Here is a 104,748-nt window from a genome sequence, read left to right on the forward strand (position 1 = left end):
TCCAAATATACGAAATCTTTCCCCATTTCGCGATTGATTCGTCATCTTTTAAATAACGCATACCTCCGTTAACGTCCGCGATAGTAAGTCGATTAACGCCTTCTCCACTACCTTTCGGAATAATATAGTTAACAATCGACGATGGGTCGGATACTTCCTCGAACGAAATCATATCCTTTCCCCAACGGATTTCCGCCTTTACATCATCAGGTGCGCGCTTTAAGTTAAGCGTCCACGGATACGAGGTAGTATCAAAGGTAAACTCAAAAGGTTCGTTAAACGGTTCTGGTATCGATAGTATTGGCGCTAGTAATCCGTTCTCATTCTCGAAGGCGTAGTGGAAGTATCTTGTAAAATCAACGTCACCTAATCGCCAATGTTTCGTTTCTTGGCGGTCAAGTAGCGCCTGCAATACATACCGCGTAGTCTGATTCGTAAATTGATGATAACCGTCTAGTACATCGTCCATAAGCGTTGACAATACGTGATGACAGGTGTACGTTATTTTATCGTCCGATTCCGACTTCGATGTCATCGTCGGCATTATGCGGTAAAGTCCATAGTATCGTCCGGTAGGTGACGTGATGTCTACGTAATATAGGTGCGAACATAAATCATTCTTTTTGTCGTTTTTAGGCAAAGAAAAAGACGCGGTCCACAATTCATTGACGCGTCTAGTAACGGATATATCGAAGGCGTTTTCGAGTACGCCTATCTTGGTCATGTTTTTGTCTTTTATAATTAATATAGGACATACCTCCTAATAATAGACACCTCGGAAATGGTATCTATGAAAATTTCGCTATTTAATTCGGTTAATTAACCACTAAAGTGCCGCTAGTATTTACGGTTACGATTCGTCTAACACCTACACTATCAGTAATATAAAATCCATCGAATACATTCGCCCCCCGTAAGTTTTGCTTTCCTGTTTTTCCTTCTAAATCATTATTAAACAACTGAATATTTGATGTAGTAGCAGTAGATTGTACGCCATACTGGTTTTGATTACCACTCACGTTCATTCTGACTTTATTATGCGCAATAAAACCATCAGAAGAGGATGATGTTAATAAAACACCACTTCTAGTATTATCAGTTTCTATAGCTGGAGAATTTATTACATTATTATTTATAGAAAATCCTTTAACATAAGCTACATATAAACCGTGCCGTCCTGTGCCATTAATAATATTACCTTCAATAATAAAATTTGATGTTAACCCCATATTACGAAAGCCAACGTCAGGTTCATCTGTAAACACTGTTTCCCTAACAACATCTGTAATTTTATTTTTAACAAAATTCATATTTGAGACATAGAGAAGGTAAGCAGCACGATAAACATTTTTAAAAATATTGGATTCAATTGAAACATTATCTGCTAACCGGATAAAAATGGAATCCGTTAAAGAAGGTATGTCATTATCAAAGATATTTCCTCTAATTACAATGGATTCCATTTTTGAGACTACCCCACCAACAAACCAGGCTCCCGCTTCAATATCTCTCCCAATAGTATTTCTGAAAATGTTATTGTCAATAATGATATTTTTACTAGTTTCGACAATAGTAGATGGATTAGAAATTATTACACCTCTTTGGCAATTTAAGAAAGAGTTATTTTGTATTATTGTGTCTCTGTATTTAAAAATACGAACACCTGCATAAGTCAAGTTTTCAAACGTATTCCCAATAATTTTTATATTTGAATTATAAACTCCGTCCACTTGCCCGTGATCCCCTACACCAACCGCCCAAGCAGTTGTTCCTTCTGTACCGCTAGAGCCAAAATAACAGTCTTTTATAGTTACGTTTCTACTTGGAGTACTATCATAACTCCCAAAAGCGGGAAATCCCCCTTCTGAATGTGAAGAAATTTGAATAGCTTCCGAATATTCCCTCCCACCAGAATCTTTGTATCCCAGAAATTGACAATTTTCAATCAGTACATCAGAACAACCGGAAACATCAAACCAATGTCCGAATATCATATCTTTGAATACCATATTTCTAGCTGTAATATTCTTCCCATGTCCTAAACTGATTCCACTAAAATTTGAAGGGAAATTTATAATGTTTCCATCCAAAGTTCCGCCTTCAAAGGTAATATTCCCATTTCCCTCATAGCCGGTATAGTTGCCACCATATTCACCATTTAGAAAAAAAGAGCCATCATGCGCTCGGAGTATTGTTGCATCACTATCCAATGTGATATGCGTATTACTATAAACATTCAATACTGATGTTATTTTGTAAGTACCACTTGGGATGAAAATATGAACATTACTACTTTTAGCTAAGTTTAATGCATACTGAATAATTTGCGTATCATCTGCCACACCATCCCCAATAGCACCAAGTGTTTTTATATTAATCCCTCGTTCTTTCAAATCTATATTTGTGTTTTCTATAGATGATGTAACTTGACTGTGTTCTGTATCTAACCTTGCTTTCAATTTAAGATATGCGTATCCATTTTCATCTACCCTAGCCTGTGCTGCCTCAACGCTAGAGTCACCATTAATAACAATAGTATCAAGTTGTGTCTGAGTATCTTCCGAAAGTTCCTTTGCCTCATTTGCAGTATTCAGCGCCTCGGTCGAATTTTGCTCCGCACGCTCACTCGCCAAGATGCTCTCGTTTATTTTCACCCGCCCTTTGTTGAGCGAGTCTTGTTTGTTAATTAATTCCGCCATATTTAACCTTCCCTCCTACGCCCAATAAGGCTTACATATATTTGTCTCGGAATTTAACTCGCATTTTAATGTTTATACCGTTACCACCAATACTTACTTGATTCTCTCCTGAATAAAGAACAAATTCGCCAAAACTTAGGTCACCAAATACATTAACTCCGTTTCTTACCGCCGTGTAATTCTCGCAATCTATCTTCCAAGTTTCGTTATTAAATGGCGGTAAAGCGATTGTATTTCCATTTGCACTTATATTAAGACTAGTCGCTGACCCTTCGATTTCGAATTTCGGTTTAACGTTATAACCATCCACGGTAATAATAAATGCCTTAGGCGAAGTAATATCAATCGCTCCACCAAGTCCATGGTGTCCAAGAAGGTAATTATATTCAAACGTCACCACATCGCTACCCCATACGATTTCATCCGCATATATTCGTGAGTAAGCGAACGGGTCACTTGCTTTCAGCGGCAATACAAACGTACCAGCACGCGATATTCGGTTAACCGGTACCACACCGCTAAGAGTCGCCTTATACAATTTATCTGGTTCATAATCGTAAACTAATTCGACTTCTTTCGGTCGCCCATACTCGTCGAGCAACATCGTATTCAATTCGCGTATTAATTGTTGCGCGTCTGCTAATGTCGCTTGGTTGTTAAAACCACATGATAAATTTAACTGACGCGCATCGAAATAACTTCCAAAATTATATTCGCCATGCCTACCCGGAATAACAAGCGTCTTATCCCGTGTTTGTGGTAGCGCAGGTTCTTCGGAATCGGCGAGTAAGTGAACGCCGAAGTCCGCTAACCTTATACCGTTAATACTTACGCTAGATTCCGACAGTGGATCTCCTATAAACGTATAATTGGACATGCGAATCACCTCCGCCCTTTCCTAACTTTAGCTTCTTTTGTTTTTTGCGCCAATTTCTCAGCTATCCGATTGATGTCCGCTTCCTCACGAACAATAAATGTGGCACCTTCAAGCATACCTCTATAATTATACGTGTCTCCTCTATTGACTCCTTGATCTTCCCCTACTAAATTCGCCTGCATTTGGGCCGTTATTTGATTGGCGTGACCGAGAAAATCACCTACATCAATTCCTGCTAGTTTTGGTTGCTCCGGTGTTGCAGCTTCGGAAATTTTTTGCGCCATTTTTGCAATAGCAGATAATTCGTCTTGCATACCAAGGATTAATCCCTCACCGAGCATCTGTCCTATTTGATAACGGAACACACGCGACGGAGATTTGATTCCGAAGAAGTTGGTAATCGCATTTTTGATATTACTTCCGATTTCCTTTACTTTAGCGATCGCCTCTTCCTTCTTTTCTAAAAGGCCTGTGATAAGACCACTAATTAAGTCTTTTCCGGCTTTGAGCATATCTCCGACAAATCCACCAATTCTACTTAAAAATTCTTTTCCAAGTTCTAATGCAGCCTCCCCTAACTTTTCGATTGATCCAAGTAATCCAGTTACTAATTCTACGACTAATTTTCCGCCCATAATGATTATTTGTGGAATCATTTTACCGATTCCTTTTAGGAGCTCCCATACGAGTATAATTGCGGCTGCGAGTAGTTGTGGTAGCGAAGTAATTAACCCCTCAACTAACGCAACTAAAATCTTGATCCCAGCCTCGATTATCACAGGTAGATTTGTAATTAACGCGTCCAATAACGAGGTAATTAAGAGAAGTGTCGCGTCAATTAAAGCAGGTAATGTTTCGATGATACCGTCAATTAGGCTAGTTAATAATAATATACCGGCGTCTATAATCATCGGTAAATTTTCAATCAAGGTGTCTAGTAACGATGTTATCAGCAATATTGCAGCTTCAATTAACATAGGCAGTGCGCCTACAATCGCTTCAATTATGGTGGTTAAAACCTCAATACCTACTTCAATCAAGGTTGGTAGTACTTCGACAATCCCCGAAACTAACGTAGTGATAATCAAAATTGCACTTTCTAGTAAACCAGGTAAAGCTAAGGTAATACCTTCTACTAGTGCGTTTATCAATGTTATTGCCGTTTCTGATAACATCGGAATTGCCTCGACCCACGCATCGAGTAATGTAGAAATAATTTCTGTAGCAGTCTCAATTATTTGTGGAAGGGAATCCGTTAACCCCTTTATTAGGTTAACCATGATTTCACTACCCTTCACAATAGCTCCGGTTGCCATCTCCGCTAAATTTATAATAAACTCCGACGCCATTGTAGCCATGTTATTGATGGCTTCCGAAAATTCCATTTCACCTTTAAACACCTTAAACATGTCGCTTACAATGTTCGTTTTAGTCGCTAAGAACATTAGTCCCCCAATTAACCATCCAATAGGACCAGTTAGACCTAAAAAGGTGGTTAATAATGATGGAAGAAAACTAGCTACCTTCTTCACTATGTCAAAAAAGGACAATCCTGCGTCCTGCATCTTCTCGAATCCTGCCCCAACCAAATCCGCAACAAATCCAAATCCTTCCATTACCCCATTTAATGCACCAGACCCGAACTTTTTAAATGTTTCACTTACTGCACTAGTAAATCCGGATAATGATTTAGAGACAGCTCCTACCATTTCGAAAGTTTTTTCACGAATACTGTCCCAGTTTTTTACGATAACTACTGCAAGCCCTGCTATGATCGGTATTAAAATTCCAATACCCAAAAATATTGCTATAAATTTTAATACCATTGATCCAGCCAGTCCCATAGGAGCTACTATGGCTCCAATTGAAGTTATTACCGAACCTACGAACATCAGTAATGTTCCAAATCCTGTTGCAAGTGCTGCTAATGCCGCTCCAACTATCACCATTGTCGTTATAAACGTCTTTGTGTTATCGCTAGAGTTTGCGAACCATTCTGCGAATCTAGCGAAGGCGGAAATGACTGGGTCAAATACGTCAATCATTCCGCTTAAAGTTTCCATAAATGGACCTCCGATGGCAGTAACTATATCTTTAAAACGGTTTCGTAAGACTTTCACCTTGGACGCGAAGGTTCCGTATTGTTCCCCAGCCTCCCTCGTTAGTGCACTATTTTCGTCCCAAGCTACATTACCTAGTTGAAGTGCATCAGTAAATACGTTAGAAGCTCCAGCAGCGCGTAACAAAGTGTCTTTAACATGAGTTTCTCCAAGTCCTAAATCCGATAAGACTTCGGCTGTATTGGCGCCACCTTTTGATAATTTATCAAGTCCACCAATGAATGCGATAAGAGCGTTTGCCGCATCTTGTTCAAAAGCTTTCTTAAAGTCGCTAGACGACATTCCGGCTACTTTCGCAAATTTTTCGAGTTCTTTTCCTCCGTCCAATACTGCATTGTTCATATTTAGAAATACGCGCGAGAACGCTGTACCTCCAGTCTCGGCATTTATACCAACTGATGATAACGCACCTGCGAACGATAGAATCTGTGCTTCGGATAGTCCGATTTGATTACCGGTATCAGCAAGTCTAAGTCCCATTTCCACAATTTCCGCCTCAGTGGTCGCCAAATTGTTACCTAGATGGACAACCGTACTCCCGAGCCTGTCAATATCTTCCATTGACATCCCCGTAATATTCGCAAATCTCGTAAGTGCAGTAGCTGCATCATCCGCACTTATATTTGTAGCTACTCCCATATCAATCATAACTCGCGTAAAGTCTAACAGGTGGTCCTTACTAATCCCTAACTGCCCAGCTATTTCTGCTACAGAAGCGATTTCTTCTGAACTTGCCGGAATTTCATTCGCCATATCGCGGATACCTTTTGATAGCTTGGCATATTCTGCTTCAGTTGCTTTTGTAGTCTTACGAACACCAGCGAAAGCTAATTCATAATCACTCGCAGCCTTAACTGCTATGCCGATTCCAGCTAAGGAAGCAACCTTTATGTCGCCAAATATTTTGGTAATTGAGGCTCCTGTCGACTCAAACTTACCACCTAAATCTTGTAAATCCTTACCTACGATCTTAAGATTACGCTGGAAGTTGGATACATCTGCACCTACCCGAACTAACACGTTTCCTATCATTTAGCATCAACCTCCTTTCCAGTTAATTTCGTTAAATCAAATTGCCCTAGCCATTCTTGTGCACGTACTTGTTTTTCAAGGACACTCTTGACCTTTGTTTTTGTCATATCTTCTTCTGTAGGGCGTCTGTATAACTCATCCGGCTTCGGCAATTTACCGTGCTTTCCTTTTCCTCGAGATGCCGCTGCATACATAATTGCGTACATAGCTTGGCGTTCATTTTCATCGTGTGTACGCTCGACGTTTTCTTCGCATATCATCGCAAATTCTCGGTGTGTCATGCGGAGTATTTTGTAGGGCTCTAATCCTAGATACCGCCAACCGTGACGGATACACTCTTCAACCTCGATATATCCAGCATCTTGATCGACGGTTACTTCATTAGTGCTTCGATTTGTTTCTTCGCCTTCGGATCTTTTTGGAACATCTTGTCTACCGTCTTCTTGTAGAAAAAACTCTCAGCCACAACTCCATAGGACACTTGATTAATGAAGTCTAAATCGATTTTTTCTTGACTAATTCCTTGCTCAATCGCCTTTTCAACGTCCGATTTTTTAAACCCTTTTTTCGTGTGGAATAATCCCGCATGTACAATTGATACAAACGTATCTATGTCCCCAGACAGTGCTTTTTGAATGAGCATAAAGGCACCACCTTCGTATAGACCATTTAAGTATTTTACGCTTTCTAGTGTTATCTTTAATTCATGCTCTTCGCCATTTATTTCAAAAAGTTTCATATTGATAAGCCTCCGATTATTTTTCGATTTTTATATAAAAGGCGGGATAATCCCGCCATTAATTACTTTTTTTCCTTGTCTACATCTCGTCCATAGATTCTTTCACTACGGTATAGAGGGTCACTCTAGACGATTCTGTAACCTCCCCAAGTACACTAGGGTTACTAGTTATTATCAGATGCGCCTTCCGGAAGTTCTGCTAGTGTACCCTCTTGAATTGAACCGTTTAGTGAACCCTCTAACGTATAAGTTGCATGTTCACCGTTTGAGAAGGATCTTTCGAAAGATGATATCATATAGTTTCCAGCTTCCGTAGTCATAGTTCTCGTATTAACTTCAATAATCTTTACGAATTTCCTTTGTCGTTGTGCTGTTTTAACATAGGCGATAGCGGTGTCTCCCTCAGTTAATACGCCTTCTACCGAGATGGATTGCGTTACATTACCATAATCAGACCCACTCTTATCCTTTGTACTTAAATCAATAGCGTCCGCTTCAGAAGTTGTAGATCCACTTGTTTGGTTAAATAGGCGATAAGTTCTAGTTGTTTCTCCTTCTGTGTCGCTTGGAACCTCAACTAAATAAAGAAATTCTTCTCCTCTAAATTCAACTGCCATAATTAATTTTCCTCCTTATTTTTATGTGAAATGATTGACCTCATATCGAAATAAAGTCAGTGCATTTTCATTTTATTCGAAGTTCAGCCGCACTTAGCGGTACTTCTTTCGTTACTTCCACATGAAAAAGCCCGGACGTTGATTCGCCCGAGGTTATATATAGTGAGTCCACGGATAAAAGCATTTCGTGTATTTCACCTTGTTTCTAGTTTTTTTGAAAGCTATAAGCAAAACCAAAGCCGAAAGGAATTTTGTCTCTGCAAGCTTATATTGTCTTGATTTGTATTCAAGGTTATTCTTAATTTCTTCAACGGTGATACCGTCTAATATTATTTCGTCTTACATAATATAAGTGCTGATCTTAATATTCACCGCCTATCTTCACTGGTTTTTCAACTCCTTGTTTGTCCGTATTCCGGTCCGATTTCTTCCACAGAAAATCAAACCCCGTATATTTCTTACAAATTTTTGTACGCCATGATACATCATCTCCCCTTTTAGGTTATATTTTTGGACAGAACAAAGTACCACTTTTTGTTTAGCAAGCGGTGGTAAAAACTGCCTCTATAATGTATAGCCGTGAGAAGTCATAAAATACAATACTTTTTCGCTAAATTACTCGTGAATTATAAGTAATTACCGGTTGAACCTTCGTAAATTCCATATATCTCCTCAATTTTTCCATATTTTGTGCATGTATGTCAGTATCACGTAAATGTTCATTTATTATGTTTATTTTTCTCCGATTCATTTCCCGAGACTTTTGGCGGTAGTCCTTTCCATCTGTACCAACCTCATCCGCCCATTTTATCGATACTTGCGTTTTATTTCGCCTAGCCTCTTGTCTCTGGCTCATAATCGGATATTCGATATGTGTCATCTTATATACATCAGGATTCGTTATCTCATCGTCTAATATTAACGTCGCCAATCGGTTTAATGCACTTACATCTGGACGTTCTCCTACTTGTCTAAAGTACTCATCCGTATAATACTGAACCAGCCACATTCGCTGATTACGATCCATTTTCGATTTGTTTTCATAAAGGTTGTCGATAACCTCATTAAGTTTCGATTTATAATCACTTGTGAAGTCAATCATTTCCCAGATTCCCCTTTCCATAACTTAATCGATATCCCTCGTCATGCTTCGCCCAATATTCGAACACAGCTGCAATTTTAGAAAGGGTTGTTGCGATATAATTTCCTACAGCTTGCTGCGAAATCCCTAACTCCCTACCTGTCTGTCCCTGTGTCCAATCTTTGATAAATACACAGTTTATGGCACTTTTTTGGCGATACGTTAAGTGTGCTAACTCAATCGCAGTACTAAGGTCCGCTAATATCACAATCGCATCTGTATCTCCATCATATTGCCTTTTAACTAGCGCGTGATAGTCGGATAATAGTAAACGAACACCTTCCGGATTATCAAGTGCATAGGCTTCGTCTATCCTTCGTTCCTTTTCAGTTAAATCGATCGTAGTTGAAACTATAATAATCAACTCCCCTTTCTTCATTCCTTTTATATTGTTTATAAGGTTGAATTCGATGTTTTTTTATTTGTTGGAAATGTACCATCAACCTTGTTCATAAGATTGGGACAAAGTTTTATTTTCTAAAATCAATCTGTTAGTAAAGTTTGCTTATTAACTTTTTTCTTCGCTATCTAACTCATACTCTTCAAGAGATTTCTTTGTTTTGATTATTAGTCGCAAAACCATTTCTTCAAGTTCCCCTTATTCTAGCTTCACTTCTTTATTTGGTTGTTCAATGGAACTATTCATTTTTTCACTTCCCCAACGGTAGGTTACAATTAAACCAAAAACAAATAACCATGCAGTAATATGAGGAATTGCTTCAGTAGTTATCGGCAAAACACCGGTAAGGATTCCGCCAGCAAAGACTGATACGATTAGTCCGAAGAAATATCCGACGTAAGCTGCGATCGTAATGATTACTGGAACTAGGAATACAACCAACATTGCGTAGCCGGTCAGCTTTAGTGCGTCAATAAACACGTTCATTTATTCATCCTCCTTCTTGAACACGTAGATACTGCGTTTAGATGTATTGCTAAAAAACGCTTTCTCGACAAACTGTGTTACCCATTAACAGTAGAATTAATAACTTAGTTATTTTGATGATCAAGTTTACAGCCTCACCTACTTTACAAAGAATAAAAGACATCTCACAAAGAGATGTCCTTTGACAAACTGGTATGCTATTACTATAAAACGTTTTATCAATAGAAAACATTCCTACTATTTACTGCTAGAAAAGGTCAAGTTTAGGTCATGAGCAAACTTCAACACTCTCATTATTTCAGCATGTTTTTTATAAATGTACCCAGCACTATAGTTTAATTGTTCGGCAATGCTTTCTAAGGTCCTATCTTCTACGTATTTTTGATAAAGGATCTGATGATCTATTCCTTTAAAAGAACTAATTAATTTCTTAGCATCATATAAATCATTCATTTTATGAGCTAATTCATATTCTAGTTCAAATATAGTATTTTCAAGATTAGCAGCTACTGACTTATCATTTAACTTTACATTTTGCAGATCTCCGGAAGTCCACCTTTTTAATTCCTTCTTGTTTCTTGCTATTTGATATTCAAGATAATCCATATCCTGTTGTAATTGTTGATAGTCCTTTATCCATTGATACATCATTCTCTACCACCTTTTCCTTCCATAAGAAATCGTTTTTAATCCTTGTAATTCAAGCTATACCTATTTCTAGATTACTTGGTTAATATTCTCCACCTATTGTTCGTAAATTTAATATAGAAAGTTTTAATGCCCTGTATTTATAACTAAATCTGATACACTTGTTGCATCCAGTCAAGAAGATATGTTCTATTAGGTTTGGAAATAAATTAATGATTATCACCAACCTATATGCTACAATATGTTTGATAATGTTTTATTTAGGCTCACTGATTCCCGTCAGTGGGTTTTTCTTTCGCCTAATTTGAATATCTTTGATAACTAGTACTGCTCGTCCACTCTTTTAAATTTCAGCGAATAATCAAATGTATTTGTTAGCTACACTTCTACTAACTCTCTTTGCTCACTCTCTTCTATCATTTCACTTCTTCAATTGAACTAGCTACACCTGAAATAGCTAAACCTTTTAACCTCAACTTCTAAACACCTAAAATTTTTTTAATGTGTTTAATATGTTCTTGCACCTTTGGTCCATTTTTTCTACCATTGATAATGTCAGATAAATAGGCATTTGAAATACCAACTATATAAGCTAACTCCTTCTGACTCATCCTCCGTTTAAATAATATCGATCTGACCATTACTCCCGAATCTTCTGACATGACTCTACCTCCTTCTTTATAGAGAATAGCTAATTTATTAGCTAACTTGCTAAAAATAATTGACCTACATTAGCTTATATGCTATTATATAGGCATAGATAAATAAGACTTGAAAAAGCCTTGAAATAATACATTTATCCCATTCTTCTAGGAAAGAATAGTATACAAAATGGTCGGGAATTTCTTTACTCTCTTTGGCTAATAAATTAGCTTATAAACATACTATATTAGCTTTTGCGCTATTTGTCAACAATAGATAGCGTGAAAGCCAATATATTTCGTTTTAAGTTATAGAAAGGTTGATATATATGAGTTTAGTACAACGAATTAAAACTCTATGTGACGAAAAAAAAGTAACTTTTGCAGAAGTAGAGAGAAAAGTAGGTATCTCTAACGGACAAATTCGTCGTTGGGATACTTCATCACCAAAGATTGAAAATGTTAAAAAGGTTGCAGACTTCTTTAATGTTTCTGTCGACTATCTCCTTGGCCGTACTGATAAACAAGTTATTAATGTAGAAAATGAACCATCTACCATTGCTGCCCATCACGATGGAGAAGATTGGACAGAAGAAGAATTAGAAGAGATAGAACGATTTAAGGAATTCATTAAAACAAAAAGACAACAATAGGGGGTGCTTAATGATGCAGTATGAAAAGCTTTTAGATGAAGCTTCATCTTTAGGGTTGTCTGTTTACGAAAGATATCTGAAAGGACAAATTAAAGGTCTATATAGTGATAATGTTATATGGATGAACAAGTCCCTTCCAACTTACGCTGAGAAATATTGCATTCTTGCGGAGGAGATGGGCCATTATAAAACCTCAGTAGGTAATATACTCGATCAATCAAAGATTAACAATCGCAAACAAGAACAACGGGCTCGATCCTGGGCTTATGAAAAAATAGTTCCTTTATCCAAGATTATACAAGCACATAAAGAACGAATTATAAATAAATATGAGTTTGCGGAATTTTTAGGAGTTACAGAATCATTTTTAGAAAGAGCTCTTGAAAGATATCAAGAGAAATATGGCGATGCAATTAATTACGAGGGCTATACCATATGCTTCAATCCATTAGGAGTAATCGAATGGTTTGAAGACATATAATTTTTTACACAAAAACAGAACATACGTTTTGTTTTTAGTGATAATAATGCTAGTTCTGACTAACACATCAAGATATGAAAAGGAATTCGTAGAAATGAAACATAGAAAATAGTATCCAAATAGAATAAGAATACCTAAAAATAAAAACCCTTGTAAACTCATAGTTTACAAGGGTTTTGTTAACGTCCCAGGAGAGATTCGAACTCCCGACCCACAGCTTAGAAGGCTGTTGCTCTATCCTGCTGAGCTACTGGGACATATGTAGAAGAGCGGGTGAAGGGAATCGAACCCTCGACATCAGCTTGGAAGGCTGGAGTTTTACCATTAAACTACACCCGCATATGAGTAAGTGAAAAATATTAAAATTGGATTTACGAAAAACATGCCCCTGCATCTACAAGCATATTCAAAGATGTTTATTCTTCGGGGCAACTCGTAGCATATTCGGTAGAAGCAAAGCTCGTGGCTGGAGTTTTACCATTAAACTACACCCGCATATAAAAAATGAAAAGCTATTTTGTTAATTTAAATTAACTAACTTGTTTTTAGTCACAAGACTTATTATATGTACTTTATATATTATTGTCAACAGTAAAATTTAAAGTTACAATTTACGGAAAACTTAGTGAAAGGATGATTCTATATATTAGAAACATCCTTCACTCACTAAATAGAAGTTGTAAATGATAAATCCTCAAGTTGTGTACCATCTATCGTTAAAAAGTTAACCTTGATTGAATCTTTTGTTTCCCATTGTAAAACTGCATAAGTTTTTTCAGGTCTTATGCGTGGTTGTCTAATACTACCTGGATTAAGAAAAAGCTTGTCTCCAACCTTTTCTGCCCCAGCTATATGAGAATGACCGAAACATACAACATCAGCACTTTCCTCTTCAGCACGGTAAGAAAGACTCATAAGGCTACTTTTTACTTGATGTAAGTGACCGTGAACTACAAAAAATAATAGTCCACCAATTTCTATCTTTTGTTCATTAGGAAATCTTCCATAAAAATCACAATTTCCGGCTACCGTGATGACATTTTCTAGCTCCAATGCTTCCTCACTAAGTTCGGAGTCACCACAATGAATCATATAATCTGCTTTTTCTCGTTCTTTAATTGTCACTATTTCATTTGTTAACCCATGACTATCACTCATGATTACAACCTTTGTCATGCTCTTCACTCCACTAGCTTAAATTTTGAATCCATTCTTCTAATTGAACCATGGCGTGATATCGATGACTAATTTTATTCTTTATATTAGGCTCTAGCTCAGCCATTGTTTGCTCATAGCCTTCAGGGATAAAAATCGGATCATAACCAAAGCCATGACTACCGCTCTCGGCAAGCGCTATTTTCCCTTCACAGCTTCCTTTTTTAAACAGTGTTGGTTGCCCAGGTATAGAAACTGATAGGACACAAACAAATCGTGCAGTGCGATTAGGGTCCTGTACATTTTCCAATTCCTTTAATACTTTTACTATATTCGCCTGGTCATCCTTTGGCTCCCCGGCATACCGTGCAGAAAATATTCCTGGCCTACCATCTAGTGCATCAATCATTAGGCCAGAATCATCAGCCATTACCGGTATATTTAATAGCTTCATAATCCCCTCTGACTTTAATGCAGCATTTTCTTCAAAGGTTGAACCGGTCTCCTCGATATCAGGTATATCTTCCTCTAGCTCTAGCAAAGAAATAGCATTAATCCCATACTTGGCGAACATTATCTTGAATTCTTCAGCTTTCCCTTTATTTTTAGTGGCGATAATTAATTGCTTCATTTATTTTCCATCCTGTCCCTTTAAGGTTTCACCGATACGACCAGCTAAATCTCCTAACACTTCTTCTTGTATGCTAAAAATAGTTGCTAATCCGTCATTTGCAAGTCCCAATAGGGTATGTAATTGATTCATGGAAAATGTAGCTTCCTCGCCAGTTCCTTGAATCTCTACAAATTCTCCTGCCCCTGTCATCACCACATTCATATCGACATTGGCATGAGAATCTTCCTCATAATTTAAATCCAAGATCTCCGTTCCATCTGGTAATATTCCTACAGAGGTAGCAGCAAGAAAATCAGTAACGGGCATTTTTTTCAATGTGTTATTGTCTAGTAACTTGCCAAATGCAAGAACCATTGCTACAAATGCACCCGTAATAGAAGCTGTTCTCGTTCCCCCATCAGCCTGAATTACATCACAGTCAATCCAAACAGTTCTTTCTCCAATTTGCTCTAAATCAACAACTGAGCGTAGTGCTCTACCAATCAGTCGTTGTATTTCCATTGTTCTACCTGATACTTTGCCCTTAGAAGATTCCCTAATATTTCGATCCTGAGTTGCGCGAGGTAGCATGGCATATTCAGCTGTTACCCACCCTTTTCCTTGTCCGCGCATAAAAGGAGGGACTCTGTCTTCAATGGTTGCATTGCAAATCACTTTTGTTTCGCCTACTTGAATTAATACAGAGCCTTCGGGATGTTTGATAAAATTTGTTGTAATTGTAATAGGTCTTAAACTATTTTCACTTCGTTGATCGTTTCTCATGTAAAATCCTCCTTATCTCAAATTAGCTTATCATATTTTCTGTTCTTGATTCATCCTTTTTCCATTGAAATGTAAAAAAACAAGAGGAGCATTCCCGCTCCTCTTCGATTAAAACTTTTGTGATGGTGTGAAAACGTCTCTTGTTACAGGCTTTGTATAAACTTCTCCACTTTCATTTGCAATTTGCTCGACATTTTCTACTCTCACATTAACTGCTTCAACAGACTCTTGCTCTGTTAATGTACGCACTAGGGTCTCCATTACTTCATCCGCAATTACACCGCTCTCCATGTCTTTTAAGACATTTTGGTTAAATACAATTTCTAGTACACCGCTATCCAATTTCGGGTTATCCACTAGCATTGTTGTATTATTAAAGACATGCATAAGATTCGTATCGTAGGCAGGTCCATCAATCAGTGCCTCTACAATTGCTTGATGAATATTTCCATCCTTTGCCTCTATATACTGTGTTACAGGAACAAAATATTGTTTATCATCATGTTCTGTTGGAAAGTACATCGTAACCGCTTTTCCATTTATTAAATCCACTGTATCTGATGGAACGATATTAATACCATTTGCTCTTGTATAGCCATTTGCAATAGATGTACCACTAACAGGCATTTCCTTAAGCTCTTCGCCATTAATACGAAGCTTTACCCGCTCCACACTATCAAACTGTGTTAGTGTAAATGTCATTGCTTCTAGTATTTTCACTTCATCCTCAGCAGCATATTCCTTAAATTCCTCAGATAAATCAACTGTAATTGTACCATCCTCAATACTTAAGCCTAGCACTTCAGTTCCTGCTGGCAGTACTGCTTGGAATCCATTAGGTAGTAGTGAAGTGACTGGACCATCTTTCACAAGATACTCCAAAATTTGTTGAGCAACCTCATTTGACTCAGGAACTGGTAATTCAAAATTCTGTGGTGCTACTAATCCGTTTGAATCTAGTAAAAATAATTGACGTTCAACCGTTTCTTCCGCTTCCTCGGTTTCTTTATTTGTTTCACTTCCGTCCGACTCTGTCTTGGTCTTGGTATCCTTCTGACCATCAACTTCTTCAGCATTTGGAGGCGGGTCCATATCAGGCAAGGATTGTTCTCCTTGGAAACATCCACTTAGAAGTAATAGCGTACAAAAGAGCGCAAGCAGCATCAGAATAAATCGTTTTCTCATGTCATTCCCTCCTACGATGGTTTGTACTACTATATATACGAGCCTATTTTAAATTTAGACCTGATGAATAAAAATAATAAAAAAATAATTTGTTTATAAAATTAGTGTAATAGCTTAATTGACTATAGATTTTTAGAGACAAATTTGCGGTTGTCTGTAACCCTCCTTTGGGATATTTAAAGGAGAAATGAAACTATGTTATAAGATGGTAATATTATTTACGATGTATTCCATTGTTCTGTTTATCTATACAGTCTCAGAATTACAAAATGATTTCCTAAAAACTACATAACAAAAGCCAAATCATCCGGTGTAAACCTAACTAGGTTACATCCAATGATTTGGCTTTTGCTGGTAGCTTATATAATAGCTTTTTCAATTGATACCGTTTTTAAGTTATCTACTGAACTATCGAAAATCCGTTTAGTTAACGATGTAAACGCCTCTACATCACCAGTTGTATAGAATTGATGTGAAAATTGTTCCTCAACATCATTTAACAACTGGTTCATCTCTAAGATGGCACTTGTTTCTCTAGCCGTTTCTTCACTAGAAGAAATTAGTGTAACATGTGATCCAATAGACTCTTGGATCACATCCTTAAGTAACGGATAGTGGGTACATCCGAGAATCAATGTATCCATCTCATTGTTTATTTTTAAAGGCAATAATGCTTCTTCAACGGTTCTCTCTGCTAATTGACCAGAAAGGATTCCCTTTTCCACCATCGGAACAAATGTTGGGCACGCTAAGGGATAGGTAACGATATCCGATTTTATTGTTTGAAGTGCCTGAGTATAGGCATTACTTCGGATAGTACCTTCAGTCCCAATTATTCCAACATGGTTATTTTTAGTTGATTTTATTGCAGCACGTGCACCTGGTAGTATAACACCTACTACTGGGATTGATAATTTCTCCTGTAATTCTCCTAAGGTATATGCAGTAGCTGTATTACAAGCTATTACTAGCATTTTAATATTTTTCGTTAATAGAAAATCTACCATTTCCCATGTGAAAGTTCTTATTTCGTCTGCTGATCTTGGTCCATAAGGACAACGCAGTGTATCTCCCAAATAGATAAGCTGTTCTTTAGGTAATTGTCTCATAAGTTCATGAACAACTGTTAACCCTCCGACACCAGAATCGATTACTCCAATAGGTTTATTCAAAAAGACCGCCTCTTCTAAGATGTTATTTTTTATTTACGAATTTTCATTTATAGTTTTCATTTGATCATGAAGTAAGTCAAGTAATTCAATTAATGAATTGGTTTGTTCTTCTGTAAAATTCTCTAATACTTCACCTAAGTATTGTTGACGTTTGATTATAACTTCTTTAATAATTCTTTTTCCTTTTTCAAGTACATGAATTCGTACAACACGTCGATCATTCGTATCCCGTACTCTTTCCACTAGTTCGTTTTTTTCCATACGGTCTACGAGATCAGTTGTTGTACTAAATGCTAAGCCATTTTTAGCGGAGAGTTCACCTATTGTCAAATCCCCTTCCTCATGTAACCATTGAAGCGCAATAAATTGAGGATTGGTTATCGGATAATTATTTAGTATCTTTCGACCATTTTGCTTGATTGCACCAGCAATGTGTCGAAGTTTTTTTTCTAATTTTGCTAAGGCTTCTTCTGAGATTTGATTTTCCAAGTCTTTACCTCCCGAACTTCTATCGATATAGTCATATTTTATCATAAAAGCTCGAATAACCTATATTATATTTATAAAATCATGAAATTCAATTAAAAAATTGAGGTATATTAATATATTTTATACTTATTTGAAATGTGCGCACCGTTTAGTGTTACTCACATAAGCTATTAGTGACTAAATAATTTCCCTTCGTACTGCAGCTCTATGACAGCAAGGAGGGGTTAACATTTGAAGGACAACGAGTACAAACCGAAGCAACTACTGACTAAACGGGAAAAAGAGGTATTCGAGCTCTTAGTTCAAGATAAAACAACAAAAGAAATTGCCCAGGAATTGTTTATATCCGAAAAAACTGTCCGTAACCACATTTCAAATGCTATGCAAAAATTAGGAGTCAAGGGGCGTTCTCAGGCAGTTGTAGAGCTTATCCGTATGGGTGAATTAAAGCTCTAGAAAAAACCGACTTTCCTTAAAGGAAGTCGGTTTTTATTGAATAGATAATATCGACCAATACTTCTATAACTTATTCTTCTTGAATTTGCATACAATTATCAAACAAGTAATAATTTAATAACTCAGTCTTCACAGAATAAAGATGTAGTTTAAATTAGACACAGTATAAGTAAATAACCAATGAATTATGATACTTAGCTAATTATCCTTTTTAGTTACTTCGAAACGCTGACGATAAACGCTCTTTTACCTGTTCTCCTAAAGCGAGTGGTTTACCTGTTGACGCATTAATATAAACAATCCGTCCTCTTCCAGTTAAGCACACTTCATCATTTTGATTAACACCCATGTAATGGATGTCAAATGATGTTTTTCCAACCTCAGCTGCCTTAACATATATTTTTAAACTATCCTGGAAAAATAATTGCTTTAAATAATCGCATTGTAGATCTGCTACGATAGGTATACCTTCCATATCAGATTCATTTTCAAATAAACCGACTGATTTTAAGTATTCGATACGTGCCTCTTCAAAATAGATAAATGGGCTTACATTATTGACATGCCCAAACATATCGGTTTCAGAAAAACGAATGCGGATAGGAATAGAAAATGTAAATTCATCCTTCCACTTTACAAAGTCTTCTATATAATTTATTTTCCGCATAAGATCTCTCCCTTTGTTCTATGATGAAAAAAGACCCTTACCTTGGTATGAGGTAAGGGTCTGGTTGTTTATATTCTACTTAGTGTGCGTTATCGCTACCAAAGAAGTTTTTAAATGATTGAATAGCAGCTGCACGGTTCATAGCTGCAAGTGAGGTTGTTAATGGAATACCTTTTGGACAAACTTGAACACAGTTTTGTGCGTTACCACAACCTACAAGTCCGCCTTCCTCCATTAATCCTTCTAATCTTTCACTTGCATTCATTTCACCTGTTGGATGCGCATTGAATAAACGAGCTTGTGAAATTGCAGCAGGTCCAATAAAGTTTGATTTATCATTCACATTCGGACAAGCTTCTAAACAAACTCCACAGGTCATACATTTTGATAATTCATATGCCCATTGACGTTTTTTCTCAGGCATACGTGGTCCAGGTCCAAGATCATAAGTACCATCAATTGGAATCCATGCTTTTACCTGTTTAAGTGCATCAAACATACGCTCACGGTCAATTAGTAAATCACGAACTACCGGGAATGTAGACATTGGTTCAAGACGAATTGGTTGTTCTAATTCATCTACTAGTGCCGCACAAGATTGTCTTGGCACACCATTGATTACCATAGAACAAGCACCACATACCTCTTCTAAGCAGTTCATGTCCCATACAACTGGTGTAGTCTTTTCCCCTTTTGCATTAACGGGATTTTTACGAATTTCCATTAAGCCAGAAATAACATTCATATTTTTACGATATGGAACATTAAATGTTTCTTGATATGGAGCAGAATCTGGACTATCTTGACGCGTAATAATAAATGTAACCGTATTTTGTTCAGCCATTTCTGATTACCCCCTTCGCTTTTTGTTTTCCCGTCTTAGTGTTTTTTCGTGTAGTCACGTTCACGTGGCGGAATTAACGATACATCAATTTCTTCATAGGAGAATACTGGAGCGTTTTGTTCAGCATCATATTGTGCAATCGTAGTTTTTAACCACTCTGCATCATTCCGTTTAGGGAATTCTGGTTTATAATGTGCTCCACGACTCTCGTTACGATTATAAGCACCAATAGTAATAACACGTGCTAGTTGAAGCATATTTTTCAGCTGACGAGTGAACATTACACCTTGGTTATTCCAGCGAGAGGTGTCGTTAATATTAATATTGTCCCAACGTTGCAGTAACTCTTGAATTTTCTCGTCGGTTTTTAGTAGTTTAGCATTTTCACGAACTACTGTAACATTAGCGGTCATCCATTCGCCAAGCTCATGATGAATTTGATAAGCATTTTCGCTTCCTTCCATCTTTAATAGAGCTTCGAATTTCTCTTCTTCTTCTTTTACACGATTTTCAAATAAACTAGAATCCAAATCTTGAACATGCTTGGATAAGCCCTCCACATATTCAATCGCCTTAGGACCAGCAACCATTCCACCATAAATAGCAGAAAGTAAAGAGTTTGCTCCTAAACGGTTAGCACCATGCTGTGAATAATCACATTCTCCAGCGGCAAAAATACCCGGAATACTAGTCATTTGATTATAATCAACCCATAATCCACCCATTGAATAGTGAACTGCTGGGAAAATTTTCATTGGAACCTTACGTGGATCTTCTCCGACGAATTTTTCATAGATTTCAATAATACCACCAAGCTTAACATCAAGCTCATGTGGATCCTTATGTGATAAGTCTAGGTAAACCATGTTCTCGCCATTGATTCCGAGCTTTTGATTTACACAGACATCAAAAATTTCACGTGTTGCAATGTCCCTAGGAACAAGGTTTCCATATGCAGGATATTTTTCCTCTAAGAAATACCATGGTTCTCCATCTTTATATGTCCAAATACGACCACCTTCACCACGAGCTGATTCACTCATTAAACGAAGCTTATCATCACCTGGAATTGCTGTAGGATGGATCTGAATAAATTCTCCATTTGCATATTTAGCACCCTGTTGGTATAAAATACTTGCAGCAGAACCCGTATTAATCATGGAGTTCGTTGATTTACCAAAGATAATACCAGGGCCACCTGTTGCCATTATCGTAGCATCTGAAGGGAATGATTTGATTTCATGAGATTTCATGTTTTGAGCTATAATCCCACGACCAACACCTTCATCATCGATTACGGCTCCTAAGAATTCCCAGCCTTCATATTTTGTAACCAATCCCTCTACCTCATACCGACGAACCTGTTCATCTAAAGCATAGAGTAATTGTTGACCTGTTGTAGCCCCAGCAAATGCTGTGCGGTGATGTTGTGTACCACCAAAACGACGGAAATCAAGTAAGCCTTCTGGAGTACGGTTAAACATTACTCCCATACGATCTAGCATATTGATAATTCCTGGTGCAGCTTCACACATTGCTTTTACTGGTGGTTGATTTGCTAAAAAGTCTCCACCGTACACTGTATCATCAAAGTGAATCCAAGGAGAATCCCCTTCTCCTTTTGTATTTACAGCACCATTAATACCACCTTGGGCACAAACAGAGTGAGAACGTTTTACTGGTACAACTGAAAATAAGTCTACACTTACCCCAGCTTCAGCAGCTTTAATGGTTGCCATCAAACCAGCTAAGCCTCCGCCTACTACAGCGATTTTACGATTATTCATAATGAAAACTCACTCCCTCTCTTAAAACTTACACTCCATATGCGAATGCAATTAACGATCTAATACCAATATAGCTAACTAGTAAAAAGACAATTAATGTAAAATATGTAACAATTTTTTGTGATCTTGGAGATTGTGCAATGCCCCAAGAAACCAAGAAGCCCCATAAACCATTTGAAAAATGGAATACGGCAGACACTACACCGATTACATAGAACCAAAACATTGCTGGATTATCAAGAATTCCTTGCATTAAACTGTAGTTTAAATCTACATTACCAAGAGCAATTTGCACACGGGTTTCAAATACATGCCATGCAAGAAATACTAAGGTAATTATTCCAGTAATACGCTGTAAATAAAACATCCAGTTACGGAAAAATCCGAATCTTCTTACATTGTTTTTTGCGATAAACACAATGTAAACCCCTAATATTGCATGGAAAAGGATTGGTAAATAAATTACAAAAATTTCAAGTAGCAGTAAAAATGGAAGGCTTTCCATAAAATCGATCGCCTGATTAAAGCTTTCTTCACCATATACCGCAAAATGGTTAACTACCAAGTGCAAAATTAAGAAAAGTCCAATAGGTACTACCCCTAGTAATGAGTGCAGCCTTCTGTAAAAATACTCCCTATGTTCCGCCATGTGATACCCCCCTTAATTCTTCTGATGATTAGTCCTTCGTTCCTCACAAAAAAAGACATGTTTTTTGGAAGAAACATGGAATTATAACATGTTTATTGTACTTCTATCTTCTCTAAGCGTCAAGGAAAGGTATTTAATAAACCCGTATAATTTAAATCGCTTTCATTCTGTAAATGTTCCTTGCGTTTATAGTAAATTGCATGGATAATAGCAATATACTTATCATGTTACTAGGTGACTTTTCATACAGGAAGGGAACGGGCTATGCAGAAAAAACAAGAAAAAATTCCTATCTCATTAGTGGATGAGATCCAATCAACAGGGGCTGGATATGATTTATTGCGTTATGTATGTCTTCCAGATGTATTCGGTTCAGAAGCTGAGGCACTACTATATTTTATGGGTAGGAATTTAGCGAGAAAATTTGATATACAATCCTTAAGTGACATATATTACTTTTTTGAAAAGGTAGGATGGGGACGACTAGAATTATTTAAAGAGAAGCGAAAAGAACTTGAATTTCATTTAATGGCAGATGCGGTCGTACAACGGCTTTCTATGCCAGTTTCAACAGAATTTCGTTTAGAGGCTGGTTTTTTAGCAGAAGCTATTTCCACTATTAAAGGAATCGAATGTGAATGTGTTGAAGATGTTCGAACTAAGATTCATCAAATAGAATTCAGGGTTGTATTTACAGAATAAGGGCCTGTTATGGTAGTGACCCCCAAAAGTTAGGTTTTTTACTCTTACTTTTGGGGTGCAGTACCTATCCAGCTCCTTATTTTTCATTTTCCTTATTTAATTCAGTTAAAATTTGTTCGGCAATATTATGGGGTATTCCTAATCTCGTTATCTCTTCAATTGGGGCCTGACGTATTTCATTAACCGATTTAAAATGCTTCAATAATAGCTTTTTTCGCTTTTCCCCAACACCAGGAATAGTGTCTAATGCCGATTGAATTAAATTTTTCCCTCGAAGCTGCCTATGAAAAGTAATAGCAAAGCGATGAACTTCATCTTGAATACGCTGAATCAAATAAAACTCCTGTGACTGCCTTGATAGCTCGACAACACTTGGTGGTGTTCCATATAGTAATTCGCTCGTTCGATGCTTGTCATCTTTAGCTAATCCACAGAGTGGGATATCTAAACCAAGTTCATTTTCCAACACATCAAGTGCAGCATTCATTTGTCCCTTCCCACCATCTACAATAATTAAATCTGGTAAGGGTAGAGCTTCCTTCAAGACCCGTGTATACCTTCTTCTGATTACCTCACGCATTGTTTCATAATCATCTGGGCCTTTAACATCTTTAATTTTATATTTACGATAGTCCTTTTTACTAGGCTTCCCATCAACGAATACTACCATAGCTGAGACTGGATCAGTTCCTTGAATATTAGAGTTATCAAACGCTTCGATGCGATGTGGAATTTCTATATTCAAAATTTCTCCTAATTTCTCCACCGCAAGGACGGTTCGTTCCTCATCCCGTTCGATAATTGAAAACTTTTCCGTTAACGAGGCTTTAGCATTTTCCATCGCTAATTCTACTAATTCCTTTTTCTTACCGCGATAAGGCGTATGGACTTCAATTTCCAATAGTTTTTCTAGAAGAGTCGTTTCAGTACCTATTGGGACTAATATTTGTTTAGGCTTTGGATGAGCCTGATGAAGATAAAATCGACCTATATAACTCAAAAAGGTATCTTCTGCTTCATCAAAAAAAGGAAATACAGAAACATCGCGCTCAATTAATTTGCCTTGACGAATAAAGAATACTTGGATACACATCCAGCCTTTGTCATAACTAAAACCAAAGACATCCCGGTCCATCGTATCATTTAAGGTCATCTTTTGTTGTTCCATAACTACTTCAATATGCTGAATCTGGTCTCTAAGCTCTTTCGCTCGTTCAAAATTCAATTGTTCACTTGCTTCAAGCATTTTTTCGGTGAGTTGCTTTTTAATTTCTTTATACCCACCTTGTAAGAACGAGGTTACATTTTGAACAATTTCTTTATATTCCGCCTCTGAAGGAGGTTTGTCACCACAAGCTAAGCATTGATTCATATGGTAGTATAAACATGGCCTACCCGGCGGATTATTGCATTTTCGAAGTGGATATAGTCGATCTAGCAGTTTTTTTGTTTCACGTGCTGCTATTACATTGGGATAGGGTCCAAAATATTTTCCCTTGTCTTTCTTTATCTTTCTCGTAATTAATAACCGGGGATGTCTTTCTGAAGTAATCTTCAAATATGGGTAGGATTTATCATCCTTCAACATGACATTATATTTTGGGTCATACTTCTTTATAAGATTCATTTCTAAAATGAGTGCTTCAATTTCTGAAGAGGTAATAATATACTCAAAATCTTCTATTTCTTGAACAAGTCGTTGTGTTTTTTGATCATGAGCACCAGTGAAGTAAGAGCGGACTCTATTTTTTAAAAGCTTTGATTTACCAACATAAATTATAGTGCCATGTCGATCTTTCATTAAGTAGCACCCTGGCTTGGCAGGCAAGACGGCTAATTTCTCTTGAATATTCTGGTTCATAGAATTTCATTCCTCACTAAAAGCGTGCAATTAGAAATAATCCCCTGTCACTGTGTAACAAGGGATTTTATCTTTTCCATTTATCATTAAGCGTGCTTATTGATTAGTTCAACAAGAGCTTCTTTTGGTTGGAAACCAATTACTTGATCAACAACATTACCATCTTTAAATAATAATAATGTTGGAATACTCATTACGCCAAATTTGCTTGCTGTTTCTTGATTATCGTCAACATCAAGCTTAACGATTTGAACTTTATCAGACATTTCGCCATCAATTTCTTCAAGAACTGGAGCAATCATTTTACAAGGACCACACCAAGGTGCCCAAAAATCTACTAGGACCAAACCTTCAGCAGTTTCACTTGCAAAGTTTTGATCAGTAACGTTTTTAATTGCCATCGATTTTCCTCCTCTACTTACTTCATTTCAACATGAGTATACCATTATTAGAAAAACCTTACTAACAGTTTGCTTATCTTAAGCATAATTATCCGTAAGAAGCTATGGCACTTCTATAGGTAAAAAAAGGTTATCAGGAGAGTGATAACCCTCTTGATAACCATTTCTTACTATTAATTGCCCTTTAACTTCTTAATTTCTTCTGTTAGCATTGGAACTACTTCAAATAAGTCACCAACGATTCCGTAATCAGCAACATTAAAAATATTTGCTTCTGGGTCTTTATTAATTGCTACAATTACCTTTGAATTAGACATCCCGGCTAAATGTTGAATAGCACCAGAGATTCCAACAGCTATATAAAGATCTGGCGTTACAACTTTACCAGTCTGACCTATTTGTAGCGAGTAATCACAGTAATCTGCATCACATGCTCCACGAGATGCCCCCACTGCTCCTCCTAATACTTCTGCTAATTCATATAATGGCTTGAACCCATCTGCACTTTTAACTCCTCGTCCCCCAGCTACTACTACTTTTGCTTCTGATAAATCTACACCCTCAGATGCTTTTCGTAATACCGCTTTAATAACTGTACGCAAATCAGAGATTTCAACAGACTTCTCTTCCACATTTCCCGAACGGGATTCATCACGATCCAATGCCGGTATGTTGTTTGGGCGAATTGTTGCAAACAATAACCCATCTGTAATTACCTTCTTTTCAAAGGCTTTTCCAGAATAGATAGGTCTTGTAAATACAGTTTGACCACCATCAACATGAATATCAACAGCATCTGAAATCAAACCAACCTCTAATTTACTTGCAATTTTTGGAGTTAAATCTTTTCCTACTGCAGTATGCCCCATTATAATACCGTAAGGGTTTTCATCTTCGATCACAGCAAGTACAGCTTGACCATAACCTTCCGAAGTATAAGAAGTTAATTTTTCGTTTTTTACAGTAACGATGCGATCCGCTCCATAGTAAATCATTTCTTGGGCTAGGTCGTTTAAGTTTTCACTTCCACAAATTACGCCGACAACTTCTGCATCAGCATTAATTTTTTTCGCTGCAGCAATCGCTTCAAAAGTAACATTACGAAGGACGCCATCTCTAGATTCACCAATAACTAGTATTTTTTCGCTCATGAGTATTTCTCCCTTCTGTCATCCAAATTAAAGTACTTTCGCTTCATTTCTAAGCAGCGAAACAAGTTCCTTCACTTGATCCTCTAACTCTCCATTAAGCACTCTTCCAGCCTCTTTTTGTGGAGGTAAGAAAATATCAATTGTTTTTGTTTTTGGCTCTAACTCGTCTTCATCTAAATCAAGATCATCGATTTCTAATTCATCCAATGGCTTTTTCTTCGCCTTCATAATTCCAGGTAAAGATGGATATCTTGGCTCATTTAGTCCTTGCTGACAAGTGACAAGTAATGGTAATGTTGTTTCTACTTTCTCGACATCACCTTCTACGTCTTTATCAATTTTTGCTGTATTACCATCAATTGCTAGGCTTGTAATCGTTGTTACATAAGAAAAACCTAAGCGTTCTGCTAAACGTGGACCTACTTGCCCACTTGCTTCGTCAATGGCAACATTTCCAGCAAGAATTAAATCTACATCTTTATCTTCAAAAAACGCTTCCAATATTTTAACTGTTGTATATTGATCTCCGTCTTCAAGATCATCTTCTGTATTTATTAATACAGCCTTATCAGCACCCATTGCTAAAGCTGTGCGTAATTGCTTTTCTGAATCTTCATCCCCTACTGTTACGACAGTTACTTCTCCACCGTGCTCATCACGCTGTTTAATCGCTTCCTCTACCGCATATTCGTCATAAGGATTGATGATAAACTCAGCACCATCATCCTCTATACGACCGTTTGAAACAGAAATTTTTTCTTCTGTATCAAATGTTTTCTTTAATAATACGTAAATGTTCATTTGACTTCCTCCTCTAGTAAACTATTAAGCTGATTATCTATCGATAAAATTAGGCTTTCTCTTTTCAATGAAAGCTTGGACCCCTTCTTTAGCATCCTCAGAACCAAAGATTTCACCAAATGCCTTGGCTTCTGCTTTTACCCCAATTGCAAAATTATCATTTTTCGCATACGAAACTAATTGCATAATACGATTAATGGTTGGCTTGCTTTTAGCTGCAATTTTACTTGCGACTGAAAAAGCAACATCAAAAACCTCTTCCTCACTCGTAATTTGATTAACCAGTCCTAATTGATATGCTTCTTTCGCAGAAATCGGCTCACCAGTTAATATCATCTCATAAGCTTTCGGTGTTCCAACTAGTTGTGGCAATCTTTGTGTTCCAGCAAAACCTGGGATTATACCAAGAGTAAGCTCTGGTAGCCCTAATTTTGCGTTTTCGGTAGCTATACGAATATGACAAGCCATTGCAAGTTCCAATCCACCACCAAGTGCAGCACCATGAATGGCCGCAATAACAGGAATGGAGAGATTCTCTATTCGATCAAATATTTGCTGACCAAATTCTGAAAGGGATTGGTAATCAGAAGCTTCCTGAAGGGATGTAAATTCTTTTATATCTGCTCCTGCAGAAAAAAATCTTCCCTCTCCCTTTAAGACAATTGCTTTTACTTTTTCCTCGCGTTGAATCTCATCCAGCCTTTCTGAAAGCGCTTTTAATAGATTGCTAGATAATGCATTAGCAGGTGGGCTCTGGATAGTTAGAGTCGCCACATGCTGATGCAATTCATACAAAATTGTTCCCAAGTTTACACCTCTTCTCGAAAATCAATTCTTTTTATAAAACTATGTAATTCTATCTAACCATAATACCTTTTGTAAGTAAATCATGAACAGCAGGAGCAAGACCAACTAGATCATATTTTTCCTCATTCATTACCCAGTTTGTCACAGTCTCATCAAGCGTACCGAATATCATTTGTCTCATTAATTGTTTATTCATATCATTCCGGAAAATTTTTTGCTCAATTCCTTCTTTGATAATGCCATCAATAACATCTAGGTACGGCTTTAAAATACTATTGATTTGATGTCTTAATGTTAGATTCGATTGTCTAAGCTCCAACTGTGTCACGATTGCTAAGTGATGATTAGCTGCAAGCTGTCTAAAATGCATTTGGATAAGCGTTAACAGCTTATCACTTGCAGTTTCTCTTTGACTTGTTGCAGAAGCAATTTGTTCAATAAATTGGCCCATCTTTTCTTCAAATACGGAAACAAGAATGTCTTCTTTATTTTTAAAGTACAAATAGATGGTCCCATCTGCTACACCAGCTTTCTTAGCTATCTTTGACACCTGTGATCCATGGTAGCCATTTTCTGCTATAACATCTACTGCTGCATCTATAATTAAATTATATTTAGGTTTATTTTTCTTCATTTTCTTTCTCCTTCACACTTAACCATGCTGACAAATGAATGAATCATCATTCATTTTATATTGTAAAATGATATACCTAATCTGTCAATAACTAGGCATGTACTTTTGGGAAGGAAAAGAGATTTTTGTTTAAGAAGTAGGTGACTCTGTCTTATATTTACTTTTCTCTTCATCAATTAATTGCCTTCTCAGGATTTTTCCTACGGCTGTTTTTGGTAACTCATCACGAAAATCATAAATTCTTGGTACCTTATATGCAGCAAGGTTTTCACGACAATATGCATTTAATTCCTCTTCCGTTACGGCATACCCTTCTTTTATCACGACATACGCCTTCACCGTTTCACCTCTGTATGGATCGGGAACACCGGCCACTACTGCTTCTAAAACGGCTTCATGTTCATATAAAACCTCTTCTACCTCACGCGGATAAATATTGTAACCACCCGCAATAATCATATCCTTTTTACGGTCTACAATATAGAAATAACCATTCTCATCCATGTATCCTAAATCACCTGTTAATAACCAACCGTCCTTCAACGTATTTTCTGTATCCTCTGGCTTGTTCCAATAACCCTTCATCACCTGTGGACCTTTTACTGCTAATTCTCCAACTTCACCAGCTTTGACCTCATCTTCATAGGTCTCCATGTTTAAGATTTTAGCATCTGTATCTGGCCATGGTATTCCAATACTACCACTTATTCGATTTCCGTAGACTAGATTAGCATGTGTTACTGGAGATGATTCGGTTAACCCATATCCTTCAACGAGTCGACCACTTGTCACTTTTTCAAATTTCTCTTGAACCTCTACTGGGAGTGGAGCCGATCCACTAATACAAGCTTGAACAGAGGAGAGATCATATTTTTGTAAATCTGGATGGTTTAACAATCCGATGTATATTGTCGGCGCTCCAGGAAACAAGGTTGGCTTCAACTTATGAATGGTTTTTAGGACTTCTCCCGCATTAAACTTTGGTAGGAGGATCATTTTTGCCCCGTTAAAGATAGAAATGTTCATGACTGCGGTCATACCATAGACATGGAAGAAAGGTAATACACCGAGTACTACTTCTTCACCCTTTTTCATTTTGTAAATCCATGCTTCACACATCTTTGCATTGGCTACTAAATTACGGTGAGTTAGAATAACGCCTTTAGGAAAGCCTGTCGTTCCACCTGTGTATTGTAATAAGGCAATATCCTCTACTGGATCAACCGCTACCTTTTGATAAGCTGCTTCCGCTTTCGCCATAATGGATGTCCATAAATGTGTATTGCTAGACTCTTCTACTTTCACAACCATATTGTATTGCTTTTTTTGAATAAATGGGTAAATAAGGTTTTTCGGAAACGGTAAATAATCCTTTATCCCTGTAACAATCATGTGTTCTAGAGACGTGTTACCTTTCACACTAGTTACCCTTGGAACAAGAATGTCCAGGCAAACAATTACCCTCGAACCAGAATCCTTCATTTGATATTCTAGTTCTCTTTCGGTGTAAAGTGGATTAGTTTGCACAACAACCGCTCCAGCCATCAATGCACCATAATAGCCTATGACAGCCTGTGGACTATTTGGTAACATGATAGCAACTCGGTCTCCCTTTACTACACCCAAGCCTTGTAAATAATTTGCAAACTTCTTCGCAGACTGACACAGCTCCTCATAAGTTAATTCTTTTCCCATAAAATAAAGCGCTTTCTTTTCTTTGTACCTTAATGCAGTATCTTCTAAAAAATGATGTAATGGCTTCTCATCATAATGTAGAGAAGTCGGTATTTCCTTAGGATAATGCTGATGCCATCTTCTTTCTTCAACCATTAGAATACCTCCTTTTTAGTATACTTATATCCTATTATACCGACTTATTAATATTTTTTGAATTCTTATTTTCCTTTATTGTTAAAATTATTTGATTTCTCGCATTAAAATATACTGAAATCAATATCAAATGTAAGGTAGATAACACCTACTATTACGAAAACTACTGCTACACCAATACATATCTTTGCTAAAGTTTCCATCTGACTCTCCCTCACATAAATTAGATGATACTTGCCCCAATTATAAACGATAAACCAATTGAAATTATCATAGAAATTAGTCCAACAGCTTTATTTCCTTTGCCAATCTCTTCATCAATTTTCATTGTTGGTGTCAAAAACTCAAAGATAAAATACCCTAATAAAAGTAGTACAAACCCTACCGTTCCCCATGCAATACTAATTAATAACGTATCATTATGTTCAATAGAGTAACGGAATATGGTAGCAATCCCGAATATTTTCCCACCAGTGGCCATTGCTACCGCAAGATTTCCTTTTCTAATCTCTTCCCAGTTTTTATACGAAGTAACTAATTCAAAAATAGCTAAAAAAACTATTGTGCATAGAATAACAACACTGTATCGTGCCGCAGTATCTACTAGTACATTCTCCCAAAATCCGTTCATCTACGTACCCTCCCCCTCTAATTCCAACTTATCGAAATTCAATAACAGTCACACCACTACCACCTTCTCCTGCATCACCAGGACGAGAAGAGGAAATACTTGGGTGCTTTTTCACATACTCCTGTACACCCTTCCGAAGTGCACCAGTACCTTTACCATGTATGATAAAAGCTTTCGGATATCCTGCCAATACAGCATCATCAATATATTTCTCCAATTTGAGTAAAGCATCTTCAAAACGTTCGCCACGCAGATCCAACTCTAATGGTACATGATAGTTAGATCCTTTTACAGTTGTTAAAGGTTTTTCATAGGTCTTTTTAGGCTTGCCGACCAAATGTATGTCATTTCGTTTTACCTTTACCTTCATAATACCTACTTGAACTAAATATTCATTGTCATTAACCTTTTCTAGAACTGTACCATTTTGATTTACTGTTAATAGTTTAATTTCATCACCAGGTTGTAATTCTGCTTTTGTTACATCCTGTTTAACTTCTTTTACTTGCTTAGTAGAAAGCTTAGGTTGTGCCTCTTCTAACATTTTTCTCGCTTCTATCCATTCATGCTCCTTCAGCTGGGCATCAGTCTTCATCTTACGAATTTCTCCGACAATAATTTCAGCTTCCTCACGTGCCTTATTTAAAGCTTTTTCTGCTTTTTCCTCTGCCTTCTTATATAATAATTCACGCTTACGCTCGAACTCCTGCCATTCCTCTTGAATTTGATTTCGGAGTTTTTCACTTTCTAATAAGACCCTATGCGCCTCTTCATATTCTCTTTCAGCCTGAAGCTTTGACGTTTCAAGGGAAGCAATCATGTTTTCTACACTCTTAGAATCAACTCCAATAAGGCTTTTTGCTCTTTCAATAATTGTATCTTCTAGTCCAAGCCGTTTGGAAATTTCAAATGCATTACTTCTTCCAGGTACACCAATTAATAATCTGTAGGTTGGTTGAAGTGTTTCAACATCGAATTCCATCGATGCATTGATCACGTTTTCCCGGTTATAGCCATATGCCTTTAATTCAGGATAGTGAGTTGTAGCGATGACACGAGCATTTCTAGAAATTACTTCATCTAATATTGACATTGCAAGCGCTGCACCCTCCTGTGGATCCGTTCCAGCACCTAATTCATCAAACAACACAAGCGTATGATCATCCACCTGCTTTAAAATATCAACAATATTCGTCATATGAGAGGAAAATGTACTCAAGTTTTGTTCAATGGACTGCTCATCACCAATATCAGCAAAGACATGCGTAAATACTGCTAACTCACAACCATCTAGTGCAGGCACTTGTAGACCAGATTGTGCCATAAGTATACACAGACCAACCATTTTTAAGGTTACTGTCTTTCCACCAGTATTAGGTCCCGTTATCACAATAGAGGTGAAATCTTTACCAATTTCAATATCATTTGCTACTACTTCATCTATTGCAATTAATGGATGACGAGCTTGCTGCATCTTAATATATCCTTGATCATTCATTTTTGGTCTTGATGCCTTCATCTCGCGACCTAGATTTGCTCTGGCAAACATATAATCAATTTTGGCTAATCGAATAACATTCTCCATTAAAAAAACCTCTTCAGCCGCAATACTTTGGCTAAGTTCCTTTAATATCCGATCAATTTCTTGTTTCTCCTTTGCATGCAATTCTTGTAATTGGTTATTTAAATCGACTACTACTTTTGGTTCCATAAACAAGGTTTGACCGGAGGCAGATTGATCATGTACAATTCCACCTACTGCTCCGCGATACTCATGTTTAACTGGTAATACATAACGATCATTTCGAATCGTTATAATCGCATCAGACAGCATATTACTTTTCATTCTTGTATAGCTTTCTAGCTTTTCTCGGACTCTGCTTTCATTTGTTCGAATCGACGAACGAATACCTCTTAGTTTTTCAGAAGCACTATCCATTACATTTCCGTGATCATCTATACAGCTTTTGATTTTCATTTCTAAATTGCGTAGGGCTGTAATTCCTTCAACCGTCTCTTTTAGAATAGGGACTTCCTCTTCAAGTCCCTCGATAAACTCTTTTGCCTGACGTCCGCCGTATATTGTGTTCGCTATATCGAGGCATTCTGAAGTACTTAATACCCCACCGATAACACTCCGTTTAATACTTGCACGGATATCAGAAATTCCCCCTAATGGAACTTGTGCATTTAATCGCAATACATTTGCCGCTTCATCGGTTTCAGCTTGGAGCTGATTTACCTCTTCTATATTTGTGGATGGCTTCAATCGGGCAGCAAGGTCTTTTCCCAAGCTAGTTGCTGCATGATTACTTAATCGCTCGATTATTTTTTTAAATTCTAACACTCGTAATATTCGCTCGTTCATGTACTTGCTCCTTTAACCATGTTGTTTATTTCTTCTAAATTACTTACTACGATTAAAATACGCTATAAGTTTCTCCTTTGTCCATGTATTTAGAATCGTTTCTTTTCGGAGCCATCCTTTTCTAGCTACTCCAATGCCATATTTCATATGCTCGAGCATTTGATAGCTATGTGCATCTGTATTAATCGCTATATTCACCCCTGCTTCTTGAGCTAGCTTAGCCCATTCAGCGGAAATATCAAATCGGTTCGGATTGGCATTAATTTCTAATGCGGTATTAGTCTCTTTTGCTCGTTCAAGTAGTTTTTCCATATTTACCTTGTAACCAGGTCTTCTGCCGATTAATCGCCCGATTGGATGGGCAATTAATGAAACATATGGATTTTCTAATGCTGTATACAATCGTTTCATTATCTGCTCTTCTGTCTGACTAAAGCTAGAATGAATCGCCCCAATGACATAGTCCATTTCCTTAAGAAAATCATTTGAAAAATCAAGTGTACCATCTGGAAGAATATCCATTTCTACACCAGCAAAAATATGGATATCCGAATATTTTTCATTTAATTTCATAATTTCTTCTCGCTGGCTACGAAGGCGATCCTCATCTAATCCATTGGCTACTCGTAAATGTTTAGAGTGATCAGTGATTGCGATATAGTCATAACCAATACTTCTTGCTTGATTAACCATTTCCTCCAGTGTCTGAGCACCGTCACTCCAGGTCGTATGCATATGCAAATCCCCACGGATATCATCTAATTCAACAAGTTTAATCTGTTCCCTAAAAGCACTTATTTCACCATTATCTTCTCTAATTTCAGGCGGAATATAGTTTAGTCCAAAGTGCTGAAAAAAGTCCTTCTCCGATTGGAAAGTTAAGATCTCATTTGTTTCTTCCACTTCAATTCCGTATTCATTAATTTTTTCACCGAGAGATTTAGCCAATTGTCTCATTGCAACATTATGGTCTTTAGAACCAGTAAAATGATGTAGAGTTGTTACAAATTCATTGTCAGAGACAAGTCTAAAATCAACATTAATATCATAGACATCATCAATTGTAATAGATACCTTTGTATCACCATGAGCAATAATATCCTTAAGTCCAGGAATTTGGACGATGGCTGCTTTAACTTTTTCAACATGATCAGTGGAAATAATAAAATCCAAATCCTTAATAGTCTCCCTCATTCTTCTGAGAGAACCGGCTCTTGAAAAGCGAATGATTTCAGGTATTGTATGCAGGTATTCTTCTATGCGCTCAGCAAGCGGTAACATATCCGCAATAGGAATACGTTCTGGTCGCTTACCAACTTCTTGCAAAGCTACTAATATCTTTTCAGCAGATTTTTTTCCAAACCCTGCTAAGCTCTCCACTTGCCCTGATTCAATTGCCCTCCTTAAGCTATCTGCATCAACTACGTTCAGTTCTTGATATAGCTTCGCGAGCTTTTTACCACCTAGTCCAGGTACATTGAGTAATGGCACTAGTCCCTGTGGTACTTCTTTTTGAAGGTCTTTTAACGTTGCAGATTCTCCGTTCTGTACATACTCTAGTATTACCGTACTTGTTCCTTTCCCAATGCCTTTTATCGTTGTAAAATCCGCTATATCGGTTAAAGACCGTTCATCTCTTTCTAGTGCTTGAGCGGCTCTTCTGAACGCAGAAATTTTAAATGGATTCTCGCCTTTTAGTTCTAAATATATTGCTATTTTCTCTAATAATTTGATAACATCTTTTTTATTAACAGACATAACTTCATCACCTACTTAAAAATAATGGCTAATTCATATAGGATATAGTCTAATTGTACAGAGCATACAATATTAATCCTAGTATTATGAATTAGCCATCTAATTATAATTTTAACATTGTCACAATATGCGTAAACCATAAATCCTTTATTTTTTCCGAGAAATAAGGGGTGTTCTCGACAATAAATAATGCTACATTCGATTTATTAATCCATTCTTGTATAATTTCAATAGGTGTCAATACGACAATATAGAGCAAGACAAAAAGAATAAGATAAATCTCTATAAATCCTAGAATAGCTCCCGCAATCTTATTTATAGAATGCAAGATAGGTAAAGACGCAATTACATCAATCATTGATGCAATAATCTGTAAGACTATTTTTACAGCAAAGAAAATTATAGCAAAAGCTATTGCATTATAGAAGGCATCTTTAATTGGAAGTGCTTGGAGGAAATTAGCCCAGAGGCTTTCATCCCCTAAATCTGGATACGGTATCCAAATTGCTAATTTCGTAGCAAGCTTATCATAATTAATTGCTGCTACTATAAACGCAACAATAAAGCCAACAAGATGAACCGCTTGTAAAATTAGCCCCCTTTTTAGTCCCATTAAGGTCCCAAATAGTAGTAAAAGTATAAGTATAAAATCAACCATATGTCTTTTATCCTCTTTCTCTCTTTATTGAACCTAGCATCGTTGCATAATCTTCCTTCAGTTTTAAATAATCATTCATCGCGTTTATAGCGGTTAATACAGCGAGACTAGTAGTATCCAGCTGCGGATTCATCTCTTGAATCTCACGCATTTTTTGATCAACAAGACTAGCTACTAAACGAACATGGCTTGCATCTTCTTCTCCAACAATTTTATAGGATCTATTACGGATTTCAACGGTTACCCGTGTTTTATCGTGATTTTGGGTCACTATGTGTCCCTCCCATTAATACTAGCATAACTACTTTTCTATTGACCTGTCATATTTTTTCTATATTTTATCTTAACATGAAGCCTAACAATTAGGAAACTGTTCCTTCACATTTTTTTACTTTTCTTTCTTACAAATACTTTGTTATAGTCTATATAACAAGAAAGGATGTCGGTTTTGATGTCGCAAAACGTCTATACATTTACAATAGATAAAATCGAAACGATGCAACATTATTATCATAAATATTTACAAGAAGCTCCTCAAGGGTCCATTTTCCGTGCAAAGACTGAGAATGCAGTTATTACTGCATATCGCTCTGGCAAGGTATTATTTCAAGGAAGTAACCCTGAGGTAGAGATTACGAAATGGGTAGGGGGATTAAATGAAGCGGAGCCTGTGAAAAAAAAGGAACCCGTGTTATCTAGCTTCTCACCACCCAATTCCTTATTTTCAGCTTCCCATATTGGTTCCGATGAAGCTGGTACCGGAGACTATTTTGGTCCTATTACGGTGGCATGCACCTATGTAAAGAAGGAACAAATCCCATTTTTAAAAGAATTAGGAGTTAGAGATTCTAAAAATTTAACAGATAGTACGATAGTAAAAATCGCCTCTGAGTTGGCACAAATGCGTTTACCTTACTCCTTATTAATTTTACATAATCCGAAATACAATGCACTACAGCGAAAGGGCTGGTCACAAGGAAAGATGAAGGCAATGCTCCATCATCATGCCATTCAAAAATTATTAAAAAAGTTAGGAACTAGTGAGTATGAAGGAATTTTGATTGATCAATTTTGTGAACCGGGAATTTATCGGAAACATATTGCTTCAGAAAATGAAAGACTCCCAGAGAGTACCTATTTCATGACTAAAGCAGAGAGTTATTCCATAGCCGTTGCAGCAGGATCTATTATTGCACGAGCAAGCTTTGTGAAGGAAATGGATAAATTATCAGAGCAAATTGGTTTTGAACTGAATAAAGGGGCATCGAAAAAGGTTGATCAAACAATTGCACGAATTATCCGCGAAAAAGGTGAAGCTGTATTAGACAGCTGTGCTAAGGTACATTTTGCTAACACAGCTAAGGCAAGACAATATTTGTAATTCATAAAAGCATATGACTTAATCTATTAAAGAATTGTCAATTGGATTCTGGCTAATTGACAATTCTTTATGACATTAAAATCAATAATTTTATTCTACTTAAAGTACCTATTTTTCCCATTCTATCATTCTATAGAATCCTCTTTTTAAAAAAACACAACTCATCCTGAAGATTAAATCCTACCTTTTGATACAATCGAATAGCATTATCATTATTCACATTCACGCAAAGGGTTATAGAGTCAATTGCTTCAAAGGTAAACAGCCATCTTATGGCACCTTTTAATAACTGTCCTCCAATTCCCAGGCCTCTCTTATCCTCAAGCACACCAAAAAATTCAATACTTGCATCACCGAATTCTGGCTCCGCTTCGACATAAATATAACCTATTAGTTCTTCATTTTCTTTTCGTATGAACACCTTTTTATACTCATCTAATCGTTCAATAATTTGTCTTCCTGAGTAATACGTTCCTGGAAATGTCTTATCATGTAATTGTTCCATAGCATCATAAAATTTAGGTGTTAATTCTTCTAATGACGCCTCCTGAAGCAGATGACTATTTGAACGATCAAAAACTAAAATTGCCTCTTCACTTTCTTTGTTAAATTGATATTTCTGTGCAAATTCTAGTACATGCTTATTCATTTTATTAGGGAATAAAGAAACTGAGCTTATATTTTTAGGTAGTATTTCAATCATTTTCTCCCACATTTCATCTACTGTATTCCAATGATTCGCCAAAGCAAAAGGTCCCCAAATTTCTGCATTCCCACTATCAATATCTGGATCAAATCCTAGTACTCCTACTAGCTTTCCTCCATCATAAGCAGTAATAAAGCTCGTATTATAAGGAATTTCTTCCTTTATGTATTGCTTTATCTCAGTACTATCCCTTCCACAATAACCGATATGAAATGATTCCTTATTGTTCATTTCCGCTATAAAATTCGCTACAGCTTCCAGTTTATTTTCTTGCATGAATGATATTGTGGCCATATTATTTCTCCTCTGTTTATTATTTAATCCATAGCTTTTCTAACCTTCTCAGGTATCATAACAACCTCTGTATTTAAATCCACCGGTCTAAAGGTAGGATCAATGCATTCATCCCAGAACTGTAAATGTTTTTTATCAATCCAGCTTTCCGACTCTTCTACAGCTTGTCCACCTTCTCCTTGAACAGAATACCAGTACAAATACACTTCTCCATTCAGGGTTTCTCGGAATATCGTTTCTACATACATTTTTTCATCTTCTAGTGTGAGTAGTACATCCTTCATATTATCATTTAGAAACTTCAACCACTCATCGACTTTTTCAGTTTTACCTTCTTTCACTTTAAACCGAGTTAATTCAACGTTCATTCTCCTGCCACCTTTTATCTAGTTTCTTGTTGTAAATAATTACTTAGCTTCTAATTTATACTATTCTATCATATTGTCTTAGAATATTTACTAATATTTTCAAACATATGATACTAGTCAATAAATATAAAATGGTCACAAAAAAATACTCCCCTCCTAGCAACCAGATTTATACCTTTAATCTGCCTCTCTAAAAGGGGAGCATATACGTTGAATATTAAATTATCATCAACTTACGATCTTAGATATGATTTAAACTTCTCATTAACTGCTGCAATTACTTTTTGATAAGACTCTTCTACTTCTTCATCAACAAGTGTCCGTTCTGGATCTTGGTATAGTAGACTGTACGCTACTGACTTCTTACCTTTTGGAAGGTTCTCTCCTTTATACAGGTCAAAGATATGGACTTGCTTAACAAGTGGCGCTCCTACTTCTTCAATAGTTGCCTGAACATCGCCTGCATTTATTTGGTCATCCAATATAAAAGCAATATCCCTTGTAATCGAAGGGTATCTTGGAATTGCTGTATATGTTGGTTCATAACGATGAACTTCCAAGACTTTTTCTAGATTAATATCAAACACATAGGTTTCTTTTAAATCCAATTCTTTTTCTAAAGCTGGATGTAATTGACCTATAAATCCAATACTTTCACCATCTACTAATAAGCCTGCGGTACGGCCTGGATGCATATCTGGTAATTGAGCTTGTTGGATGGATAATTCAAGCTCCAAATGGTCAAATAAACCTTCTACTATACCTTTTACAACATAAAAATCCACTTTTTTATTTTCTTGTTGCCAAAGATGCTCTAACCATTTACCAGAAAGAACACCCGATAGACGTAATTGTTCATTTGGTTGTTTTGTAAGTTCTTTTTCCTCTGTAATAAAGATTGAACCTAATTCGTAGTATGCTATATTGGATTGGTTTCTCGCTAGGTTATAGCTAACGGTTTTTAATAGCTCTGGCAAGATACTTAAGCGCAAGAATTTATGATCTTCACTCATTGGCATAGCAAGGCTTATAGGCTCTGGATTTAATGATTCAATCTCAGGACTAATTAACTTGTTAATTAATGATTCACTAGTCAGCGAGTAGGTTCTTGTCTCAGATAAACCTACACCCTCTAGATAGTTTTTCACTGCTCTTCGTAAGTGCTGTCTTTTTGTTAAGCCACCAGCTTGTGCAGTTCCGGTTGGTAATGTATATGGGAGATTATCATAGCCAAAGATTCGAGCTACTTCTTCTAGCATATCTTCAAAGATTGTTATATCACCACGACGTGTTGGTGCAAACACTTTAAAATGCTCTCCTTGTTGCTCAAAGTTAAATTGAAGTCTTTCAAGGATTTTAGCTATCTCATCAGATGCAATATCGGTTCCAAGTCGGTTATTAATGGTAGCTGTATCCATTTCAACAACCTTTTCAGAACGATCCAACACATCAGCCTCTACGACACCTTCTAGTACTTTTCCTCCGGCATATGCTTCCAGAAGATGACATGCTCGTAGGCCAGCATGTTTCACGCGATTTGGGTCAATCCCTTTTTCATAACGAGTGCTCGCTTCACTACGTAAACCTGTTGCTTTAACGGTTTTACGGATGGAGATGGAATCAAAATAGGCAGCTTCTAATAAAATAGTTTTCGTCTCACTAGAAACTTCTGTATTTGCTCCACCCATTACTCCTGCTAAGGCAATTGGCTCTTTACCATTTGTTATTACAAGATTTTCCGAAGTTAATGTTCGCTCTACATCATCTAAGGTAACAATTTTTTCAGCCTGTTTTGCAGGGCGGACTACAATTTCCTTGGAGTTCAATTTATCATAATCAAAGGCATGTAGTGGCTGTCCATATTCCATTAATACATAGTTTGTAATGTCCACAACATTATTGATTGGACGTACTCCTGCAGCTAGAAGATAATTTTGCATCCACAATGGAGAAGGCTTAATTTCTACATCCTTAATGATAAAAGCTCCATAGTAAGGATTTAGCTTCTCATCCTCCACCTTAATGGAGATATAATCGGATGCCTTTTCTGAGATCGTTTTTACCTTCTCACTTGGAAGACTAACAGGTTTATCTAAAAGTGCACCAACCTCATAAGCAACACCAAGCATATTTAAACAATCTGCACGGTTAGGTGTAAGGTCAAATTCTAAAATAGCATCATTGGAATTTAAATAAGAAGCTACACTTTCTCCAACTGGAGTGTCTTCTGGAAAAACATAAATTCCCTCTGCATACTCTTTAGGGATGTGCTTCTCATCAAAGCCAAGTTCCTGTAACGAACAAATCATACCGTTAGACTCTACACCGCGAAGCTTTGCCTTTTTGATTTTGAAGTTTCCTGGTAATACAGCTCCTGGTTTGGCAACAGCAACTTTCTGACCTTGGCGAACATTCGGTGCTCCGCAAATAATTTGCAGCTTCTCTTCTCCAACATCAACCTGACAAAGGTTTAACTTATCTGCATTCGGATGCTTTTCACATGATTCCACATAACCGATAACCACATTTGTACTCTTCTCGGCTACATACTCAACACTATCTACTTCAATCCCAGATTTCGTAACCTTTTCCGCTAATTCCTCTGGGGTAATACCATCTATATCTACATAATCCTTCAACCAATTTAATGAAACTAACATTTAATTACCCTCCTTTTACGCTTGATGGAATTGCTTTAAGAAACGATTATCATTCAAATAGAACTGACGAATATCACTTACACCATATTTCAGCATTGCAATACGCTCAGGTCCCATTCCAAAAGCAAACCCAGAATAAACTTTAGGATCATAGCCACCCATTTCTAGTACATTTGGATGTACCATTCCAGCACCTAAAATTTCAATCCAACCTGTTCCCTTACAAACAGAACACCCTTCACCATGACATACCTTACATGAGATATCCATTTCAACAGAAGGCTCTGTAAATGGGAAGAAGCTTGGGCGAAGGCGAATATTACGGTCTTCTCCAAACATTTTCTTAGCAAAAATATTAAGTACTCCTTTTAAATCACTCATCTTCACGTCTTTATCGACATATAAGCCTTCGATTTGTGTAAATTGGTGCGAGTGTGTGGCATCATCGGTATCTCGGCGATATACTTTCCCTGGACAAATCATTTTAAATCCTTTTTCACCTTTATATTCACGCATTGTACGAGCTTGTACTGGAGAAGTATGTGTTCTCAGTAAAAGTTCATTCGTGATATAAAATGAATCCTGCATATCCCTTGCTGGGTGGTTTTTAGGTAAATTTAGTGCTTCAAAGTTGAAATAATCCGTTTCTACCTCCGGACCTTCTCGTACTTCATAGCCCATTCCGATAAATAAATCCTCAATCTCTTCAATTACCTTTGTTAATAAATGAGGACCGCCTACCTTTACCGGACGACCTGGTAAGGTCACATCAATCGATTCTTCCTTTAATTTTTCTTCCAGGGCAGCTTTTTCAAGTAGGTCACTTTTTTCATCGATAGCCTTTGTAATTGCTTCACGTACTTGATTAACAATTTCCCCAACTACTGGTCTTTCCTCAGGTGAAAGTTTCCCCATACCACGTAATACTTGTGTTAAGGAACCTTTTTTACCTAAATACGCTACTTTAAGTGCTTGCAATTCTTTCATATCATTAATTTGTTCTAATGTAGCAAGTGCCTCTTCCTGAATGGCTTTTAATTCTTCTTGCATGGTTTTACCTCCCATATAAAAAATAATAATTAAAATGACTCGCGTCTTAAACAAACAAAAAAGCCCCTATCCCAAAATAAGGGACGAGGCTTTGGTCGCGGTACCACCCTTGTTGACACAGATTGTGTCCAACTTACGTTTCGATAACGGATTTTTATCCGGAACACCTTTACTGTTAATCAGGTCCAAGTGTCAGCTCCAGAGTGAATGATTAATCAGTTCATGGTAGAATTGCTTCCAGTCTGTGGCAATTCCTCCCTGTCAAACCATGTTTATAACTGGTAATCGCTCTTTCATTGCTTTTTACTATTTACATATAACATAGATTATAGCGATAATACTGCATAATTTCAATACCTATCCTTTTAGATGATACATTAATATCCCAGCAGCAATGCTTACATTTAGAGATTCAGCTTTTCCGTATATTGGAATCTTCACAATTTCATCTGCAAGCTCTAAAATTGTTCCCTCTATTCCTGCACCTTCATTTCCTAATATAAGTGCTACCTTCGAAGTTGGCTTTAGTGTATGAAAATCCTTTGAATTGGTCAATGCACTTGCCCATATACGAAAGCCTTCTTGTTTAAGCTTATTAATTTCAGTAGGTAGGCTTTCTTGAATGATAGGAATATGAAATAAGGACCCTTGTGTGGCTCTTATCACTTTATCATTATATAAATCGACAGTTCCTTCCCCTAGCATTACTGCATCAAATCCAGCTGCATCTGCAGTACGAATTATCGTACCAAGATTACCAGGATCTTGAATACGATCTAGTAAAAGATAAAGATTTCCATTTATTTCATGACTATTTTTCATTCTTACGACAGCCGCAATTCCTTGTGGTGTCTTCGTTTGTGAAATGTGCTGGAAAACATTTTCCGCAACCTCTACAGTAGGTGCATCACACTTCCACGCTGGTAATGAAACATCTTCTTGAAGGATTATCTCCAATACATCCCAATTACTTTTAATAGCTTCCTCTATTAAATGAAATCCCTCAATCAAAAATGTTCCCGCTTTTGTTCGCTCTTTTCTATTATGTAGCTTTCGCCAATTTTTTACTTTTTCATTTTTCACTGATGTTATCAATTTCTTCATTCCTATCCTATTATCTTCCATCATCATACATATTTACACCTAATCTGGTCAAACTATCCATAGTTTAATCTTAATAAGGGGTGATTTTTTTTGGATTTAAATTTACGAAAGGCCATCTTATCAAATATTGCCACCAATGACCAAAGCCAATTAGAAGCAACGATAGTCGATGCTATTCAGTCAGGTGAAGAAAAAATGCTACCAGGTCTTGGAGTACTTTTTGAATTAATTTGGAACCAATCCGATACCGCTGAAAAACAAGAAATGATCGAAGCTCTTGAGCAAGGTGTCAAGAATGCAGTATCTGAATAATTAGAATTTGGAGGTACCTAATAGGTACCTCATCTTTTTTAAAAAATGAGTCTAAAGACTCAGCAAACTTTTTGGAAGCCACATTTCCTATTTTTTAGTTAAATTATGTCGATTAAGTTTAAAACATCAAGACTAAATACCTATTCAATAAAAAGATAGATAGGTATTTTACATCATTTTATAATTTTCTTCCTTTTAAAAATTCGTTGACTGTTTCACATCTTGATGATATACAATTGTTGTATTATATTTATTTTTATGTGATATAACCTTACTGAATTAATAAACTAGTACAAAGGTTATTATCGAAAGGGGATTACGATGGAAGTAAACAATCAAGATGTTCAAGTCAAAAAGAAGGGGTTCAACAAATTACTAGCGATAATTATTGCAGCTGCAATTTTACTAGTTGGTGGAAGTGTTGCTGCATTTGTACTGTTAGATAATTCGTTAAAAACAAAGTACTTTCTTTCAGAAAAAGAAACCATGAATATGTATGCAGAACAAATGAAAGAACGCTATGCACCTGAGCTAGAATGGGCAGAAAAATCACTTGAAAAGCCAGTAGAAAACACTTATAAAGTGTCCGCAGAGATGAATATGCAACTACCTAGCTCTGGCCCGATTACCCCAGACCAAATACTTAATAATTCTACGTTATCCATTAAAAGTGGTGTAGATCGTAAAGAAAAGATTGCTACAGCAGAAATTGCTGGAAGCTTCGGTAATTTTGAAATTGATGGTGTGAATTTCTTTCTTACTTCTGACAGCATGATGTTAGGTCTACCGTTTTTAAAAGAGGTACTTCAGCTTAAAGGTGAAGATTTTGGTAAAGTGATGCAGCAGGTTGATCCTACTACCTTTACAGGTGAAGAAAAAATCGACTTTAGCATGCTATTTGAAGGAAACGTTCTTCCTGAAAAGGATTTAAAATATATAGAGGAAGAGTACGGAAAATTTATTTATAATGCAATTCCAGAAGAAGCGTTTAAATCTACTAAAGAAACTGTAAAAATTGGTAGTGATAATGTAGATACAGAGAAGATTACATTTCATTTAACTGAAAAAGAAGTAAAATCATTATTATCCGATACATTAGAAAAAATGGCTAAGGATAAGCGTTTAAAAGAAATTATCCATGAATATGCTGTACAACAAGGTTCTGGTCCATTTGTTTTTGCAGAAAATTCTGATCTAACCATCTCGAAAGAAGACTTTGAGGAGGCTTACAATACGGCTATAGAAGAAGCAATAAATGGCTTAGATGATTTTGTAATACCAGACGGATTCACTTCCACTATTTGGGTGAAAAAGGATATTATTGTGAAACGCGATCTCTCTATAGAATTTGGACCATCTGAGGATGATCTTCTCACATTATATATTAAGGGTCATTTAAACCAAGATAGCAAAGAATTAGCATTTGAATATGACTTTGGTTTTGTTTATGATGACGTTGATCAAGCATTAACACTTGAAGGAACACTTGCAAATAATGATGGAAAGATTAAGGATTCTATCAAAGTATCTGTTGCAGATATGGAACTTAGCTATAAAACGGATGAAAGCCTGAAGAAAAACAAACGAGACTTTGATCGAACATTCTCCTTTGTTGAACCTACTGGGTATACACTTGAACTATTCTGGACTGGGAACTCAGAATACGATGGTGACAAGATGAACTCTAAGCATGAAATTACTGTTGCAGGTGATGACTTTGAAAAGGATTTAGTTACCCTATTTATTGATAATGAATCAACCGTTAAAGATTCTATCAAACTACCAAAAGAAGAAGATGTAAAAGATGTCGGTAGTATGAGCTATGAAGAAATGATGACATACTTTGAAAATGAAGTTTACCCTCAATTTGAGGAGTGGCTAATGAGTGTTTTCGGTTTTGGATTTTAATCAAATGTTTTTATAAAGCAGGTGAACTTAATGCAATTCCTGAAGTTTGTCCCATTATTCACCAAATATAATTTCTTGCAACTCAGGAGGAAGTGGCTTTCACTTCCTCTTCTTTTACTTTTTCCATTCCTTTTAATCGGACTGGTTACTGTTATTATCGTCTCCTATTTTTCCAATTTAGAAGAAAATCCATTGCAAATTGGATTGGTAGACCTAGATCAAACAGCAGAAACTGAGATGGTGGTCAGCCTACTTGAACAATCATCACAGCTCGGTGATTTCATACATATGAAGCAAACTTCTGAACAGAAAGCACAAACAGCTATAGAGAAGGATGAATTCGTGTCTTACATACTTTTTCCAGAGTCATTTACAAAAAAACTCTATTACGGAGAATCGGTAGTTGTTACAGTTGTAGGGAATCCGAATCGTCAGCTTGAAAGTTTTCTTATTAAAGGTTTAGTTGATAGTGCTGCTCGACATATTAGTGCGTCACAGGCGAATATTTTAACGATTAACCATTTTGCTAAACAATTAGATCTTGATACGAAAACTAGAAATGAAATTGTGTTAGCACAGTTTAATGAATTTTTGCTTTATGCAATCGGGAAGGACCAATTACTGGATCAAAACAAATTAACCAATAATTCCACCACTTCACCAATAAAATATTTTGGCATTGCAGGAGCGTTCTTTGTTATCACGATGTGGACAGTAATGGTCTATCTATTCCTTTATAAAGAGGCATCAAATGAACTACAAACACGAATGTCACTTTATGGTGTTACAGATTTTCAGCAAATAGTCGCAAGAATTATAGTTACTGTCTTAATAACTAGTTTACTAGGTGTACTGTTATTTATCGGATTAAATTATTCACTATCTATTTCCATGAACACAGCTAGTTATGGAAAACTAATTCTGTTCATCGTGTTATATAATCTTACTTTATTATCCTTCTTGGCGTTAATAGAAGCTATCGTGCCCTCACAGATGCTACGGCTAACCGTACAAATTCTTGTGACCAGCCTCCTACTTCTTGCCAGCGGATCATTAATACCAGCTATATATTTACCATTGTATATTCAAGACATCCTTCCGTTTATTTTTTCCAATCAAGTTTTTTACTGGTTAGAAGAAATCATGCTTAATGGACGGAATTATGTAGAATTCATTCCCATAATTTTAACGTTGGTAGTCGGCTTTTTACTACTAATAGGGGCATCGTTTGTAAAGGAGCGTGTGAGAAATGAATGATATGTTATATGCACGTTTTCTATTGTGGAAAAAAAGACCCTTTTCCATGCTACTTTGGTTAATACTGCCTATCATAGGAACGATTCTTATCATAACGATGACTAATTCGATTCAAGAAGATTCCCGTATACCGATTGGATTAGTAGTAGAGGATGATTCTGCCTTAGCTCATGCGCTTATGGAAAAAGTTAAAGCTTCTAATCTTGTACAGGTATATACTCTTACGGAAGAAGAAGCAATCTATCAATTAGAGAAACATGATTTAGACAGTGTTTTTGTCATCCATGATGGGTATGAAAGCTCTATTTTGAAAGGAAAACGAAATAATATTATATCCAGCTATCAAACAGACTTGTCCCTTGCTTATGCACCAGTAAAGGAAATGATTGTATCCCTTGTTCAAGAAGAAACAGGTCGTGCTAAAGCAGCACATTTTATCTTGGACATGAATGAACAATATAATGGACAAGCGTCCTGGACATGGGATGAAATTTCCGAAAAAAGCAAGGAGATTCAACAAGATGAAAATTTATTAAATACAGCTTTTCGTTATTATCATTCAGAACAACAAGTGGAAAATACGCCATTAATAGCATGGAATACTTGGGGTCTATGGGCAATTATAAGTTTTATCACTACATTATTTTTATCGGATTGGGTGATACAAGAAAAATCGATGACTGTTACGACACGATTTTCATTTTTGAGAATATCGAGAGCTTCCTACTATTTTCAAAATATATGCCTATATCTCCTACTGTTTTTGCTGTTTGATTTACTTGCTATAACCTTATTCACGGTACTTTTACATGAATTTGTGTCCGTTCCGTTAGTAATACATATATTGAGTTTTCGAATTATGATGACAGGACTTGCCTTCAGCATTGCCAATTGTTTTCGCTCCAAAGGCACATTCTATACTGTTACTATATTACTAGCATTAATCATTGCAATTATAAGTGGCACTATCCTCCCTATTGAAGGATTTATACCAAAAACACGATTATTAACACAAATTAATCCATTACACGAATTTCTTGCCGGTAAAATCACTATAATTTGGGGAGTTATTAGTATCTTTTTAGTACTGATTACCCTGTTCAGAAAGGAGAGATTCAATGCTTAAGGTAGATTCTTTGTCAAAGCGCTATGCAAAAAATCAGGTTCTCCATCAACTCTCTTTTCAGATTCATCCTGGAGAGATTATTGGATTGGTCGGTGAAAATGGCGCTGGCAAATCAACTCTATTAAGACTGCTAGCTACTATTGATAGTCCAGATAAGGGCACTATTTCATTAGATTCATTAACATACGGAAAAGACAAAAAAGAAATTCGAAAACATATTGGATTCGTTCCTCAGGATATCGCTATTTGGGATGAGCTAAGTGTAAGGGAAAACATGCATTTCTTTGAAAAGCTATCCTATCAATCGAAGTCGGAAGTACAATTGAAGCAATTATGTCTTGACATGAATCTCAACAAATGGGATGAGCCAGTAAAAACATTATCGGGCGGAATGAAACGTAAGTTAAACCTAGCGATTACGTTAATTCATGATCCCAAAGTATTATTATTAGACGAGCCTACTGTAGGAATTGATTTAAAATCGAAAAAAGAAATTGGGACTTATCTATGGAAACAAGCAAAAGAATTTAACCGAATCATTGTTTATACCTCTCATGATATGGACGAAATACGTGAGCTATGTGATCGAATCCTTTGTATTGGAAATGATCGATTCTACGAAGAACTCTTACGCAAATCTGGAAAAGAAATAATTTCGGTCTAGCATTTTATCAATGATATATAGTAGAATAGTAGTAGAGAAATTAAGGGGCGACTTTTCACGATGGATATTAGACAAATACAATCACTAATGCAATTACAAGCTATGTCAATTCTGAACTCTGGAAATAGTTCTTTATCTAGCTTTTCTCCTATTGTAGATATGGCATTTAAGCAAATATTGGAGAATGAATTGCTTGAGAATGGCCAACAGAATACACAGACTTATACACCAACAAACACGATTAATTATCCATATATCAACATGATGGGTTCGTTAGATACATATAATACTGCTATTCCCAACACATCTACAAAGGATTTTGATGCATATATTAAAAATGCCTCACAGAAATATGGTATTAATGAGAAATTAATCCATTCGGTTATTGAAACTGAATCTAATTATAATCCCTTTGCAAAGAGTAGTGCAGGAGCTCAAGGTTTGATGCAGCTAATGCCCGGTACTGCCAGAGGCCTTGGAGTATTAAATCCATATGATCCGCAACAGAATATAAATGGTGGTACGAAATACTTACGTGACATGCTTAATCGGTATAATGGGAATATTGAACTAGCGTTAGCCGCATATAATGCGGGCCCAGGTAATGTAGATAAATATCAAGGTATACCACCATTTAAAGAAACGCAGAACTATGTTCAAAAAGTAATGCAACGATATCTCGCCTAACAATGAAAAAGCCTGAACTTTTTTATCAGTTCAGGCTTTTTCATTTGTTATGCTAAAAAAATTTCATCTACCGTTTTACGGTCAAGCTTTTTAATCACTTCTACAATAAGCTTTACTGCATTTTCAAAATCATCACGATGGAGTATTCCGGCATGTGAATGGATATAACGAGTTGCTATAGTAATGGATAATGAAGGCACACCATTCGCTGTTAAGTGAATAGAACCCGAATCTGTACCACCAGCAGCAATAGAAGTGTACTGGAATGGAATATGATGCTCCTCTGCAGTTTGAATGACTAGGTCACGAACTCCTTTGTGAGAAATCATCGAAGCATCATAAAGGACTATCTGTGGTCCTTTACCAATTTTATTATCTGCATCCTGTTCTTTAATTCCTGGCGTGTCCCCTGCAATACCAACATCCACTCCAAAGCCTATATCGGGCTTTATCGCATAAGCACTTGTTTTAGCTCCCCGTAGTCCTACTTCCTCCTGTACAGTTCCAACACCATAAACAATATTAGGATGTTTTTCATCCTTCAATTTTTTCAATACTTCAATAGCAATGGCACAGCCGATACGGTTATCCCATGCCTTTGCAAGTAGTAATTTTTCATTTTTAAGTGGCGTAAACTCAAAGTAAGGAACAATGGAATCTCCTGGTCTTACCCCAAATTCTCCTGCCTCTTCCTTACTTGATGCTCCAATATCAATAAACATATCTTTTATGTCAACAGGCTTTTTCCGATCTGCAGCAGAAAGAATATGTGGTGGTTTTGAACCAATAACCCCGGTGACATCTCCTTTTGACGTCATAATTGTTACACGTTGGGAAAGCATGACCTGGCTCCACCAACCACCAATCGTCTGAAAATAGACAAATCCTTTATCATCGATTCTTGTTACCATAAAACCAATTTCATCAAGATGCCCTGCAACCATAATTTTAGGACCATTTTCGTCGCCTACTTTTTTGGCGATTAAGCTACCGATATTATCTGTAAATACTTCATCCGCATAAGGTTGTATGTATTTTTCCATAACATCTCGAGATTCCTTTTCATGACCTGAGATTCCTTTAGCTTCTGTTAATTCCTTTAACATCGACAATGTTTCATCTAATTGAGCCATAGTGATACCTCCTTTGATTATTTCCCCTTTAGTATACAGTTTTTTTAATAATTAGGGTATTAATAGCCATTGTTTTGGCGTTTATAATTTACTTCATTTTTTTTCATATATGCCTTATAGATGTCTTCTTCTTCAAAACCAAGCTTCAAACCTAATAGTAAATATCCTTGGAATAAACGTTCATAGTTTGTCTGAGATGGATTATTTTTAAACGATACACAATCTTCAAAGACATTGTTAAATAATTCCGTTTCCGTGAGATCTACTAACACCAGTGGGGTTGTAGATGTATAGACTAGTCCCTTTTCAAGTCCTAATGATAACATAAAATGAATTCCGTCTACATATTCTTCTAAAATAACTTCCTTACTACTTCTCGCTTTATTACTCCAAAACTTAAAACATCTCGTTTCATTTGCTAATTCACCAAGCTCAACCAATAAAGCTAAATACTTTTCTTGAAATAAATCCTTATCGGACAAATTGTGATTAGATTCGATGTATGAATCTAGTTGCCTCTGCATGGAAAATAATGATTGCCAGTCCATTGTAAAACTCCTTTTTAAGCTATTTTCCCTGATATTTACTATGTAACAAATATTTAATAAAAATAATGAAACCTTCTATGCTACTATTTCGTATTGCAGAATAATAACGATTACCAGGGAGACGATGGTACATGATAGTCATTTTGTTTCGCATCTTAATAATAGCGGCCATTATTTTACTTTTGTATTCTATTATACAATACTTTCGTAATCCAGAAAGACTCTTGCAGCATGCAAAAATCTCAAATGGATTTTATTTTATTGATGAACAATGGAATAGTAAGAAAAATATTCGTCTTGTATATAAGGGATGTCAGTTCGAAGGAGAAAAATATGTGGGAACAACAGAGAATTCATTTGAGATAGTCGATATTCATGTTACTGTGACAGACCCCATTGAGCTGCAGGGATTAACAAGGGATGATATTTATTTTTTAGAAAAAGAACTTCTTATCCGTTACCCGTACGCTAAAGTAACCTGGAAGCATCCTATTGATAAACTAATCGTGACAAAATAAAGGGCGCAGCTATAAAACTAGATGCGCCTTTATGTAGTGGTTTGAAAGAATTCTTCCCATTTAATCACGATCTCTTTTCTGCGCAATGCATAGATTAGTAGTAATAAAGCAGTTAAAGATAAGAGAATATGCATTGGCGATAAACTGGATAGCCACTGTCCTATTGATGTATATATAACCGCAAGTGGTATATTCGTCAAAATGGATGATTTAGTATAATCCTTAAAGCTAGTTGTGATTTCAATTAAACATAGTGATAACAAGTGAAAATGGATAAATGGTATAAGTCTCAATAAAGAGATTTGAGTTGTCGTCAATTCCACATGCTTTCCTAATAACTTCTTCTTCATTCGTAATAATCGTTCAGACATTTTAGGCATGAAGCGAATAAGAAAATAAAAGATAATACTAGATAAGGTAATTCCTATAATGGAATATACAGTTCCTGCCAGTACACCAAATAGGATTCCCCCGGATACACAAATAAACACGACAGGTAAAAAAAACATCGGACGAAGCAAATGAACAGCAATGAATATAAGTGGGGCAAATAGTCCACCTGTTTGTACGATGGCCATTATATAGTTACCAAATAGCTCCATAACCTTCCTCCTTCTTGATCGAGTAAGAAAGAATACATATATAACCTAGCCTAACGGTACATGTATATGACATAAGACGAGCTATTATGACATGAAAAAATAACCAAATAATGCAACATCTATTACTACTAGTAAAGGCATTCCAATCCGAAATGAGTTATGTTTCGTTTTATGATGAAAAACTTTCATTCCTATATAGGATCCAAGTGCACCACCTAGGACCGCAATTCCCCAAAGAGTCCGTTCTGGTATCCTCCATTCATCATTTCTTGCCTTTTTCTTATCTACTCCCATAAAAATAAAACCGATGATATTTGCAAATCCTAAATAATATACTAGTTCTTGTATTCCCATGAATGCAGCCCCCTCATTAAATCGTAATAAATAATCACAGTTAATTCCAATTCTTTATAACAAGAACAGCAGCTGTTCTCTCAGGCAATATTGCAAATTATTTTAACTGGGCTTTCTACTGTAACATGTTTTTTCTTACTGATATTCCTTCATTTTCACTTCACTCTTTACCGGTAAAGAATCTCTCAACTTTTTTTATTAATCATAACCTGAGCCAATTTATAAAAAAAAATGAGGCAGGGGCATAGCCCCATTGCCTCATCGTCTTAGTTATTTAATGCAGCTTTAGCCTTTTCAGCTAGTTGAGCAAATGCTTGCTCATCATGGATAGCAAGATCTGACAACATTTTACGGTTGATTTCAATACCTGCTAATTTTAATCCGTGCATTAGTTTGTTATAAGAAAGGTCATTCATACGTGCTGCAGCGTTAATACGAGCAATCCAAAGCTTACGGAATTCACGTTTTTTCGCTTTACGGTCACGATATGCATATTGACCTGATTTCATAACTTGTTGTTTTGCAGTTTTAAATAAAGTTCTCTTTGAACCGTAATAACCTTTAGCTAATTTAAGTACGCGTTTACGACGAGCACGCGTAACTGTTCCACCTTTAACACGTGGCATAGTAATTCCCTCCTAATACAATACGTTACGTTGTATGTCCATTTAGTTTATTTAGTAGTTGTTATTTCACAAATACAATACTTCTTATTTAGGAAGCATTGCTTTGATACGCTTGTAGTCACCAGAAGATACTAAAGTACCTTTACGTAATTTACGTTTTTGCTTTTGAGACTTATGAGCAAACATATGGCTTGTATAAGCATGTGATCTTTTTACTTTTCCAGATCCGGTTTTTTTGAAACGTTTTGCAGAACCCTTATGGGTTTTCATTTTTGGCATGTAGATTTCCTCCTCGAATGCTTAAATGCTTATCATTTATTTTCATTATTTGGAGCAAGCATCATAAACATATTACGACCTTCCATCTTAGGCTTAGATTCCACTGTTGCGATATCCTTAACCTCTTCTGCAAAGCGGTCTAATACTTCTTGACCAAGCTCCTTATGCGTAATTGCACGTCCGCGGAAACGAACTGCAGCTTTTACTTTATCACCTTTTTCAAGGAACTTACGTGCATTCTTTAATTTTGTATTAAAGTCATGATCGCCAATTCCAGGTGTAAAGCGCACTTCTTTAACGTTAATAACTTTTTGATTTTTGCGAGCTTCTTTATCCTTCTTTTGTTGCTCGTAACGGAATTTACCGTAGTTCATGATTCTACAAACTGGTGGTTTTGCATTAGGTGCTACCATGACAAGGTCAAGATTTGCTTTTTGAGCAAGTTCTAGAGCCTCTTGACGTGTTTTAACACCTAGTTGATCACCGTTAGAATCAATTAATCGTACTTCTTTCGCACGAATCTTTTCATTAACGTTCATATCTTTGTTAATAGCCAGCCACCTCCAAGTGATTTTTGGGTTTCTGATCATTACGGACAAGTTCTTCAATAAAAAAATGTGGGCACACAAATGCACCCACACGTCTTTTAGTCATTCATAAAGCTGTGAACCAGTCAACTGCTTGTAGGCGTTGAACAGGTGAGAAGCGGGTGCCTCTACTTGTCTTTTGATCATTCAATTTTATTCAACTGTTATAGATTAACATATGCTTGAATAAAGTGTCAACCCTTCATACTCTATTTAGTATACACTACTTATTCGTTTTTTGGAAGTTTAGTGTAATTCTACTGGTATTTCTCTTTAATTTGTTTAAACATTGCGGCAAAAAGAAAACTATCAATAACCAATAAAACCCATGAACTTACCTATCCTAGATGAACAATACACCATCCATTCATTTGGTTTGAATAGGTAACATCGACTTCAAAATTATCATTGAAAGAAGGTAAAACAAAATAATTAGATAAAAATAAAACCACATGAAATCCGTATCGTGACGATTTCATGTGGTTAAGCACCATTTTATCATAGGCTTTATTCTTTCTTTTATAGGATCATCTATGCTTAAATAGAATCTATTTCTTTACACGTAATACTTTCTTGTCAATCTCATCTTTGATTAACTTTTCAAAATCAGCATAGGAAAGTGTTTCTGATTTTTGCTCTCCGTATCTTCTTACATTTACAGCATCATCTTCCATTTCTTTATCCCCAACTACAAGGGCAAATGGAATTTTTTCAGTTTGAGCTTCACGTATCTTATATCCAATCTTCTCGTCACGCTCATCTACTTCAACACGAATTCCTTGGTATTGTAATTTCTCAGCTACCTTCTTCGCGTAATCTAAATGCGCTTGAGGAGAAACTGGAATTACTTTCACTTGAACTGGTGCTAACCATGTAGGGAATGCCCCTTTATATTCCTCAAGAAGGAATGCAACAAATCGCTCCATCGTTGAAACTACTCCACGGTGAATGACAACTGGGCGATGTTCTTTACCATCTTCTCCGATATAAGAAAGCTCAAATCGCTCTGGTAATAACACATCAATTTGAACAGTGGACAATGTCTCATCTTTACCTAAAGCGGTTTTTACTTGGACATCTAGCTTAGGACCATAGAATGCTGCTTCCCCTTCTGCTTCCACATAGTCTAGGTTCATATCTTCCATTGTTTCCTTTAGGATACTTTGTGTTTTTTCCCACATTTCATCATCATCAATATATTTTTCCTTATCTTCAGGATCACGATAAGAAAGACGGAAGTAGTAATCGTCTATACCGAAATCTTTGTACACATGCTGAATTAATTCAACAACGCGAATGAATTCTTCCTTTAATTGATCTGGTCGAGCAAAAATATGGGCATCATTGAGTGTCATTGCACGTACACGCTGTAATCCAGCAAGTGCCCCAGACATCTCATAGCGATGCATAGTTCCAAGCTCCGCAATACGGACTGGTAGGTTACGATAGCTCCACAATTGGTTTTTAAATACCATCATATGATGTGGGCAGTTCATCGGACGTAGAACCAATTCTTCATTATCCATTTGCATAGTAGGGAACATATCCTCTTGGTAGTGATCCCAGTGTCCACTAGTTTTATATAGGTCTACATTTGCAAGAACTGGAGTATATACATGGTTATAGCCTAGTCTTTCTTCTAAATCAACAATATAGCGCTCAATCTGACGACGAATTGTTGCTCCCTTAGGTAACCAAAGTGGTAATCCCTGACCAACCTTTTGATTGATTGTAAATATTTCAAGATCTTTTCCAAGCTTACGGTGGTCACGCTCTTTCCGCTCTTCTAAGATATGAAGGTATTCTTCTACCTGAGATTGTTTTTCAAATGCCGTACCGTAAATACGTTGTAGCTGTTTGTTGTTACTATCCCCACGCCAGTATGCTCCAGAGATACTTAAAAGCTTAAACGCCTTTAATTTACTAGTTGAAGGTACATGCACACCACGACATAGGTCAAAAAATTCGCCTTGTTTATAGATTGTAACTTGTTCATCATCTGGAATAGCGTCGATTAATTCTAATTTTAGGTTATCACCAATTTCAGTAAACATTCTCTTTGCTTCGTCTCGAGTAACCTCAATACGTTCAATTGGTAAATTTTCATCGACAATTCGCTGCATTTCTTTTTCGATTTTGGATAAATCATCAGGAGTTACCTTCTCCTCCATATCGAAATCATAATAGAATCCCTCTTCAATAACTGGCCCAACACCAAATTTTACGTTTTTATATAAACGTTTAATCGCTTGTGCCATTAAATGGGCAGTTGAGTGGCGTGCAATTTCAACACCCTCTTTATTTTTATATGTGATAATTTCAATAGCTCCACCTTGGTTTAGCTCACGCTTTAGGTCGTATAGCTTACCATCTAGTTTAATAGCTAAGGCTTGTTTTTTTAAGCCAGGTGAAATGGAAGCGGCAATTTCTTCACCAGTTGTACCTTGTGGGAAATCCTTACTAGCTCCATCAGGAAAAATGATTTTGATTTCTGCCATTTTTTACACTCCTTATAAAATATTCTTTCTCTTTCGTTGGAGAAGTTACTATTACTCCTGAAATTAAAAAACGCCCATCCCTCTGCATTATTGCAAAGGGACGAGCGTTGGTCACGTGGTTCCACCCTATTTCCCGTATATAAATACGGCTTTAATCTTTAACGCAGATTTACGCTACTTTTTACTAATCCTTCAAAAGTAGAGCTCGAAGGTGGTAATCATTCGGCTGTATGAGGAAGCTTTCAGCAAGCTACTTCCCTCTCTGGGCATAACAGGTAACAAATGATCATGTCCTTGTCGTTACTGATAAACCTATTAAATATAATCCACATTATAGCGCTACTTTTAACAATAATCAAGTCCTGTTATTGATTTTTAAAATAATAGGGAAAAGGAAACTTATTAAACGGCTCAAAATCAACTCTTTCCTGAAAAACATTGATGACCGTTAATGTTTTTGGCTCTGATGGATGATCACCATAAATTTTGATTTTACGAGGTGCCATTGCAACTAATGGTGCCAAATTTAACTCATCCTCATCTAAACCAACGATATAAAGCGGTTCCTTTTGCATTAGCACACGTAGCTCCATTCTAGTAAACGGTTTACCACTCGATTTAAAAAATGAAAAATCGTTTCCTTGTAGAATATGTACTACATTGTAAGATGGTTCTTTCTTCGCAATATATTCTCTTAACATATTTACAAATTCTTGGTGGTCCTCTTCTCGTTTATATTCCTCTATTGCCAAACCAACCAAATTTGCTAAATTATCCTTGAAAAGTTTTAACCTAAAATTAACAATGGAATCAAAATGTATCGTTGTCGTATTTTTTACATCTGCCACCATCAAGGAATACAATAATTGTATAGGGTCGTCCTTTTGGTTTCTTACCTTGACACTTTCATCATCTTCACCGGCAAACAACCAATGTGTTAGATCAACTATCTTTTCAATCTCATCCTGATTAGAGTAATAATAATATTCCTCTACTATTCCCTTTATCATTGTAGTTAATCGATGGGTAACAAAGACATCGACCATTGCTTTAACAATAGCATCTATTAACACTGAATCAGTTGGATTATACTCTATTTGTAAATGATTCCCCCATTCTTCACTTGTTTTCCAATGCAATTCAATTTTCTTGTTATAATGGAATAATTGCTCACAAAAACTGATTACTTCTTTGTTAGACGTAAAATAAATATCCAGCAAATCCTCTCACCCTCATCCAAAACCAAACTGTTACATTATATGGACATAGCTTTTAAAAAATGAATAATCCAGTAAAACTAGTAACTTTAGTAATTGAAAAAGAGTGATATACCTTAATTTACAATAAAAAAAGTCAATAAAAGATAGACTTTTATTGACTTCAATTTAATTCCTACGATTGTCTGCAAAAATTGGTACTTCTTGGCTTACTTGTTTAATTCTTTCCATAATTCTGCCCGCTTTGACGGTTTCTATATCACCACGAGTAGACTTGGCTAATTGTTCCTCTAATTGTTCCATACTGTAATTGGATGTAAAAAACACTGGTAATCTTTCCATCATCCGATACTGTAAAATTGTACCAAGAACCTCATCCCGGAACCATGCTGATTGTGTTTCTGCACCAATGTCATCAAGCATTAAAACATCAGCCTTTTTAAAATAATCGATTTTTTCATTAATAGAATCATCTTTGATGGATGACTTAATTTCACGGACAAATTCCGGCATATAAATTAGCATAGAAGAAATATTATATTTTTTTAATTCGTTTGCGATTGCCCCTAGAAAATATGTTTTTCCTACTCCGAAGGGACCGTAAAAATAAATTCCTTTTGATGGTATACCATTTTTTAATTCGCTTAAGAAATGTCCCATTTCTATAATAGCCTTGCCTCTATTTGGATCACGATCAATACCATCCATCGTAGCCTCTAATATCTCCCTAGGCATATACAAACTTTCTATAAGCTTATGTTGCTGCTGCTCTTTCTCAAACATAATTCGACTATGACACTTTTCATAAGAAAGATGAATTTCATTATTCTCCACACGAAGTATTGGAGAATATCCTTGCAACATATTCTTACAAGCACCAAAAGACGCACAATGATTACATTGTTTGGATTGTGTTTTGTATTCATAGAATTTAATCAAGCTTTTTTCTATTTCTTGCTTTGGTAGGTCAGGATGCAGAGACAAAAATTCCTTAATTTCCGGGTCTTGTAAGACCTCATTTCGTATTTTTACATAATTTTCCTGGAAATTCTCATTTTTTTCCATCCATTTTTTTAATGTAGATTGTACTGGTTTCATTTCAATCATCCTTGCAAATGACTATTTTTTCCGCCACTAGAATATTTGTTCAAGATACTTTCCATTTCTTGTAGTTCTACTTCACTGATCGTATCGGTTTGTATAGTGGTAGTCTTTTGTTTTCTTTCCTTAAACCAATCTGGAACAACTTCTTTAGAAGACTGTTTTCGGTATGTTCGTTGATTTTGTTTTTTCTCTATTGATTGGCGGTATCGCTCTTTTTCTCTTTTGGCAAATTCCATCGCTTCTTTAGCTGTTTTTAAATTTGCTCGTGACCAGTGACTTGCAATCGTCTCTAGATATGCCTTCGAAAGCTTCATATTAGTTTGTAATAATACGTAATGTATTAATACATTCATTACTGGAGAAGGTAGACCTTGGGTTGTCATAATTTCTCGAATTACCTTTAAATCTTGTTCAGAAGCATGGTTACCACTAGATAGATCCTCTAGCAATTGCTTCGGAGAAATCCTCTCTAATTCAAGAATGAACTGCTCTTCTTTAGTGATTGGCTGCTGCCTATTCGTTGGAGCTGGTTCTGCCTCTCGTGTAACCAATTGTACACTCGCCTCTTTACGTGCATTCTTAAAGGTGTCATGACAGGCTTCTTTAAATTCATCAATATCAAGATAATTTTCATCTGTTAATGCCCAAAGAACACATTTTTCGACTTCATATTCAGCTAATCCATATAAGTGCATCATTTGAGTAATAATTCGCTTGTTTTCAGTAGTTAACACCCGTCTATAAGGTATCATTCGAGACTTCAGCATATGCTCCATCCAGGAAAAATCAATGGAATCTATATGTGGACCTTGATTCTCGGGAATTCTCTCAACTTTATGGTAGGCATTTGCATCTGGAATTATCGTATCAAAAACTTCATGGAATGATGCTGTTACATTTTGACCACTTGGCTGTTCGAAATGACCAACATAATGCGACTTAAGCATTGAATATTTATCTTGTCCCACATGATGGAATAATAATTGTGATAGCATAGCATCTTTAAAGAAGTCATTTGGAGAAAAAGGACTTTGTAAAACATAATAATAGACTGTTTGCTCTGGTGTTTTATTTTCAAAGGTCTTTAGTAGTCCTATTCCTTCCAACCTTAGTCTTGCCTCATATATATCAACTAATGATATGTTTAAGTAATTCATGATTGTATGGTGTGTCTGAATAGGTGCTATTTCTTTAAACTCCATTTCATGAAGTAAGGTTTGATAAAGCATCACTGCTTTTATACCAATTAAAGGTAAATATAGATGGGTTAACGATTTTGAATAATCTACTGGTAGATTACCATGTAAGTCGACCATATAGCCATCTACTGGCAAGATTTTTCCAATATAGTTCATCTTAACCCTTCCTTTTTAAAGTATCTGCTTAATTCTTCTTATCTGTGATTAAATCTTTTAGTTCATCTAAGAACACATTGATGTCCTTGAATTGGCGATATACGGAAGCAAAACGAACATAAGCCACATCATCGACCTTGGAAAGTCGTTCCATTACCATTTCTCCTACATCTTTACTATCAATTTCAGAAGCACCAATATTCCGTAGCTCTTTCTCGACATCAAATGCAATTTCTTCCATTTGGTCAATAGAAACAGGTCTTTTCTCACAGGCTTTTATTAAACCGCGGACAAGCTTTTCCCTGCTAAACTCTTGTCTTGTCCCATCTTTTTTTACAACGATTAATGGAACTTCCTCAATCCGTTCAAACGTAGTAAATCGGTAGCCACATTTCTCACATTCTCTTCTTCTACGAATGGAACGGCCATCTTCAATTGGTCTAGAATCTAACACTTTCGTATTTTTATAATGACAATTAGAGCATCTCATCACATAAACCTCATTTTTTCATGCTTAGTTTTGTTTATCCAATAAAGGAAGGTCTTTATTTATTCTCTCGTATAACTTTTTTATTAGCTTCGAACTATAACCAAAATCAAAAGGTAATGCTGACTCCGTTGTAACAGTGAAATCAATTGCGGTTTGGTATGGGCGAACCATAATAACCGTTCCGATAACAAACGCCTTTTTTCCTTTTACAACATGGAAGCTAATTTCTCCGTGATCAGTAGAAACAGAGTTGATTTTGTATTCACTAGAGCCACTTATTATTTCTTCTAATTTTGCTAGGCCCTTATCTTTAGTAGTTTTATAATAATGTGTTTGGAGATCCTTATCCCAATGTTTTTCAGACGTCTCCGCACGATTATTAAAATACTTCGATAATGTATTTCCTAAAGACATTCAATTCAACTCCCATATCTTTACGTCCGCTTTACAGTTACTCTTTTTATTTTAACATGTTTTTAAGGATTACCCTAGTATAATTTTTGCTAGAGGGGAACACGGAAGCTTCAATCGAAGCTTACTGGATGGATATGTCTAGTGAAAGCATAGGGTTGATTAATGAAAATATGGTTATAGGCTAAGAGCATGCTCTCAATAATGATAAACAAGTACTCAGGGACTGTTAGCATGTACTAATTTGTGAGACCTTCGTACCTTAGGTCAAGCGTATATGTCCGATTTTAAAAATTATTTACCATTTCTTCCCTTAACAAAGTACAATAAAAAAAGAGTTAGGCACAAAGTAGCCACCTAACTCTTTTTTCCAGCAGTAATCTATAATCATGAAACAGAAACTTTCTTATTCACTAAAAAACTACCAACATATTTCACAAGGTCTACAACTCTAGCAGAATAACCCCACTCATTATCATACCATGCTAGCACTTTAATTTTATTATCCCCCATTACCATTGTGGACAATCCGTCAATAATAGCTGAATATGGTGAGGTTGTAAAATCTATCGAAACCAAAGGTTCATCACTAAACTCCATGATCCCCTTTAATTCACTTTTAGCAGCTGTCCGGAACACTTGATTGACTATTTCAGCTGTAACTGGTTCTTCTACATCAACTACCAGATCGACCAAAGAGACGTTTGGAGTTGGTACACGTAAAGCCATACCATGCATTTTACCATTTAAATGTGGGAGCACTTCCCCTAATGCTTTGGCTGCACCTGTAGAGGTTGGAATAATGGATTGCGTACATCCCCTTGCCCTTCGTAAATCTTTATGTGGATTATCTAGATTCTTTTGGTCATTCGTAAAAGCGTGAACTGTAGTCATTAAACCATTCACAATGTTAAAATTGTCATCTAAAACTTTTACAACTGGTGCTAAACAATTTGTAGTACATGATGCATTCGATATGACATCGTCTTGATCCTCATCATACGAATGATGATTTACTCCCATTACAATAGTTTTATCTACTTGTTTACCAGGTGCTGTAATGACAACTTTTTTAGCTCCTGCAACTAGATGTAATCCTGCATCAGTTTTTGATTTAAATTTACCTGTAGCATCAATCACCACATCAATATCTAAGTTACTCCAGGGTAGTTTATCCGGCTCTCTAGAATTAACAAGTTCAATTTGTTTACCATTAATTTCAAGTCCATTTTTAAGCGCTTTCACTTTTCCATTAAAAATGCCGTGTACACTATCATACTTAATAAGATGTGCTAAAGTTTCTGGAGGATAGCTCGCATTAACAGCTACAACGTCTAACGTTGGATCTGTCACCGCTTGCCTAAAAACCATTCTTCCTATTCTCCCAAAGCCACTGATGGCAATACGTGTTTTATTCATCGATACTCCTCCCAATATGTTATACTAATTATCAATATTTTAGATAAAGTATAACATAATTAACTTTAAAAGTAATCATTAAATAGTTAAAATCAGATGAAATATTTCGAATGAAAGCAAGAAATCCTTGCTAGATTTTTCCTGTATATCTTGAGAAAATTTATTTAAGGAGTGGATGATCATGTATATTGGCGAAAAGTTAAAACTAAGAAGAAAAAAAGCTGGATTTACACAGGAACAAGTTGCCGAGAAAATGAATATTACCCGGCAAACATTATCCAATTGGGAGGTCGGAAAAAATTATCCTGATATTGACTCCATCATTTCACTTAGCCAAATCTATAATCTCTCCTTAGACGAATTGTTGTTAGGAAAAATCCATTTTAAAGGAGAGTTTGTCATGAATAAGAGATTAACATTAGATGAAATTACTGCTTTATTAAAAAAGCATTACCCGACCGCTATAAATATGAAAGAACTAAATGGTGGCCTAGTTTCGCAAACTTATTTGTTTGAAGACGGAAAACAACACTTTATTTTTCAAGTAGGAAATCAACATGAAAGTTATAAGAAAGAACAATTTATTGGGAAGGAACTTATGAAGTGGTTACCTGTTCGGAATGTATTAGAAATTAATCAGGACGATAATGGAATTGCTTATTCTATCTCAACATTTATAGAAGGCGAAAAATTATATGACCTCAATAGCCAAGAGCTTCTCGACATCGTTCCTGCTGTTTTAGAAACATTAGAAACTTTGGAATCCATTGAGGTGCCTGTGGATAAACAGGGATATGGCTATTTTGATAGTAATGGCAACGCTTCTTACCCGACCTGGTTAAATTTTATTGGTGCTGTATACAACAACGACATTTATAACTGGTCATCCTTAGAACAAAAAGGATTGGATTCTGAAGTAGTTCATCAGGCAATGAAAGAGTTAAAATCTCATATAAAAAACATTCCTATCAGCTCAAGAAATATTGTTCACGGTGATTTAGGCTCATTTAACTTATTGGCTAAGAATAATAAGGTCACAGGTATTATTGATTGGAGTTTATCCTTATATGGGGACCATTTATACGATAAAGCAAATATTCTATTTTGGAATGAGAAGAAGCTTCAACCACTTATCAAAGAAATAACAAATAAATATATTACAACGTTCGAAACAAGAGAAATTGTATATTGCTATATGCTTCGGATAGGATTAGAAGAGTTATATAACACAGTAATTCGCGAATTTGTGGGCTACGATATTGAATGGGTAGCCAATCGGTTAAATGAGATTATGCGTAACTTTTTATATCAAAAATAACTACGGTTTGGTTGGTTTAAAGCAAGTAAAGCTAAAAGCAACAATATAAAAATTAGAAAGAACTACAAAGGTAGTGTCCCCCAAAATATATCGTTACTTTTTTGGGGGACGGTATATGTAATTAAATAATCTCTTTCTTATTAATCTTACTTTTGAAATTCGTGTTGCTATTAAGGTGGCATATAACTGATATCAAATTCCTTGATTATAATTTTCAATTCTGATTCTATACACCTACATGAAAGATAATGATAAGATAGTTATTGTCAAGCAATGAAGTAATGGAAAAAGTTTGTAGAGATAATGTTTAGGAGGCATCGTTCAATATATGGATAGAATTTCCTTTAGAGATATTGATAGCTCTAATGAACGGATTGTTAGAAGTATAAAATTAAAACCCGGACAAGAAAAATTTATTGAAACTGTCGATGAATGTTTGAAAGAAGCTCAAACATACCAAGAATGGCATCCAGTCGCAATATATTACGATAAGGAAATTGTTGGCTTTGCGATGTACGGTTCCTTTGGTCCTAATAAAGATACTTGGATTGATCGAATAATGATCGATGAAAAATACCAGGGTAAAGGCTTAGGTAGAATTGCAATGATCAAGCTCATTGATATTGTGTCAATGGAGTATGGGGTAAACGTTATCTATTTGAGTATCATCGAGGAAAATAGAGCAGCTCAACATTTATACGAAAGCTTAGGATTTGAATATATTAATGAAAAAGACCCGAATGGAGAACTCATCTTTAAATATACTGTTTAAGATTATCAAAGAAAGCCATTGTCACTCTAGTAAAGGATCTAGCAACTTTCTTATCTACCAACTAAATTCGTGCTATAGTCAATAAAAGAGTTCAATAGAAAAAACTTCAACAAAATAGAAAATCGACATTAGCAATTATAGTTCAACCATACTAAAAGGGAGTGTAAGATAATCTGTGCATATCACAGTTTTCGTTTACACTCCCTCTTTTATTAATTAATGTAGTAGTGAACTATTCTGGCAGTTTTCTCGATCTTCTAAAAATCAATAAACACTACTTGATCATAGAACATTCCACTTCCTTAAGATGTCCTTTAGCTGCCCAAAACTATCTTCCTTCGTACCATTATTATTAATTACTGCATCAGCAAGTTCTATTTTTTCACGAACAGGGATTTGTGAACGAATTCGTTGCAATGCCTCTTTCTCACTAGAGCCATCTCTACTCATTAATCGTTCAAGCTGCGTGTTTTCATCGACATAGACGACCACAATTTTCTCTACAAAATGGGTTAGCTTGCTTTCAAACAACAATGGAATATCCATCACTACACATTTCTCCAATTCCTTAGTATAAGCTTCCTTCTCTTCAAGCATCCGCTTCCGTATAGCAGGGTGAACGATCCCATTTAATTTCTTACGCTTCCCCTCATCTGTAAAAATAATGGAACCAAGTTTCTTACGATCAATCGACTGATCCTCCAATAGAATTGTTTCACCAAATTCCTTTACAATCTCTTGATAGGCAAATTCACCAGGTTCAACGACTTCACGTGATATCTTGTCCGCATCAATTACTGGAATATGAAGCTCTTTAAACATAGTGGAAACCGTACTTTTTCCACTTGCAATACTTCCTGTTAATCCAATTACTAAGGTCATGCTAGTCTCTCCTTTACAACTTCTGACACTGAAGGCAGACATGGGTACCACGTCCACCCACTTTCATTTTTGTAATAGGAGCTCCGCAATTTTTACATGCTTTATTTTCTTGACCATATACATATAGCTCCTGCTGAAACATCCCCATCTCACCCTGGCCATTAACATAGGATCGAATGGTAGTTCCTCCCTGCCTTACTGCTTCTTCAAGCGTTGCGATCGCTTGTTTTTGTATTTCTTGGACCTCTTTTTTCTTAAGCTTATTTGCTTGTTTAAGAGGATGTACCCCGGCTTTAAACAAGGTTTCATCTACATATATATTTCCAAGACCTGCAACCACAGTCTGATCTAATAACACTGCTTTAATGGAACGGTTTGTATTTTTAAGCTTTTTGTAAAAGTAATCCAGTGTGAAATCCTTATCAAATGGGTCAGGTCCTAGCTTCTTTAAGGGCTCTTGAATAAGTTCTTCTCCCTTATTTACTAGATGCATCGTACCGAATTTCCGGACATCGTTATAGCGTAATTCCTCTTCAGTCGTAAAAGAAAAAATGACATGGGTATGTTTTTTTATCGGTTCATCCTTGTAATGAACACTATATTTTCCTTCCATTCGCAGATGTGAAATTAACGTATAATCATCCAATTCAAATAAGAGATATTTTCCTTTTCGTTTAATATCATGAATCGTCTGTCCGATTAAAAGATGCTTAAATTGTTCTGTATCCTCTGGTTTTTTAACAATTTTCCCCCAATAAACGGATACCTGGTCAATGGTTCGATTTAATACAAATCGCTTTAATGTTCTACGTATTGTTTCTACTTCTGGTAATTCTGGCATGTTAATTCTCCTTACTTTGCATCATACCAACTATCGCCATAAGCATATTCTGCCTTTAATGGTACAAGTAGCTCAACGGTTTGCTCCATCATGGCCGGAACAATTTCTTTCAGTTTCTCTAGTTCTTCCTTTGGAGCCTCTAAGATTAATTCGTCATGAACCTGAAGCAGCATTCTAGCTTGCATCTTTTCATCGATGAGTTTTTCATGTAAGTCAATCATAGCCTTCTTAATGATATCAGCAGCTGTTCCTTGAATTGGCGTGTTCATCGCTGTTCTTTCTGCAAAACTACGAAGATTAAAGTTTCTGCTCGTGATATCAGGTAAATATCTTCTTCTATTCATTAATGTCGTGACATAACCTTTATGCTTGGCTTCCTGAACGATATCATCCATATAGGCCTTAACACCAGGATAACTAGCAAAATAGCGCTCGATAAATTGCTTAGCTTCCTTACGGGTAATGCCTAGATTTTGCGAAAGACCGAAATCACTAATACCATAAACAATTCCAAAATTAACTGCTTTCGCCTGTCTTCTCATATTCGAGGTGACTTCGTCTTCAGATACATGGAAAACGTCCATAGCTGTTTGCGTATGAATATCTTGTCCCTTTTTAAACGCAGCAATTAATTTTTCATCATTTGCTATATGGGCTAACACTCGTAATTCAATTTGCGAGTAATCTGCAGCAAACATAATCCAGCCTTCCTGAGAAGGAACAAAAGCTTGTCTAATCTTTCTTCCCTCTTCTATTCGGATTGGAATGTTTTGTAAATTTGGATCGATTGAGCTCAATCTACCTGTTTGTGTTAATGCTTGATTATAGCGAGTATGAATTTTGCTTGTCTTTTTGTCTACAACCTTTAATAAACCTTCAATATAGGTTGACTGAAGTTTTCCTAATTGACGATACAATAGAATTTTGGGGATAATCTCATGCTCATGTTGCAGTTGCTCTAAAACATCTGCAGCAGTCGAATAGCCTGTTTTTGTTTTCTTAACTACCGGCAAGCCCAATTTTTCAAATAAGATTGGACCTAACTGCTTAGGAGAATTTAAATTAAAGGTTTCTCCAGCAAGTTCATATATCTCTTTTTCAATTTCGCCTAACCGCTCTTTTAGTTCCGTACTCATTTGCTCGATACGTTCCACATCGAGTATAACACCTGTATGCTCCATCTCTCCTAAAATAAGTGCTAATGGCATTTCTAGTTCTTTTAATAATTCAAACTGTTCATTTGCTCGTAGCTCTTCTTCCATTTTCTCTTTTAGTGTGAACAAAAGCATGGTTTTCCGTACGATATGGTCAGCTAGCACCTCTTGGTCTGGTACTTTCATTTTTGCTCCCTTACCATATACTTCTTCATCATATAGAACCGTCTTTAATCCTATACGATGTCCAATTGCTGGAATATCATGATTATTCTCAGAAGGATCTAGTAAATAAGACGCGAGCAATACATCAAAGGTCATGCCTTTCAAATGAATTCCCTTTTTCCAAAGAGAAACTAACGACTGTTTTGCATCAAAGACAATTTTTCTTTGCTTTTCGTCTTCTGCCCAAGTTTTAAAAGCTTCTGATTGAAGTGCAATATCTGTAGGAATAAAATATGCATGTTTGCTATTCACTACTCCTATTCCCTCAATAGGTGCAGTATGATAACTATCCGTTAATATTTCAACAATTAATGCTTCTTCACCAGTAAACATATCTTCTTGAACCTTGTCTACTATTTGGAAATCTATTGCTTCAAACTCATTCGTTGATTCCTCTATGGCTACATCTGAGCCAACTCTATCAAGTAGGGATTGGAAGCCTAAATCCTTAAAGATGCTAGTCAAATCCTGAGGAGCAAAACCATCATATTGGAGATCTTCTAATTGTATCTCAACTGGAGACACACAATTAATCGTTGCAAGTTCTTTACTCATAAATGCATCTTCTTTATGATTGGTTAAGTTTTCTTTTAATTTCTTGCCACTTATTTCATCTAAATGATCATAAACATTTTCTAATGTTTTATACTCTTTTAGTAGCTTTGTGGCAGTCTTTTCTCCAACTCCAGGTACTCCAGGAATATTGTCTGAGCTATCACCCATTAGCGCCTTTAAATCGATAATTTGATCTGGTGTTAACTCCATCTTTTCAACCATATATTCTGGAGTATATGCTTCAACTTCACTTATACCCTTTTTCGTAACATTAACGGTTACATGCTCGGATACAAGTTGTAACATATCCTTATCACCGGAAATAACCTGAACATCCCACTTCTTTTCTTTCGCTTGTATAGCTAATGTACCAATAATATCATCAGCCTCATATTGGTCTAGCTCATAATGACGAATTTGAAATGCGTTAAGTAATTCTCTTACTAGTGGAAACTGTTCAGACAACTCTGGTGGTGTCTTTTGGCGTCCACCTTTATACTCCTTAAACGTGCTATGTCTAAATGTTGTCTTCCCAGCATCAAATGCTACTAAAATATGTGTCGGCTTTTGCTCCTCTAAAATACGTAAGAGCATTGTTGTAAATCCATACACTGCATTTGTATATACTCCCCTATCATTGTTTAATAGTGGAAGAGCAAAAAACGCACGGTATGTAATACTGTTACCATCAATTAGTACTAATTTTTCCGCCAATTGTTATTCCTCCTTACACGACAAGTCTACTTGCATCTATTCTACCATTACTATTTCGATAGGTAAAAAAATTTAGAAGCATCCCTAAAGCGGAATGCTTCTCATTTTGGAAAATATAGATGAAAAGTAGTTCCAGTATTTAATTCACTCTCTACTTCAATCATTCCCTTATGCAGCTCGACAATATGCTTCACAATTGCAAGCCCAAGGCCAGTACCACCTGTATTACGGCTTCGAGCTTTATCTACCCGATAAAAGCGTTCAAAAATTCTAGGTAGCTCTTCCTTTGGAATGCCGATTCCTGTATCCTTCACGCATAGATGGATAAAATCCTGTTCTTCCTTAACGTTTAACGTGACTCTTCCATCCTTGGGTGTATAGTTTATCGCATTTGCGACTAGATTAATCATAACCTGCTTAATTCCATTTAAATCTGCAAGAAAATCTATTTCAGAGTCATTGTCAATGATTAGTTGAATACCTTTTTGATCAGCCTGCTGTTTTAAAACTGGGATAACATCATCTATCAGCTTTCGGGTATTTACCAAAGTAAGCTCCAGTTTGGAATCTTCATTTTCCAACTTTGACAACGTTAATAAATCCTGTATTAATGATTGTAGCCGTCTACTCTCTTCATTAATAATACCTAGAAATTGTCTCGCTATTTCCTTATCTTTTAAATCATCATCTAATAGCGTTTCGGAAAATCCTCGAATAGAAGTTATTGGGGTTTTCAGCTCATGAGAAACATTTGCTACAAAATCCTTACGCATTACTTCAAGTTGCTTCAAATCAGAAATATCATACAAGACTAGTACAACACCTTTTATAATATTACGCTCATCAAATATAGGTGCTGAAACTATTTCAAAATACTGTTTTACCTCAGCATCAAGCGTAACAAAATCCTTTACATTCTCTTCATATAAAAAGGTTTGCTGGATTGTTTTGTGAAGTTTCTCCTGCTCCATTACATCATAATATAAATATCCAATATAATCCTTCTCCAGCTTCCCAAAAATGGATAAAAACTTCTTGTTGACTAGGTGTATATATCCTTTTTCATCGATCAACACTAGCCCACTCTGAATATTTTCAATTACTGTAGTTAATTGTTCTGCAACTATCTTTTCATGAATGGAGATTTCACTAAGACTTCTTGCAAGTGAATTAATTTTCATCAGCAAAGATGCCATACTTCCACTCACTGGATGATGCATTCTGGCTCGAAAGTTCCCTTTTACTAGTTCATCTAAAGTTACTGTTGCTTTCTCAATTGGTTTAATGTATTTATCATAAATGTAATGAAGCAAGGACATAAAAACTACAAATTCGGTCAGCAAAACAAGCAACAGGACAAACAGATTATTCGTAAATTGGCTTAAAACGATTCCAGTTACAATTAAGGTAATCATTACAATGATTACTAAGTTTAGAAATGGTTTTATCGTAGTGAACTTCACGTCGGATCCTCCATTTTATAACCAAGTCCACGAATCGTCTTAATATAAATCGGCTTTTTCGTATTGGGTTCAATTTTCTCACGTAAATGACTAACATGAACATCAACAATTCGAGTATCCCCAACAAAGTCATAATCCCAAACTGCACTTAATAACTGGTCCCGTGATAAAACTCGATCCTTATTCTTAGCAAGATAATACAGTAATTCAAACTCTTTACGAGTAAAAGCAAGGACTTCTTCATCCTTCTCCGCTTCATAACGTTCCGGATAGATAATTAAGTCGCCAATTTTTATACGAGTGGTTGGATTAATACTAGAAGTAGTGGTCCTTCTTAAAATTGCTTTGATACGTGCAATTACTTCCTTTGGACTAAATGGTTTTGTTAAATAATCATCCGCCCCAATTTCTAAACCAAGTATTTTATCAAACTCTTCATCCCGAGCTGTTAGCATTAAAACTGGTGTATCTATTTTATTTCTTCTTAATTGCTTACATACTTCAATTCCATCCATTTCAGGGAGCATTAAATCCAGAATGATAAAATCATAATTGTTTTTATCGGTTTTTCGAATTGCCTCTAAACCATCATAGGCAACATCCGTAACAAAACCAGCCTTCTCTAAATTGAATTTTAATAACGTTACAATTGATGCCTCGTCATCAACAATCAAAACCTTTTCATTCATGCAATCCATTCCCCATTTCTATTTTTAATAGGAAAAGCTTTATATATATATATTTATCTTACAATGAATGCTTGGGAAAGAAAATCAAAGAGCCTATTTGTAAAGAAAACTTTATAATTGTTTGAAATTGTTTGCTTTTAATTAATTTTTCGTATCGTATGTGCGATTGGGTTAATTTCATATTGTATATCAGCAATCCCTTGAACGAATGATTTGTCATGCGACGTAAAAATAATCATTCCTTCATATCCTTGACAATACATCTCTAGTGCAGTCATGGTAGGAATATCCAAAAAATTAGTTGGTTCATCTAATAACAAAATATTGTAATCACCAAGAAACAATTGACAAAGCTGTAATCGGATTATTTCCCCACCACTTAGTGAGCTAATTTTCTTTGTTATATCCATTTCTGAAAACAGCATGTTATGGAGAACACTTCTTACAAAGCCCTCTTTATGATTAGTATGTTGTTTTATAAATGATAGTACCGTTTCATCACTTTTCTCACGATAACTCATTTGCTGAAAAAAGCCAATCCTAGCTTTCGGAGATAGAATAAGTCCATCCCCTTTTTTTTGCTATATGTTGTAGCAAGGAACTTTTACCAGCACCATTTGGGCCAGTAATTGCAATTCTCTTTCCTAATGGAAATTGGAAACTGACATTATTTAGTAGGTGTTTCTTTCCTCTACTTAGACTAAGTTTCTCTGCAATAATAGGGTATTTATTGTTCAGTTCCAATGCTTTGGATAATGGAAAAGAAATCCTTTTTTCTCCTCTCAACGGTTCAACTGGATGAAGCTTTTCTATTCTATTTGCAATAGATTTTGCTGCACGATACATATTCTTTTGACTAGTACCTTTCGATTTAGTTTTACCTAGTCGACTTGGCTTTTCCTTTTTCTGTGTTTTTTTATCTGTTCTCATCATTTTTTGAGCCCTTACCATTTTATCTTGGACTGCTGTTTCTAACCTACTTCGTTCTTTTTCATAAATTTTTTGTTCATGAATTTTTTGTTCCTTCTCCTTTACTTTTTGTGATGCATATGATGAATAATTTCCGGAATAGACCTTGACTGTACCATCAGCAATCTCCCAAATTGTCGTAACCAAGTTATCTAGAAGACTTCTGTCGTGGCTGACAATTACCATTGCACCATAATAATTTCTAAGCTGTTCCGTAAGGAAGGTAATTCCTTCTTGGTCTAAATGTGTAGTAGGTTCATCGATTAATAGTGCTTCATGGTAACCAGTAAATAAGTGGGAAAGTTTTAATTTTGTCTGCTCTCCCCCACTATAATTTTTATTTAGATTACTAATGTGAAGCTTTGAAAGTAAAGTAGCATCCACTGATTCTACCAACTTATTCGGTATTTCTAACTGAGAGAAATATGCATGTTTAACAAACCGCTTTACACATCCTTTATTAGGTTGAATGGTGCCTGCCAATAATTTTAGTAAAGTACTTTTCCCCACTCCGTTCCTTCCAACAATTCCAATTCGGTTAAACTGATGGACAGCTAAGTGATCAATGTTTAGTATCTCCTTATCACGAAATGATAAGCTGACATCCTCCATTAGGAATACAATATTATCCATAAAAAAACCTCCTACAGTTTATTGAATCTGTGAGAAGGCTGAGGATATAGTATCAATAAGATATTAGCTTTATAGCTATAAGAAAAAAAGAAAGCGCTAAGAATGACGCCTTCCTTTAACCTTTTTTCAAGAACTATTTTAGAGTTTGTTAAAAGTGAACAGACTATTCCCGTTACCTTGTCTCACAGACAGGTCTTTGAACGTATAAAATTACGAGTTCAAAGTAGGAAAACGTAGTCTCACGATTAACAACCCTCCTAACATTATTATTAAAGGTATAGTATATAATGTAAGCTCGATTGTCAATAGGTAGTAGCACTGTCTGCAAATATTAGATTAGTATTATACTTAAGGCTTGTACATAGTTAGAAAGGGATATTTCACTTTTCTTGGTTTTTTCTGTTAAAAATACTCAATATATGTCAGATTCTCTGACGGCACAAGGTCTTATCTCAAAAAAACTCTATAATACAGCCTACAAAAAAGCTTCATCCTCATAATTGAAAGGATGAAGCATCATTATTTATTCTAGGACCTTTAAAACATTCTTAACAGAATCAGCTGATTTATCAAGAGCTGTTTTTTCGTCATCTGTTAATTCTAACTCGATAATTTTTTCAATACCATTTGCGCCAAGAATTGTTGGTACTCCAAGGTAGATATTCTGGTAACCATACTCACCTTCAAGATAAGCTATAGCAGGTAGGATACGGCGCTGATCTTTTAATATTGCCTCTGCCATTACCGTCAGTGAAGCGGCAGGAGCGTAATACGCGCTACCGTTTCCTAGTAGGCTAACAATTTCTCCCCCACCGGTTCTAGTTCGAGCAACAATCTCATCTAAGCGTTCTTTTGCTATTATTTTTTCTAAAGGAATACCACCAGCATAAGAGTACCGAATGAGTGGCACCATATCATCACCATGGCCACCTAATACAAACCCGGTTATATCCTTAACAGATATATTTAACTCTTGTGCAATAAAAGTTCGGAAACGAGCCGTATCTAAAACTCCTGATTGACCAATAACACGTTCTTTCGGGAATCCAGATTCTTTATAGACTGTATATGTCATAGCATCAACAGGATTTGTTAAAACGACAATAATAGTATTTGGAGAATACGTTACAATTTCTTTCGTTACGGACTTCATGATTTTGGCATTTGTATTGACTAAATCATCTCGACTCATGCCAGGTTTTCTAGCGATGCCTGCTGTAATGATAACCAAATCTGAATCCTTTGTTTCTTCATAATTTGAAGTTCCAATAATGTTAGCATCGAAGCCTTGTACTGGACTTGCTTCTAGCATATCTAACGCTTTTCCTTTAGTTGGATCTTCCATACTTGGAATATCCACTAATATAATATCTCCTAGCTCCTTTTGAGCAAGCATTAAAGCTGTCGTTGCCCCCGTAAAACCAGATCCAATGACTGAAATCTTGTTGCGCTTGTTTCCCATTGGTTTCCTCCTTTTGGATTAGTCCATGTTCTTAATTAATTCAGTACCAAACTCAGAACATTTCACTTCAGTTGCACCATCCATTAAACGAGCAAAGTCATAAGTTACGACTTTAGAAGCGATTGTCTTATCCATTGCTTTCGTAATTAAATCAGCTGCTTCTCTCCATCCAAGATGCTCAAGCATTAATACCCCTGATAGAATTACGGAAGAAGGGTTTACTTTATCTAAGCCAGCGTATTTTGGAGCTGTTCCATGGGTAGCTTCAAAAATAGCATGACCAGTATTGTAATTAATATTTGCTCCTGGAGCAATACCAATTCCACCAACCTGCGCAGCTAAGGCATCAGAGATATAATCTCCGTTTAAGTTCATAGTAGCTACAACGTCAAATTCTGTTGGACGAGTAAGGATTTGTTGTAGGAAAATATCTGCAATAGAATCTTTAACAATAATTTTCCCTGCTTTTACAGCTTCATCCTGAGCTTTGTTAGCAGCATCCTTACCATCTTTTTCAGCGATACGGTCATATTCTGCCCATGTGAATACTTTATCACCAAACTCTGCTTCTGCAACTTCATAGCCCCAGCCTTTAAATGCACCTTCTGTAAATTTCATAATGTTACCTTTATGAACTAAAGTAACACTCTTACGGCCTTCGTTAATTGCATACTGAATAGCAGAACGAACAAGACGCTTAGTTCCTTCTTCTGAAACTGGTTTAATACCAATACCAGAAGTTTCTGGGAAACGAATTTTATGTACTCCCATCTCATTTTGAAGGAAGTTAATTACCTTTTTCACTTCATCAGAGCCTTTTTGCCATTCAATACCAGCATAGATATCCTCTGTGTTTTCACGGAAGATAACCATATCAACATCCTCTGGACGTTTTACTGGCGATGGAACTCCTTCAAAATAACGAACTGGACGTAGGCAAGTAAATAGATCTAGTTCTTGACGTAGTGCTACGTTAAGAGAACGAATTCCCCCACCAATTGGTGTTGTAAGAGGACCTTTGATTGCAATTTTATATTCATCAATTTTATCTAATGTATCTTGTGGTAACCATTCACCAGTTTTATCAAACGCCTTTTGACCAGCATATACCTCTAACCATTCAATTTTTTTCGTTCCGTTATATGCCTTCTCAACAGCTGCTTCTAATACACGGCTTGCTGCTGCCCAAATATCTGGACCAGTTCCATCCCCCTCAATGAAAGGAATAATTGGGTTATTTGGTACATTTAGTTTACCATTTTCAACAACGATTTTTTCACCTTGTGCCATAATTTTCTCCTCCTAAATACTTATAGCTTATCATAATAATAGCCGGAAGAACCGGCTATTAGAACGAACTTCTCTTAATATTAACGATTTTCAATTGGAATGTATTGTTGCGTTGTTGGTCCAACGTATTCTGCACGAGGACGAATTAGGCGGTTATTCGAATATTGCTCTAGGATATGAGCAATCCAACCTGAAACTCGGCTCATAGCAAAAATTGGTGTAAATAAGTCATGATCAATTCCTAGGCTATGATATACCGAAGCTGAATAAAAGTCTACATTTGCTGGTAGGCCTTTCTCTTTCTTAATGTAATCCTCAATTTTTACAGACATATTATACCATTTCTCTTGTCCAGTTAAAGTAGTTAATTCTTTCGACATCTTCTGAAGATGCTTTGCTCTAGGATCACCATTACGATACACACGGTGTCCCATACCCATAATTTTTTCTTTGTTCGCTAGTTTTTCTTTAATGTAAGGCAGTGCATTTTCTTCAGTACCTATTTCTGTAAGCATCTTCATAACCTGCTCATTCGCTCCACCATGAAGTGGTCCTTTTAATGCACCGAGAGCAGCAACTATTCCTGAATACATGTCGGAAAGTGTTGCTACACATACTCTAGCAGTAAAAGTAGAGGCATTTAGCTCATGATCGGCATGTAGTACTAATGCTTTATCGATGGCTTCTACTTCAATCGCATTAGGCTTTTCTCCATTTAGCATATAAAGGAAGTTTTCCGCATAGCTAAGGTCTTTTAAAGGTTTAATTGGTTCTTTTCCTTGTCTAATACGGGAAAACGCAGCAATAATAGTAGAGATTTTAGCTTGAATGCGAATCGCTTTACGATGGTTAGCTTCCTCCGTCATTACATCAGCCTCATCATCATAAAGACCAAGTAAAGAAATAGATGTTCTTAAGGCAGCCATAGGATGAACCTTAGACAAATCATATGAACGTAATTGTTCGATAACCTGCTCAGGAACTTCCATGTTATTTGCTAGCTCTTGTTTAAATGCTTGTAGCTCAGCTTGAGTCGGTAATTTTAAATTCCATAGTAAATATACTACTTCCTCAAAGCTTGATTTCTCAGCTAAATCATCAATTCTATATCCAACATAGGTAAGCTGGTCATCAATAATAGAACTAATGGATGATTGAGTTGCAACAACCCCTTCAAGACCTTTCGTTGCTGTCATGTTAAAACCCTCTCCTTTTTCTATAATGTTCTAACAATAAAGTTGAAAATAATGTTATATTATTACGACAATTTCCTATTATATTCATCGGATATTGTCATCCCCAACCTAATTATAAAGGATTCTCCTATTAAAGTGAAATGAAACCGTTTGAATTCCCATAATTTTTATTATCGGAATCTTTATAGTAAATAAATATTTCTATCCTTGCATTTACTTATTTATTGACATAGCCAAATTATATTTTCGACGTGAAATCCTTTCAAAGGTTAATTCGTGTAGCCTTTACGAGGAGCTCATATTTATATTCTTACGAAGTCAACATGTTAGTTTTCTTTAGAAATGAAAAAGACTTTGATTTCTTATGAAGGACTTCAATAATAATCTCCTATTTTCTTTCATATAGTTTATTAGTTATTAGTAATTTAATTCAAATGGGGTCTGAAAAAATTGTACAAGCAAATATTGGAACGGTTACTTAGAGGAATATTAGTCGTGATTATTTTAGTTCTTTCTTATTTCACCTTAAAGCTGTCAATCAACTATATCTTTCCCTTTATTGTAGCTTTTTTTCTTGCGGCAATATTAAACCCGTTTGTTACATCGATAGAAGCAAAATGGAGGATTCCTAGATCTCTAGCTACTTTAATTGTTATTTCTACTATATTCCTTATATGTACTGGACTTCTAATCCTAATTATTACAGAAGTTATCCAAGGAACTACTTATTTATTAGAAAGAATGCCAATCTATTTTACTTCTCTACTAGAATTTGTAGAGAGCATATTAGAAGATCATATTTTTCCTTTTTATCAGTCTATTACATCCTACTTTCAATCATTAGATCCATCTCATCAGGCTACCATACAAGAAAACATCGAAAAGTTTGTAACAAACTTAGCTGACAATGGAACAAACTTCCTTCAGTCATCTCTATTGCAGATTCCTGAAATTGTAGGTTTTATACCAGGATTACTAACCATATTTATTGTAGTATGGTTAGCAACATTTATGATCATAAATGACTGGAACAATCTAACAAAAAAATTAATAAACCTTTTACCTAAAAAAATTCATTACTTTTTTATAGATTTTCAGCAAGGGGTAAAAAAGGCTTTCTCTGGATATTTAAAGGCACAGCTCATCCTAATACTAATAACAGCTATTCTAATTCTACTAGGGTTGATGCTTTTAAAAGTTCAACATGCTTTAACAATTGCTCTTTTTGCTGCATTAGTGGACCTGCTACCACTAGTTGGAACGGGAATAATTTTCATTCCATGGATACTATTTACTTTTATTACCGGTAATTATTCGTTTTCAATTGCGATTAGTGTTCTATATATGATTGTGATTATTACGAGGCAAGTAATCGAACCTAAAATATTAGCGACAAGCATAGGTATTAACCCACTCCTAAGTCTCATAATCCTATTTATAACCATCCAAGTCTGGGGAATCATTGGGGTCATTGCTGCCCCATTCATCCTTATTATCGCTTATGTCTTATTTCAATCAGGAATATTTCTCAAGCTCTTCCATTTCATTAAAGGCTAACCATTAGAAGCGACGGAATGTTATTGTCTTCTTATCTAATAGCTTTTTAAAGAGAATTAGTAAGAATGGCTTCACTACTCTTCTTGTCCAAGGTAAAACTAATATAAAGCCCATTATATCCGTTATAAACCCTGGAGATAAAAGGAATACTCCACCAACAAAGATACAAATCCCATCTATAATTTCACGAGTTGGGACTTGGCCGTTATTAATAGCTCGTTGTGCCCGATACCAGGTTTCGACTCCTTCTTTTTTTGCCAAGGTAATACCTGCTAATCCAGTAAGCAAGATTAATCCTACAACCCACCATGGTCCTATTAATCCGCCTGCCCATACAAAAACCCCAATTTCAGCTGCACCTAAAAGTAGAAATACTAATAAGAATCCTCTCACCAATATCCCCTCCCCTTTGATATAGGAAAAAGAAGGGAATCATCCCTTCTTCCATTCTCTATAGAACTCCTGCATGTCCTTTATAGATGTCGCCTTTTGTTCCATCAATCGTGATATCTTCACCATCATTTATTTGTTCGAATGCATTACTCACACCTACAATGACTGGAATACCTAAGCTTAATCCAACCACTGCAGCATGTGAAGTTAGTCCACCTTCTGTTGTAATAAGTCCGCTAGCCAATTCAATGGCAGGCATCATATCACGGTCGGTACCATAAGTAACAATGATATCGCCTTGCTTTACTTTTTCAAGTGCTTCGTTTGCATTTTTAACAATTACAGCACGGCCATAGGTACTTTTCTTACCGATACCTTGTCCCTTGGCAATCACATCTCCAATGATATGCACCTTCATTAAATTCGTTGTACCTGCTTCTCCTACTGGAACACCAGCTGTAATGACCACTCTGTCCCCACGTTTTAAAAGATTTGTTTCAAGTCCTTTTTCAATCGCGACATCAAGCATCTCGTCTGTTGAAGCAGCTCTTCCACCAGACACGGCATGAACACCCCATACTAGGGAGAGATGACGATTCACTTGTTCACTATAAGTAACTGCAACAATAGGTGCCTTAGGGCGATATTTTGCTATCATACGAGCAGTATGTCCACTTTCCGTTGGAGTCACTATTGCACTAGCAGATAAATTCATTGCTGTATGAGTAACGGATTGACTAATTGCATCAGTAATTGTCATATCAACTGATTGACTACGGTTTTTAAGAATTGCTTCATGGTTCAGTGCTGTTTCTGCCTTAACTGCAATATTATGCATTGTTTTTACCGATTCAACAGGATAATTACCAGCTGCAGTTTCACCAGATAGCATAATCGCATCTGTTCCGTCAAATATCGCATTTGCAACATCTGAAGCCTCTGCCCTTGTAGGACGAGGATTCCGTTGCATCGAATCAAGCATTTGTGTTGCAGTAATTACTGGCTTACCTACTGTATTGCATTTTCGGATTAGTTGTTTTTGGACAAGTGGAACATCCTCAGCAGGGATTTCTACACCTAGGTCACCACGAGCAACCATTAAACCATCACTAACCTCTAAAATACTATCGATATTATCTACACCCTCTTGGTTTTCAATCTTAGGGATTATTTGGATATGGTTTGCATTATGTTTTTCCAATAACTCTCTAATCTCCAAAATATCTGATGGTCTGCGAACAAAGGAAGCAGCAATAAAGTCAATGTCCTGCTCAATACCGAACTCGATATCCTTCGCGTCCTTATCCGTAATCCCTGGTAACTGAACGGAAACATTAGGAACGTTTACTCCTTTTTTATTCTTAATTAACCCCGAGTTAAGTGCTACCGTTTTTAGTTCATCATTTCCTTTATCAATATCAACCACTTCAAGCTCTATTAAGCCATCGTCAAGTAGTATTCTTGATCCAACATGAACATCGTCAATTAATCCTGGATATGTAATGGAGAAGCGCTCTTTTGTTCCTTCCACTTCCTTCATTGAAATATAAACGGTGTTTCCTTGAATCAATTCAGCTTGTCCATCCTTAAAGTTCCCAGTTCTTATTTCTGGTCCCTTCGTATCCAGTAAAATCGCAACAGTCTTCCCTGTATTTTTAGCTGCTTCACGGATATTTCTGATACGTGCACCATGCTCCTCAAAATCACCATGCGAAAAATTAAGTCGGGCTACATTCATTCCCGCATTAATTAGATTTTCTAATGTTTCAACTGATTCTGAAGCTGGTCCAATCGTACATACAATTTTTGTCCTTCTCATAAAAAAATCCTCCTTAAAACGTTACATTCTCTTTTAAACATACTTAAATTCGTTTATTAAATCGATAATTCCTTAGATAATTGATACATACCCTCGTCTATACCATGTTTTTGGGTTAAAATTTCAGCGATATCATAATCAACAAGTTTATTATTTTGAATACCAACCATTCTTCCAGCTTTCCCTTCTAACAGAAGGTCTACTGCTTTTGCACCTAATCGACTCGCTAAAACGCGATCAGCTGCAGTTGGTGAACCACCACGTTGAATATGGCCAAGAACTGTAACACGAGTTTCTATATTCGTTGCTTGTTTAATTTTCTCTCCAAATTCGATTCCGCTTCCAACGCCTTCAGCCAAAATAATGATACTATGTTTCTTGCCACGTTCAACTCCACGCTTCAAACGACTGATGACTTCTTCAAAATCATCTTGTCTTTCTGGAATTAAAATTGTTTCTGCTCCATCAGCAAGACCAGCCCATAATGCAAGGTCACCCGCATCTCTTCCCATAACCTCGATGACATACGTACGTTCGTGAGAGGTAGCAGTATCTCTAATCTTATCAATTGCCTCAATAATGGTATTAAGTGCCGTATCAAAACCAATGGTAAAATCGGTTCCCGCAATATCATTATCAATCGTCCCAGGAACTCCTATACAAGGAAACCCTTTTTCTGTTAGTTTTTGTGCACCACGAAAACTACCATCGCCACCAATTACGATTAAACCTTCAATACCGAATTTATTCAGCTGCTCTATACCTTTACGCTGACCTTCCTCTGTTTTAAATTCCGGACAACGTGCAGAATACAGCTTCGTCCCACCACGTTGGATAATATCCCCAACAGAGCCAACATGCAGTTTTTCAATGTTACCTTCAATTAGCCCTTGATACCCGTATTTGATGCCATATATTTCAACATTATGATAAATACATTTACGAACGACTGCACGAATTGCAGCATTCATTCCAGGTGCGTCACCACCACTAGTTAAAACTCCCAGCCTTTTCATAATAACTCCACCTCGATTAGACGTTTTCTAAAGTAGTATATACTTCTTCTATCTTATTTACTTATGTATTTAACAGTTGTCCATAGGGTTCCCTTCTTAATACAAGATAAGACTTGTATCTTAAAATATCAATCAAAAACCTTCTAATTTCAAAATAAATTTATATATGTTTTACTGTTTAAAAGTTCTACGGCGAATTAGTAAAACACATTAACAATAGGACATACTCTATTAGCAAACAGCCAATAAAAGACATAAGGACTGACAATTGTCAGCCTTATGTCTTTTATCATTCCTTAAAATCTCCAATTTGTTTATATTTTTCCCAGCGATTCTCTAATAGTTCTTCTGTTGTTAAATCAGCTAGCTCTTTTAATGCCTTCTCGATAACAGCATCCATATTCTTTGCTTGTTGTTCGATATCTCGGTGAGCACCACCCTTTGGCTCTGGAACTATCTCATCAATAATACCTAGCTCAAATAGGTCTGGGGCAGTTATTTTCATCGATTCAGCTGCCTTCTGTGCTAGGCCTGCATCCTTCCATAACAATGCAGCAGCACCTTCTGGTGAGATGACAGAATAGGTGGAATTCTCCAACATAAATATGCGATCACCAACACCTAAGGCAAGCGCTCCACCACTTCCACCTTCCCCAATAACGATGCAGATGATAGGAACTTTTAGTCCAGCCATTTCCATTAAGTTTCTGGCAATAGCTTCACTTTGACCTCGCTCTTCGGATTCTTTACCAGGATCTGCACCTTTCGTATCAATAAAACAAATAATAGGACGATTAAATTTTTCTGCTTGTTTCATATGTCTTAACGCTTTTCTATATCCTTCTGGGTGTGGCATTCCAAAGTTTCTACGAATATTTTCTTTCGTGTTTTTCCCACGTTGATGCCCAATTACGGTTATAGGTACTTCCTTATAGTAAGCAATACCAGTAACGATAGCTTCATCATCGCCAAAGGTACGATCACCATGAAACTCCAAAAAGTCTGTGAATAATTCAGAAATATAGTCTAGCGTTGTTGGTCTATCCTGGTGTCTTGCCATTTGAACACGTTGCCATGGCTTTAAATTGCCATATATATTATCTTCCAGCTCTGCTAATCGTTTTTCCAATGTAGCAATTTCATCTGTTAAATCAATTTCACTTTCACCGGTGAATTTCTTTAGCTCGGCAATCTTTTCTTTTAAATTCATTATCGGCTTTTCAAATTCTAGTATTTGCTTCATTCAGGACTACCACCCTTCTGATGCATCTTGAGAAGTGTTCCTAATACTTGTTTCATATCATGACGGTGAATTACTTGATCCAATTGACCATGCTTTAATAAAAATTCTGCTGTCTGAAAATCGTCTGGTAGCTTTTCTCTTGTTGTCTGTTCAATTATACGTCTACCAGCAAATCCAATTAATGCCCCTGGTTCAGCAAAATTATAATCCCCTAATGAAGCAAAACTAGCAGAAACCCCTCCTGTTGTCGGGTGAGTCATTACGGAAATCATGAGACCACCAGATTCTGAGAAGCGGCTAATTGCAACAGAAGTCTTAGACATTTGCATGAGGCTGAGAACACCTTCCTGCATTCTGGCACCCCCAGAAGCTGTAAAAATAATGAATGGCAATGATTCCTTTCGAGCATTTTCAATTGCCCTAGCAATCTTTTCACCAACTACAGAACCCATACTTCCCATTCTAAATCTAGCATCCATTACAGCAAATGCAGTAGCCTGTCCATCAATGTCCCCTTTACCTGTCACAACTGCCTCATTTAAGCCCGTTTTTTCTCGGTCTTTTTCCAATTTAGCCTCATATCCAGGAAAATGAAGTGGATTTGTAGCAATCATACCCTGATCCCATTCTGTAAATGAACCCTCATCAAACAAACTATTAATACGTTCCCAAGCATCTAATTGATGATGGTGTCCACAATTGGGACAAACATTGAGATTGTTAATCATTTCTTTTCTATAGAAAATTTTATAACATTTATCACATTTTTTCATAAGTCCTTCAGGAATATCGACTTTTGACTCTCCACTAGGAATCGTTGCGTATTTCCTTTTCTTGTTAAAAAGATCTTTAAGCAATATAAGTCCCCCTTATCATTACACCAAATGCTACTTTTAATGGATTTATGATTGCATCATAGATTATTTTCAAACCCGATTATTCTACTATACAGCAAGTCTAACCAAAAATGCTGTCGTTAATAGTCGAAGAAAAAACTTTTCTCAAAGATAATAGATAAGATTAATAATTACATTATATTAGGCATTTTTTCTTCTAAAAATAGACCTTCAATCGCAGCTATTCGGTTTGATTTATAAATATTTAATAGTCTATGATAAAAATCATTTGAATAATGGACATTTAGATTATGTGTATATTCATCTATTAATCCCCATATGCGAGCTAAAAAGTGATTTTCAGTTAATGCAAATAATAAACTAAAAAAAGTAAAATGCTGCTCTCTAGTACTTAAATCGGGATTATTAATAAGATTTTGTAACTGCCCTACAACTGATTCATCCATTTTGGTAAAAACTAGCTTTGCTGCTTCTTTTTCTAATAGCATTTTTACTGCTATTAGTTCTTTTTTCGGTGTATTTTCCTTTAAGACAAAGGAAGATAATAGTTCAACGGTCTGATATGGCCGATATTCACTTAAGAAAGTACCTTCTCCATGTCTTGTTTCGATAATACCTAATAATTCCATTGCCCTTAATGCTTCTCGAACAGAAGACCTTCCTGCACCAAGTTTTTCTGCTAGCTCTCTTTCAGATGGGAGCTTATCCCCAGGGCTTAAATTATGGAATTCTATAAAATTCCGAACTTCATGAAGAACTTCCTGATATACCTTTTGCTTTGGTGACATGGACATACCATGCTTCACTCCTTCCTGAGCCAAACCGATTGGTTACTTGGAAAGGGGTTTTGTTATCATTTTATATTTTTGCTAGTTTTCTTGTTTTTTCAGCTACATCCTCAGGGTTTACTTGCGTACGAGCAACGCCTGATTCCATTGCTGCTTTTGCTACCTCAGAAGCAACTAAAGGTGCTACTCTTGGATCAAACGGTGCTGGTATCACATAATCCTCATTTAGTTCTTCATCTGTTATCAAAGAGGCAATAGCCTTAGCTGCGGCTACCTTCATTTTTTCATTGATACGTGTTGCACGAACATCTAAAGCTCCGCGGAAGATTCCTGGAAAAGCAAGGACATTATTTACTTGATTTGGAAAATCAGAACGTCCTGTCCCAATTACTTTAGCACCAGCATCTTTCGCAGTCTCTGGCATTATTTCTGGATCAGGATTTGCCATAGCAAATATGATGGAATCGGTATTCATTTTGTTAACCATTTCTTTGGTTAAAGCGCCTCCGACGGATACACCAATAAATACATCTGCCCCTTCAATCACTTCTTCCAATGTTCCTTCTCTTTTATCGAGGTTCGTAATTTTTGCAACCGCTTCCTTTACTTCATTCATTCCATAAGAACGGCCTTCAAAAATTGCGCCACGAGAATCACACATGATCATATCCCGAACACCAAAGTTGTATAGTAATTTAATAATAGCAATCCCCGCTGCTCCAGCGCCATTCGCTACTACTTTGATTTCGGAAAATGACTTGCCAACTAATTTCAATGCATTAATAAGTCCTGCTACGGTAACAATTGCGGTACCATGCTGGTCATCGTGGAAGATGGGGATATTCATTTCTTTTTTTAATCTTTCTTCGATGATAAAGCAGTTTGGTGCAGCAATATCCTCAAGATTTACACCGCCAAAGGTAGGTTCCATTAACTTAACTGTTCTAACTATCTCATCTACATTTTGTGTGTCCAAGCAAATAGGAAAGGAATCCACACCAGCAAAGCTTTTGAACAAAACGGCCTTCCCTTCCATAACAGGTAGTGCAGCCTCTGGACCAATATTCCCTAGACCTAGTACAGCCGAACCATCACTAACAACGGCAACCATATTTCCTTTCATGGTATATTCGTATACTAGTTCTTTCCGGTCATGAATTTCTTTACATGGCTCGGCAACACCTGGGGAGTATGCTAAGCTTAAATCGCTTGCATTACGGACTGGAACCTTAGCGGTGGTTTCCAATTTTCCTTTATTCATCTTGTGCATATGCAATGCTTCATCTCTCAAGTTCACTTTTTTACGCTCCTTTTTGTAGCCTAAGCGTTAGTGGTCAGACCACTTAACTACTCCATTATAACAAAATGAATTAGTCTGTAAAGAATGGTCTATTTTGCTTCGTAGACTACATTTTCCTTACCAAAGTATTTTGCTAATGCTTCTAGGCTTTCATTACTAATATGGATAAAATAGTCCTTCGAAAGCTGATAGGTTCGTTTTTGTTCCTCGTAATGAACAATTATAGGGGTCGCACCAGGGTGATTGGTAGCGATGTCACGAACAATGTTTAACCCTTCCTTGCTGGTTTTCTCCGTAATTTTAATAAACAGCCGAGCAGTTGAATCATTTTTTAATATATTATCATCAAATGGAACAATAGCTGAAAGTAGCCACTGTGTTTTTCCATTACGAAATTCTATTTTTCCTTCAATAAAAACAAGCGCCTCTTCCTTTATGAGCGGACTGTTTAAGCGGTATTGTTCTGGAAAAACAACTGCATCCATATCCCTGGTCTCGTCGCTCAGCGTTAGAAATGCCATAGGCTCGCCTCGCTTAGTACGAATTGTTTTAATCTCTTGGATAATGACAGCACTTTTAACTACTCTCTTTCCATGTATGTCCTGAGCATGATCAAGCGTAATAAAACCATTTTCTCGCAATTTTTCTCGATATTCTTTAAGCGGATGACTAGATACATATATACCGAGTAACTCTTTTTCGTCAGCAAGCTTTCTAATCAAACTAAAGTCTTCAATATTAACATAGGAAGGAACGAGATCGAGTTGATCTTGAAATAGCGTAGGCTGATCCGTAAATTCACGGAATAGCTCTCCCTGTTCCATGGCCTGGTCAATCGATGCTAATAGGCTTGCACGATTCGGATACGTTTCATCAAATGCACCAGCCATTATGAGTGCCTCTAACGACTGCCTATTGACTAGTTTAGGAGTAACACGAAGACAAAAATCAAACAAATTTTTGAATGGCCCCTCCTTTCTTGCTCGAAGTATTTCTTGTACAGTTTGATTCCCAATCCCCTTTATAGATAAGAGTCCCATCCTGATACAATGATCTTCAACAGAAAAACGTCCAAAGCTCTTATTAATAGATGGTGAACCAACCTTAATATGTAGCTCCTTCATTTCATTCATATAGGCTTGTATTTTATCTTGTTGATTTCCTATCGATGTTAACAGCTCTGCATAAAAGTGTCTTGGATAGTGTGCCTTTAAATAAGCTAGCTGATAGGAAATTTTACTATAGGCTACAGCATGACTTTTTGGAAATCCATAGTTTGAGAATTTGACAATCCAAGCAAAAATCTCTTCGCCAACCTTTTTTTCATACCCGTTCTTCATGCACCCAGCAATAAATGCTTCTTTTTGTGCATCCATGATGTCCTGTTTCTTTTTACTAACTGCTCTTCTTAATACATCTGCTTGACCTAACGTGTATCCAGCAATTCGATGCGCAATTTGCATGATTTGCTCCTGATAAATTAATACACCATACGTACTTTCCAAGATCGGCTCCAAATCTGGGTGTGGGTAAGTAGTTGGCTTTCTACCATGTTTTCTGTCAATGTAGGTTGGGATGAAATCCATTGGACCTGGTCGGTAAAGTGCATTAACCGCTACTATATCATCAAAGGTGTTAGGTACCAAGCGTTTAAGTACCTGTTTCATGCCATCCGATTCTAACTGGAATACACCATTTGTTTTCCCCTTCTTTAATAGATCGAAGGTGAGGGAATCTCCCTCTGGGATTTGATCCAATTGAAAATCCTTTTTCTCTTTATAGTGAATGGATTCAACAATTCGTTCTAATATAGTTAAATTTCTTAACCCTAAAAAATCCATTTTTAATAAGCCTAATGATTCCAAATCGGTCATTGGAAATTGAGTTAATGCTGTATTCGTTGCCCCGACTGTTAATGGTACATGATCTACTAAAGGTGTCTCACTTATAACGACACCGGCAGCATGAGTAGAAGTATGTCTTGGTATCCCTTCAAGTACAGCAGCGATTTGAAATAACATCTTTAAATTCTGATTTTGACTGACATAATCGAGTAATTCTTTCGACGACTTCAATAAGCTTGCTATCGAATTTGAGGTTTGATTAGGAATATGCTTTAGAATAAAGTATATATCTTGGCTATCAATGGACATCGTCTTTCCTAGCTCTCGAATTAAAGAGCGAGCCGCAAATGTTCCGAATGTAATAATTTGTGCGACATGTTCTTCCCCATATTTATCCCGTACATATGTAATGACCTCATCGCGTCGTTGGTCCGAGAAATCCACATCAATATCTGGCATCGTTACTCGCTCAGGATTTAAGAATCGTTCAAAGACTAACTGATATTTCATTGGGTCAACATCTGTAATACCTAAAGAATATGCAACTAGTGAACCAGCAGAGGAACCCCTCCCAGGTCCGACCATTATGTGATTCTCCTTAGCATATTTAATAAAATCCCAAACGATTAAGAAGTAATCACTATATCCCATCCTCTGAATAATGGATAATTCATGTGTTAACCGATTCCTTAGCTCCTTAGTGATCGTGTTATAACGGCTATCAAGATTTTCCCAACATAATTTTGATAAATAGTCATGTGCATCAAGACCATTTGGTACTGGGTATGCCGGTATCATTCTGGAATCAAAATCAAAAGAGACGTTACACTTACTTACAATTTCCTCTGTCCTATAAAGAGCCTCTGGCCAAGCACTAAATAACTGTTCCATCTCTTGCTGGGAAAGTAGCTGATGGAATTGTGAAGTGTAATTCGCAGTTGTTCCATTCCAACTTTTCCCATATTTCATAGCTTGAAGGCACTCATATGCCTTTACATCCTTCTCCATTAAATAGCGCACATCATGGATAGCCACTACCTTCGTATGATACGCATTGTGATATGCACGCATCCCATTTACTAGTAGTTGATCCTGCTCCTGACCATAATGGCTTATTCCAAGATAAAAATCATCCACTGTAAAGATAGATTTCCAAGATGTCAGGAACTCCTCTACATGATCATATGTCGTACTCATTATAAGCCGTTCTACCTGACCTTTTTTAACCGGTAATATCCCAACTAAATGCTCGGTAAATTTCCCTAGTAATTCCTTTTCTATTTCATTTTTACCATTTCGCTGAATTGTCGTTGTTAACTTCACCAGGTTTTTATACCCATTATTATTTTTGGCAAGTACGACTATTTCCTCTTGTATTCCCTCTTCATTCAACACATTAACAGTCATTCCAATGATTGGTTTTATTCCATGAGAAAGACATGCCTTATAAAATGGGATTGCTCCAAATAATGCATTTTCATCGGTTATACTTAAGGCAGTCATTTTTAGTTGAGCTGCTCTTTTAATTAACTTTTCAATCGTGATGGTACTATTAAAAAAACTATAGCCTGTCCGAACTTGTAAATGTGTAAACGACATACTATCCCGCCTCTACTTTCTCTAATCCTATTATAGCCAATTACATATCTATCTGTATATCAACAAACATATCTTGTCCAAATCTATCATACAATGAAGAGAAATCAACTTATCGTTAAGGAGCAGCAATTATGGAAGAACGTTTTTTTGCACAATTTATTCATTGCTTTTTCATCGCCTTTGGTGTCATTCTTGGTGGTACACTCATTGGTGGTATTGGAGCATTTGCAACAGGAGATGCTCCTTTTACTGAAATGGGGCGAATCGCTAGAAAACTGTGGATATGGGGTATTGTCGCAGCTATTGGTGGAACGTTTGATGCAATTGACAACTTTAAGAGGGCACTTGACGGATCCTCTATTGATTTAATAAAACAGGGCTTGATTATATTATCTGCAATGGGAGGGGCTAAAGCAGCTATAATAATTATTAGCTGGCTCATTCAGGAGGAGGTTTCGTAATGCACGTACCACCCTATTATAAAAGACCTGGATGGCAGCGGTTTTTCGTTGGAATGTTTTTTGGTGCATTACTTTCCTATTGGGTTGTATTGTTCATGTATGGAACGATGTATGAAAGGCAAATAAAAGAGAATAGTAGTATCCAAGCCGAGTTAGATGATGCACAAGATAAAATTAATGCTCTTATGAAAGACAACCAAGATTTAAACGAGAAGTCCAAGAAACCTGTCACAATAAATGAGATCGTTCTCGAAATTATCAATGCAGAGGATTTGAAGATTGATAGGCTACTTCTTCTTCAGTTGGAGAGCTTAGTGAAAGAAGAAATTAAAGATGTCTTCGGAAAAGATATCCAAGCAATTTCTGACAGTGATATTCTTTTAATTTCAGCAATTGAAAATAAGTCCTTCAAGGTCGATGATTTTACCTACAGCTTTGAAATAAAGCGTTTAATTATATCTTCTACGATTCGAATAGTTGCTAAAGCAGATATTGCAGACTAATGGATAATACAGACACCATACCTCTCCTTATTACATATCTTTATGGAGAGGATTTTTAATTTCCATCAGAAATTGCCGCAATTCCAATAGTATAGCAGAACTGACATTTACAATGATTAGCCAAGTTGTGAATATTTCTTGAAAATTCCATTAATATTATTGGAATCAGGCTGTTTTTTTAGTAAACTAGGAATAAAGTTGAACAGTCATTCATATCCTGTCGAGAGGGGGAATGTACGCATGTTAATTATGAATGAAAGACGTATCCGTGACCGTAAGATAGAGCAATTAAAAAAGGGCCGCACTGCATATGCTGAATCCAAAGAGGTAATTCGTTTAATTAAAAGAGATATAGAAAAATTCGGGCTGAATGTGTATTATGATGAAACACCTTCAGGGTGCTGGTTTATTCCAGTAACGAAAAGTAAAAGTAGTTAAAGGCTGCTGATTTCTAACTTGAAATCAGCACCTTTTTTTCTTCGTAAAAATAATAAAACCGCTATTTATGAAAGTCTCGTACAACTTGCTCTAAATCGTTTACAACACTTTCCGCTTCCTCCCAGGAATAAACCGAAGCACCTGATGCTAATGGATGTCCACCTCCATTATATTTAGCCGCAACTTCATTAATAACTGGTCCCTTCGATCGTAATCGAACCCTAATTTGGTCAGCTTCTTCAATAAAGAATACCCAAGCTACAATTCCTTCAATATCGCCTAAAGTTCCAACTAATTGCCCCGTCTCCATCACACTGACCTGAAATTGGGCTAAAATGTCTGACGTTAACTTTATAACACTAAGACCATTCTCATCTAAGGTAAAGTTTTGCAAAATATAGCCACGAAGTCTTGCGATATTATCCTTGATATTATAAATTCCGTCATATAAGGCAGTACGATCAAAATCATAAGTAACTAATTCCGCTGCAATTTGTAATGTTCTCTTCGTTGTACTAGGAAATAAAAATCTCCCAGTGTCCCCTACTATTCCTCCGAATAGAAGTCTCGCAGCTTCAGTTGTCATTTTCATCCCACTTGCTTTTACATAAAACTCATAAATCATCTCACTAGTAGAGCTTGCAGTAGTATCAACCCAACTTATATCCCCATAAGGATCGACATTTGGATGGTGATCTATTTTAATTATTTTGTCTCCCTTTATATAGCGCTCATCATCAATTCGACCAGTGTTCGCTGTATCACAGATGATAACAAGCGCATTTTCAAATAAAGAGTCATCAATAGAATCCATTTCTACCAAAAAGGTTAGGGCTGGATCATCCTCCCCAGCAAGATACACCTTTTTTTGTGGATAGGTTGCCTTAATTAGTTCCGCTAGTCCAGCTTGCGCCCCTAAAGCATCAGGGTCCGGTCGAACATGTCGATGGATAATAATAGTATTGTAATCTTGTATGGTAGAGTGAATAGCATCAATAGACATTTTTGTTCTCCTTTACTTGTTCACGATATTAACATATTATAGCTAGCTTATTTTTATGAAAAGATGCTACAATATGTGTTGGGAAATATACGATTTAAAGAATTGGACTAGGAGTAGATATAAATGATAATATTTCCAATTGTGATTGTCCTATCCGTAGTTATGTACATATACTATAAAGTTGCTATATTAAAAACAAAGGATAGGTTGACACAAGCATACTTTAATGCAAAATCTAGAATATGCCTTGGACTATTTATTTCTTTTTTTGGCATAAATCAATACGTCTTCTACCAAACTAAAATCTCATTATTCGTTGGTATCATTTTCATTTTCCTTGGTATCCTACAGCTAGTGCGCGGATTCCGAGAAACAAAGCATTATCGTAATGAATGGAAACGATTGAACCCTGCTGACTAGATAGTAAGCTAGTCAGCATTTTTCATTTCGAACAGCTATGCATATAAACTATCTGTCAATAATTTGAGCCATTAGCAGTGCCTTTCCAACTAATTTCTTCATATTAAATACTTCTACATCAATTTTTGCATAAATCCTTCCTGCTTCAATGACTTTCGGCTTAATGGTCAATAGAGAGTCAATATTTACAGGTTTGATAAAATATACAGTAATATTCTCGACAACTAATTCTCCTTTTTTTAATTGTCTTAATAACCTACTACTAGCTTCCGTAACGATTGATGTAAAAACCCCAGGCGAAAGAGTGCCAAGTTGGTTCGTCATTTGCGGTATTACTTTAGCTTCAAATTTATCCTTTTCATATTCATCGGATTCTACCGTGTTTTTCACGATATCATCAATAGTTTCCCCTATCTGTGGTTGTCGTTGAATTAGTTGTAATGCTTTCAGTACATCTTGACGCGATATAATCCCCTTTAAGATGGAGGACTCATCTACAACTGGTGCGACCTCGATACCTTCCCAAACCATCATATGAGCTACATACGCCAAAGAAGTCTTCGATTGGACTACGATTGGATTTTTAGTCATTGCCTTTTCTATCGGTAGATTTTTATCCTTTCCAATAATGTCTTTGGAGGTTACCATACCTACAACTTGATTCTTCTTATCCAAGACAGGAAATCGAGAATGTGTAGATCTCTCATTGACCTCATACCAATTTTCTACCTTTTCTCCGACAGTTAGAAATTCCACGTGTTCAAAAGGTGTACAAATATCCCCTACTAAGACAATTTCTTTCTTAATCAGCTGGTCATAAATCGCGCGATTAATCATCGTCGCAACGGTAAAGCTATCATAGCTGGTCGATATTATTGGAAGCTGCTTTTCATCAGCTAGATGTTTAATATATTCCTCCGTATCAAACCCACCTGTTATAAGGACTGCAGCTCCTTCTTTCAGAGCCAATTCATGCGCCTTCACACGATTCCCAACAATTAATAATGAGCCTGCTTCTGTATAACGCATCATCGCATCAAGTTGCATAGCACCAATTACGAACTTGTTTAATGTTTTATGAAGACCCTCCCGACCACCTAGAACCTGTCCATCTACAATATTAATTACTTCAGCAAATGTCAGTCTTTCAAAGTTTTCTTTCTTCTTTCGTTCAATTCGTATAGTACCAACTCGTTCTATTGTACTAACTATGCCTATATTTTCAGCCTCTTTAATCGCACGATATGCAGTTCCTTCACTTACATTTAAGTCCTTTGCTACTTGTCGTACAGAAATTTTACTGCCAACATCTAGCGACATAATATGCTGAATAATTTGTTCGTGCTTTGTAGCCATTTCGTTCACCGCTCTTCATCTGTACTAATCTTTTCTTGTATATCTATTATACAGATGAATCGCTTGTGGCTCAATGTTTAAGAATCTGTTTGCCTTTGTTTATCATATTCCTGTTCCATAACAGGAGGATCCGCTAACTTAAGCAGTGTAGCAAAATTAGCTCCAATCACTAAAAGCAAGAAAACCATCCATGATCCCCAAAACAACATCTCTATTTGCGTCTCGGCTTTTGGAATAAGTGGCCAAGCAAAGTATAAAAAGAATGCCGCTAATAATATGCGCAATATTGCATAATGCCTCAAGAACAATCCCTCCTTTTCTTAGTTAGTGTATGAAGTTTTGCTAGAAAACAGAACCCGACTCATCATATAAGAAAAGACAGCCATTCGGCTGCCTTATTCTGGTATACCATGCTATCATCCTCTTATAGTATTGTTGAAAAATACCACTCTAAAATGGAGTCACCATATAAATAAGCTAAAACGGTTCCAATCACGATATAAGGTCCAAATGGTACTGCTTGTTTTCGATTGATACGTTTTATTATTAATAAGCAAATGCCAACTATTGCCCCAATCACGCAAGATAAGAAGAAAGCTAACAATACCATTTTCAATCCTAACACGATGCCTAATACAGCAAATAACTTCATATCGCCGGCCCCCATTCCTCCGCGACTCACTAATATAATGACCGCTACAATACCGAATCCTATAATGGCCCCAGCAATTGGTGACCACCAAGGGTCTAATGGGACAATAATCCTCAAAACAGAAAAGATTGGAAGGAAAAATAGCAAGACCTTATTCGGGATTAGCATGTAATTGATATCGGTAACAAAAATAATGACAAGTAACGACATGAGAAGTAATCCAATGATCAGTTCTATACTTAAACCATATTTTATAAAGCATAACAAAAACAATAACCCTGTAAATAGCTCTATCATTGGATAAACCGTAGAAATTTTATTTTCACAATATCGACATTTCCCAAGTTGAAATACGTATGATAGAACTGGGATTAGTTCATACCAAGCTAATGCATGATTACAGGATGGACAGTATGAACGCCCGTATGTAAAGTTTTGATTAATTGGTAGACGTAACCCAACGACGTTGAAAAACGAACCGAAAATGATCCCCAATATAAAGAAATAAAGATAACCTAAATATTCCAAATCCTGAGTTCCCCTCTAACAATTTTCTTCCATTATGTCTATTATTGAAAATGCCTTACAATAACTTGTAAGACGTGAGTACTAGAATTACTCGCGTTTAAAGTGTTTAGAACTATTCGAGTTAAAATCATTTACCTATTTCACATGGTTTTATTTAATAAATAGCAACCACAGAATAATTTGTACTCATTACCCTACCTGTTCTTTCTTTAAAATGCTAAAGTAATTAATAAACCTATTGATAGCTGGAAAATGCCTGAAACATAGCTAACTAAAATAATTATTTACCAATAGCCTGATTGGTATCAGACTTTGATACCAATTGATCACACTCATGTTGATTATATGGAAACTGATAAGTCTTATTAATTACTGGGCAGCTAGTTGCGCACAGAGGAACAATAAAGGTTGGGTTAATTAAATATCCCCAACCTATTTTATTACATCTGTTTCTTAAACCTAGAAACGTTATTAAATCCTCTAATTCGATTTATAATTCAATTACATCTCCAGTTTTCATAACCCTTCCTTCCCCAGTCTTGACTTTTTTAGCGAAATCTTCTGGGTCCTGTTCAATAACTGGAAATGTATTATAATGTATCGGAACTACAATTTTTGCCTTGACCCAATCAGCAGCAATTAACGCATCCTCAGGTCCCATAGTGAAATTATCTCCAATCGGAATAAATGCTACATCAATATTATTCATTTCTCCGTACATTTTTAAATCCGTAAATAATGCTGTATCCCCCAAATGATAAATTGTCTTATCTTCAATCGTTAATAAAATTCCAGCTGGCATACCTGTGTAGACAATGGTACCATCCTCCTCTTGAAATGAGGAACCGTGAAATGCTTGGGTAAATTTTACTTTGCCAAAATCGAACTTATAGGAGCCACCGATATGCATATTATGTACCCTAACACCTTGGTAACTTAAGTAATCTGCAAGTTCATTTGGTGCAATTACTAGAGCATCATTTCTTTTTGCTAACGCTACAGTGTCCCCTACATGATCATTATGACCATGTGTAAGTAGAATGTAATCCACTTGAATAGTATCTGCATCCAAATCGCATAATCGATTACCAGTAATAAATGGGTCAATCAAAATAGTATGCTTTTCTGTTTGTACCTTTATTACGGCATGTCCATGATAAGAAACTTTCATCCAATCATCCTTTCAAAATTATCTAGTTAATACATTCTATATAGATTAGCAAAACTCCTTTATCAAAAATTAATTTCGTGACCAAATATCCTCTAAGAGCTAGTCTGAGAGGAATTTTATAATGATGAACTAATTAAATTGACTACCATTGTAGAGATAAACTCAGTTTCTTGGGTAGTAATAATTGTTTTGGTTACCGTTATCTCGTCATTTTCTGTTTTTCGGGTAGCGATAGCCTCTTTGGTTACCGTTTTTTCGTCACTTTCTATTTTTCGGGTAGCAATAGCGGCTTTGATTACCGTTATCTCACCATTTTCTGTTTTTCGGGTAGCAATAGCTGCTTTGGTTACCGTTTTCTTATCATTTTCTGTTTTTCGGGTAGCAATAGCCTCTTTGGTTACCGTTTTTTCGTCACTTTCTATTTTTCGGGTAGCAATAGCGGTTTTGGTTACCGTCTTCTTGTCATTTTCTGTTTTTCGGGTAGCAATAGCTGCTTTGGTTACCGTTCTTTCACCTATTTCTGTTTTTCGGGTAACAATAGCGGCTTTGATTACCGTTCTTTCATCATTTTCTATTTTTCGGGTAGCAATAGCTGCTTTGGTTACCGTTCTTTCACCATTTTCTGTTTTTCGGTTAACAATAGCTGCTTTGGGTACCGTTATCTCATCATTTTCTATTTTTCGGGTAGCAATAGCTTATTTTGTTACCGTTCTCTCGTCATTTTCTGTTTTTCGGTTAGCAATAGCTGCTTTAGATTAACCTCTCTTAATCAAATTTCATACTTCGCACTATTTGATCAAGTTCATATATACAGCTTACTGGATAAATTGCATAAAAAAATAGCAGGTTTAAGCCCGCTATTTTAGTCCGCTATTCTTTACCCATTGCTTTTTTTAATTCGGCTAATTCATCTTCTACATCAGAATCTAGTTTTCTAAATTCATCATCTAAGGTACGACTTTGTACTGCTAAATCCTCACTAGTTTCAGCTTCTGCTTCGAAGCGTAGAACTTTCTCTTCCATTCGTTCAAAGCCACGTCTAGATTCGTCTCCACCAATTGAGGACATACTGCGATTTATTTTCGTACGAGTCTTCGCTGCTTCAGCACGTGCTTTTAATGAATCCTTTTTCAAATTCATCTCTTGGTATTCTTTTTTCATTTCATCTAGCTTACTCTTAAGCACTTGCGAATCCGTCTTGGCTTGCTCATAGGAGCTTTGTAGTAAGGTTACCTGATTTTCATATTCCTTCTTCTCGGCTAATGCTCTTCTCGCAAGCTCATCTTCTCCAGCATTAACAGCCTTTTCTGCCTGTTCCTGTCTTTTAACCACCATAGCTTCTGCATCTTCAAATTTTCTTTTAAGTATCTTTTCATTTGCTATTTGCTTCGCAACAGCTGCTTCAACTTCTTGGATCTCTTCACCCATCTCACGAAGAAATTGATCGAGCATTTTCACTGGGTCTTCGGCCTTATCCAACATAGAATTTAATTCTGAGCTGACGATAGTTTTCATTCGCTTAAAAAATTTAAACATATAGACAACCTCCATTTTAGTAATTTAAAAAAATATCTACCTATAGTACGGATGATTCAACAAATGGTTTCAAAAAATACAATAAAATTATAATGTTGTACATAGAATCTATATAAGTTTATAATAAATGATATTAAATGAGGTGATTAAATGTCTAACAGAATAGTAGCACTAATAAACGAACTCCAAAATAATAAATTGGAAAGCATTCTTATCACATCTCCTGCAAATGTATACTATATGAGTAATTATTATACTGATCCACATGAGCGTGTCGTAGCTGTATATGTTACGGAAGCTCACGATCCTGTCCTTATCCTGCCTGCCATGGAAAAAGAAGATGCTAAGGCTGCAGGCTGGAATTATCCTATGATAGATTACCACGACCACGAGGATCCTTGGGAATTATTTCTAGCTTTTCTAAATAAACAAGGAAAAATACCTAACTCGTTAGGGGTCGAGGAAGATTACCTAACATTGAGTCGTTTTCAAAGTTTACAAGCCATTCTTCCTGAGACAAAGGTCATCAATAAACAGGAAGTAGTTGCCACCCTTCGTGTCATCAAAAATGATACTGAATACGAATACTTGAAAAGAGCAGCAGAGCTTGCTGACCTTGGTGTTCAAACTGGGATAAACGCCCTAAAGGAGGGCATTTCTGAGCTTGAAGTAATTGCAGCTATTGAATATGAATTAAAAAAACATGGCGTACAGGGAATGTCATTTTCCACCATGGCTTTATTTGGTAAAAAGACTGCTTCCCCACACGGAACTCCTGGCTCAGCTAAATTGGAAAGCGGAGATTTAGTTCTATTCGACTTAGGTGTTATTTATAATGGCTATTGTTCTGATATTACAAGAACGGTGGCGTTCAAATCGATTACAGCAGAACAGGAGAAAATATACAATACCGTTCTGGATGGACAATTAAAGGCTATTGAAGCTTCACAGCTTGGAACTCCTGTCGGTAATATCGATAAAGCAGCAAGAGATCATATTGCAGAAAAAGGTTATGGAGAATACTTTAATCACAGAATTGGTCATGGTTTAGGAATTGAAACCCATGAATATCCTTCACTTCATGGCAAAAATACCTTACCTTTACAAAAAGGTATGTGCTATACCATTGAACCAGGTATTTACGTTCCACAAATTGGTGGGGTTCGGATTGAAGATATGGTATTCATGACCGATACTGGTGCTGAAATATTAACGAAATTCCCGAAAAAATTACAAATTATTAATTAATGAAAGAAGTGCCTGATTTAGAAAACCAGGCACTTCTTCTATTCTATACGAATAGTTCATTTGCATTTCTATACTCTAATCCAAGACCATCTGCAACTGCCTTATAGGTTACAAATCCATCGACCGTATTTAATCCTTTTAATAATGCAGGATTACCTATGCATGCTTCTTTAAAGCCTTTATTGGCAATTTGTAATGCATATGGAACCGTTACATTGGTTAATCCAATAGTAGCTGTACGTGGTACACCACCAGGCATATTTGCAACCGCATAATGTAGTACACCATGTTTTACATAGGTAGGGTTATCATGTGTTGAAACATGGTCACTTGTTTCAAATATTCCACCCTGATCTATCGCTACATCTACTATAACAGAGCCCTCTGTCATCTGCTTAACCATGTCCTCCGTTACTAGTTTCGGTGCTTTAGCTCCTGGAATTAGAACAGCACCTATTACTAAGTCAGATTCTGCAACACAATCTGCAATGTTCATAGGATTTGACATCATTGTATTAATAGAAGTTCCGAATGTGTCATCTAAATATCTAAGTCTTTCAGGGCTTAAATCAAGAATCGTTACATTGGCACCGAGTCCTACTGCAATTTTAGCAGCGTTTGTCCCAACTACTCCCCCACCAATTATCGTTACATTGGCACGTTTAACGCCTGGAATTCCTGCTAGAAGGATTCCCTTTCCACCTTTAGGCTTTTCTAGGAATTGTGCACCAATCTGTGCGGCCATACGTCCAGCAACCTCACTCATAGGTGTTAATAATGGAAGTGTTCCATTGGCCAATTGTACTGTTTCATATGCAATTCCAACTACCTTTTTCTCCAGTAATACACGAGTTAACTCTGGTTCATTCGCTAAATGAAGATACGTAAATAATATTAATCCTTCATAAAAGTAATCATACTCTTGTGGCAGAGGCTCTTTTACCTTCATTACCATATCCTGTGCCCAAGCATCTTTTGCTGTATTAACTATTTTTGCCCCAGCTTGTATGTATTGATTATCAGTAAAACCAGAACCAAGTCCTGCATTTGTTTCAACAAAAACCTCATGCCCAGCATTTTTCAAGGTAAGTACCCCGGCTGGTGTTATTGCTACCCTATTTTCATTATTTTTTATTTCCTTTGGAATACCTATTCTCATTTGGAACACCTTCCCCTATGTTTTGTAAGCACTTACATTGTACCAAAAAAACCAAAAAATACATACCATTTAATGATAAGGAGAGAAAAGCCTCTCCTTATTTTAATTCTTTCTATTATTAAATGTCCATATCCCACGATTATTATGAAGTTGATCCTCCACAACACCACTTTGGTAGCTCTCGAATAATTGATTTTGAACAGCAGCAATTCCCTTCGGATCTTCAAATAACTTATGCTTGTTTTCCTTTCTACCCATAAGTTTCACCTCCATACTTAGTTTGCACATTAAATCCTCATAAAAAGCATGTATTCTTTTACCAATACAGTAAGTCCAAATCATATAATGGAGGTAGATAAAGAAAGGGGAGAATACCATGAATTACGAATACAAGAATATTGTATTGGCAATTGATGGATCGGATGCTTCAGATAAGGCTTTTGAAAAAGCAATTCATCTCGTTAAACGAAATAACGCTCACCTCATCCTTGCCCATGTAATTGATTCTCGAACCTTTGCAACTGCTGAAGCATATGATCGTTCATTAGCGGAACGAGCTGAAGACTTTGCAAGAGATTTAGTGGAAAGCTACGTAAAAAAAGCAATGGAATATGGATTAGAAAACATCTCCCAATGTATAGAATATGGCTCACCAAAAATAAAATTAGCAAAAGAAATTGCAAGCAGATTTAATGCCGATATAATTATATGCGGTGCAACAAGCAAGAATGCTGTGGAACGATTTCTTATTGGTAGTGTATCTGAAAGTATTACTCGATATGCAATATGTGATGTACTTGTTGTTCGATAACGTGTATATTTACCTCGTGTATTTCCTTAATCCAAAAAGGATTTGATAACTCTTTATCAAATCCTTTTCATTTTAGATATTGGTTAGTCGAACCGTATCTTTTGCTATCATAATTTCTTCATTCGTCGGTATAACAATTACCTTTACTGGGGAATGTGGATAGTTTATAAACATTTCTTTTCCTCTAGCAGAGCGGTTTAACATCGGATCCCAATAGATTCCCATAAATTCTAACCCGTTTAAGACTCTAGAACGAATTACATCACTATTTTCACCAACACCAGCAGTGAAAATGATTGCATCGACACCTGACATTCTTGCTGCATAGGAGCCAATATATTTATGAATTCGACCAGCAAACACATTTAGTGCTAGTTCGGCACGCGGATTTGTCTCAGCCTGTTGTTGAATATCTCTTAAATCACTGGAGAAGCCAGATAAAGCAAGCATTCCACTTTGCTTATTTAACACATCAATTACCTCTTCAGCTGTCTTTCCCGTCTTCTCCATAATATATGGAATAAGTGCTGGATCAATATTACCTGAGCGTGTACCCATTGTTACCCCTGCCAATGGAGTAAATCCCATAGAGGTATCAATTGATTTTCCTTCTTTTATTGCAGAGATACTTGCACCATTCCCTAGGTGACAAGAGATTAAGCGTAATTCCTCAATAGGTTTCCCCATTAATTCAGCTGCTCGATGCGATACGTACTTATGGGATGTACCGTGGAAGCCATATTTACGAATCCCATACTTCTTATAATATTCATAAGGTAGACTATATAAATAGGACTGTGGTGCCATAGTTTGATGAAAAGCAGTATCAAATACGGCAACCATCGGAACATCTGGCATTACCTCTTGAAAGGCTTTAATCCCTGTTAAGTTTGCAGGGTTATGCAATGGAGCTAATTCCGATAATTCATCTATTTCTTTAATCACATCATCTGTTATTAAGACTGAATCGTTGAATTTTTCTCCTCCATGCACAACACGGTGTCCGACTGCACTAATCTCCGTTAATGATTGAATAACACCTGAATTCGTTAATTTATCAAGCAGCATCTTTACTGCGACTTCATGGTTAGGAATATCGGAAACGGTTTTATCCTTTTCACCATTAGATTCAAATGTAAAAACGGACTCGGGTAAGCCTATTCTTTCTACAAGCCCCTTTGCTCTTACCTTTTCTTCAGGCATTGTAATTAGCTGAAATTTTAATGAAGAACTTCCAGCGTTAACTGCTAATACATTACTCATTGTTGTCCACTCCTAGTTGTTATTTACGATAATTGCTAAACCAATTATTCATTTTATTTAAGATATCTTCCATTGCACGGGTGTTTTTTAAAGAAGGGAGCTGAACTAATAATGGCTGTTTTGGTCCTTCTGTATTTTTCCCTTTCTTTTGTAGAATTACTATGCATTTGGCGTTTTTCTCAGATTGAAAGGCACTTTCCGGTAGTTGAAGAACTCCAACAATATGGGTATACTTCTGAAGATACCTATGGAGCTTGTCTGACCCTTCACCGTCAAAAATAAATGTAGGTAGTAATAAAACTAAATAGCCGCCTTCCTTCGTATAATTCATACTCTGTTCAATGAACAGATGGTGAGCATAAGAATGGCCATCCTCAGCCTTTAATTCATAGTTTGCGGCACGGATATCATCCGGATAGTATCCTACTGGTAAATCGGAAACAATTAAGTCTACTGGATCCAATAAGAATGGGCGTAAACTATCTTGATGAAAAAATTCTATTGTTATCTTTTGTAAATTTGCACTGACAAGAGCAAGCTGTACCAATGTGGAATCAACTTCACTAGCATATGCTTCTATAGATTTATCAAGTTGGGAACAAACCGTTGTAAGCATATTCCCTGTTCCACAGGCTGGATCAAAAATTCGTATGCTCTCTTGTTTCTCTGTTAACTTCTGTGCAAGATAGCCAATAAGTAAAGCAACTGCTTCTGGGGTCATCATATGTTGTTGTTGTGTTACTTCCTTCATTCCTTTTAATACAGCAAATTGAATGGCTTTGCGAATATCGTCTGCATCATAATTCTCTAACCTTAATTGTTCTAAGGCTGTATGTAGCTTATGTGTAAGAATATCATCCATAGACTCTTCAGCACCCTGATAAAACATGGTCTCTAGTGCTATTATTAAGCTGTCCAAATAAGGTTCATTTAGATGTTGTTCGATTATTTGCGTAGTGTGATCCATCCAATCGAAAAGTACTTCTACATTTGTTTTTTCCATTGACACCCTCCGTTCTACCAACCCGTTATATTTTATCAAAACTATTGTACTCTGTACAAAGTAATAGCTTATGACATTTATGTGAACATAAAAAGTCTCCCACTAGAGGGGAGACTAGCATTACTGTGCTTGTTTTGCAGCTTCTAAAGCTTTATCATAGTCTGGGTGTTCTGTTACTTCATTTACATATTCAACATATGTAATTTTATTATTTGTATCAACTATGAATATGGAACGAGCTAGGAGACGAAGTTCTTTGATCAACACGCCATACTTTTCTCCAAAATCTGCGTTTCTATGATCGGATAGCAGCTCAAGGCTTTCAACATGATTAACTTCTTTCCATCTTTTTTGTGCAAATGGTAAATCCATACTAATCGTCAATACTTGAACATTTTCAAGCTTTTTTGCTTCCTCATTAAAACGATTCGTCTGAATAGAACATACTCCTGTATCAATGGAAGGAACTACACTAATTAATCTAATTTTACCATGGTAATCAGCAAGTGTTTTCTCTTCTAGGTCATTATTTATTACCTTGAAATCTGGTGCTTCATCACCAACTTTTAATTCATTTCCTAAAAGATTAACAGGCTTTCCAGCGAATGTAACCATCATCTTCCTCCTATTCCAGTAGTTTATCTTTATCATAACATAAACAGTTGCTTCGTATTAAACATATTGTCCTCATTCCTCTATGTATAGTTACTTAAATATCATAGATAGATGAAGATTCTTCTGAATTTGATCTTTCCTTGTCATCCTTTTTTTTATTTTCGAAGTTTCCTCTATCGTCTTCTTCTTGTTTATCTTTCTCTTCGCTCTTTTCTCCTTTTTTACTATTTCCTTGCCCTTTTGTTGTTTCCTTTTGTTTATTTTGCTTTCCCATCCCACTTTCCTGAAGTAACTGTTGAATCTTTTCCACAGCTTTTGGAGCAAAATCAATCAACTTTTCATAAATATGTGTATTTTCATCTAAATGTACCATCTTAATTCCTTTAGGACTTACAATAAGAAATGCGATTGGTGTAATAGACACTCCTCCACCACTACCACCTCCAAATGGTAGGACAGATTCACTGTTTCCGCCACTACCTTCACTTCCTCCACTATCTCCACTTTCTTCTTTATCACTATTACTCTTCTTTCCTCCACTCGGCTTAAATTCACTTCCACCAGCAGCAAACCCAAAACCAAGCTTAGAAACAGGAATGATTACACTACCGTCTGGAGTTTCAATAGGGTCTCCAATAATAGTATTCACTTCAATCATATCTTTTAGGTTTTCCATTGCAGTAGTCATAAGTCCTTGAATCGGATGTTCTTCCATTGTAATCCTCCTATTAAAAAATTAATTATATACTTCTTTGTTACCGAATATTTTTCGCAACAAATACATAGCTGTGTGAATAGCTTTTCCTAAACGAATGGTTACAATGCAATCAATTTTCGACTGAAATCCGCGTTGTTGAAAGTACGGAATGATAATAATATTAGGCTGACAATTCAGATTAGAAAACTCACTCAACGCTCCTAGCAATGTCCCTTTTACCATCCAAATTCCACCAGAAACAATTCCAGTACTGCTTGCCTCACCTGTTCCAAAATGCGTTTTCCATTCGATTTGCTGAAACGTAATATTTTGTAGAATGAAAAGTAATAGTTGCTTTGCTATTTTTAATCCTTGTAATAAATTTTTTACCATCTGCTTCAAACGATTGAGATTAAAACCATCACCTTCATCTTGCAGCATTTCCATTAAATCCGAATACTCATCCTGCACATGGTTCTTTAAATTAATATTTCTCTGAAACACTCTAACTCTAATGATATACATCTGTACATTCATTTCGTGTACTTCCTGATTAAAGTAATAATGCACTTTAATTTTTATATGGATTAGCAAAATCAACATAAACATAAAAAGTAATAGAATACCTAATATAATCCAAAACATTTTTTCAGCCCCAAAAATTAGTAACGATAGTTTTCCACAACCTTCCAATTTTATGCAAGTAATAGA

At 36.2% G+C, this 104,748-nt stretch carries 106 protein-coding genes, 2 tRNA genes and 2 other annotated features (1 of these 110 only partly in view); of the genes, 22 read left to right on the plus strand and 86 right to left on the minus strand.

All coding sequences use genetic code 11. From position 1 onward, the window contains the following. The 12 genes from KI338_RS11775 to KI338_RS11830 form a co-directional block, all read right to left on the minus strand. Positions 1-748, minus strand: partial view of a phage tail spike protein gene (locus tag KI338_RS11775; protein ID WP_306345315.1) — the beginning only. 1,091 nt of this gene lie to the left of the window's left edge; the window shows 748 of its 1,839 coding nt (coding positions 1-748); it begins with the start codon at positions 746-748; its stop codon lies off the left edge, out of view. Between the two features lie 67 nt (positions 749-815). Next, the gene (locus KI338_RS11780; protein ID WP_212921195.1) at positions 816-2,699 is read right to left on the minus strand and encodes a right-handed parallel beta-helix repeat-containing protein; all 1,884 of its coding nucleotides are present in this window, start codon (positions 2,697-2,699) and stop codon (positions 816-818) included. Positions 2,700-2,730: 31 nt separating this feature from the next. Beyond that, a complete protein-coding gene (locus tag KI338_RS11785; protein WP_212921196.1) occupies positions 2,731-3,576 on the minus strand; it encodes a phage tail domain-containing protein in 846 nt (281 codons plus the stop codon). 5 nt (positions 3,577-3,581) lie between these two features. Continuing rightward, the gene (locus tag KI338_RS11790; RefSeq protein ID WP_212921197.1) at positions 3,582-6,728 is read right to left on the minus strand and encodes a phage tail tape measure protein; all 3,147 of its coding nucleotides are present in this window, start codon (positions 6,726-6,728) and stop codon (positions 3,582-3,584) included. Then, positions 6,725-6,988, minus strand: a complete 264-nt coding sequence (locus KI338_RS11795; protein WP_212921198.1) for a hypothetical protein — start codon at positions 6,986-6,988, stop codon at positions 6,725-6,727. Before KI338_RS11795 ends, KI338_RS11790 begins: the two co-directional genes overlap by 4 nt. Before the next feature lie 113 nt (positions 6,989-7,101). Continuing rightward, a complete protein-coding gene (locus tag KI338_RS11800) occupies positions 7,102-7,467 on the minus strand; it encodes a tail assembly chaperone (RefSeq protein ID WP_212921199.1) in 366 nt (121 codons plus the stop codon). 164 nt (positions 7,468-7,631) lie between these two features. Then, positions 7,632-8,084, minus strand: a complete 453-nt coding sequence (locus KI338_RS11805; protein ID WP_212921200.1) for a phage major tail protein, TP901-1 family — start codon at positions 8,082-8,084, stop codon at positions 7,632-7,634. A 610-nt stretch (positions 8,085-8,694) separates the two neighbouring features. Further along, positions 8,695-9,186: a hypothetical protein gene (locus KI338_RS11810; protein ID WP_212921201.1), complete on the minus strand. Its 492-nt coding sequence runs from the start codon at positions 9,184-9,186 to the stop codon at positions 8,695-8,697. Beyond that, the gene (locus KI338_RS11815) at positions 9,179-9,589 is read right to left on the minus strand and encodes a sigma factor-like helix-turn-helix DNA-binding protein (RefSeq protein WP_212921202.1); all 411 of its coding nucleotides are present in this window, start codon (positions 9,587-9,589) and stop codon (positions 9,179-9,181) included. Before KI338_RS11815 ends, KI338_RS11810 begins: the two co-directional genes overlap by 8 nt. Before the next feature lie 234 nt (positions 9,590-9,823). Then, positions 9,824-10,111, minus strand: coding sequence for a hypothetical protein (locus KI338_RS11820; RefSeq protein WP_212921203.1), 288 nt, complete (start codon positions 10,109-10,111; stop codon positions 9,824-9,826). A 237-nt stretch (positions 10,112-10,348) separates the two neighbouring features. Next, complete coding sequence (locus KI338_RS11825; protein ID WP_212921307.1) at positions 10,349-10,759, minus strand: RNA polymerase sigma factor sigma-70 region 4 domain-containing protein; 411 nt, start codon at positions 10,757-10,759, stop codon at positions 10,349-10,351. A gap of 479 nt (positions 10,760-11,238) precedes the next feature. Then, a complete protein-coding gene (locus KI338_RS11830; protein WP_212921204.1) occupies positions 11,239-11,421 on the minus strand; it encodes a helix-turn-helix domain-containing protein in 183 nt (60 codons plus the stop codon). Between the two features lie 308 nt (positions 11,422-11,729). On the opposite strand from KI338_RS11830, the gene KI338_RS11835 reads away from it, so the two are divergent. Both KI338_RS11835 and KI338_RS11840 read left to right on the plus strand, forming a co-directional pair. Continuing rightward, on the plus strand, positions 11,730-12,053 hold the full coding sequence (locus KI338_RS11835) for a helix-turn-helix domain-containing protein (RefSeq protein WP_212921205.1): 324 nt from the start codon (positions 11,730-11,732) through the stop codon (positions 12,051-12,053). Between the two features lie 10 nt (positions 12,054-12,063). Continuing rightward, positions 12,064-12,534, plus strand: coding sequence for an ImmA/IrrE family metallo-endopeptidase (locus KI338_RS11840; RefSeq protein WP_373306342.1), 471 nt, complete (start codon positions 12,064-12,066; stop codon positions 12,532-12,534). 183 nt (positions 12,535-12,717) lie between these two features. Here the strand turns inward: KI338_RS11840 and KI338_RS11845 are convergent. The 8 genes from KI338_RS11845 to KI338_RS11880 form a co-directional block, all read right to left on the minus strand. Further along, positions 12,718-12,791, minus strand: a tRNA-Arg gene (locus KI338_RS11845). Positions 12,792-12,802: 11 nt separating this feature from the next. Beyond that, positions 12,803-12,873: transfer RNA gene (locus KI338_RS11850), tRNA-Gly, on the minus strand. A 327-nt stretch (positions 12,874-13,200) separates the two neighbouring features. Continuing rightward, positions 13,201-13,710 carry a metallophosphoesterase gene (locus KI338_RS11855; protein WP_212921206.1) on the minus strand — a complete coding sequence of 170 codons (510 nt, stop codon included), beginning with the start codon at positions 13,708-13,710 and terminating at the stop codon, positions 13,201-13,203. A gap of 13 nt (positions 13,711-13,723) precedes the next feature. Continuing rightward, positions 13,724-14,320 carry an XTP/dITP diphosphatase gene (locus tag KI338_RS11860; RefSeq protein WP_212921207.1) on the minus strand — a complete coding sequence of 199 codons (597 nt, stop codon included), beginning with the start codon at positions 14,318-14,320 and terminating at the stop codon, positions 13,724-13,726. Then, positions 14,321-15,085, minus strand: a complete 765-nt coding sequence (gene rph / locus KI338_RS11865; protein WP_212921208.1) for a ribonuclease PH — start codon at positions 15,083-15,085, stop codon at positions 14,321-14,323. A 108-nt stretch (positions 15,086-15,193) separates the two neighbouring features. Further along, a complete protein-coding gene (locus tag KI338_RS11870) occupies positions 15,194-16,270 on the minus strand; it encodes a GerMN domain-containing protein (RefSeq protein WP_212921209.1) in 1,077 nt (358 codons plus the stop codon). Positions 16,271-16,629: 359 nt separating this feature from the next. Continuing rightward, positions 16,630-17,442: a glutamate racemase gene (gene racE, locus KI338_RS11875; RefSeq protein ID WP_212921210.1), complete on the minus strand. Its 813-nt coding sequence runs from the start codon at positions 17,440-17,442 to the stop codon at positions 16,630-16,632. A gap of 33 nt (positions 17,443-17,475) precedes the next feature. Continuing rightward, complete coding sequence (locus tag KI338_RS11880) at positions 17,476-17,976, minus strand: MarR family winged helix-turn-helix transcriptional regulator (RefSeq protein WP_212921211.1); 501 nt, start codon at positions 17,974-17,976, stop codon at positions 17,476-17,478. A gap of 186 nt (positions 17,977-18,162) precedes the next feature. Here KI338_RS11880 and KI338_RS11885 point away from each other — a divergent pair, with 186 nt between their 5' ends. After that, positions 18,163-18,387 (plus strand): helix-turn-helix domain-containing protein, encoded by a 225-nt coding sequence (locus KI338_RS11885; RefSeq protein ID WP_010099041.1) that lies wholly within the window; start codon positions 18,163-18,165, stop codon positions 18,385-18,387. Positions 18,388-18,598: 211 nt separating this feature from the next. Here the strand turns inward: KI338_RS11885 and KI338_RS11890 are convergent, their stop codons facing one another. From KI338_RS11890 to KI338_RS11905, 4 genes are all read right to left on the minus strand, one after another. After that, positions 18,599-19,054: an acyl-CoA thioesterase gene (locus tag KI338_RS11890; protein ID WP_212921212.1), complete on the minus strand. Its 456-nt coding sequence runs from the start codon at positions 19,052-19,054 to the stop codon at positions 18,599-18,601. A 79-nt stretch (positions 19,055-19,133) separates the two neighbouring features. After that, positions 19,134-19,898 (minus strand): succinate dehydrogenase iron-sulfur subunit, encoded by a 765-nt coding sequence (sdhB, locus tag KI338_RS11895; RefSeq protein WP_212921213.1) that lies wholly within the window; start codon positions 19,896-19,898, stop codon positions 19,134-19,136. Between the two features lie 35 nt (positions 19,899-19,933). Further along, the gene (sdhA, locus tag KI338_RS11900) at positions 19,934-21,685 is read right to left on the minus strand and encodes a succinate dehydrogenase flavoprotein subunit (protein ID WP_212921214.1); all 1,752 of its coding nucleotides are present in this window, start codon (positions 21,683-21,685) and stop codon (positions 19,934-19,936) included. A 28-nt stretch (positions 21,686-21,713) separates the two neighbouring features. Then, positions 21,714-22,334 (minus strand): succinate dehydrogenase cytochrome b558 subunit, encoded by a 621-nt coding sequence (locus tag KI338_RS11905; protein WP_212921215.1) that lies wholly within the window; start codon positions 22,332-22,334, stop codon positions 21,714-21,716. Positions 22,335-22,598: 264 nt separating this feature from the next. Between KI338_RS11905 and KI338_RS11910 the strand changes: the two genes are divergently transcribed. Continuing rightward, positions 22,599-23,036, plus strand: a complete 438-nt coding sequence (locus KI338_RS11910) for a YslB family protein (protein WP_212921216.1) — start codon at positions 22,599-22,601, stop codon at positions 23,034-23,036. 76 nt (positions 23,037-23,112) lie between these two features. On the opposite strand, the gene uvrC is transcribed toward KI338_RS11910, so the two are convergent. From uvrC to zapA, 12 genes are all read right to left on the minus strand, one after another. Then, positions 23,113-24,897, minus strand: coding sequence for an excinuclease ABC subunit UvrC (uvrC, locus tag KI338_RS11915; protein ID WP_212921217.1), 1,785 nt, complete (start codon positions 24,895-24,897; stop codon positions 23,113-23,115). Positions 24,898-24,983: 86 nt separating this feature from the next. Continuing rightward, a complete protein-coding gene (gene trxA, locus KI338_RS11920) occupies positions 24,984-25,298 on the minus strand; it encodes a thioredoxin (RefSeq protein WP_212921218.1) in 315 nt (104 codons plus the stop codon). Between the two features lie 173 nt (positions 25,299-25,471). Continuing rightward, positions 25,472-26,449, minus strand: a complete 978-nt coding sequence (locus KI338_RS11925; protein WP_212921219.1) for an electron transfer flavoprotein subunit alpha/FixB family protein — start codon at positions 26,447-26,449, stop codon at positions 25,472-25,474. A 27-nt stretch (positions 26,450-26,476) separates the two neighbouring features. Continuing rightward, on the minus strand, positions 26,477-27,250 hold the full coding sequence (locus KI338_RS11930; RefSeq protein ID WP_212921220.1) for an electron transfer flavoprotein subunit beta/FixA family protein: 774 nt from the start codon (positions 27,248-27,250) through the stop codon (positions 26,477-26,479). Between the two features lie 33 nt (positions 27,251-27,283). Beyond that, positions 27,284-28,057 (minus strand): enoyl-CoA hydratase, encoded by a 774-nt coding sequence (locus KI338_RS11935; RefSeq protein ID WP_212921221.1) that lies wholly within the window; start codon positions 28,055-28,057, stop codon positions 27,284-27,286. Between the two features lie 49 nt (positions 28,058-28,106). Then, entirely contained in the window at positions 28,107-28,691 is a 585-nt protein-coding gene (fadR, locus tag KI338_RS11940) for a fatty acid metabolism transcriptional regulator FadR (RefSeq protein ID WP_212921222.1), read from the minus strand. Between the two features lie 129 nt (positions 28,692-28,820). Beyond that, the gene (locus tag KI338_RS11945) at positions 28,821-30,521 is read right to left on the minus strand and encodes a long-chain-fatty-acid--CoA ligase (RefSeq protein WP_212921223.1); all 1,701 of its coding nucleotides are present in this window, start codon (positions 30,519-30,521) and stop codon (positions 28,821-28,823) included. A 223-nt stretch (positions 30,522-30,744) separates the two neighbouring features. After that, entirely contained in the window at positions 30,745-31,152 is a 408-nt protein-coding gene (locus KI338_RS11950) for a DUF350 domain-containing protein (protein ID WP_212921224.1), read from the minus strand. A 28-nt stretch (positions 31,153-31,180) separates the two neighbouring features. Then, entirely contained in the window at positions 31,181-33,520 is a 2,340-nt protein-coding gene (locus tag KI338_RS11955) for an endonuclease MutS2 (protein WP_212921225.1), read from the minus strand. A gap of 39 nt (positions 33,521-33,559) precedes the next feature. Further along, a complete protein-coding gene (gene polX, locus KI338_RS11960) occupies positions 33,560-35,278 on the minus strand; it encodes a DNA polymerase/3'-5' exonuclease PolX (RefSeq protein WP_212921226.1) in 1,719 nt (572 codons plus the stop codon). A 103-nt stretch (positions 35,279-35,381) separates the two neighbouring features. After that, the gene (locus KI338_RS11965; RefSeq protein WP_212921227.1) at positions 35,382-35,936 is read right to left on the minus strand and encodes a CvpA family protein; all 555 of its coding nucleotides are present in this window, start codon (positions 35,934-35,936) and stop codon (positions 35,382-35,384) included. Positions 35,937-35,943: 7 nt separating this feature from the next. After that, a complete protein-coding gene (gene zapA / locus KI338_RS11970; RefSeq protein WP_212921228.1) occupies positions 35,944-36,207 on the minus strand; it encodes a cell division protein ZapA in 264 nt (87 codons plus the stop codon). 180 nt (positions 36,208-36,387) lie between these two features. Between zapA and rnhC the strand changes: the two genes are divergently transcribed. Then, positions 36,388-37,317, plus strand: a complete 930-nt coding sequence (rnhC, locus tag KI338_RS11975; RefSeq protein WP_212921229.1) for a ribonuclease HIII — start codon at positions 36,388-36,390, stop codon at positions 37,315-37,317. A 130-nt stretch (positions 37,318-37,447) separates the two neighbouring features. Here the strand turns inward: rnhC and KI338_RS11980 are convergent, their stop codons facing one another. From KI338_RS11980 to KI338_RS12000, 5 genes are all read right to left on the minus strand, one after another. Continuing rightward, the gene (locus KI338_RS11980; RefSeq protein WP_212921230.1) at positions 37,448-38,317 is read right to left on the minus strand and encodes a GNAT family N-acetyltransferase; all 870 of its coding nucleotides are present in this window, start codon (positions 38,315-38,317) and stop codon (positions 37,448-37,450) included. Positions 38,318-38,340: 23 nt separating this feature from the next. Next, a complete protein-coding gene (locus KI338_RS11985) occupies positions 38,341-38,685 on the minus strand; it encodes a DUF6176 family protein (protein ID WP_212921231.1) in 345 nt (114 codons plus the stop codon). A 233-nt stretch (positions 38,686-38,918) separates the two neighbouring features. Beyond that, positions 38,919-41,345, minus strand: a complete 2,427-nt coding sequence (gene pheT, locus KI338_RS11990) for a phenylalanine--tRNA ligase subunit beta (protein WP_212921232.1) — start codon at positions 41,343-41,345, stop codon at positions 38,919-38,921. A 15-nt stretch (positions 41,346-41,360) separates the two neighbouring features. Further along, positions 41,361-42,395, minus strand: a complete 1,035-nt coding sequence (gene pheS / locus KI338_RS11995) for a phenylalanine--tRNA ligase subunit alpha (RefSeq protein WP_212921233.1) — start codon at positions 42,393-42,395, stop codon at positions 41,361-41,363. A 357-nt stretch (positions 42,396-42,752) separates the two neighbouring features. Continuing rightward, positions 42,753-43,490: a TrmH family RNA methyltransferase gene (locus tag KI338_RS12000; RefSeq protein ID WP_212921309.1), complete on the minus strand. Its 738-nt coding sequence runs from the start codon at positions 43,488-43,490 to the stop codon at positions 42,753-42,755. Positions 43,491-43,589: 99 nt separating this feature from the next. On the opposite strand from KI338_RS12000, the gene sspI reads away from it, so the two are divergent. The 6 genes from sspI to KI338_RS12030 all read left to right on the plus strand — a co-directional run bounded on the left by sspI (position 43,590) and on the right by KI338_RS12030 (position 49,453). After that, complete coding sequence (gene sspI / locus KI338_RS12005) at positions 43,590-43,811, plus strand: small acid-soluble spore protein SspI (protein ID WP_212921234.1); 222 nt, start codon at positions 43,590-43,592, stop codon at positions 43,809-43,811. Between the two features lie 321 nt (positions 43,812-44,132). Then, positions 44,133-45,719, plus strand: a complete 1,587-nt coding sequence (locus tag KI338_RS12010; RefSeq protein WP_212921235.1) for a DUF6583 family protein — start codon at positions 44,133-44,135, stop codon at positions 45,717-45,719. 30 nt (positions 45,720-45,749) lie between these two features. Continuing rightward, positions 45,750-46,976, plus strand: a complete 1,227-nt coding sequence (locus tag KI338_RS12015; protein ID WP_212921236.1) for an ABC transporter permease — start codon at positions 45,750-45,752, stop codon at positions 46,974-46,976. Then, positions 46,969-48,102, plus strand: coding sequence for an ABC transporter permease (locus tag KI338_RS12020; protein WP_212921237.1), 1,134 nt, complete (start codon positions 46,969-46,971; stop codon positions 48,100-48,102). The genes KI338_RS12015 and KI338_RS12020 overlap by 8 nt, the downstream gene beginning before the upstream one ends. After that, positions 48,095-48,766: an ABC transporter ATP-binding protein gene (locus KI338_RS12025; protein ID WP_212921238.1), complete on the plus strand. Its 672-nt coding sequence runs from the start codon at positions 48,095-48,097 to the stop codon at positions 48,764-48,766. Before KI338_RS12020 ends, KI338_RS12025 begins: the two co-directional genes overlap by 8 nt. Before the next feature lie 60 nt (positions 48,767-48,826). Next, a complete protein-coding gene (locus tag KI338_RS12030; protein WP_212921239.1) occupies positions 48,827-49,453 on the plus strand; it encodes a lytic transglycosylase domain-containing protein in 627 nt (208 codons plus the stop codon). Between the two features lie 47 nt (positions 49,454-49,500). Here KI338_RS12030 and KI338_RS12035 read toward each other — a convergent pair whose 3' ends face one another. Together KI338_RS12035 and KI338_RS12040 are read right to left on the minus strand one after the other, a co-directional pair. Beyond that, complete coding sequence (locus tag KI338_RS12035; RefSeq protein ID WP_212921240.1) at positions 49,501-50,586, minus strand: M42 family metallopeptidase; 1,086 nt, start codon at positions 50,584-50,586, stop codon at positions 49,501-49,503. A gap of 59 nt (positions 50,587-50,645) precedes the next feature. Then, on the minus strand, positions 50,646-51,134 hold the full coding sequence (locus KI338_RS12040) for a dUTP diphosphatase (RefSeq protein WP_212921241.1): 489 nt from the start codon (positions 51,132-51,134) through the stop codon (positions 50,646-50,648). A gap of 131 nt (positions 51,135-51,265) precedes the next feature. Here KI338_RS12040 and KI338_RS12045 point away from each other — a divergent pair, with 131 nt between their 5' ends. Further along, positions 51,266-51,652 (plus strand): sigma-w pathway protein ysdB, encoded by a 387-nt coding sequence (locus KI338_RS12045; RefSeq protein ID WP_212921242.1) that lies wholly within the window; start codon positions 51,266-51,268, stop codon positions 51,650-51,652. 29 nt (positions 51,653-51,681) lie between these two features. Here KI338_RS12045 and KI338_RS12050 read toward each other — a convergent pair whose 3' ends face one another. From KI338_RS12050 to KI338_RS12105, 12 genes are all read right to left on the minus strand, one after another. Next, the gene (locus tag KI338_RS12050; protein ID WP_212921243.1) at positions 51,682-52,254 is read right to left on the minus strand and encodes a TVP38/TMEM64 family protein; all 573 of its coding nucleotides are present in this window, start codon (positions 52,252-52,254) and stop codon (positions 51,682-51,684) included. A gap of 84 nt (positions 52,255-52,338) precedes the next feature. Then, on the minus strand, positions 52,339-52,608 hold the full coding sequence (locus KI338_RS12055; RefSeq protein ID WP_212921244.1) for a DUF1294 domain-containing protein: 270 nt from the start codon (positions 52,606-52,608) through the stop codon (positions 52,339-52,341). A 266-nt stretch (positions 52,609-52,874) separates the two neighbouring features. Next, positions 52,875-53,234 carry a 50S ribosomal protein L20 gene (gene rplT / locus KI338_RS12060; RefSeq protein ID WP_212921245.1) on the minus strand — a complete coding sequence of 120 codons (360 nt, stop codon included), beginning with the start codon at positions 53,232-53,234 and terminating at the stop codon, positions 52,875-52,877. An 84-nt stretch (positions 53,235-53,318) separates the two neighbouring features. After that, positions 53,319-53,513, minus strand: coding sequence for a 50S ribosomal protein L35 (rpmI, locus tag KI338_RS12065; RefSeq protein ID WP_042146308.1), 195 nt, complete (start codon positions 53,511-53,513; stop codon positions 53,319-53,321). Positions 53,514-53,545: 32 nt separating this feature from the next. Further along, entirely contained in the window at positions 53,546-54,052 is a 507-nt protein-coding gene (gene infC / locus KI338_RS12070; protein WP_212921310.1) for a translation initiation factor IF-3, read from the minus strand. A gap of 64 nt (positions 54,053-54,116) precedes the next feature. Then, positions 54,117-54,240 (minus strand) — a sequence feature (ribosomal protein L20 leader region). A 408-nt stretch (positions 54,241-54,648) separates the two neighbouring features. Then, the gene (thrS, locus tag KI338_RS12075) at positions 54,649-56,598 is read right to left on the minus strand and encodes a threonine--tRNA ligase (protein ID WP_212921246.1); all 1,950 of its coding nucleotides are present in this window, start codon (positions 56,596-56,598) and stop codon (positions 54,649-54,651) included. Positions 56,599-56,691: 93 nt separating this feature from the next. Then, positions 56,692-56,908, minus strand: a binding site (T-box leader). Between the two features lie 55 nt (positions 56,909-56,963). Beyond that, positions 56,964-57,818, minus strand: coding sequence for a putative sporulation protein YtxC (gene ytxC, locus KI338_RS12080; protein ID WP_212921247.1), 855 nt, complete (start codon positions 57,816-57,818; stop codon positions 56,964-56,966). Between the two features lie 165 nt (positions 57,819-57,983). Further along, complete coding sequence (gene dnaI / locus KI338_RS12085) at positions 57,984-58,913, minus strand: primosomal protein DnaI (protein WP_212921248.1); 930 nt, start codon at positions 58,911-58,913, stop codon at positions 57,984-57,986. Positions 58,914-58,918: 5 nt separating this feature from the next. Then, positions 58,919-60,274 carry a replication initiation and membrane attachment family protein gene (locus KI338_RS12090; RefSeq protein ID WP_212921249.1) on the minus strand — a complete coding sequence of 452 codons (1,356 nt, stop codon included), beginning with the start codon at positions 60,272-60,274 and terminating at the stop codon, positions 58,919-58,921. A gap of 28 nt (positions 60,275-60,302) precedes the next feature. Continuing rightward, positions 60,303-60,764 carry a transcriptional regulator NrdR gene (gene nrdR, locus KI338_RS12095; protein WP_212921250.1) on the minus strand — a complete coding sequence of 154 codons (462 nt, stop codon included), beginning with the start codon at positions 60,762-60,764 and terminating at the stop codon, positions 60,303-60,305. Positions 60,765-60,788: 24 nt separating this feature from the next. Continuing rightward, positions 60,789-61,178, minus strand: coding sequence for a cytosolic protein (locus KI338_RS12100; RefSeq protein ID WP_212921251.1), 390 nt, complete (start codon positions 61,176-61,178; stop codon positions 60,789-60,791). A gap of 384 nt (positions 61,179-61,562) precedes the next feature. Further along, the gene (locus tag KI338_RS12105) at positions 61,563-62,594 is read right to left on the minus strand and encodes a glyceraldehyde-3-phosphate dehydrogenase (RefSeq protein ID WP_212921252.1); all 1,032 of its coding nucleotides are present in this window, start codon (positions 62,592-62,594) and stop codon (positions 61,563-61,565) included. 181 nt (positions 62,595-62,775) lie between these two features. Here KI338_RS12105 and KI338_RS12110 point away from each other — a divergent pair, with 181 nt between their 5' ends. Beyond that, a complete protein-coding gene (locus KI338_RS12110) occupies positions 62,776-63,912 on the plus strand; it encodes a phosphotransferase (RefSeq protein WP_212921253.1) in 1,137 nt (378 codons plus the stop codon). Between the two features lie 328 nt (positions 63,913-64,240). Further along, the gene (locus tag KI338_RS12115) at positions 64,241-64,684 is read left to right on the plus strand and encodes a GNAT family N-acetyltransferase (protein ID WP_212921254.1); all 444 of its coding nucleotides are present in this window, start codon (positions 64,241-64,243) and stop codon (positions 64,682-64,684) included. 282 nt (positions 64,685-64,966) lie between these two features. Here KI338_RS12115 and coaE read toward each other — a convergent pair whose 3' ends face one another. The 10 genes from coaE to citZ all read right to left on the minus strand — a co-directional run bounded on the left by coaE (position 64,967) and on the right by citZ (position 76,757). Continuing rightward, the gene (gene coaE / locus KI338_RS12120) at positions 64,967-65,566 is read right to left on the minus strand and encodes a dephospho-CoA kinase (protein ID WP_212921255.1); all 600 of its coding nucleotides are present in this window, start codon (positions 65,564-65,566) and stop codon (positions 64,967-64,969) included. Positions 65,567-65,579: 13 nt separating this feature from the next. Continuing rightward, complete coding sequence (gene mutM, locus KI338_RS12125; RefSeq protein WP_212921256.1) at positions 65,580-66,407, minus strand: DNA-formamidopyrimidine glycosylase; 828 nt, start codon at positions 66,405-66,407, stop codon at positions 65,580-65,582. An 11-nt stretch (positions 66,408-66,418) separates the two neighbouring features. Beyond that, positions 66,419-69,055, minus strand: a complete 2,637-nt coding sequence (gene polA / locus KI338_RS12130) for a DNA polymerase I (protein ID WP_212921257.1) — start codon at positions 69,053-69,055, stop codon at positions 66,419-66,421. Between the two features lie 101 nt (positions 69,056-69,156). Next, positions 69,157-70,518, minus strand: coding sequence for a two-component system histidine kinase PnpS (pnpS, locus tag KI338_RS12135; protein ID WP_244853579.1), 1,362 nt, complete (start codon positions 70,516-70,518; stop codon positions 69,157-69,159). Continuing rightward, on the minus strand, positions 70,515-71,207 hold the full coding sequence (locus KI338_RS12140; RefSeq protein ID WP_212921258.1) for a response regulator transcription factor: 693 nt from the start codon (positions 71,205-71,207) through the stop codon (positions 70,515-70,517). The genes pnpS and KI338_RS12140 overlap by 4 nt, the downstream gene beginning before the upstream one ends. Before the next feature lie 137 nt (positions 71,208-71,344). Next, positions 71,345-71,728 (minus strand): ATP-binding cassette domain-containing protein, encoded by a 384-nt coding sequence (locus KI338_RS17900; RefSeq protein ID WP_306345313.1) that lies wholly within the window; start codon positions 71,726-71,728, stop codon positions 71,345-71,347. Positions 71,729-71,747: 19 nt separating this feature from the next. Beyond that, a complete protein-coding gene (locus KI338_RS12145; protein WP_306345314.1) occupies positions 71,748-72,809 on the minus strand; it encodes an ATP-binding cassette domain-containing protein in 1,062 nt (353 codons plus the stop codon). 523 nt (positions 72,810-73,332) lie between these two features. Next, positions 73,333-74,271 (minus strand): malate dehydrogenase, encoded by a 939-nt coding sequence (gene mdh, locus KI338_RS12150; RefSeq protein ID WP_212921259.1) that lies wholly within the window; start codon positions 74,269-74,271, stop codon positions 73,333-73,335. Between the two features lie 18 nt (positions 74,272-74,289). Then, complete coding sequence (gene icd / locus KI338_RS12155; RefSeq protein ID WP_212921260.1) at positions 74,290-75,561, minus strand: NADP-dependent isocitrate dehydrogenase; 1,272 nt, start codon at positions 75,559-75,561, stop codon at positions 74,290-74,292. Between the two features lie 80 nt (positions 75,562-75,641). After that, the gene (gene citZ, locus KI338_RS12160; protein WP_212921261.1) at positions 75,642-76,757 is read right to left on the minus strand and encodes a citrate synthase; all 1,116 of its coding nucleotides are present in this window, start codon (positions 76,755-76,757) and stop codon (positions 75,642-75,644) included. A gap of 450 nt (positions 76,758-77,207) precedes the next feature. Between citZ and ytvI the strand changes: the two genes are divergently transcribed. After that, on the plus strand, positions 77,208-78,314 hold the full coding sequence (gene ytvI, locus KI338_RS12165; RefSeq protein WP_212921262.1) for a sporulation integral membrane protein YtvI: 1,107 nt from the start codon (positions 77,208-77,210) through the stop codon (positions 78,312-78,314). A gap of 3 nt (positions 78,315-78,317) precedes the next feature. Here the strand turns inward: ytvI and KI338_RS12170 are convergent, their stop codons facing one another. The 8 genes from KI338_RS12170 to dnaE form a co-directional block, all read right to left on the minus strand. After that, a complete protein-coding gene (locus KI338_RS12170) occupies positions 78,318-78,707 on the minus strand; it encodes an FxsA family protein (protein ID WP_212921263.1) in 390 nt (129 codons plus the stop codon). A gap of 58 nt (positions 78,708-78,765) precedes the next feature. Then, positions 78,766-80,526, minus strand: coding sequence for a pyruvate kinase (gene pyk / locus KI338_RS12175; protein ID WP_212921264.1), 1,761 nt, complete (start codon positions 80,524-80,526; stop codon positions 78,766-78,768). Between the two features lie 56 nt (positions 80,527-80,582). Next, a complete protein-coding gene (gene pfkA / locus KI338_RS12180) occupies positions 80,583-81,542 on the minus strand; it encodes a 6-phosphofructokinase (RefSeq protein WP_212921265.1) in 960 nt (319 codons plus the stop codon). Between the two features lie 289 nt (positions 81,543-81,831). Continuing rightward, a complete protein-coding gene (gene accA / locus KI338_RS12185) occupies positions 81,832-82,785 on the minus strand; it encodes an acetyl-CoA carboxylase carboxyl transferase subunit alpha (RefSeq protein ID WP_212921266.1) in 954 nt (317 codons plus the stop codon). Continuing rightward, the gene (gene accD / locus KI338_RS12190) at positions 82,782-83,642 is read right to left on the minus strand and encodes an acetyl-CoA carboxylase, carboxyltransferase subunit beta (protein WP_212921267.1); all 861 of its coding nucleotides are present in this window, start codon (positions 83,640-83,642) and stop codon (positions 82,782-82,784) included. Before accD ends, accA begins: the two co-directional genes overlap by 4 nt. A 170-nt stretch (positions 83,643-83,812) precedes the next feature. Next, positions 83,813-84,436: a FadR/GntR family transcriptional regulator gene (locus tag KI338_RS12195; protein ID WP_212921268.1), complete on the minus strand. Its 624-nt coding sequence runs from the start codon at positions 84,434-84,436 to the stop codon at positions 83,813-83,815. A gap of 64 nt (positions 84,437-84,500) precedes the next feature. After that, positions 84,501-85,700, minus strand: coding sequence for an NADP-dependent malic enzyme (gene ystJ, locus KI338_RS12200; protein ID WP_280530750.1), 1,200 nt, complete (start codon positions 85,698-85,700; stop codon positions 84,501-84,503). 119 nt (positions 85,701-85,819) lie between these two features. Then, positions 85,820-89,173 carry a DNA polymerase III subunit alpha gene (gene dnaE, locus KI338_RS12205; RefSeq protein ID WP_212921270.1) on the minus strand — a complete coding sequence of 1,118 codons (3,354 nt, stop codon included), beginning with the start codon at positions 89,171-89,173 and terminating at the stop codon, positions 85,820-85,822. Between the two features lie 131 nt (positions 89,174-89,304). On the opposite strand from dnaE, the gene KI338_RS12210 reads away from it, so the two are divergent. From KI338_RS12210 to KI338_RS12220, 3 genes are all read left to right on the plus strand, one after another. Then, positions 89,305-89,634, plus strand: a complete 330-nt coding sequence (locus KI338_RS12210; protein WP_212921271.1) for a YtrH family sporulation protein — start codon at positions 89,305-89,307, stop codon at positions 89,632-89,634. Further along, entirely contained in the window at positions 89,634-90,137 is a 504-nt protein-coding gene (gene ytrI / locus KI338_RS12215) for a sporulation membrane protein YtrI (RefSeq protein WP_212921272.1), read from the plus strand. The genes KI338_RS12210 and ytrI overlap by 1 nt, the downstream gene beginning before the upstream one ends. 240 nt (positions 90,138-90,377) lie before the next feature. Continuing rightward, positions 90,378-90,575 carry a YtzJ family protein gene (locus KI338_RS12220; protein ID WP_212921273.1) on the plus strand — a complete coding sequence of 66 codons (198 nt, stop codon included), beginning with the start codon at positions 90,378-90,380 and terminating at the stop codon, positions 90,573-90,575. Positions 90,576-90,636: 61 nt separating this feature from the next. Here the strand turns inward: KI338_RS12220 and KI338_RS12225 are convergent, their stop codons facing one another. Then, positions 90,637-91,578, minus strand: coding sequence for a DHH family phosphoesterase (locus KI338_RS12225; protein ID WP_212921274.1), 942 nt, complete (start codon positions 91,576-91,578; stop codon positions 90,637-90,639). A 123-nt stretch (positions 91,579-91,701) separates the two neighbouring features. Here KI338_RS12225 and KI338_RS12230 point away from each other — a divergent pair, with 123 nt between their 5' ends. Continuing rightward, positions 91,702-91,998, plus strand: coding sequence for a YtpI family protein (locus tag KI338_RS12230; RefSeq protein WP_212921275.1), 297 nt, complete (start codon positions 91,702-91,704; stop codon positions 91,996-91,998). A 48-nt stretch (positions 91,999-92,046) separates the two neighbouring features. Here KI338_RS12230 and KI338_RS12235 read toward each other — a convergent pair whose 3' ends face one another. The 4 genes from KI338_RS12235 to KI338_RS12250 all read right to left on the minus strand — a co-directional run bounded on the left by KI338_RS12235 (position 92,047) and on the right by KI338_RS12250 (position 95,705). After that, positions 92,047-93,354, minus strand: a complete 1,308-nt coding sequence (locus KI338_RS12235; protein WP_212921276.1) for a DRTGG domain-containing protein — start codon at positions 93,352-93,354, stop codon at positions 92,047-92,049. 77 nt (positions 93,355-93,431) lie between these two features. After that, positions 93,432-93,656: a hypothetical protein gene (locus tag KI338_RS12240; protein WP_212921277.1), complete on the minus strand. Its 225-nt coding sequence runs from the start codon at positions 93,654-93,656 to the stop codon at positions 93,432-93,434. A 122-nt stretch (positions 93,657-93,778) separates the two neighbouring features. After that, positions 93,779-94,534 (minus strand): prepilin peptidase, encoded by a 756-nt coding sequence (locus tag KI338_RS12245; protein ID WP_212921278.1) that lies wholly within the window; start codon positions 94,532-94,534, stop codon positions 93,779-93,781. A 490-nt stretch (positions 94,535-95,024) separates the two neighbouring features. Continuing rightward, complete coding sequence (locus KI338_RS12250) at positions 95,025-95,705, minus strand: metal-dependent hydrolase (RefSeq protein ID WP_212921279.1); 681 nt, start codon at positions 95,703-95,705, stop codon at positions 95,025-95,027. Positions 95,706-95,843: 138 nt separating this feature from the next. Here KI338_RS12250 and KI338_RS12255 point away from each other — a divergent pair, with 138 nt between their 5' ends. Beyond that, a complete protein-coding gene (locus tag KI338_RS12255; RefSeq protein WP_212921280.1) occupies positions 95,844-96,464 on the plus strand; it encodes a hypothetical protein in 621 nt (206 codons plus the stop codon). Between the two features lie 111 nt (positions 96,465-96,575). Here KI338_RS12255 and KI338_RS12260 read toward each other — a convergent pair whose 3' ends face one another. Beyond that, positions 96,576-97,241 carry a PspA/IM30 family protein gene (locus tag KI338_RS12260; protein ID WP_212921281.1) on the minus strand — a complete coding sequence of 222 codons (666 nt, stop codon included), beginning with the start codon at positions 97,239-97,241 and terminating at the stop codon, positions 96,576-96,578. A 150-nt stretch (positions 97,242-97,391) separates the two neighbouring features. Here KI338_RS12260 and KI338_RS12265 point away from each other — a divergent pair, with 150 nt between their 5' ends. After that, positions 97,392-98,489, plus strand: coding sequence for a M24 family metallopeptidase (locus KI338_RS12265; RefSeq protein ID WP_212921282.1), 1,098 nt, complete (start codon positions 97,392-97,394; stop codon positions 98,487-98,489). Positions 98,490-98,532: 43 nt separating this feature from the next. Here KI338_RS12265 and ald read toward each other — a convergent pair whose 3' ends face one another. Beyond that, complete coding sequence (gene ald, locus KI338_RS12270) at positions 98,533-99,648, minus strand: alanine dehydrogenase (RefSeq protein ID WP_212921283.1); 1,116 nt, start codon at positions 99,646-99,648, stop codon at positions 98,533-98,535. A gap of 102 nt (positions 99,649-99,750) precedes the next feature. Continuing rightward, positions 99,751-99,906 carry a hypothetical protein gene (locus KI338_RS12275; protein WP_212921284.1) on the minus strand — a complete coding sequence of 52 codons (156 nt, stop codon included), beginning with the start codon at positions 99,904-99,906 and terminating at the stop codon, positions 99,751-99,753. Between the two features lie 118 nt (positions 99,907-100,024). On the opposite strand from KI338_RS12275, the gene KI338_RS12280 reads away from it, so the two are divergent. Next, positions 100,025-100,459 (plus strand): universal stress protein, encoded by a 435-nt coding sequence (locus tag KI338_RS12280; RefSeq protein ID WP_212921285.1) that lies wholly within the window; start codon positions 100,025-100,027, stop codon positions 100,457-100,459. 72 nt (positions 100,460-100,531) lie between these two features. On the opposite strand, the gene KI338_RS12285 is transcribed toward KI338_RS12280, so the two are convergent. The 5 genes from KI338_RS12285 to KI338_RS12305 form a co-directional block, all read right to left on the minus strand. Next, on the minus strand, positions 100,532-101,722 hold the full coding sequence (locus tag KI338_RS12285; RefSeq protein ID WP_212921286.1) for an acetate kinase: 1,191 nt from the start codon (positions 101,720-101,722) through the stop codon (positions 100,532-100,534). Between the two features lie 19 nt (positions 101,723-101,741). Then, positions 101,742-102,725 (minus strand): class I SAM-dependent methyltransferase, encoded by a 984-nt coding sequence (locus KI338_RS12290; protein ID WP_212921287.1) that lies wholly within the window; start codon positions 102,723-102,725, stop codon positions 101,742-101,744. 120 nt (positions 102,726-102,845) lie between these two features. Then, the gene (gene tpx / locus KI338_RS12295) at positions 102,846-103,343 is read right to left on the minus strand and encodes a thiol peroxidase (RefSeq protein ID WP_212921288.1); all 498 of its coding nucleotides are present in this window, start codon (positions 103,341-103,343) and stop codon (positions 102,846-102,848) included. Between the two features lie 91 nt (positions 103,344-103,434). Then, positions 103,435-104,055: a GerW family sporulation protein gene (gene ytfJ / locus KI338_RS12300; RefSeq protein WP_212921289.1), complete on the minus strand. Its 621-nt coding sequence runs from the start codon at positions 104,053-104,055 to the stop codon at positions 103,435-103,437. Positions 104,056-104,076: 21 nt separating this feature from the next. Beyond that, a partial coding sequence (locus KI338_RS12305; protein WP_212921290.1) for a DUF2953 domain-containing protein occupies positions 104,077-104,748 on the minus strand: 672 nt, incomplete at its 5' end.

It is taken from the genome of Ornithinibacillus bavariensis, from assembly GCF_018333235.1.
Taxonomy (GTDB): domain Bacteria; phylum Bacillota; class Bacilli; order Bacillales; family Amphibacillaceae; genus Ornithinibacillus; species Ornithinibacillus bavariensis.

What these genes read in the sequence shown, in the direction of transcription:
- KI338_RS11780 (WP_212921195.1), bottom strand. Translation starts at nt 2,699, where the DNA reads ATGGCGGAATTAATTAACAAACAAGACTCGCTCAACAAAGGGCGGGTG.
- KI338_RS11785 (WP_212921196.1), bottom strand. Translation starts at nt 3,576, where the DNA reads ATGTCCAATTATACGTTTATAGGAGATCCACTGTCGGAATCTAGCGTA.
- KI338_RS11790 (WP_212921197.1), bottom strand. Translation starts at nt 6,728, where the DNA reads ATGATAGGAAACGTGTTAGTTCGGGTAGGTGCAGATGTATCCAACTTC.
- KI338_RS11795 (WP_212921198.1), bottom strand. Translation starts at nt 6,988, where the DNA reads ATGATATGCGAAGAAAACGTCGAGCGTACACACGATGAAAATGAACGC.
- KI338_RS11800 (WP_212921199.1), bottom strand. Translation starts at nt 7,467, where the DNA reads ATGAAACTTTTTGAAATAAATGGCGAAGAGCATGAATTAAAGATAACA.
- KI338_RS11805 (WP_212921200.1), bottom strand. Translation starts at nt 8,084, where the DNA reads ATGGCAGTTGAATTTAGAGGAGAAGAATTTCTTTATTTAGTTGAGGTT.
- KI338_RS11810 (WP_212921201.1), bottom strand. Translation starts at nt 9,186, where the DNA reads ATGATTGACTTCACAAGTGATTATAAATCGAAACTTAATGAGGTTATC.
- KI338_RS11820 (WP_212921203.1), bottom strand. Translation starts at nt 10,111, where the DNA reads ATGAACGTGTTTATTGACGCACTAAAGCTGACCGGCTACGCAATGTTG.
- KI338_RS11825 (WP_212921307.1), bottom strand. Translation starts at nt 10,759, where the DNA reads ATGTATCAATGGATAAAGGACTATCAACAATTACAACAGGATATGGAT.
- KI338_RS11830 (WP_212921204.1), bottom strand. Translation starts at nt 11,421, where the DNA reads ATGTCAGAAGATTCGGGAGTAATGGTCAGATCGATATTATTTAAACGG.
- KI338_RS11835 (WP_212921205.1), top strand. Translation starts at nt 11,730, where the DNA reads ATGAGTTTAGTACAACGAATTAAAACTCTATGTGACGAAAAAAAAGTA.
- KI338_RS11840 (WP_373306342.1), top strand. Translation starts at nt 12,064, where the DNA reads ATGATGCAGTATGAAAAGCTTTTAGATGAAGCTTCATCTTTAGGGTTG.
- KI338_RS11855 (WP_212921206.1), bottom strand. Translation starts at nt 13,710, where the DNA reads ATGACAAAGGTTGTAATCATGAGTGATAGTCATGGGTTAACAAATGAA.
- KI338_RS11860 (WP_212921207.1), bottom strand. Translation starts at nt 14,320, where the DNA reads ATGAAGCAATTAATTATCGCCACTAAAAATAAAGGGAAAGCTGAAGAA.
- rph (WP_212921208.1), bottom strand. Translation starts at nt 15,085, where the DNA reads ATGAGAAACGATCAACGAAGTGAAAATAGTTTAAGACCTATTACAATT.
- KI338_RS11870 (WP_212921209.1), bottom strand. Translation starts at nt 16,270, where the DNA reads ATGAGAAAACGATTTATTCTGATGCTGCTTGCGCTCTTTTGTACGCTA.
- KI338_RS11880 (WP_212921211.1), bottom strand. Translation starts at nt 17,976, where the DNA reads ATGATAAAATATGACTATATCGATAGAAGTTCGGGAGGTAAAGACTTG.
- KI338_RS11890 (WP_212921212.1), bottom strand. Translation starts at nt 19,054, where the DNA reads ATGCGGAAAATAAATTATATAGAAGACTTTGTAAAGTGGAAGGATGAA.
- sdhB (WP_212921213.1), bottom strand. Translation starts at nt 19,898, where the DNA reads ATGGCTGAACAAAATACGGTTACATTTATTATTACGCGTCAAGATAGT.
- sdhA (WP_212921214.1), bottom strand. Translation starts at nt 21,685, where the DNA reads ATGAATAATCGTAAAATCGCTGTAGTAGGCGGAGGCTTAGCTGGTTTG.
- KI338_RS11905 (WP_212921215.1), bottom strand. Translation starts at nt 22,334, where the DNA reads ATGGCGGAACATAGGGAGTATTTTTACAGAAGGCTGCACTCATTACTA.
- KI338_RS11910 (WP_212921216.1), top strand. Translation starts at nt 22,599, where the DNA reads ATGCAGAAAAAACAAGAAAAAATTCCTATCTCATTAGTGGATGAGATC.
- uvrC (WP_212921217.1), bottom strand. Translation starts at nt 24,897, where the DNA reads ATGAACCAGAATATTCAAGAGAAATTAGCCGTCTTGCCTGCCAAGCCA.
- trxA (WP_212921218.1), bottom strand. Translation starts at nt 25,298, where the DNA reads ATGGCAATTAAAAACGTTACTGATCAAAACTTTGCAAGTGAAACTGCT.
- KI338_RS11925 (WP_212921219.1), bottom strand. Translation starts at nt 26,449, where the DNA reads ATGAGCGAAAAAATACTAGTTATTGGTGAATCTAGAGATGGCGTCCTT.
- KI338_RS11930 (WP_212921220.1), bottom strand. Translation starts at nt 27,250, where the DNA reads ATGAACATTTACGTATTATTAAAGAAAACATTTGATACAGAAGAAAAA.
- fadR (WP_212921222.1), bottom strand. Translation starts at nt 28,691, where the DNA reads ATGAAGAAAAATAAACCTAAATATAATTTAATTATAGATGCAGCAGTA.
- KI338_RS11945 (WP_212921223.1), bottom strand. Translation starts at nt 30,521, where the DNA reads ATGGTTGAAGAAAGAAGATGGCATCAGCATTATCCTAAGGAAATACCG.
- KI338_RS11950 (WP_212921224.1), bottom strand. Translation starts at nt 31,152, where the DNA reads ATGAACGGATTTTGGGAGAATGTACTAGTAGATACTGCGGCACGATAC.
- KI338_RS11955 (WP_212921225.1), bottom strand. Translation starts at nt 33,520, where the DNA reads ATGAACGAGCGAATATTACGAGTGTTAGAATTTAAAAAAATAATCGAG.
- polX (WP_212921226.1), bottom strand. Translation starts at nt 35,278, where the DNA reads ATGTCTGTTAATAAAAAAGATGTTATCAAATTATTAGAGAAAATAGCA.
- KI338_RS11965 (WP_212921227.1), bottom strand. Translation starts at nt 35,936, where the DNA reads ATGGTTGATTTTATACTTATACTTTTACTACTATTTGGGACCTTAATG.
- rnhC (WP_212921229.1), top strand. Translation starts at nt 36,388, where the DNA reads ATGTCGCAAAACGTCTATACATTTACAATAGATAAAATCGAAACGATG.
- KI338_RS11980 (WP_212921230.1), bottom strand. Translation starts at nt 38,317, where the DNA reads ATGGCCACAATATCATTCATGCAAGAAAATAAACTGGAAGCTGTAGCG.
- KI338_RS11985 (WP_212921231.1), bottom strand. Translation starts at nt 38,685, where the DNA reads ATGAACGTTGAATTAACTCGGTTTAAAGTGAAAGAAGGTAAAACTGAA.
- pheT (WP_212921232.1), bottom strand. Translation starts at nt 41,345, where the DNA reads ATGTTAGTTTCATTAAATTGGTTGAAGGATTATGTAGATATAGATGGT.
- pheS (WP_212921233.1), bottom strand. Translation starts at nt 42,395, where the DNA reads ATGCAAGAAGAATTAAAAGCCATTCAGGAAGAGGCACTTGCTACATTA.
- KI338_RS12010 (WP_212921235.1), top strand. Translation starts at nt 44,133, where the DNA reads ATGGAAGTAAACAATCAAGATGTTCAAGTCAAAAAGAAGGGGTTCAAC.
- KI338_RS12015 (WP_212921236.1), top strand. Translation starts at nt 45,750, where the DNA reads ATGCAATTCCTGAAGTTTGTCCCATTATTCACCAAATATAATTTCTTG.
- KI338_RS12020 (WP_212921237.1), top strand. Translation starts at nt 46,969, where the DNA reads ATGAATGATATGTTATATGCACGTTTTCTATTGTGGAAAAAAAGACCC.
- KI338_RS12025 (WP_212921238.1), top strand. Translation starts at nt 48,095, where the DNA reads ATGCTTAAGGTAGATTCTTTGTCAAAGCGCTATGCAAAAAATCAGGTT.
- KI338_RS12030 (WP_212921239.1), top strand. Translation starts at nt 48,827, where the DNA reads ATGGATATTAGACAAATACAATCACTAATGCAATTACAAGCTATGTCA.
- KI338_RS12035 (WP_212921240.1), bottom strand. Translation starts at nt 50,586, where the DNA reads ATGGCTCAATTAGATGAAACATTGTCGATGTTAAAGGAATTAACAGAA.
- KI338_RS12040 (WP_212921241.1), bottom strand. Translation starts at nt 51,134, where the DNA reads ATGGACTGGCAATCATTATTTTCCATGCAGAGGCAACTAGATTCATAC.
- KI338_RS12045 (WP_212921242.1), top strand. Translation starts at nt 51,266, where the DNA reads ATGATAGTCATTTTGTTTCGCATCTTAATAATAGCGGCCATTATTTTA.
- KI338_RS12050 (WP_212921243.1), bottom strand. Translation starts at nt 52,254, where the DNA reads ATGGAGCTATTTGGTAACTATATAATGGCCATCGTACAAACAGGTGGA.
- KI338_RS12055 (WP_212921244.1), bottom strand. Translation starts at nt 52,608, where the DNA reads ATGGGAATACAAGAACTAGTATATTATTTAGGATTTGCAAATATCATC.
- rplT (WP_212921245.1), bottom strand. Translation starts at nt 53,234, where the DNA reads ATGCCACGTGTTAAAGGTGGAACAGTTACGCGTGCTCGTCGTAAACGC.
- rpmI (WP_042146308.1), bottom strand. Translation starts at nt 53,513, where the DNA reads ATGCCAAAAATGAAAACCCATAAGGGTTCTGCAAAACGTTTCAAAAAA.
- infC (WP_212921310.1), bottom strand. Translation starts at nt 54,052, where the DNA reads ATGAACGTTAATGAAAAGATTCGTGCGAAAGAAGTACGATTAATTGAT.
- thrS (WP_212921246.1), bottom strand. Translation starts at nt 56,598, where the DNA reads ATGGCAGAAATCAAAATCATTTTTCCTGATGGAGCTAGTAAGGATTTC.
- dnaI (WP_212921248.1), bottom strand. Translation starts at nt 58,913, where the DNA reads ATGAAACCAGTACAATCTACATTAAAAAAATGGATGGAAAAAAATGAG.
- KI338_RS12090 (WP_212921249.1), bottom strand. Translation starts at nt 60,274, where the DNA reads ATGAACTATATTGGAAAAATCTTGCCAGTAGATGGCTATATGGTCGAC.
- nrdR (WP_212921250.1), bottom strand. Translation starts at nt 60,764, where the DNA reads ATGAGATGCTCTAATTGTCATTATAAAAATACGAAAGTGTTAGATTCT.
- KI338_RS12100 (WP_212921251.1), bottom strand. Translation starts at nt 61,178, where the DNA reads ATGTCTTTAGGAAATACATTATCGAAGTATTTTAATAATCGTGCGGAG.
- KI338_RS12105 (WP_212921252.1), bottom strand. Translation starts at nt 62,594, where the DNA reads ATGAATAAAACACGTATTGCCATCAGTGGCTTTGGGAGAATAGGAAGA.
- KI338_RS12110 (WP_212921253.1), top strand. Translation starts at nt 62,776, where the DNA reads ATGTATATTGGCGAAAAGTTAAAACTAAGAAGAAAAAAAGCTGGATTT.
- KI338_RS12115 (WP_212921254.1), top strand. Translation starts at nt 64,241, where the DNA reads ATGGATAGAATTTCCTTTAGAGATATTGATAGCTCTAATGAACGGATT.
- coaE (WP_212921255.1), bottom strand. Translation starts at nt 65,566, where the DNA reads ATGACCTTAGTAATTGGATTAACAGGAAGTATTGCAAGTGGAAAAAGT.
- mutM (WP_212921256.1), bottom strand. Translation starts at nt 66,407, where the DNA reads ATGCCAGAATTACCAGAAGTAGAAACAATACGTAGAACATTAAAGCGA.
- KI338_RS12140 (WP_212921258.1), bottom strand. Translation starts at nt 71,207, where the DNA reads ATGAATGAAAAGGTTTTGATTGTTGATGACGAGGCATCAATTGTAACG.
- KI338_RS17900 (WP_306345313.1), bottom strand. Translation starts at nt 71,728, where the DNA reads ATGAGTTATCGTGAGAAAAGTGATGAAACGGTACTATCATTTATAAAA.
- KI338_RS12145 (WP_306345314.1), bottom strand. Translation starts at nt 72,809, where the DNA reads ATGGATAATATTGTATTCCTAATGGAGGATGTCAGCTTATCATTTCGT.
- mdh (WP_212921259.1), bottom strand. Translation starts at nt 74,271, where the DNA reads ATGGGAAACAAGCGCAACAAGATTTCAGTCATTGGATCTGGTTTTACG.
- icd (WP_212921260.1), bottom strand. Translation starts at nt 75,561, where the DNA reads ATGGCACAAGGTGAAAAAATCGTTGTTGAAAATGGTAAACTAAATGTA.
- citZ (WP_212921261.1), bottom strand. Translation starts at nt 76,757, where the DNA reads ATGACAGCAACGAAAGGTCTTGAAGGGGTTGTTGCAACTCAATCATCC.
- pyk (WP_212921264.1), bottom strand. Translation starts at nt 80,526, where the DNA reads ATGAGAAGGACAAAAATTGTATGTACGATTGGACCAGCTTCAGAATCA.
- pfkA (WP_212921265.1), bottom strand. Translation starts at nt 81,542, where the DNA reads ATGAAAAGGCTGGGAGTTTTAACTAGTGGTGGTGACGCACCTGGAATG.
- accA (WP_212921266.1), bottom strand. Translation starts at nt 82,785, where the DNA reads ATGAAGCAAATACTAGAATTTGAAAAGCCGATAATGAATTTAAAAGAA.
- KI338_RS12195 (WP_212921268.1), bottom strand. Translation starts at nt 84,436, where the DNA reads ATGTCCATGTCACCAAAGCAAAAGGTATATCAGGAAGTTCTTCATGAA.
- ystJ (WP_280530750.1), bottom strand. Translation starts at nt 85,700, where the DNA reads ATGCACAAGATGAATAAAGGAAAATTGGAAACCACCGCTAAGGTTCCA.
- dnaE (WP_212921270.1), bottom strand. Translation starts at nt 89,173, where the DNA reads ATGTCGTTTACACATTTACAAGTTCGGACAGGCTATAGTTTTTTTAAT.
- KI338_RS12210 (WP_212921271.1), top strand. Translation starts at nt 89,305, where the DNA reads ATGGAAGAACGTTTTTTTGCACAATTTATTCATTGCTTTTTCATCGCC.
- ytrI (WP_212921272.1), top strand. Translation starts at nt 89,634, where the DNA reads ATGCACGTACCACCCTATTATAAAAGACCTGGATGGCAGCGGTTTTTC.
- KI338_RS12220 (WP_212921273.1), top strand. Translation starts at nt 90,378, where the DNA reads ATGTTAATTATGAATGAAAGACGTATCCGTGACCGTAAGATAGAGCAA.
- KI338_RS12225 (WP_212921274.1), bottom strand. Translation starts at nt 91,578, where the DNA reads ATGTCTATTGATGCTATTCACTCTACCATACAAGATTACAATACTATT.
- KI338_RS12230 (WP_212921275.1), top strand. Translation starts at nt 91,702, where the DNA reads ATGATAATATTTCCAATTGTGATTGTCCTATCCGTAGTTATGTACATA.
- KI338_RS12235 (WP_212921276.1), bottom strand. Translation starts at nt 93,354, where the DNA reads ATGGCTACAAAGCACGAACAAATTATTCAGCATATTATGTCGCTAGAT.
- KI338_RS12250 (WP_212921279.1), bottom strand. Translation starts at nt 95,705, where the DNA reads ATGAAAGTTTCTTATCATGGACATGCCGTAATAAAGGTACAAACAGAA.
- KI338_RS12260 (WP_212921281.1), bottom strand. Translation starts at nt 97,241, where the DNA reads ATGTTTAAATTTTTTAAGCGAATGAAAACTATCGTCAGCTCAGAATTA.
- KI338_RS12265 (WP_212921282.1), top strand. Translation starts at nt 97,392, where the DNA reads ATGTCTAACAGAATAGTAGCACTAATAAACGAACTCCAAAATAATAAA.
- ald (WP_212921283.1), bottom strand. Translation starts at nt 99,648, where the DNA reads ATGAGAATAGGTATTCCAAAGGAAATAAAAAATAATGAAAATAGGGTA.
- KI338_RS12275 (WP_212921284.1), bottom strand. Translation starts at nt 99,906, where the DNA reads ATGGGTAGAAAGGAAAACAAGCATAAGTTATTTGAAGATCCGAAGGGA.
- KI338_RS12280 (WP_212921285.1), top strand. Translation starts at nt 100,025, where the DNA reads ATGAATTACGAATACAAGAATATTGTATTGGCAATTGATGGATCGGAT.
- KI338_RS12285 (WP_212921286.1), bottom strand. Translation starts at nt 101,722, where the DNA reads ATGAGTAATGTATTAGCAGTTAACGCTGGAAGTTCTTCATTAAAATTT.
- KI338_RS12290 (WP_212921287.1), bottom strand. Translation starts at nt 102,725, where the DNA reads ATGGAAAAAACAAATGTAGAAGTACTTTTCGATTGGATGGATCACACT.
- tpx (WP_212921288.1), bottom strand. Translation starts at nt 103,343, where the DNA reads ATGATGGTTACATTCGCTGGAAAGCCTGTTAATCTTTTAGGAAATGAA.
- ytfJ (WP_212921289.1), bottom strand. Translation starts at nt 104,055, where the DNA reads ATGGAAGAACATCCGATTCAAGGACTTATGACTACTGCAATGGAAAAC.